The following is a 111,395-nucleotide window of genomic DNA, read 5'->3' on the forward strand; positions in this document are numbered from 1 at the left end:
GCTTCTTTAGAATATCGAAACCATGCATCCATAAGTGCATAAATTTTTAATTAATTTAGTTGTCTACTTGACATGGGGCAGTTCACCCAAGCCGTCCATATTATTAATCCTCTGACCTTTTGTTTTTAATTGTGAATTGATTAAGCTCTATACAGTTTTCCTCCAAGTTTTGCAAATTTCTCTTCTAGATCTTCATATCCTCTGTCAATATGGTAGATATTACTTATTTCTGTAATTCCATCAGATATTAATCCAGCCAGTACTAAAGCAGCTCCTGCTCTTAAATCCGAAGCCTTAACTGGAGCTGACATCAAGCTGTCTACACCTTGAATAATTGCGGATCTACCATCTATCTTAATATCGGCTCCCATTCTTTTCAATTCATCTACATGCATAAATCTATTTTCAAAGACTGTTTCAATAGCAACACTTGTCCCTTTACTAACACACATGAGTGCCATAAATTGAGGTTGCATATCTGTAGGGAATCCTGGATAAGGCAATGTTTTGATATCTATTGCTTTTGGCTCATCTATACCTATTACCCTAATATTATCTTCCTCTTCTATTACTTTACATCCAGTTTCCCTTAACTTTGCAATCATTGGTTTTACGTGACTCGGTATAACCTTTTCAATTGTGATATCGCCTTTAGTTATCGCTGCTGCAACCATGAAAGTCCCAACTTCTATCCTATCCGGTATAACCGAATGAGTGGCCCCACCTAGTTTCTTGACTCCTCTTATCCTGATGGTACTGGTACCTGCACCTTTAATACGTCCTCCTAATTTGTTCAAAAAATTAGATAAATCCACAATTTCAGGTTCCATAGCGGCATTATCAATTATGGTTTCACCTTCTGCCATTACCGCAGCCATCATTACATTTTCAGTTGCTCCTACACTGGGAAAGTCCAAATAAATTCTCTCCCCAATTAATTCATCTGCATGAGCACCAATATTACCATGATCTACATCTATCCTTGCTCCTAAAGCTCTAAAACCTTTTAAATGCAAATCTATAGGTCGAGTCCCAATGGCACAACCCCCAGGTAAAGACGTCTTTGCTCTACCTAATCGAGTTAATAATGGACCTGCTACTAAAAAAGATGCTCTCATTCTACTCATCAATTCATAAGGTGTTTCGTGTTTATTTATATTAGCAGAATTTATCTTTATAATTCCTTTATCCAATAATTCCACTTTTGCTCCTAAATATGATAATACTTCACACATTACTTCTACATCTTTTAATTTTGGTACATTCTCTAGTATGATATCTTCTGTCCCTAACAAAGAAGCCGCTAGAATTGGCAATGCGGAATTCTTTGCTCCACTTATTCTTATGTTTCCTCTTAATGGAGGGCTCTTTTCAACCATAAACCTATCCATTTCATCTCCTCCTGTTATTAGTATCCAATAGTTATAATAGGTGTCCCAATTAAAATATAGGTTTTATTTTCATGTTCATCAAATCTCATCGCAATATTCAGATTCATCTTATTTTCCCCCGTATATATGTACTCATCTATATAAGGGGTAAATATGGAAAAGCTTAAAGTGTCATCATCTTTATATTGCTCTATAATCTTTCCATTTACAGTTTTAGTTGCAGCTAATATTTTATCTTCATTTTTACCCATATTCATATTATCATTAATGGTACCAACAATGCAAGAAGTAACATTCATAGATTTATCATATTCATCAAAAATTTTCTCTACTTTCAACATTATATCATTGTTTTCAACAAATGGATTATTGCTTATCAAGTTGATAAAAAGAGATGTCTCTCCAGAATTATCCTTTTCATAAGAATAGGATGATAATGTAAAAGTTACCAAATTATTTTTCTTATCAACCCCCTGTACCATTATTTGGTTAAACCCGTCTTCTTCAATTTTTTCTTCCCAATAATAGTCTCCTGTTAATTCTTTACCTTGTACTATTTTACGGTCAATTAAAATCCCCTTTATTCCTAGTTCATTTCTAATTCTATCTTTAAAATCTAACATTTCGTCTTTTTCAACAAACCTGTCAAGTATAACTCCACCTAAACTTATGTCGCCTTCCTTAAAAGTAGCATCAGTTTTTTCGAGAATTTCCATCATAAGTTCTATTTCTGAATTCTTTCTCCTATTTACTCCAAGTGTTGGAAATAGTAAAACTATAATAATACCTAATATTATAAATTTTTTATAAAGTTTCATACCCTAACCTCCAAACATTTATTAAGGAAAAGGGTATTGCAGATAAAAACGTAAAGGGGGACAAAACATTTCTATCATAAAAAATACCCTTTCCTATGGTAAAAGTATTACCAAGAAAGGGTACTTTTTATACCTTATTGGTTAATTTTTTCATTGTTAAATTCTTTTAAGTTTGCTATATCCAACCTATTTAAAGCTCTTCGTAGTGCAAGTTCTGCTCTAGCCACATCTAATCCTTCTTTTTTTTCTCTCAAACGATTCTCTGCTCTTTCCTTAGCACTCTCAGCTCTTTCAATGTCAATTTCTTCAGGCCATTCAACAGAATCTGTAATGACAGTAGCCTTTTCTTTAGTGACAGAAATATATCCATCAGTTACTGCTGCTACCTTTTCTTCTCCATCGTTTATTATCCTTATCTTTCCTATATCAAGAGGCGTTATTAGAGGAGCTCTATTTTTTAAAATAGCTAAATCTCCTTCTACTCCTCTTACGATGACCATATCTACTTCATCAGAAAAAAAAGCTTTGTCAGGAGTAACTATTTCAAGTTTAAAAGCCATAATTAACCCTCCATCTTTTTAGCTTTTTCTAAAACGTCATCGATTGTACCTGCCATGAAGAAAGCTTGCTCAGGAATATCATCATGTTTTCCTTCTAATATCTCCTTAAAACCTCTTACAGTCTCTTTTATTGGTACATAGACACCTTGCATTCCTGTAAACTGCTCTGCAACAGTAAATGGCTGAGATAAAAATCTTTGTATCTTTCTTGCACGTGAAACTGTCACTTTGTCTTCTTCAGAAAGCTCATCCATCCCAAGAATTGCAATTATATCTTGTAACTCCTTATATTTTTGCAATACCTCTTGAACTTCTCTAGCTACATTATAGTGCTCTTGACCTACAACATCTGGAGCTAGGATTCTTGATGTGGAATCCAATGGATCCACTGCAGGATATATTCCCATTTCTGCAATCTCACGTGACAATACAGTAGTAGCATCTAAATGAGCAAATGTAGTTGCTGGTGCTGGGTCAGTCAAGTCGTCAGCAGGTACATATACAGCTTGCACCGATGTGATAGAACCTTTCTTAGTAGAAGTGATTCTCTCCTGAAGCTCACCCATCTCTGTAGCTAATGTTGGCTGATAGCCTACAGCAGATGGCATCCTTCCTAATAGGGCAGATACTTCCGAACCAGCTTGTGTAAACCTAAATATATTGTCGATAAACAATAGCACATCTTGCCCTTCTTGATCTCTAAAATATTCAGCCATTGTAAGACCAGTAAGTCCTACTCTCATCCTTGCTCCTGGCGGTTCATTCATCTGACCAAATACCATTGCAGTTTTATCTATTACTCCTGACTCAATCATTTCATAGTACAGGTCATTACCTTCCCTAGTTCTCTCTCCTACTCCTGAGAATACTGAAATACCACCATGCTCAGTTGCTATATTATTGATTAACTCCTGTATAAGAACAGTTTTCCCTACACCAGCTCCACCAAATAATCCTATCTTACCACCTCTTGAATATGGAGCTATAAGATCAACAACCTTGATCCCAGTTTCAAACATCTCTTGAGAAGTTGCTTGATCTTCAAAGCTAGGAGCTGGTTTGTGAATAGGAGCCTTATCAGCTTTAACTTGTTCTTTACCGTCTATATTTTCACCCAATACATTGAATAATCTACCCAATGTTTCTCTTCCAACAGGTACAGCTATAGATTCTCCGGTATCTATAGCTTCCATACCTCTTACCAAACCATCAGTTGTACTCATAGCTACACATCTAACAGTATCATCTCCAATATGCTGAGCTACTTCTACAACTAATTTGTTTTCTCCATTCTTTATCTCAATTGCATTTAATAGTTCTGGTAAATTTTCTTCACTAAATCTAATGTCAACTACAGGTCCGATTACCTGAACTATCTTACCTATATTGTTTTCCATATCTCCACTCCTTTCTCTATTACTTAAGAGCTTCAGCACCTGTAACAATTTCTGAAATTTCTGTAGTAATGGCTGCTTGACGGGCTCTATTAAAGCTTAATTCAAGTTCATCTGTCATTTCCTCTGCATTGTCTGTCGCATTTTCCATAGCAGTTCTTCTTGCCCCTTGTTGACTACAAGAAGATTCTATTAAAGCTCCATATATTACAGATTGAATATACTTTGGAATCAAATAATCCAGTACTTCATCTGCATCAGGTTCAAACTCTACAATAGCACTTTTCTTCTTTTCACTCTTTTCTTCTGCTAAAGAATCACTAGGAAGTAATTTTAGCATTTTAGCTTCTTGAGAAATAGTGGATATAAACTCAGTATAGACTATTTTAACCTCATCTATTTCTTCCTTTTCATACATTTCCATAACTATATTTCCTATATTTCTTGCATTAGAAAAAGAAGGGTTTTCTGTCATACCTACAAATTCAGCTTTAACATCGTATCCCCTACTTTTAAAGTAGTCTCTTCCCTTAGAGCCAACTGCTATTAACGAAACCTTATCCTTTTTATTTCTGATTTCATTTTCTACCATTCGATTAACATTAGCATTAAATCCACCAGCTAATCCTCTATCAGCAGTTATTACTATATATAAACTTCTTTCAACATCCCTCATATTTAGGTAAGGATGATTTATATTTCCTAGTTCTCCAAGTATTTCCTTTATATTTTCATAAACTGTATTGTAATAGGGTCTTGATTTTTCTAATTTTATTCTAGCTCTTCTGAGTCTTGCAGAAGATACAAGTTCCATTGCCTTAGTAATCTGTTTAATATTGTTTATACCTCTTATCCGTCTTTTGATATCTCTTGTTGATTCTGCCAATTAATTCACCCCCATATTTTAGGGAATACTAAAAGCTTTTCTTAAATTCAGTAACAGCTTCATCTATTTTCTTTTCAGTTTCCTCAGTTAAATCTTTAGTTTCCTTTATTGAATCAATTATTTCAGGGAAATTGTTATCCACATAATTCAAAAAGTCATTTTCAAATTCACTTACTTTCTCCACAGGTATATCAGTTAGATGTTTATTTATTACAGTATATAGAACTATAACTTGATGTTCTACCCTTACAGGACTGTATTGAGGTTGCTTAAGTATCTCTATTATTCGCTCACCTTGTTCTAACTGTTCTTTCGTATCCTTATCAAGTTCTGAACCAAATTGAGCAAAAGCTGCTAAGTCTCTATATTGAGCAAGCTCTAGCTTTAGGCTTCCAGCTACCTTTTTCATAGCCTTTATTTGAGCTGCTCCTCCTACCCTGGATACTGAAAGTCCTGTATTTATAGCAGGTCTAATTCCTGCAAAGAATAAATCTGTCTCTAAGAATATCTGACCATCTGTAATTGATATAACGTTTGTAGGAATATATGCAGAAATATCTCCGGCTAAGGTTTCTATAATTGGCAATGCAGTTATAGAACCTCCACCATAGTCCTTATTCAACTTTGCAGATCTTTCTAGTAGTCTTGAATGTAGATAAAATACATCTCCTGGATAAGCCTCACGTCCAGGTGGTCTTCTAAGCAATAATGACATTGCTCTATATGCTGTAGCGTGTTTAGATAAATCGTCATAAACGATAAGTACATCTTTACCATTAGACATAAATTCCTCTCCAATGCTAACTCCAGCATAAGGAGCAATATACTGTAATGGTGCCAATTCACTTGCAGTTGCAGAAACAACCACAGTATAATCCATAGCTCCATGTCTTTCGAATGTATCAACTATTTGAGCTACTGTAGATCTTTTTTGTCCAATTGCTACATATATACATATAACATCTTGGTCTTTCTGATTAATAATTGTGTCCACTGCTATTGCAGTCTTTCCAGTCTGTCTATCTCCAATGATAAGTTCCCTTTGTCCTCTACCTATTGGGAACATAGAGTCTATTGACTTTATTCCAGTTTGAAGCGGTTCATTTACAGATTCCCTAGTAATAACACCTGGTGCAACTTTCTCTATAGGCCTAAATTTAGTTGCATTTATAGGTCCCTTTCCATCTACAGGTTGACCTAGGGAGTTAACAACTCTACCTATCATTGCATCTCCAACTGGAACTTCTATTATTCTGTTAGTCTTTTTAACTGTATCTCCTTCTTTAATATCCTTATCAGATCCTAAAAGTACACATCCTACGTTGTCCTCTTCCAAGTTAAGAGCCATACCATAAACTCCACCTGGAAATTCAATTAATTCATTAGCCATACATCCTTCTAATCCGTGGATCCTAGCTATACCATCTCCAACCGTAAGTACTGTACCTACGTCAACCATATCCAATTTCTTCTTATATTTTTTAATCTGTTCTTTTATAACAGAACTAATTTCTTCTGGTCTTAACTCCATTTTTTCACCCCAGCTTTCCTATAATGTTGCGCCTTTCATAGCTTTTTCAATTTCTTCTAATTGTCCCTTAATAGTTCCGTCTACTATTTTATTCTCAATTTTTAATAGTACACCGCCTATTACATCTTCATCTACAATATTTTTCAATTTCACTGTTTTATTTAATTTGTTCTCCAATGCTTTAGCTAATTTTTTCTTACCTTCGTCATCCATTTCCACTGATGTAATGGCAGTAACCTCTACTATATTTTCATGCTCATTGAATAACTTTTCAAATTCCTTATTTATCTCTATAATTGTTCCTTCTCTTCTTTTGTCTATTAGAATATATAAGAAATTTAGAACTTCTACGGATACTAAATCTTTAAATACTGAATTCAGTAAATCCTTCTTCTCTCTCTTTAAAACCTTTGGATGAGAAAGTATTTTTCGAAGGCTTACCTCTTTCATTAAAACATCTGTTACTTTCAACATATCCTCCCTAAATCGTTGCAACTTATTTAATTCTATACCAGCTTCAAATAAAGCAAAAGCATATCTTCTACCTATTAAATTTGCCATTTTTGACTCCCTACCTCATCAACAAATTTGTTTATCAATTTCTGTTGTTTAGTTGAATCCATTTCCTCTTGAATTATTTTAGAAGCAATTAAAATAGCCATCTCTCCAGATTGAGTCTTTATATCCAACAGAGCCTTTTCCTTTTCAGCTTCTATTTCCTTTTTAGCTTTTTCTATTATGCTATTTGCTTCTTCTTTTGCCTCAGTTACAATACTCTCTTTTACTTCTTCGCCTCTTTTTCTTCCACTTTCAATTATCTCTTGTGTTTCTTGCCTTGCTTCAGCGATTCTAGCTTCATACTCATCTTTCAGTTTCATTGCTTCTTGTCTTATCTCTTTAGCTTCATCTATCTCATTCTTTATATTTTCTTTTCTATCATTGAGAATCTTAGAAACTGGTTTATATAATAATTTTCTTAATCCTAAAAACAATATAAATGTTGCTATTAGGGTCAGAATTACTGATGAGAGTTCTGGTAATACCCTTACATTCATAACAAAGCCTCCTTTTTAAAGGGGTATTTAGGAGGGTTCCTCTAAGATAATGGAACCCTTTCTTTTTATAATCCTAGGTTCAAATATGCTGTTAATAGTGGTCTAACAAATAGTAGAATTATAGCAATTACCAGCCCATAAATACCGGTAGTCTCTGCAACTGCCTGACCTAATAGCATCGTTCTAGTAATGTCACCTTGAGCTTCGGGCTGTCTTCCTACTGCTGCAGCACCTTGTCCAGCTGCATTCCCTTGTCCTATACCAGGCCCTATACCTGCTATCATAGCTAATCCTGCACCAATAGCTGAGCATCCTAATATAAAAGCTTCACTTGTTATTCCTTGTAACATTATTAATTCCTCCTTTTAATTTTTATACTCATTTAGAATATTGTATTATTAGCACAATCAATCATCGAAATTACCACCAATAAAAATCATTGTTAACATTGAGAAGATAAACGTTTGTAATACTCCAGAAAACAAGTCAAAATATGCATGGAGTGGTGGTGTAATGATTGGAGCAATAAATCCCAATGCATTGTATATAAGCGACATAATGATTACACCACTTAGTATATTTCCAAATAAACGGAAAGATAATGATATAGGATTTGCTAATTCCCCTAACACATTAAGTGGTAATAAAAATGGTAAAGGCTCTAAAAATCCTTTTAAATATCCTCCAATGCCATTGTTCTTAACTCCATAGAATTGGGTTAAAGTAAATGTAACTAATGCTAATGTAAGAGTTACACTATAATCAGACGTTGGTGGTGTAAATCCTAATAATCCAAATAGATTTGCTACCAGCAAAAAGGCCATAAGAGCAAATATAAAAGGTCCAAACCATGCTTGTTTTTCTCCCATAGTCTGTTTAACTAAATTTTCAACTGTTTCTACAGCCATTTCAATCACATTTAAAAATCCAGAAGGTTTTTCATTTGGATCTGCTTCTTTAACCTTCCTATTTGCAATTGCTGCTAATATTAATAATAAAATCACTACAATATAAACATTTACGATAGACTCAGGTATATAAATTTGTCTTCCAAATAAATTTAAGGTTATCTCAAACAAATATACTCCCTCCTTTCTTACTTATTATATAAATAGTATAACAAATTTCTTAAATGTGATTACTCATTATCATTTTTTTCTATTCTTTCTTTTGAAGAAGCTATCATAAATGGTATATGTAATGATTACTATCTTTATCATAAATAATCCAATTGCTGTTGTGACAAAACTTAAATAATTTGCTATGGCTGCAACAATAAGAACTATTCCATAGATAAGGTATCTAACAAAGTAATGAAATATCGTGTATCTGTAAGCTCTATCAGGGCTCATCTTTATCGAGTTGTTAATTGTATTTTCCAATAACTTAAATCCCAATATGCTTATAGTTGTCCCAAAAACAAATCCTAAAATTAATGGTTTATAATTTTTAAATCCCAAAAAGATTATACCAATAATTATTAAACTATATACAATTGTTTTTTTTATAATCACGTATGATAAATTTTTATCACTTTTCATTAGTTCACTTCCGTTTATTATCTTTTTTATTTGCTAATTTGAGTAAATTTAAAAACCCTGCTCCTGCACCTAAAATTATAAATATCAATCTAAATGCCATCTGGGTTCCAACAAATTTGTCTATAACGCCACCTAAATAAACTCCTAATAATATTGGAGCTATTATTGATAACCCAATTTGAGTTATTAAAGCCAAATTTTGAAAAACTTTTTTATCATTTTTTTTATTCAAGCTAAACACTCCAACATTTTTTCTTAAGTAAAATTTATTAATTATTAATATTCATACAATAATAATATACTTTAAATTTAAAAATATTGCAAATTAAAATTGTTAAATTTTTAATTTAATACCCAATTAAAATATTATATGCAACTAATAAAAGCCCTTGTTTAAGGACTTTTATTAGTTTTTATATTTATATTAATAATTAAATTTTCATTTCCTTTAAATCATCTGTAACTATTAGTTTAGCTTCTGTAGCTTCTTGTACTTGATCAATTGTAAATTTAGGATTAATTTCCTTTAAAAGTATTCCTTCTTCTATAATTTCCATTACTCCCATTTCAGTAATAATCATATCTACTTGATTAGCAGCAGTTAAAGGAAGATTACATTTGTCAAGTATTTTATGGTTTCCTTTGGCAGTATGCTCCATAGCTACGATCACTCTTTTTGCTCCTACTACTAAGTCCATAGCACCGCCCATTCCTGGTGCCATCTTGCCTGGAATCATCCAATTTGCTAAATTCCCTTCTTTATCTACTTGTAAGGCTCCAAGAACAGTTACATCAACATGGCCTCCTCTAATTATTCCAAAGGAAGTGGCAGAATCAAAAAATGCTCCTTCTGGTAAAATAGTTACAGGCTGACCTCCTGCATTTACTACATCCTTGTCCTCTTCTCCTTCTTTAGGAGCTGGCCCTAACCCTATAAATCCGTTCTCTGATTGAAAGGATATATTCATGCCTTCTGGTATGTAGTTAACCACCATTGTAGGCAATCCAATACCTAAATTAACTATATCTCCATCTTTTAATTCCTTAGCAACTCTTTTAGCTATAAACTGCTTTCTTTCCTTCTTATCCACTATCTATCACCTCCACCAACTATATAATCTACAAATAATCCTGGCGTAATAACTTCATTTGGATCTATTTCTCCTGATTCTACTATATTTTCAGCTTCAACTATTACTGTATCTGCCGCAGTTGCCATAATGGTATTGAAGTTTCTTGTAGCTCCTCGATAAACTATATTACCTTTTCTGTCCACCTTATAACCAAGCAATAATGCTACATCCGCTCTTAGCGGCAATTCAAGAAGATATTCTTCACCATCTATTTCAATCCTCTTTTTCCCTTCTTGTACTACTGTTCCTACTCCTGTTGGTGTTAGAAATCCCCCTAATCCTGCACCTCCAGCTCTTATTTGTTCTGCTAAAGTCCCTTGAGGTACTAGTACTACTTCCATTTCACCTGAATTCATCTGATTTCCCGTTTCCTTATTAGTACCTATATGGGAAGCTATTAGTTTTTTAATCTGTCTGTTTACAACTAGTTTACCTACACCAGAATCAACAAACCCTGAATCATTACAAATCAACGTCAAATCCTTAACGCCTTTTTCCACTAATGCATCTACTAGTTTACAGGGAGTACCACAGCTTAAAAATCCTCCAACCATGATAGTCATACCGTCTTTTATCTGTTCAACAGCTTCATCCATCGAAATAATCCTTGCCATAAAAAACACCTCCACCCATTTTCCAAAACCAAAATATGTATGTTGTAATTTTGTCAAACTTGTTATAAATCTTCATTATCTTTAGTTATTCTAAAAGAAATACTCCAATTTTCAAATATGGAATAAATCTCTATCTAATTTCCTTGTTCCCTAAACAAAAGAAATGACTATCTCTTAACTACAACAGCTATACCTTGACCCCCGCCAACGCATAAAGTTGCAAGTCCTTTCTTAGAATTTCTTTTTGCCATTTCATATAATAGAGTAACCAAAATTCTTGCTCCCGAAGCTCCAATCGGATGTCCTAATGCTATAGCTCCTCCATTAACATTTGTCTTTTCAACATCCAAACCTAATTCCTTAATCACAGCTAAGGATTGCGCCGCAAAAGCTTCATTCGCTTCTATTAAATCTAAATCTTGTATCGATGTGTTAGCCTTTTGTAATGCTTTTTTAGTTGCTGGTATTGGGCCTGTTCCCATTACCTTCGGGTCTACACCTGCAGAAGCATAGGATACAATAGTTGCTAAAGGCTTTATACCTAATTCTCTAGCCTTTTCTTTAGACATAATGATTAAAGCCGCTGCTCCATCATTAATACCTGATGCATTTCCTGCTGTTACAGTGCCATCTTTTTTAAAAGCTGGTTTTAATTTTTGCATTCCTTCAATAGTCGATCCAAATCTTGGATGCTCATCAGTATCCACTACTATTGGATCCTTTTTCCTCTGAGGAACTTCTACTGGAATAATTTCATCTTTAAATCTCCCACTCTTTATGGCTTGTTCTGCTCTTAATTGACTTGTTAATGCAAATTGGTCTTGTTCTTCTCTGGGTATATTCCACTGTTCTGCAACATTTTCAGCAGTAATACCCATATGATAATCATTGAATATATCCCATAGACCATCATGTACCATGTAGTCTTCTATAACCCCGTCACCCATTCTTTGCCCCCATCTTGCTCCTTTTAATATATATGGAGCTTGAGACATGTTTTCAGTTCCTCCTGCTAATATAATATCAGCTTCCCCAGCCATTATGGCTTGAGTTGCCAATGCTATAGTTTTAAGTCCAGATCCGCAAACTTTGTTTACTGTAAACGAAGGTACTTCTACTGGTATATTAGAATGTATTAAAACCTGCCTAGCTGTATTCTGTCCTAATCCAGCTTGTAATACATTTCCAAATATAACTTCCTCCACCATTTCTGGCTTGATGTTTGCTCTTTTCATAGCTTCTTTTGCTACAATGGTACCTAATTGTATAGCTGAAACATTTTTAAGACTTCCACCAAAAGTTCCAATTGGTGTTCTAACAGCTGATACAATGACAATCTCTCTCATAATAACAACCTCCAGAATTCAAATTTTAATACTAGCATTTTTTATCCAACAATACTTTAAAATGCTAGACTTCTAATTTTTAACTAAGTATCTTCATTCTTAAATATACCTATATTAATTAATAGCTTTATATAAATTTAATGCAAACTCTATGCCAACTGTTATTATAAATGTGAAAAGTCAAAATATTTTTATCCAATTTAAAGTTAATTTCAACTTGCTACTAAACTAGAATCAAGAATCCAGCACATATAATGACTCCTGAAATTAATAAATCTACCAAACAATATCCCATAATATCTCTTGCACCTAAACCAGCTATTCCTAATGCTGGAAGTGCCCAGAATGGTTGAATCATATTTGTCCAAGCATCTCCCCAAGCTATAGCCATACCTGTAACAGCAGAGTCAACACCTAATTGTAAACCTGCTGGCATCATAATAGGAGCCTGTACTGCCCATTGACCTCCACCTGAAGGTACAAAAAAGTTTACAAGGCCCGCACTTAGAAATGTAAACAATGGATATGTTGCTTGCGTAGATATTGAAACAAACATATGTGACATCTGTCCTGCAAGTGATACTCCTAATTCACTCTTTCCTGTCATCATACCCATAATACCTGCATAGAATGGAAATTGTAATATGATTCCCCCTGCACCTTTTACTGCTTCTTGCAACGCATTTAGATACCTTCTTGGTGTTCCATGAAGTATAATACCAACTATCAAGAATATTAAATTAACAATATTTAAGTTTAAGTCAAACCCATTTGTGCTAAAGTGATATATTATGTATGCAATTCCAAGTATACCAGTTATCATTGAAAGAACTGGACTATTTTCCATCTTTTCAGCTGATGTCATGACTACTTTTGTAACAATTACTTCTTGCTCTGGATCTTCAAGTAGTTTTGGATCTATTTCATAAACGTCTTCTTCCTTTGGATGCATTGCGCTATTTATTAATGATAGTGCTATTATTATAGCCGCCGAAATAATTAAATTAAATAATGAAAATATTGTCTGAGTTGTAGGTATTGCTTCTACTACAGCTCCTAGTGTAGCTTCTGATAAAGCTTCCCCAGGTGTTGCTAATATAAGAGGTATAGAACCAGATATTCCTGCATGCCATACAAGGAAACCTGAATAAGCTGCAGCAATTAAAAGTCTGTAGTCAACTTTCTTAATCTGTTTTGCTAGTTCTCTTGCATATAGTGCACCTATAACTAGTCCAAATCCCCAATTTATCCAACATGCAATAGCAGAAATCAAGGATACTGCAAATATTGCTTGTGTTGGAGTTTTAGGTATAGATGCTAATTCAGTAAGGCCTTTTCTCATTACTGGCGCACTTGCCATTGTATGACCTGTAACCAGTACTAGTGTCATCTGCATTGAAAATGCTAGCAAACTCCATACACCATTACCCCAATGAGCAACCATTTTAATGGGTCCTTGTCCAGTTGCAGTTATCCCTAAAATAAATACAAGAATAGTAAGAACAATCGCGAATAAAAATGGATCTGGAAGATATTTTTGAACAAGTTCCACACAACCATTTGTAAACTTTTTAAACATTTATACTCCTCCTTTAAAACTTCCACTAAAAATTTCAATTGGTGTTCTAACAGCTGATGCAATAACAATTTCTCTCATAATAACAACCTCCAGAATTCAAATTTTTACTAACATTCGCTTATCCACCAAAACTTATATAAATAAGTTCCTTAGTTAGGTCATTAGTTGATTGAAAAAACAGTTAGTATAATTTGGTAGATTTAATTATTATTAAAGCAAATCTTGTGCCAATTTTTCGTACTTTAATCAGCAATATCCTTTTAAACGATAGGTATTTCCCTAGCTTTCAATATGCAATGTATAATTAACTATACACTTTGAATAGTTTAAAAAAAGGAAGTGTGTAGTTGATCAACTACACACTTCCTTTTTTTATTTATTGGATATATGTATTTTTTAGGAATATAAACCTTTTAAATAGATAGAAAACAAATAATTGTAGACATCTGTATACAAATTCTAATCAATTGTATACATTTATCTACAATCATAAATCTAAATCATATTTATTTAGCTTTTTATATAGCGCAGTTCTATGAATTCCCAGCTTTTTTGCTGCTAAGGTTTTATTCCCTTTAGATTTAATTATGGCATTTATTATAGCTTGTCTTTCTGCATTAGCTACTGTATCTTTTAACGGACGTATTTTTTCAACATTTCTTTTAAAATAACCTCTGCTGTTTAAAAGCCTTTCTGGTAAATGCTCTGGTAATATTACATTTCCTGTTGAAATGGTTATGGCTCTTTCTAATATATTTCTAAGCTCTCTGATATTACCTGGCCATTTATAATTCATCAGTATCTCTATAGTTTTTTTGCTCAATTCCCTTCTTTCCATATCCAACTCCTCGCAGAGATTAACTAATAAGTGATTTGCCAACAATGGAATATCATCTATTCTCTCCTTCAGGGGAGGAATGTCTATATTAATTACATTTAATCTATAGTATAAGTCTTCCCTAAATGTACCTCTTTCAACTGCATCCTCTATATTTTTGTTAGTTGCAGCAATAATCCTTACATCTAAAGTAATCTTTTTGTTACCGCCTACACGCTCAAATCTTTTTTCTTCTAATACTCGTAATAGTTTTACTTGCATTTCTAAAGGCATATCACCAATTTCATCTAAAAATATTGTGCCTCCATTAGCTAATTCAAATTTGCCTGGTTTGCCTCCTCTTTTTGCTCCAGTGAAGGCCCCTGCTTCATATCCAAACAATTCTGATTCCAGTAATTCTCTGGGTATAGCAGCACAATTTATTGGAATAAAAGGACTAAATTTTCTATAACTGGCTTTATGAATAGCTTGTGCAAACAGTTCCTTCCCTGTGCCTGATCCTCCAAGAATCAAAACTGTGGAATTGGATTGAGCAGCTGTTCTTCCTAGCTTTTTTAAATATTCCATCTTCGGATTTTGAGTTATAATACTATCAAAAGTATATCTACTACCCTGTAATCTTTCAATTTCTCCCTTATATTCATTGATCTTGTTTTCTAACTCGATTAGTTCCTTTGCCATTATCCTTACTTCACTAGCATCCCTAAACAACACGGCTCCTACAGCACCAATTATCTTTCCACCACGTATAATAGGAACTCTATTAGCTACCATATCATAACCTTGAATTCTCTGAATATTTCTTATCTCTTTTTTTCCTGTTTTCACTACTATATGCAATCTGGTATTTTCTATTACATCCTCAACAGCCTTTCCAATTGCATCTTTTTCACTAATACCTAAAAGTTTTTCATAATTCCATTTTACAATCTTGCCTTTATTATCCACTAATGCAAATCCTTCATAGGCATATTCCAGAAGGTCTTCTATCATGTCCAAACTCATCTTTTCCTCTATTAATTGGCTTTGAGAATCTTTGATATCTGTTATATCTCTAATTATGAATATATGAGCCAGTGTTCTTTCTCGTGAACAATAAGGAATATACTTTAAGGATAGATGATTACCATTTAAATCTAACTCCTCTCCTCTCCTTATGCCATTTAGATAGAAATGTTTCTTTAATTTTTCATTTTTGATAAAATCTGGGAAATCAACAGTCTTGAGTTCCTGCTTATCTATATTCAACATATCTAGAATAGCTTTATTTCCATAGCAAATATTGTTTTCATCTACTACGAAAACACCTTCTGCTAAAGAATCTAACAAAAAGTTTAAACACTCTTGATTGTTCTTTAGAAGATTCACAAAATCACCTCTATTACCGAACAGTATCGTGTTTAAGTATAATATCCACAATTCTTTCAGAAGCTTTTCCATCTCCATAAGGATTAATTGCATTAGCAATTTTAGCATATTCTTTATGATCGGATATTAAAATATCCAAAGTATTATATATATTATTATAATCTGTACCTACTAGCTTAGCAGTACCTGCTTCAATTCCTTCTGGTCTCTCTGTCTCCTCTCTTACTACCAACACTGGTTTCCCTAAGCTTGGGGCTTCTTCTTGAAGTCCACCTGAATCAGTTACTACAAGATGAGATCTAGCCATTAAATTTGTAAAGGGTTCATAATCCAATGGTTCTATTATATGAACCCTATCATTTCCATTAAATTCCTTATATGCTATTTCTCTGACCTTTGGATTTAAATGAATAGGAAAAACTAATTCTACGTCATTGTACTTTAATACTATTTTATTAACTGCAGAAAATATATTTTCCATTGGTTTTCCTATGTTCTCTCTTCTATGTGCTGTTATTAGTATCACTTTTTTATTTTCATAATCCATGTCATCTAATTGAGGTATTTTAAAATTATATCCTTTCTTAACCGCATATTGAAGAGCATCTATTACAGTATTTCCTGTGATAAATATCTTATCTTCTGGATATCCTTCTTGCAACAGATTATTCTTATTCATCTTTGTAGGCGCAAAATGAAAATCTGCAAGAATTCCAGTCAATTTTCTGTTTGCTTCTTCTGGATAAGGTGAGTAAATATTTCCCGATCTTAATCCTGCCTCAACATGACCTATTTTAACCTTTTGATAAAATGCTGCTAATGCTCCAGAAAGTACAGTAGTAGTATCCCCTTGAACTAACAACACATCAGGCTTTACTTTCTTAATTACATCTTCTAGGCCTTGCAATGCTCTCATAGTAATTTCAGTTAAAGTCTGGCCTGGCTTGAATATATTTAAATCAACATCCGGATCTATATTAAAAAGATTAAGAACTTGATCTAGCATCTCTCTATGTTGAGCAGTTATACATACTGTATTGTCAATATCAGGAGTATTTTCCATCGTCTTTATTATAGGAGCCATCTTTATTCCTTCTGGTCTTGTCCCAAATACTGTCATAACTTTAATCTTCATCCTTATCCTCCTTCTTAGAACTTATAAGTCCCATCTTCATAGCTAGTAATATTATAATGATGCATATTATAACTGAAAACATTACAGCTTTTTTACTGTCAATTGATGATATTAAAATAGCACAGATTCCAAATGCTGCACTTATAGCATATAAAATCAATACCGTATTCCTCTGCGAAAATCCTCTCTGCAACAATCTGTGATGAAGATGTCCCTTGTCTGCTTCGGCGATGGATTTCCCATTTAATAATCTTCTAAATATAGCAAATGTAGTGTCAAATATAGGAACTCCTAGGATTATTATAGGAACAATTACTGCTATTGTTGCAACAGATTTCATAACTCCTTCTATAGAAAGAGCAGCTAAAATAAATCCTAAGAACAATGCTCCTGTATCACCCATGAATATCTTTGCAGGTTTGAAATTATAAGGTAAAAATCCTAAACAAGATCCTGCAACTATTGCTGACATTATCATTATTGGTAAATAATTAAACCTGTTAGCAACAAATAAAAAGGATAAACTGGAAATCATTGTTACTCCAGCAGCTAAACCATCTAATCCATCTATCAAATTCAATGTATTGGTAATTCCAACTACCCAAAATATTGTTAAAGGAATAGAAAAACCATCCAATACCAATACAGAACCTGGACCTCCAAAAGGATTGGTCACTGCATCTATTTTTACATCTCCATATATTAAAACAACAGCAGCTATAATTTGAAACGCTAGCTTTGCTTTTGGACTTAATCCCTTCATATCATCTATTATTCCCGATATCAATATTAATGTTCCACCTATAATTATGGATATAAGAGTTTTATCTACTGGCAAAAATGCCAAAGATGACACTATAACAGAGACATAAATAGCCAATCCACCCATCAGAGGCATTGGCCTCTTATGTACTCTTCTATTATCCTTAGGAATATCTACAGCTCCTAAACTAACTGCCACCTTTTTTGCTGCTGGTGTCATAAATAACGATATAAATACTGCTATAATAAATGGAATTACCACATTTTCCATAATATTTTCTCCCCTTAAGTTTAAGTTCTTCTAAAATTGTATATTATTATTATAAATAAGTCAATCAAGAATCAGTGGATGTGTGGGCATACAATTCAACACAACGTTTAGCAAGAACATCCATGGAGTCTATATATTTTATTGTCAAATCAATTTTATCAGCCAATGTAGATAATTCAGTACATCCTAGTATAGCAGGTATGTCTTTATCTTTTATATATTTATTGGTAAGTATTTCAAAATCTCTTGGGGTTACATCAAACTTTGAAGATTTTACTTCATATATCCAATCCATAATCGCATCTTTATCTTTATCATTGGGTTCTATAATATTTAAACCAAACTTTTGAAATATATTATCATAGACATTTGTTTCATATGTCCCCTTTGTAGCTAATAATAGATAGTCCTTATTTTCGGGACAAGTGTCTTTTAAATAGAGAGCAGTTTCTTCTATCATATTTAATACTTTAACTTTGATATACCTTGTAATATCATCATAAAAATAATGAGCGGTATTACATGGAATTGCTATATAATCTGCCCCCATATTTTCCAACCTTATAGCTGATCTTATCAATTCTATTCGTGGATCTTCGCCTTTGCCCAAGATATAATCTGTCCTATCTGGAATATTTGTATTATTATCAATTATAATATGCAAATGTTCCTGGTCTTTATCTGCATGAGTAATATTGATAATCTTTTGAAAAAAATCACAGGTTGCTAAAGGTCCCATACCCCCTATTATTCCTAAAAGCACATTACACGCCCCCTTTATTTATAATCTAAAAGCGAGCCAGTAAACTTTAGCTCGCCTATATCCATGCTGTTTATTTAGTACCAAACAATCTATCTCCTGCATCTCCAATGCCTGGGACTATATAAGCATGTTCATTCAATCCTTCATCTATATTTGCTAAGTATATGTCTACATCTGGATGTTTTTGTTGAATTACTTCGATTCCTTCTGGCGCACCTAATAAGCATACCAATTTTATAGAATTAGCACCTTCTTTTTTTAGGAAATTAATAGCAGCATCTGCAGATCCGCCAGTAGCCAACATCGGATCCAATACTATTAGTTCTCTTTCCTCAACGTCCTTAGGTAATTTACAATAATATTCTACAGGTTTTAATGTTTTCGGATCTCTATAGAGCCCAACATGTCCCACTTTTGCTGCAGGAAGAAGATCAAGCATTCCTTCTACCATTCCCAGGCCTGCTCTTAAAATAGGTACTAATCCCAACTTTTTCCCAGAAATAACCTGAGATTTAGTTTTAGCTAAAGGTGTTTCAATCTCAATTTCCTCTAATGGTAAATCTCTAGTTACTTCATAAGCCATTAGTGTGGAAACCTCTTTAACCAACTCTTTAAATTCCTTAGTCCCTGTGTTTTTATCTCTAATAAATGTGAGTTTGTGCTTAATTAATGGGTGATCTAATACAACAATTTTTCCCATCTGAAAAACTCCTTTCCTATTGTTTATAAAAACTTCTGTATAATTATATCATAAATTGGCCTCAATGCTAGATATTTTATTTACCCTTCTTTCATGTCTTCCTCCTTGAAACTTTGAATCAAGCCAAGTAGATACTATTTCAATTGCTAAATCTTTTCCTATAACCCTACCACCTAATGCAAGAATATTAGCATTATTATGTTCAACGCTCATTCTCGCAGAATAAATATTTTCACAGAGAGCACATCTAATGCCTTTTACCTTGTTACATGCAATTGATATTCCTATTCCAGTACCACATATAGCAATACCTCTATCTACTTCACCAGATACAACTGCTCTTGAAAGTTTTTCTCCATAATCTGGATAGTCAACAGAATCCAAAGAATTAGTGCCGAAGTCAACATAGTCTATACCTTCTTCATAAAGATATTCCTTTATATATTCCTTTAGTTCATATCCACCATGATCGCTACCTATTCCAATTTTCATAATGTTCCTCCTTGTTAATTGTCCTTTTCCAATTGTTTAATTACTTCTTTGAGTGCATCTTTAATCTCTTTTTTTACCTTATTATAAAGATGCATGTCTCCACCATATGGGTCTTCTATGTTTTCCTCTTTTGAATATGCATATTCCTTTAGAGTATATATCTTCCCTTTGATAAAATCATATTTAGAAAGCAGCTCAGCTTTATGAGACACACTCATGGATAAAATTAAATCTGCTTTCTCCAATAATTGTCTATTAATAATCTTTGCCCTATAGCTGTCTATATTTATCCCTTCTAATTTTAATGCTTCAATAGCTCCCTTAGAAACTTGCTGACCTTCTAAAGCAAATATTCCTGCTGATTTCACATTCACATTTAGTTCTTTTTCTTTTGCCATTTTTTCCATTAATGCTTCAGCCATTGGACTTCTACAAGTATTTCCAGTACAAACAAAAAGTATATTCATATAAATCGCTCCTCATACTTCTATAATATTTCCTCCTGAAGCCTTCTTTAACCTATTCATTATTGCAATACCTATATGTGATAATTCTACACCCTCAGAAAGAATTATATCCACATTTTTTTTATCAAATAATCTTATAGCATTAAATAAATTGTGTGCAATTGTTTCCTTATTTTTTCTACTGCCTACAGAAATTACAATTTCTTCATCATATCTATCTTTTGTTTCATCTGTAGCCATTATTCCCACTGATTTGCCTTGCTTTGTTAATTCATTTGACTTTTCCTTTATAGTATTTACTATATTGTCAACTTCCCCTGTGAACACAATCATATCAGCCTTTGGAGCATAATGTCTATATTTTTGCCCAGGAGACTTTGGAATTATATTTTCGTTATCCTTTATTATACTTAAATCAAATTCTACATTAGGAATTATGTATTGCAGATCTTCTAAAGTTATACCTCCAGGTCTTAATATCATGGGTATATTTCCTGTTAGGTCCAAAACAGTGGATTCTAAACCTACACCTGTAGCTCCGCCATCTATTATCATGTCAACTTTACCATATAAATCCTCTATTACATGTTGAACCGATGTAGGACTAGGCTTACCAGAAGTGTTAGCCGAAGGTGCAGCAATAGGTACACCGCTCATTTCAATAAGCTTCAATGCAATGGAATTATTAGGCATCCTTATGGCTACAGTATCAAGGCCAGCTGTTATAATATCTGGTATGGCATCACTTCTTTGAAATAACATGGTCAATGGTCCTGGCCAATATTTTTCCATTAATCTTTCTGCCTCTGTAGAAATTGATTTTACCAAAGACTTAACTTCTTTCATTGATGATACATGAAGTATCAACGGATTGTCTTGAGGTCTACCTTTTGCATGGAATATTTTTAACACCGCTTCTTCATCAAGACCATTGGCTCCAAGACCATATACGGTCTCTGTCGGGAATACTACTAATTTCCCTTCTTTGATATATTTAGCACCTTCCATTATAAGTTTTCTTTCTGAATTTATATTATTCACTTTTACTATTTTAGTTTCCATAATGTCCCTTCTTTTTTATTTTTTCAACTATATATTATACATTATTTTATCAATTATTAAAACAATACAAGAAATAAACTGAAATCGAATATATAAATTTAGTTCTTAATATTTTAATGTTGTAATATTAATAGAATGAAAGGGTGAGAATATGTATAATTTATTTTATATAACATTGTGTGGATTTTTAGTAGGTATGCTAGGCACAGGGTTAGGCGGGATTGCCTCTCTATTTGTTAAAAATACAAACCGAATAATGAGCTTTCTGTTGGGAATAACTGGCGGTTTCATGTTATTTATTGTAACTTTTCATCTTCTTCCAGAATCATTCTTTGTATCAGGGAGTATAATTACAACAATTATAGGGATAATATTGGGTATTTTATTGATTATATTTATTGAAAACCATATAGAACGTATGTCCAAAAACCCCTTTATAAAGAGCAGCTTGTTATTGGGTATCAGCATAGCAATACATAATTTCCCTGAAGGATTAGCTTTGGGATCTAGTTTTTTGACTATGTCTCACTTAGGACCAACCCTCTCTATAGCTATGCTATTGCATAATATTCCAGAAGGAATATCAATGGCTATTCCAATGAAGATTAGTAAACAATCCCCTTTTAAAATCATATTATGTACATTATTAATAGGTGCTCCTACAGGAATAGGTGCTCTTTTAGGTGGATATTTAGGAACATTTTCACCTCACATAATTGCTCTATGTTTATCCTTCGCAGGAGGCACTATGCTTTATATAATCTGTGATGAAATAATACCAAATGCTAAAACCCTTCACAAAGGAAGGGCTTCATCAATAGGAATAGTATCAGGATTTATTGCTGGAATAATATTATATTTCAAATAAGACATGAAATCGTATTTTATCCTACTTGTTTTAATTTTTCTGCTTGATCTGATGTTACAAGAGCATCTATCATCTCATCTAACTCTCCATCTAAGAATGAGTCTAATCTGTGGACCGTTTTATTTATCCTGTGGTCTGTTATTCTTCCTTGTGGGAAGTTATATGTTCTTATTCTTTCGGATCTATCTCCTGACCCAACTTGACTTCTTCTTTCCTGTGCTATTTCATCATGTTGTTCCCTCATCATTTTATCATACAGTCTACTCTTCAATATTTTCATGGCCTTATCTTTATTCTTATGTTGTGATTTCTCATCTTGACAGGAAACAACCATTCCAGTTGGAATATGAGTTAGTCTTACTGCAGAATCCGTTGTGTTAACACTTTGACCTCCATTTCCTGAAGATCGATATACGTCTACTCTTATATCACTTGCATTTATTTCTATATCTATATCTTCTGCTTCAGGTAGTACTGCTACTGTAGAAGTAGATGTATGGATTCTACCACTGGATTCTGTCTCAGGAACTCTCTGAACTCTATGAACACCAGACTCATATTTTAATTTGCTATAAGCACCATTACCTTTTATCATGAATATGGCTTCTTTAAATCCACCTACTCCCTGTTCACTGGTACTCATTATTTCAACTTTCCAGCCTTGTCTTTCTGCATATCTACTATACATTCTAAGTAGATCTCCAGCAAATAGTCCAGCTTCATCTCCACCAGCACCTGCTCTTATTTCAACAATAACATTTTTCTCATCATTTGGATCCTTTGGTATTAAAAGAATCTTTAGCTCTTCTTCTAAGCTTTTAATAGCTTTTTCATTTTCAGCAACCTCTTCCTTTAATAATTCCTTCATTTCATCATCCAAATTTTCCTTTAACATTTCCTTATCCTCTTCTAAAGTCTCTATGGTCTTATTATATTCTCTATACTTCATCACAATAGGTTCTATCTCTGCATGTTCCTTAACTAATCTCTGCCATTCACTTGTTTTGTTTATTATCTCGGGATCTATTATCTTCTTGCCTAATTCCTTATATCTATTTTCAATAAAGGATAATTTTTCTAACATATTTTACCTCCTTTCTAGCTTATACCTTATTACATTATAATCCATACTGTTACATGTATATTATACCATGAATCACTACAAAGAATCCAACCCTATCATTCTCTTCTTTCATCTCTTTTCCCATAATAAAGTATCGCAAATATACCTCCAATTAAAATCAAATAAATAGGACTTATGTCTGTAAATATTATTATTAGAGTAGTAACTACAGCCAATAATAATCTTATATTAGTAAGCTGCGATGTTTTTATAAGTTTATATACTGCTGACGCTATCAGTGCAACTACTGCCGGCCTTATTCCTAAAAACATCTGCTCTATAATAGGGTTATCCCTAAATTGAAAGAACACGGTAGCAACTAATAATATGATTAAAAAAGAAGGTAACGCAGTACCTAAACAGGAAACCAAAGCTCCTTTTAATCCCTTTAATCTATATCCTAAATATATACTGATATTTATGGCTATAGCTCCAGGAGATCCCTGAGCTATGGCAATAGCATCTATAAATTCATCTTCTTTAACCCATTTTTTCTTATCCACTAGTTCTTTTTGAATAATTGGTATCATAGCGTATCCGCCACCAATTGTAAAAGCCCCTACTTTGAAAAAAGTTTTGAACATATCAAAAAGCATCTACTTCACCTACCCTAATAGAGTATTACTCCAATTAATCCTGCAAGCACTATTGCAAGTATAGGATTAAACTTTTTAAAAGTTACAAGATAAAATATGAATATACTTATGATTACTGATTTAACATCTATATAAGCATCCACCGCAACAGATACAGCTGCTGAAGCTATCAATCCTAATACAATTGGTCTGATACCTTTAAAAAAATAATCAGTATAAGGGGAATCCTTAAATTTATTTACAAAATGAAAAATAATGCTTATCACTACAAAGGAAGGCAGTATGACTGCAAATGTAGCCACCATAGATCCTAAAAGCCCTGACACCCTATATCCTAAGAAAGTTGCCATATTTATTGAAACAGGACCTGGAGTCATTTCTGCTATGGCTAAAACATCTATAAATTTTGCATTTGTTAGCCAATTATGAATATCAATCACCGTTTCTTTCATTAAGGGAAGCATAGCGTATCCTCCGCCAAAACTAAAAGCTCCTATTTTAAAAAAAGCCATAAATAATTTAATTAAAATAGTCATCCGCTTCAACTCCTTCGTTCCTTAACACCAAGAACTACCCTATCCAATCCCTGTAGATCTTTCAATATTTTAATATCTTTAAATCCTTCATCCGTCATCATGCTTTTTATTTGTTGACCTTGGTCATAACCTATTTCAAAGATCAATAATCCTTTTTCTATTAAATACCTTTTGCTATCAGGAATTATTCTTCTATAAAAGTCAAGTCCATCTTTTCCTCCATCCAATGCTTTCATAGGTTCATAATCCTTTACTTCCCTTTGTAAAGTTTCTATGTCATTTTTAGGTATATATGGTGGATTAGATGCTATTATATGAAACCTGTTTTCTTCATTTATTCCCTCAAATAAATTGCTTTCCATCAATATTACATTATCTAGATTATACCTATTCTTGTTTATATTGGCAACCTTCAAAGAAACATCACTAATATCAGTACCGTAAACATTGACATTTCTTTTATAATAGGCAATACTCAATCCAATGGCTCCACTACCTATGCCTATGTCTAAAATGTTTATAGGTTGGTTATTATGATTTTCCTCTATATATGATAAAACATATTCCACCAATATCTCAGTATCTGATCGTGGAATCAAAACCCCTTCTTCTACATAAAAATCCAGTCCCATAAATTCCTTCTTATTTATTATATATTGAATAGGATATCCTTTTGATCTTTTCTCCATCAATTCTAAAAATTTATCCACAATGACCTGGGATACTTCTTCTTTTCCGTGAGTATATATATGTGTGTTATCCACATTTAATAATTCACCTAATAAAAGGGTAGCTTCCAATACGGGATTACCATATTGTCTACCCTTTATCATATTCGCACCTTTTTTAAGCAACTGGTTTATTTCCACACATCTTCCTCCTTGTTTCCAGTTAATACAGCTTTCAAGGCCTGTATAGCAACTTCTATTTGGCTTCCGTCAGGTTCCTTTACTGTTGCTATCTTCTGCAAAAACAGGCCAGGATATGATATATAATATGCCAATTTGGAATTGCTCTTCCCAATAAATTTATTTATCTCATAGGAAATTCCAGCTATTACTGGAAGCATTAATAGCCTTACTAAAAATCTCTGTAAAGGATTTGGCCATCCAAAGAAGGAAAGAACCAAAATGCTTACAATCATTACCATAAATAAAAAACTAGTTCCACATCTAGGATGAAGAATAGGATATTTCTTTACATTTTCAACAGTCAATTCGTCGCCATTTTCATAACAATGAATGGTCTTATGTTCTGCACCATGATACTCAAATACTCTACCAACCTCATCCATTTTAGATACTGATACTACATATATTAGGAATAAGATTATGCGTATTAGCCCTTCTAACAAATTCATCAAAAATGAAGATTCTATTGCATTTTTAAAAAAATTAGTTACGAAGGTTGGTAATAATATAAAAAGGCCAACACTTAATAGCAAAGATACTAATAAGGTAATTACAATCTCCGCATCTTCTGCTTTATCCTTAAATATTTTTTCTAAAATAGTCTCAGCTTTCTTATTGTCTTCATCTTCTTCTATGTCAAAAAATTCAGCAGAATACATTAAAGCCCTCAATCCAAAGGACAATGATTCCACTAATCCTACTACACCTCTAATTAATGGCAACTTGAAAAATTTATACCTCATACCTAGTGTATTTAATTTCTCTTTTTTTAATATTATTTCATCATCTGGTTTTCTTACTGCTATGGCCACATCTTTTGGGCCTCGCATCAATATACCTTCAATTAGGGCTTGACCGCCAATAGTTGTTATATGTTTAGGAGTTCTATTCAAATCTTTTATCTTCAATTAATCAACCCCTCTCTATCAATTCATAATTATTCAAGTCATTCTATCGGATATTTTTGGTGACCACAGTTTACCTCTAACTTAAAATACATCGTCAATCCTCTTAAATAAAAATTAAAGGTTAGTTGCCTAGAGCATCTAACCTACATTAATACAGATTAATCCATGCCATATTTTTTCTTGAATTTTTCAACACGTCCACCACGTTCAGCAGTTTTTTGACGTCCTGTATAGAATGGATGACATTCTGAACAAACTTCTACTCTTAATTCTTTTTTTGTTGAGCCTGTTTTAAATGTATTTCCACACGCACATTTTACTGTTGTTTCGTAATATTCTGGATGAATGCCCTTCTTCATTATTTTCACCTCGCAATACAATTTTGACCAGTTTATTATAGCATAAAACTTTAATTAATTCAACTAATACCAAATTTTATTTCTCATCTTTACTATGAACTCTTCATTTGTTTTAGCCTGCATTAAATTATCTATTAATGTTTCTGTCACTTCTTGTGCTGGAGAATTTCCTAATGCTTTTCTAATTCCCCATATTGTTTCCAGTTCTCCTTGACTCAACAATAGATCTTCTCTTCTAGTTCCTGACTTATTGATATCCAATGCAGGGAATATTCTTTTTTCTGAAAGTCTTCTATCTAAATGTATCTCCATATTTCCTGTACCTTTAAATTCCTCAAATATAACATCGTCCATTCTGCTACCTGTATCAACTAACGCAGTAGCTAAAACAGTTAAACTACCACCTTCTTCTAGGTTCCTAGCTGCACCAAAAAATCTCTTTGGTTTATGAAGTGCACCAGGGTCTAATCCACCTGACAATGTCCTTCCTGTTGCTGGAATCGTTAAGTTATATGCTCTAGCAAGTCGAGTAATACTATCCAATAATATAACCACATCTTTGCCATGTTCAACTAATCTTTTAGCTCTTTCAAGCACTATTTCTGCAACTTTAGTATGATGGTTTGGAAGCTCATCAAAAGTTGAATATACCACATCACCATTAACCGACCTTTGCATATCAGTAACTTCTTCTGGTCTTTCATCTATTAAAAGAACAATAATCTCTATATCGGGATGATTCTCAGATATGGCATTAGCCACAGCTTTAAGAAGAGTTGTTTTACCAGCTTTTGGCGGAGATACAATCATTCCTCGCTGTCCCTTTCCAATAGGAGCAATTAAATCGATAATTCTAGTAGAAAGGTTATTTGATGTAGTTTCTAGAGATATTCTTTTTCTTGGATATATAGGTGTTAAACTATCAAAATTTGGTCTGATTAAGGATGTTTCTGGATCAAGCCCATTAACATTTCTTACATATAGAAGTGCCTTATACTTCTCACCAGATTTGGCAGGTCGTGTAATTCCATAAACCTTATCCCCAGTTCTGAGTTTAAATCTTCTAATTTGAGAAGGGGATACATATACGTCATTATTTCCAGATAAGTAATTATCAGATCTCAAAAATCCATACCCATCTTGATGGATTTCTAATATCCCTTCAGCTCCGTTGATATTATCCATCTGTTCTAATTCTTCTGTAACTTTCTCAGGTAACTTATCTATGTCTATATCTTTAATATCTATTTCTTCCCCTTTTTTCTCTCTCTTATTGTTAACATCTTTGCCATTACCTTTATCCTTCGGATTATCTTCTTTGACAGTTTGTAAAATCAAACCAATGAGTTCATTTTTTCTGTATTTGGTTATGCTTTTAATATCTAATGTTTTAGCAATAACTCGTAGGTCATCTAATTTCTTGTTTTGTAAAATATCTAAATCCAATACTTCACCCCCAAATTTTTTTAACATTCATCTACCCCCAAATTTTAAGATTCCCTCTGGTGGTTAACTGTATACCTTATCAAACTGCTTTTTTCTTCTACTAAGCTTCATCGTTTCGGGATTAATCAAAGAAATGTACAAAAGGATGAGCATTCCTAACTAATAATAACACTATAATTTTTTTAAGTCAATATGCTATTTTGCATATTTTGGTTTTTTATCCATTCTGTGTATAGCTTCTACAAATCTTATAGTTCCAGTCTCTGCTCTCATAACCACAGAATATGTCTTAGCCCTATTATTCCCATAGTATACAACACCTTTTAATAATTCGCCATTAGTAACGCCCGTAGCGGCAAATACTATTTCCTTTCCTTTTGCTAAGTCCTCCATAGTTAAAAGTTTATTTACATCACAAAGTCCCATTTCTTTGCATCTTTCTTTTTCCTCATCATTCATAGGGTGAAGTCTTCCTTGAAACTCTCCGCCCATACATTTTAATGCTGCTGCAGCAATAACACCCTCTGGAGCTCCTCCTGTACCTAATAATATATCAACTCCTGAATGATCAAAACAAGTTGCAATTGCTGCTGCCACATCTCCATCTTTAAACAGCTTAATTCTCGCTCCTATGTTTCTTACCTTCTGAATTAATTCCTCATGTCTAGGTCTATCAAGCGTGGTAACTGTTATATCTGATATATTCTTATTTAAAGCTTTAGAGAGGTTTTTTAAAGTTTTATCTATTGGCATATCTAGATTAACCTTGCCTTTAGCTTTAGGTCCTACTGCAATTTTATCCATGTACATATCTGGTGCATGCAGCAAACATCCTCTTGGTGCTACAGCAACTACAGAAATAGCATTAGCATCACCATTAGCTACAGCATTGGTTCCGTCTAATGGATCTACAGCTATATCCAATTTTATGGAACCTGGAGTAGCTTTACCAATTTGTTCACCAATATATAACATAGGTGCTTCATCCATTTCACCTTCACCTATAACTACTACTCCATCTATGGCTAAGGTATCAAACATTTTTCTCATACCATTCACAGCTGCTTGATCTGCTAAATTCTTATCTCCTCTACCAAGATACCGAGCACTATTTAATGTTGCTGCTTCTGTCACCCTAATCAAATTTAAAGCTAGATTTCTATCCATTTAAAAAATCCTCCTCATTTTCCTTTTATTGTATATTACGTACTGATTGCTTAGTTTATGTCGATTAGTATATCATATTTATCTGTGCTTTTTCAATAATTCTTTCAATATATCATTTTTATTCAATCTATGGTGAGCTTCTATGAATCTTATTGTGCCTGTTTTGGATCTCATCACAACCGAATTAGTCTTAGCTAAATTATCTCCGTAATATACTATACCTTTTAATAGATCTCCATCAGAAATTCCTGAAGCAGCAAAGAAAATGTCGTTTCCCTTAGCCAAATCATCTATAGTAAGAATTTGATCTAATTTTTCATCAGTCCATCCTAATTCCCTACACCTTTTTATTTCCTTATCACTTGAGGGCATAAGCCTTCCTTGAAAATCGCCACCCATGCACTTCAATGCAGATGCTGCAATAACACCTTCGGGAGCTTTTCCTGTATTTAACATTATATCTACACCCGTATCCTCAAATGCAGTAGCTATGGCTGCTGCTACATCACCTTCAGCAAATAGTTTGATCCTTGCACCTACTCTTCTTACTTCGTCTATTATTGGCTGATGCCTTTCTCTATTCTGAATTATAACTGTTAAATCAGAAATATCCTTATTTAATGCTTTAGCTACATTCAATAGATTTGTCTCAACAGAAGCGTCTATATCAATCTTTCTTTTGGCTTTAGGTCCTACAGCAATTTTTTTCATATAAGTATCTGGTGCATTCAATAGACATCCTTTTGGAGCCATTGCTATAACAGCCATAGCATTAGGTAGTCCTTTTGCTACCAAAGTAGTTCCATCCAAAGGATCTACAGCTATATCAGCCTCTATATTCATGCCTTTTCCTATTTCTTCACCAATGTATAGCATAGGTGCTTCATCTATTTCACCTTCGCCTATTACTACTTTTCCTTTGGTATTTACAAGACTAAAAGCAGCTCTCATTCCATCTACGGCAGCCTGGTCTGCTCCTATCTTATCTCCTCTTCCCATATATCTACCTGAAGCTATAGCAGCTATTTCTGTAACTCTCACTAAAGATAAAGCTAAATCTCTGTCCATAATAATCTCTCCTTTATTTTTTCTATAACTATTATAAACTAAATACAAAAAATGTAAAGTTGCATCCGCCATTATGATACTTTTCGCAAGCTTCTATTTCTAGTTCCTTACTAAATTTCATTCTTCCCATAAGAATACCTCCAAAGTAGATTTAGCAATTTTAATTAAATTACTTCGTCTACTTTGGAGGTATCATATCAATAAAACCACCTAATTATTGTTCAATCCTTCCCAGTCCTTTAAAAATCGTTTAATTCCAATATCAGTTAAAGGATGTTTTAACATCTGTGTAAATACCTTATATGGTATAGTCGCAACATGTGCTCCTGCTTTTGCTGCTTCAATAACATGAACTGGATGTCTTATGCTTGCTGCTATTATTTCTGTATCTATACCATGCATATCAAATATTTGTACTATATCATTTACTATGTTTATGCCTTTATTTCCAATATCATCTAACCTTCCAATAAAAGGACTAACATAGGTAGCTCCTGCCCTAGCTGCTAGCAATGCTTGATTAGATGAAAAAACTAATGTAACATTGGTCTTTATTCCTTCACTAGTCAAAACCTTTACAGCCTTTAATCCATCTTTTGTCATTGGTATCTTTATTACAATATTTGGATGTATCTTTGCTAAATCTCTAGCTTCCTCTATCATCCCATCCTTTTCTAAGGATATAACCTCTGCACTAATAGGTCTATCTATTATATCGGATATTTCTTTAACTACCTGTTTAAAATCTCTTTCTTCTTTGGCTATTAATGAAGGGTTAGTAGTTACACCATCTACAACTCCCCACTCATTAACTTCTCTTATTTCATCTATATTTGCAGTATCAACAAATAGCCTCATTATATACAACTCCTTTGCTATTTTAAGTGTCTTATGCTCTTCCTGCTGAACCAAATAGATTCATCTTCTCTTTAATAACCTCTTTCATAGCTTCCTTAGCTGGCCCTAGTAGCTTTCTTGGATCTATGTTATCTGGGTTTTTCTTGTTAAAGTCTTTTATAGCTTGAGTAAATGCTATTCTCAAATCAGTATCTATGTTAATCTTATTGATTCCTGCAGCTACAGCTCTTTCTATAGAATCAGCAGGTACTCCGCTTGACCCATGTAATACTAGAGGCATATTCAATAGTCCTTTAATAGTCCTTATTCTATCGAAATCAATTTTTGGCTCCCCTTTATATACTCCATGAGCAGTTCCTACGGCTATAGCTAAAGAATCTACATCTGTTTCTTCAACGAATAGTTTAGCTTCCTCTGGGTCTGTAAAGGTAGCATCTCTTTCATCTACAGTTATATTATCTTCGGTTCCCCCAATTTTACCTAATTCAGCCTCTACGGATACCCCTACTGCATGTGCAACTTCAATTATCTTTTTAGTTATGTTAATATTTTCTTTTAATTCATGTTTACTACCATCTATCATCACCGAAGTAAATCCATGCCTTATACACAACATCACTTGGTCAAAGTCTGTTCCATGATCTAAATGTAGTACAACAGGTACCTTTGCCTTATTTGCTGCTAACTTGCCTAGTTCAGCAATATATTCAATTCCAGCATATTTTAATCCACCTTGACTAGCTTGAAGTATAACTGGTGAATTAGTTTCCTCTGCTGCCTCTATTATAGCTTGAACAATTTCCATATTATTCACATTAAAAGCACCTACAGCGTAGTTATTCTTATGAGCATCTTGCAATAATTCCTTACCAGTAACTAACATACCATTGCCTCCTCTTTTCAATATTCTTATCCTATTCTATAATCAAATCAACACATAAAATATCATACTCTCTTAGTATTATCTTATCCTTTTAAATAAAATATTTAAGTCTTTTTCCATTATGCAAACATAAGGTTTATATAACAATCTAAATACTAGGGCTTGGTTCCTGTCTTATGTTTTTTAAGCTGTTTCCCTTTAATCCTAATATTTCTCTTGCTTCATCTGGAGTGGATATTTCCCTCCCTAATTCTTTGGCTATTCTAACCACCTTTTCTACCAATTTACCATTGGATTCTGCTAATACTCCTTTTGATAAGTATAAATTATCTTCAAACCCAACTCTGACATGTCCACCCATGGCGATTCCCATAGTTACCATTGGTATTTGATGTCTACCTATTCCTGCTACTGTCCATGTAGACCCACTTGGTATACTGTCTACCATAAAAGTTAAATCTCTTGCAGTAGCTGCCATTTGTACTCCTAGCACAAAATCAAAATGCATAGGTTCTAATAAAATCCCTTGTTTAGCATATTTGATTGCATAGTCTATCATTCCCTTATCAAAGACTTCTATTTCAGGCTTTACACCTTTTTCCATCATTATCTTACCAAAATTTTTTATGGTATTCTCCGTATTAACAAATATTTCATCTTCACCAAAATTTAAAGTTCCACAGTCTAAAGTTGCCATTTCAGGTAATAATTCCACTGGTTGAAGTCTTTCTTTGTCCGTCATCCCTACAGCTCCACCAGTTGATGGTTGAATGATCACATCAGGACATCTCTTTTTTATTTCATCTATACATTCTCTAAATCTTTCCTTGTTTTGTGTAGGAGTACCATCATCATATCTCACGTGTAAATGTATAATACTTGCTCCTGCTTTATAAGCAGATTCAGCTTCTCTACCTATTTCCTCTATTGTATAAGGTACATTTGGATTTTGCTCTTTTGTAACTTCCGCTCCACAGATAGCAGCTGTTATAATTAACTTATCCACTATAATACCCCCTTTAAAGTATTAGAACTACATGTGAAAATTATTTTCTTTTCTTATCTTTTGGAACCACACATGTTCCTGTAGCTTTACATACTATTACGGGCTCATCTAACACATCACATGCTGAATCGTTGACGTCTCGTCTTGGTGTTATAACCTTCCTTGCTTCAAATTTCATATTTCTAGAGGTATTACCTACTTTTATTATCTCCCCTACTGCTTCTATGTAGTCTCCAGCATGAACTGGGGCTAAAAATTCTACATCATCATAAGCTACAAATAATCCTTCATCTCCATCATTTCTTATAAGTAATTCTGTAGCTACATCTCCGAACAATTGTAATACCTTAGCTCCATCGACTAAATCTCCACCATAATGAGCATCTCCAGTGCTCATTCTAACTCTAATCATAGCTTCTCCCATAATGCAACCTCCATAACTAATATATTTTAATCCTGTTCAAATCATTTTTATTATAACATAAGTATTTAGCTTATACCATATCAATTAATATTCTCCTTCAATACTTAGTTCTTTTAATTCTTCACTGTCCCTCGTCCTATTTTCAAATAATAAAATATATTTTTACTACATTGTAACTACATAATATGAAAAATATGTTAATATATTATCAATACTATTTGGAGGTGGTTAAAACTTGAGCAATCTCATAACATTAAATAATATAAGAAAAATCTATAAAATGGGTAATGAAAAGATCGTTGCACTAAACGATGTTAGCCTCTCCATTGATAGAAAAGAATTTATATGTTTACTTGGAACTTCTGGTTCTGGAAAGAGTACTCTTCTCAATATGATGGCAGGGCTAGAAAAACCTACTAGAGGCGAAATAATCATTGAAAATCATCATATAGAAAAGATGAATGAAAAACAATTAGCCCAATTTCGTCAATTACATATAGGATTCGTATTTCAATCATACAACCTGATCTCTACTCTATCGGCCTTAGAGAATGTAAGCTTAGGCCTTACCTTTAGGGGTATACCTAGAAAAAAAAGAGAAAATATTGCAAAAAAAATGTTAGAATCTGTAGGGTTAGGTAATAGGCTTAATCATAAACCTAGCGAAATGAGTGGTGGTCAACAACAAAGAGTAAGCATAGCAAGAGCTTTTGTAGAAAATCCAGAAATAATATTTGCAGATGAGCCCACTGGAAACTTGGACTCTAAAACCACTGTCGAAGTAATGAACTTAATAACGGGTATGGCAAAGAAAAATGAGCAAACGTTAATAATAGTAACCCATGATCCAGAAATTTCTCCCTATAGTGATAGGATTGTTCACTTAAGGGACGGCAATATTGAAAAAATATCTAAAAATAAACATAAGGGGGAAGGGAATAGATGAAAAGATATACTATAATTACTTTGGTATTTTTATTAGTTTTAATACAAATTCCTATTATAGGACTAACGGATGATGAGGATTCAACAGAAGATATAATGCCAAAATTCAGTATAAAAAATCGCGATATACCAATGGGAGATGCAGACAAAACTATGACTTTATCCTTTAATCTTGAAAACTCAGGATATCAGGCAAAAAATGTAGTTATTACTCCTGAGTTCATAGCTGAGAACAATCCATTTACAGTAAGTAACCTTACTAATTCCGAAACCATAGAAAAAATTGGCGGAAATAATACAGTTAATGTAAAGTTTAAGTTATCCATAGCACCAGATGCAGTTGCAGGTACATATCCTATTAGAATCAATGTTAATTATGAAAATATATATGGAGATCAAGGACATTTTGAGGAAACTGTATATGTAAGGTTACTGGCAAAAGTACCCCACCAAAACTAATAATTAATCGAATATCAACTAATCCTAAAGAAATAGGACCTGGTGGTGAAGTTAAAGTCAATATAGTATTTAAGAATAAAGGAAGCATCAAAGCGAAAGATTTAACAACTACTTTAGAAGGTTTAAATACTGATGGAGGATTTTATGTACAATCCGGTTCCAATGTAAAATATATAACTAAAGTTCAAGGCGATACTGTAGGATCAGTAACCTTTGATTTAAAAGCTGCAAATAATATTACAATAGGTAGTCATGAACTTGCTCTCAAATTCAACTATAAGGACAGTCAAGGGAATATCATAGAAGATGTTCAAAATATATATTTAGACGTCACTGGTAAAAGCAGCAATGCCTCTAATTTAATAATCGACAAATTAACTTATCCAACTTCTGGAGTCAATCCAGGTGATGACTTTACTTTTGAATTTGACCTTGTGAATTCTGGTGAATTAGATGCTAATAATATTTTAGTAAAAACAGAAAGCACAAATCCATCAATGGTACCTAAATCTGCAAGTATTATAAAGTTAAATTCTATAGCGGCTGGTGAAACTAAAAGCTTACAATTTGTATTTACTCCAACTGATGAAGCAGAAACGATGAATTATCCTATAAACATCACCGTTGAATATCAAGATGAATTAAATCAGAATAGCGAAAATAAATATGCACTTACCCAATATATAGGTGCTTATGTAGATAATGAAGAAAATAATGCTAACGGGAAGCCAAAACTAATAATAGACAAATATAATTTTGAACCAAACATTGTAAAGGCCGGAGAAAATTTTGACATGAATCTGTCCTTCTATAACACCAACAGTCAACAGTCTACTAAGAATATAAAAATATTCTTAACAGCAAATGAAACCACAGATCCTGAAAGCAATACCAGTGGTAGCAACGTATTTACTCCTGTAAATAGTAGTAATACTTTCTATATAGATAATATTCCTCCAAAAGGCAGAGTAGAAAAAAATATTACTATGTTTACAGTACCAGATGCAGAAGCAAAAACTTACACTGTAACAGCCAATTTTGAATATGAAAACAATGAAGGAGAAGAATTTACAGCAACAGAGTTAATAGGCGTTCCAGTAGTACAACAATCTGAATTAGAATTAGGAAAAATAAGTCTACCTCCAGAAGCGTATATAGGGCAACCTGCTCCTGTATTTATTGAATTCTATAACACAGGAAAAGTAGCTTTATATAATATGATGGTAAAGCTGGAAGGAGATTTCCAAACCGAAAATGGTAGTTTTTATGTGGGAAATTTTGATATTGGTAAATCTGAATACTTTGAAGGAATGATAATCCCTAATGAAACTGGAGAATTAACTGGATCACTAGTATTTACCTATGAAGATTCTTCCGGTGAAACTATAGAAAAAAAAGATGATTTCACTTTGAATGTAATGGAACAACCACCAATGGAACAGCTGCCTGGAGATATGCCCCCTATGGAAGAGCAAGATTCCAGCATTATTAAACGCCCAGTATTCTGGATAGTGGTCATTTTAGTATTAGCTATAGGAGGATTTGTATTCTATAAAAAGAGGAAAAAGAAAGGTATGGCTTTAGATGAGTAGTATAGATTTAATCCGAATGGGACTTAAAAATCTATGGCGTAGAAAACTTAGAACATTTTTAACAGTACTAGGCGTTATAATAGGTACTAGTTCCATTGTAGTGATGCTCTCTTTAGGTTTTGGAATGCAAGAATCATTTCAAAACCTATTATCCAGAATGGGAGATCTAACTACAATAAATGTACATAAACCGTATATTGGTGGATATGGGGGGATGTCAACTTCTACTTCACCTTCAATGAACAACGATGCCAAATTAGACGATACAGCCATAACAGATTTTCAAAATATACCTCATGTAGTAACTGCAACTCCTATAGTAGAAACCTGGGGAGTCATTAAAACCGGAAGATATGTATCAAATACCTCTATCAGAGGAATTGATCCTATTTCTATGAAATACTTCGAGTACAATATATCAGAAGGTCGTCTCTTGAAACCTGGAGATGATTTAGTTGTAATCTTTGGAGGATCTATAAAAAATAGTTTCTATAATCCACAATCTTCAGGAAGAGGTATATATGAGAAACCAGATATTGATCTTATGAATGATAGAATGATATTTACTTTCAATACCGATGTGGGACGTGAAACTTTCCCTGGTGAAAACATAGAAACTCCTGACTATGAGGATTATAAAATTAAAGCAGTAGGTGTGCTTGAAGAAGGAAATCCAGAAACTGACTATACTGTATATGCTCCTATTGACACAGTACAAAGGATGATTGATGAAAAAGAAAGAGCAGAAAACAGTAATAATAGAAATCAAAATAGACGAAATGAATATTAAAGGGTAATGGTCAAAGTAGATGATGTAAACAATGTTCAAGATATTCAACAAGTTATAAAAAATAAAGGATTCGATGCTTATAGTTTATCAGATATCTTAGAGGAAATGAAAAAAATGTCCAGTATAATTCAGGCTATATTAGGTGGAATAGGTGCCATATCATTACTTGTAGCAGCCATAGGTATAACAAACACCATGGTAATGTCCATATATGAGAGAACCAAGGAAATAGGAATAATGAAGGTTATAGGTGCTTCATTGAAAGATATAAAAAAACTATTCCTATTCGAGTCAGCCATTATAGGTTTACTAGGTGGTCTTATAGGCATAATATTTAGTCATCTATTATCTTTCATATTAAATAAATTTGGTGGAAATTTTCTTATGGGTATCGGATTCATGGGTATTGAAACTGAATCAGGGACTAACATAAGTATTATACCTATATGGTTAATATTTGCATCCTTAAGCTTTTCAGTCTTGATGGGTATAATATCAGGATACTATCCAGCAAGAAGGGCAATGAAATTATCAGCTATTGAAGCTATAAGAACAGAATAAAAAGACCCATGGGTCTTTTTATTCTGGAATCAGTTTTCTTAGCCTACCTCCCACTATTGCTTTTTCAATCTTTAAGTCATCGTCAAATATAATCAAGTCAGCATCTTTTCCTACTTCAATGCTTCCTTTTTTATCATCAACTCTGATAGCTTTGGCAGAATTTAGAGATGCCATTCTTACCGCATCCTTTAGGTCTACATTTACTAGATGGACCATGTTGTAAACAGCTCTATTTAAAGTAAGAGTCGAACCTGCAAGCGTTCCATCTCTAAGTCTAGCTGCATTATTCTTCACATATACTTCCTGTCCTCCTAAGGAATACTTGCCATCTTTAAGTCCTGTAGCCATCATTGAATCTGATATCAATATAATATTATCTTTACCCTTTGCCTTTACTGCTAGATTCATAGCTGCTGGATGCACATGTATGCCATCTGCTATCATCTCACAGAGTACCCTTTCATCTGTTAATACCGCTCCTAATACTCCTGGTTCCCTATGAGAAAATGCTCTCATCCCATTATAAAGATGTGTCGACTGCGTTACTCCTAAGTCTATAGCTTTTTTAATCTGTTCAAAGGTTCCATTTGTATGCCCTGCTGATATTGTTATGTTTTTTTCTCTTAAATACTCAATTACTTCTTCGGCTCCTTCAAGTTCAGGAGCTAAAGCCACTACCTTAATATTGTTATTTGAAAGACTTACATACTCTTTAATCTCTACTAAATCAGGACTTTTTATAAATTCAGGTGGCTGAGCTCCCTTCTTCTCCATTGAAAAATATGGCCCTTCCAGATATATGCCTAATACTTGGGATCTTATATTAGCATTGTTATCTCTATCCTCTATATAATTCCTAACATTTTCTATAGCTTTCCTTATTTTAATAGGATGTTCAGTCATTACTGTTGCCAAAAATGATGTTACACCATTTTTAATATGAAAATTGGCTATAGTATTTAAAGCTTCTTTTGTTCCTTCCATTGCATCATGACCAAAGTTTCCATGATTGTGAATATCCATAAATCCTGGAGATAGATATTTACCTTCCGCATCTATTACTTCATCATAACTCTTTTCATTAAATGCTTCTTTATCAAATATATTTAATATCTTACCATTTTCAATTTTTAGATTACTGCTCATTATTATTTCATAAGGAGTAATGATATTAGCATTCTTAATTAATGTCTTCATTTAATACACCTCTCTCATCCTATTCATCAATCTCTCCATATATAATATAACAGTGAATGTAATATAGCAATGAAATGTATTATTTATATCTATATCTAACACTTTTTAACACATCAAACTTCCTGCTCATGTCGATAATATTCTATACTCTAAACAATCTATGTGCATACTCAGCTTGTAACCTTTCATTAAATTCTAGTCCTCCATCAACATTTTGGCTCATGTAAACTGGTGGAGTATATCCTCTTTCAATCATGATTTCAATTGCATGTAAGACTGTTGCCTGTAATAACACAGCTGCTGTAATGGATGAAGTTCCACAGACTTTAGTTTCCATTCCTTCGACATGTATTGCCGCATCACCTTCAACTCCTCTATTATCCAATATTACATCTGCAAGCTCATATAATTTCTTTCCTGAGCTATGTCTTGATTTTAATTTTTTGGAAGCTTCTAATGAAGTGACAACAATTATTTTATTTCCTTTTTCTTTAACATATTGTGCTATTTCGATAGGTAGTGGATTTCTACCAGAATTTGATATTAGAACAAAGCAGTCGTTCTCTCTAACATCCACTTCCTTTACAAAATATGATCCAACTCCTTCAATCATTTCATATTTCCCTTGAGCTGGTTCTTTAATTGCCTTCGTTGGTATCAAACCACCAGCCCTATGTGATATCTCAAGTGCACCTGCAAATGAATGACCGCTGCCAAAGGATTGAACTATTCCTCCATTCATTATTGAATCCGCAATTATTTCTCCTGCCCTTTTGATGTTCTCATACTGAGTGTCTTTAACATCATTGATCATATCTTCAATTGTATCAAAAAACCTTTTATAGCTCATAACTATCCCCTTTCATTATTTATTGACTAATCTATAACCTTCTTTAAATAATTGATAAAATCTACTTTCGGGTCTCCTGGCACCATTCTAGCAGTTAATTTTATTCCCCTTTCATGCAATTCTTTAAATGCCTGTATTTGGTCCTTAGTAACTTTAATATTAGTCTTTATCTGAATGGCTCCTTCCTTATGAGCTAAATTCCCTATATTTATAGTGTCAAGCTTTACTCCTAAGTTTATTAAATCTATAGCATCCTGTGGATCCTCCAATATTAAAAAGACACGCTGTTTATCATATTTTCCAGCTTTAATATTAGTAGCTGCTTTTTTCTTAGTAATAATGGAAGTTCTAATTCCTGGTGGTACTGCTAGTCTTAAAGTACTCTTTTGTAAATCATTCGTTGCAACCTTATCATTTGCTACCATTATTCTATGAATATTCAACGAATTAACCCAATATGCAACTACTTGTCCATGTATAAGCCTGTCATCAATTCTTGTGTGTACAATACCCATATTCACACCTCCATCATTATATTTTTACAAGACGGGATATTGCTAAGCAGTATCCCGTCCAATTCTATCATCATTCAATTTCCCTAAGTTCCTAATACTCCTAATCCACCTAGTATAATTGAAGCCATTAATAATATCCATATAGCTTTTGTCGAAGTCATCTTCTCCTTTCCCAATAGCCAGTATACAAAAGCTACCAATATTACTGGAATTAATGCTGGCATTATTTGATCGAGTACTTGTTGTACCTCTAAAGTTACTTCTCCCGATTGAAATACAAATGGAACTTTCGGTGTCACAACTGTTGGTATTAAAGCACCAATTACTGTTAATCCTAATATACTGGCAGCTTCTGTAAGACTTTGTATTCTATCCGACATTGTAGCAATTAACTTTGTCCCCTGTACATAACCTATTTCAGTAAATTTCCACCTAAGCCAAAATCTAACGAAAGCCCAAATCAACCAAATCCAAACACCTACAGAACTACCATTTAAAGCCATATTCGCACCAATCGAAAGAATTACAGTTGGAATTATAACTCCAAATATTGTATCTCCTACCCCTGCAAAAGGACCCATTAGACCAGTTTTAATAGCTGTTGATGCTTCTTCTCCGTCCGTTCCTTCTCTTTCTTCAATAGCAGCATTTGCTCCTAATATGAAATGCGCCATATCAGGTTCAGTGTTAAAGAATTGAAGATGTCTTTTTACTGCTTTTTTCAATTCTTCTTCCTTTTTATATAACTTTCTTAAAACTGGCATTATCGAATAACAATAGCAAAGTCCTTGCATTCTTTCATAATTCCATCCTACCTGCCCTGCTAAAAACCATCTGAAAAATATACGTTTTAATTCCTTTTTAGTTATTTTATTTTCACTATTAGGTTGGTTATTTACAACTTTGTCACTCATCTTCATCAACACCTCCTTTACCTGCTATCGAAAGTTGCTCCCTACTTCTTTGATAAACCAATAGTCCTAAAGCTAAACCAACTATAGCTACTCCAATCATTGATACTTGCAGAAAAGCAGCTAGAGCAAAGCCAATCAATAGATATGGTAAATACCTCTTCGCTGGTAAGTATCTCAATAGGATAGCAATCCCTAGTGCAGGTAGTACCTTTCCTGCTACCGATAAACCATTAAGCAGCCACTGTGGAGTTATATTTACTAATGCATCTACTATTTCAGGTCCAAATATTAAAGCTATAGCCACTGGTATAGCACGAGATAATCCCCAAGGTATAATACCAAGTAAATTCATTCTTTCTACTCCGTCAAAGTTTCCATCTTCAGCATATTTATCAGCTCTATGTTGAAAGAATGTGTTTGTAAATCTAGCCAAGATGTCCAATTGTACTAAGAACAAACCAATTGGTACCGCAATCCCTATAGCAAATTCAACCCCTAGTCCTGACATGATGCCAAAAGCCGTTCCTATTACTGCACCAGACATATAATCTGGTATCGAGGCACCACCATAAGTACCTACTCCTAAAACCATTAATTGCAAAGTTGCACCTACCGCTAATCCAAGTGTTACATCTCCTAATATAAGTCCTGTAAAAAAGCCAGCCTGTATAGGTCTGTTCAACCCAATGTTGGTTTCTAGTGAATCGTATATCGCAACAAAAGCATAAATAGATAGTATGATTATTTGCCAAGCAGTTATTTCCATAAGCTCCCCTCCCTTTGAATATTTATTAAAAAATAACTAAACTATCCTCCTTTACTTTAATTAAATAATTATATTTATTCTTCACTCATCATCATCGTGGATCTTTCTTTCATTCAATACGTAATTTATATTTTTTATACCATCCTTACCTATATTGATAAGATTATCTGTAGCATCGTCTAAGGACATAAAATTTCTACTTCCTAAAGCTTCAAGTAAGATGGGAAGGTTTAAGCCTGAAATCAGTTGTATCTTTTCATATCTGTTGAGTAACTTAATTATAGAAACATTGCTAGGTGTTCCACCATACAAATCTACAAGTACTAACAATCCATCATCTATATAGATTTCATCAGTTAACCTTATCAATCTTTCTCCAAAATTTTCGATACTCTCTCCTGGCTGTATTCCAGCAAATCTTACTCCTTCTACATCTCCTATAATCATTTCAGCCGTATCATAAAATCCTTTTGCTACACTTCCATGTGAAATAATCAATATATTAAACATATTCTTAATGCCTCCCGTCCATTTATCATAATATCTTCATCAGTTCCACAACCTTCTCAACTATAAAGTCTCCAGTATGTTTATCAAATGGCGAAGACCAAGCTTCGTAATCTCCTTGTTTATAGGATTCAGGTGTATAAACATACCCTACCATTCCATTTGTATATCCAGCAATTATAGTATAAGAAAAACTTGACTTTTCCTTTATTAAGATTCCATAATCACTAAATAATTCTACAGGTATACCTGTAATTAATATATCTCCCAATTTCATCAATTGAATAGGTATAATTAAATCCAGTCTATGCAAAACATCTATCAATTTCAACGTAATCATAGCTCCTTGATGCTTCGTTATAGCTTCTCTCAATTCCTCTTGAGTCACACCTTCATCTTTGGCTCTGTTCAACCTTCTAGCCATTGTCTCTAAATGCTTTAAAGCTTCTTCCCTACTAGGTAGTTCCTTTCTGGGGAAATCAAAATATGCCTTAACACTATTAATTGTAATATCATCTATATATTCCCTATTATCATAGGATTCTAGAACACTTTCATATAGTGCATTTCCCAATCTCTTCACTTCATCAAAGTTCTGACTTTTTCTAGTAAATCTTGTGCTTTGATTACCACAGGCTCCATTTATAAACATACAGGTACATTCTTTCCCAAAATGTTCTTCTATTAGCTTCTGAACTATACCTGGATAATCTGCTGATATATATAGATTATCAGCCCCTAATACAGTGGCATGACAAGCATAGTTTACTATTGCAGATAATAGACAATCGTTTTCCTTTATGAGAAATATTCCATTAACCATATCATCAATTGGCCAATCTTTATTAATTCTATTGGAAGCTATCTTGTCACATTTGGATCTTCCAAAAGCCAGTTTTACTGGTTTCAATTCTTTTGTTGAATTTAAAGCATTTTTTATTATCGCATTGATTATATATTCTTTTGCTTTTTTATTAGCTTCACAGGTAGAAAATCTTTGATCAAATTCCCAGTCAAAAATATCTGGTGCTGCATGAGTGTGAGTAGCACAAACAAATATATCTTCTTCCAAAATATTTATTTCTTTATTAATGCCAAGAACAACTTTTTTAACAATATCTTCATTTACCCCAAGTAAATCATTGGATATAATTATTATGGTTTTTTCTCCATTGGAAACTGTAAGTGCTTTCGTATATATATCATCATGAGTTCCCTTATTTGGTTCATCTCTCTGACCATAACCTGCCATATATACACCTTTTGGTATGGATAATATAGCGGATGATATATTTGCCTTAATATATGAATACATGTGAATTACCTCCAATAATTCTATGATGTTCCCTTACCAGTTTCTTATTTTTCACATAACAACATCTCTTTAGATTCAACTAGCATACTGTGTAATATAAATATGCCAACAAAATCCGAAGTAGAACCCATAGGTTGCCTTAATCTCTTTAAATCTACAATAACATCTCATAATATTCCATAGTTATCAATTATTACACCTGCAACTTTATATAATTTTTACCCGTGAATTTTTTAATATCACAAATTTTGAAAATCCATTTATTCTCAAATTAATTCCAATTATTGTCTTATCATATCCATCAACTCTCATATTTTACAGCAAAATAAGGAAATTTACCTGCTCCTATTTATTTTTTATTCATTTTTTAGTATAATAAGAATTGTACAATGTTATTTTTCATAATATTCTCAATTTTGTAATATATAAATAAGGAGGAGGTATATTATTTGAAAAAGACTAAATTAACAACCAAAATATTAATAGCTTTAATTCTAGGTATTATAGTAGGATTTATGCTAGATGGTCATCCAAACATTGCTACTACTTTTATTCGACCATTTGGTACACTGTTCTTAAACCTAATCAAGATGATAATAGTTCCTTTGGTATTTTCTTCCCTTATAGTAGGAACTTCAAGTGTTGGAGATGTTAAAAGCTTAGGAAGAATAGGTGGAAAGACTATTGCTTATTATCTATTCACAACTGCATTTGCAGTTACTATAGGGCTAATATTGGGAGCTTTAATTGTTCCTGGAGCAGGTCTTGATATTCCAGTAAATGTGGATCAAGCTGTACAGGAAAGTCCCACATTGATTGAAACCCTATTAGATATTGTTCCTAGCAATCCACTAAAAGGTCTAGTAGATGGAAATATGCTTCAAATAATTGTATTTGCAATATTCCTAGGTATAGGTGCTACATCAATCCCAGAAAATTTAGGAAAGCCATTTATCAATTTCTTCAATAGTTTAGCTGAAGTAATGTATAAAGTAACTGCATTTGTTATGAAATTTGCACCTATTGGTGTATTTGGATTGATAGCTCCAGTTGTAGCTGAAAACGGACCTTCCGTATTGCTACCACTTATCAAAGTTATTATAGCAGTATATCTGGGTTGTATATTACATGCTATTCTGGTTTACAGTTCACTACTCAAAGTATTAGCAAATTTCAGTCCATTAAAGTTCTTTAAAGGCGTAGCAAGTCCAGCAGTTACAGCCTTCAGTACAAGTAGTAGTTCTGGTACACTACCTGTTACTATGAAAACTGCTAAAGAAAATTTAGGTGTGTCCGATAAAATAGCTAGCTTTGTTCTTCCTCTAGGTGCAACTATAAATATGGATGGTACTGCTCTATATCAAGGAGTATGTGCATTATTCATCGCTCAAGTATATGGTATAGAATTAACATTGGCACAAATGGCTACAATAATTCTTACTGCTACTTTAGGCTCCATAGGAACAGCAGGCGTTCCTGGAGCAGGTATGATAATGTTAACTATAGTGCTACAATCAGTAGGATTGCCATTAGATGGTATAGCTTTAATAGCTGGTATAGATAGAATATTGGATATGATGAGAACATCTATAAATGTAGTAGGTGATCTATCTGCAGCAGTAGTAGTTGCAAAAACTGAAAATGAACTTGTTGAAGTTAGTGAAAAAACATCTGCATAAAATAATAAATAAGATAAGGTGCAGTTTAAACTGCACCTTATCTTATTTATTAATATTCACTATTTCATCACTTTCCAATTCTAATCTTACATAATCATCTAGTCTCAAATCATATATGCTCATTTTCTCATCTTCTAAAGTTATCATTACATCTTCCGATATATAATAGCTTTTCTTGTCTCCTTGATCATTTATTATTGTAAGCATTGATTCATCTGAAATGAGAATAGACTCAATATATCCTCTATCCTCTCCTAGAACGGATTTAGCATCTATTGTGCTCACGTTTCCATCAGTTAAGGATATTAACACTTCATCTCCAATTCTTAAATCTTTCACAGTGACTTCATTTGCGTTTCGATCTATTATTGTATCTTTATCTATTGCATATCTATATGTACTGCCATTTTTTCTCTCTACTAAAAGTATACACTCTTCTTCGAATATTTTCTCCTTTATTATCCCCTCAACTCTACCATCTTTGCTTTCCGCCTCTATGGATAATGCAAAATCTTCAAGTGCTTCAACTGTTACCATATCTCCTTCATGTAAACTATAAAGGTATGATTCATTTCCATCTATAACTACTTCTGGTTCTCTGGATAAATTGAAAGTCTTGATATCTCCAACCTTGGTTTTTACCATCATACGAGTTTCGCTCAAGGACATATTATCTATAGTTCCATATGTGATATTACTATCACTGTCAACACCTATAGCTTCTATTACATTATTTTCTAATACTGAAGCCTTAACATGCATTCCTTCTTCAAGCATATCAAAAGATGCAATTTCTCCATTAATGGTTATTTCAACATCTTCTTCTAAAGTATAGGAATCAATCTTTTGTCCATCATCAATAAATATATAATCTCGTAACATTAAAACTATAATCCCTGATAAGTCGCTGTAGTTTTGATTTTCAGGCTCAGTAGGTTCTTCAATAATCTCTGGAACAATAAACGGGATTCCATTCATATGATTGTATGCTATGGAAAGCATCTTTGCTAATACAGCTCTTGTGACATGTTGATTTGGATTAAAGTTCCCATTCCCATCACCCTTTTTGCCTAACACTCCTTTGTCTATTAAAAAATTTATATAAGGTCTTGCCGTTTCAGGAATTTTTTCTATGTCATTGTAAAAATTGTAAGAAAATATGTATGTATTTTTCTTCTGTTCTTCCATTCCCATTGCCTTTGCTAAATATATTGCTAGTTCCGTTTTTATAACTTTTCTTACATCACCATCAATCATCAAATTGTTTTCAATAAATTGTTCATTAAGTAAATTAGCGGATAAAGCTATGGCAACAGCATCCTTCTCTTCTTCCGATAAATCATACTCTTCTAAAAAAGTATCATAATTATCTCTCATCTTCACTACTTCATCTTCATGTATATTCAAAAGCCTGGTTATATAAGTTAAAGTCTCTACAATATTTACAGTTTCATTAGGTCTGAAAGTTGCATCCTCATATCCGTCCATAATCCCTAGGTCTACAACCTTCTCAATATAGTCATATGCCCAATGGTTACTATCTATATCTGTAAACATGCTTTCGCCATAAGCTGTAATGCCGGTAAAAACAAAAGAAAATACCAGTATTAATGAAATAACATTTCTTTTCATTATACTATCCCCCTCTTATCAATTAATAGGTTAATATCATGAATGTCATCCTGAGACCAAATTATACGTTTGCTTTACTCAGGATGACATGTCCTTAAACTAATTATATTATATATCTCTATTTATATTCTACACAAATATATAAATTCCTGTATTAATTAGACCTATTTTCTTTACAAGCTGTAATAAAATCTCTGAATAGAGGATGAGCCTTAGTAGGCCTTGATTTAAATTCCGGATGAAACTGTGATGCTACAAACCATGGATGCCCTTTTAATTCAAGTATTTCAACTAATCTTTTATCAGGAGACATTCCACTTATGAGCATTCCATTTTCTTCAAATTGTTCTTTATATCTATTATTAAATTCATATCTATGCCTATGTCTTTCATAAACCAATTCATTCTTATATATATCTATAGCCTTGGAACCCTCTTTTAGTCTGCATGGATATACTCCTAATCTCATAGTTCCCCCTAGATTTGCAATATCCCTTTGTTCAGACATCAAATTTATTATAGGGTGAGGAGTATTTTGATTGAATTCGGAACTATGAGCATCCTTTAGACCTAATACATTTCTAGCAAATTCAACTGCAGCCATCTGCATACCTAAACATATTCCTAAGAATGGAATCTTATTCTCTCTAGCATATTTTATAGCTGTTATCTTACCATCAATTCCTCTATCTCCAAAACCTCCAGGTACTAATATTCCATCTACATCATTTAAAAATTCGTCAGCATTCCCTTCGTTTAATTTTTCAGCATGAATCCACTTTATTTCAACATTTACATCATTGAATATACCACCATGATTTAAAGATTCAGCAACAGATAGATAAGCATCTTTTAATTCTACATACTTACCAACTAATGCAACTGTAACTTTATCCTTTATATTTTTAACTTTCTTAACTATATTCTCCCATTCCGTCAAATCCAATTTATTACATTTTATATTGAGTTTATCTATTACTAATTGAGCTAATCCTTCCTTCTCCAACATGAGTGGAAGTTCATAAATTGTTTCTACGTTTACATTTTCAATTACCTCAGATGGAGCTAAATCACAGAATAAAGCAATTTTATCCTTGATATCTCGAGATAATGGTACATCAGTCCTACATATAAGTATATCTGGTTGTATACCAATACCTCTCAACTCTTTAACAGAATGCTGAGTAGGTTTAGTCTTTAATTCACCTGCAGTAGCTAGATATGGAATCAATGTTACATGAATATACATTACATTTTCTTTTCCTACATCATATTTTATCTGTCTAATAGCTTCTAAGAATGGTAAGGATTCAATATCTCCTACAGTTCCACCAATTTCAGTAATAACCACATCCACGTCTCTATCCTTAGTTACTCTTTTTACTCTTTCCTTTATTTCATTGGTAATATGAGGAATAACTTGAACTGTTCTTCCATCATAATCTCCTTTTCTCTCCTTATTTAAAACAGACCAATAGATCTTACCTGAAGTAACACTGCTATATTTATTTAAATTGACATCAATAAACCTTTCATAATGGCCTAAGTCCAAGTCTGTCTCCGCCCCATCATCAGTTACAAACACTTCTCCATGTTGATATGGACTCATAGTACCTGGGTCAACATTTATATATGGGTCAAATTTTTGAACTGAAACTTTGAGACCTCTACTTTTTAATAATCGCCCTAAACTAGCAGCAGTAATTCCCTTTCCTAAAGAGGACACAACCCCTCCTGTAACAAATATATATTTAGTACTCACGCTGGACCACTCCTCGTAAATTCATTATAACTATATTATTGTATAAAATATTATAGTTCATGTCAACGAAACTTAATGCTATCCAAAATCCAAACTCTATATTTGTAATTATAATGTAATATTTGATACGACTTATATGATGTATAATAGAATTAGAATATTTACGAAAGGAGAGATTTATATGAAAAGGATATTATCACTATTATTAGCACTAGTCATAGTACTTAGCTCTGTTCCTATTATTGGAGCTCCTTCTGAAAAGGAAGAATATAATCAAGCTGGAGAAATACTCAAAAATTTAGGTGTTTTGAAGGGTTCAAAAAGCGGAGATTTGATGCTAGACCAGTATCTGAAAAGACAGGAAATGGTTGTATTAATAAGCCGCCTTTATAATAAAGAAGGTACAGCTGAAAATTTTAAAGTTAAAAATACATTTACTGACGTAGATAAAGATTCATATTATGCTCCATTCATATATTGGGCAGTAGATGAAGGACTTATAAAAGGAACAGCTCCTGGAAATTTTGGATATACTATAGAAGGAAATAAAGAGTATTATACTAAAGTACAACAGCTACAGAATGTACTTTTAAGAGCTTTAAAATACGGAAGTGAAATAGAATCCTATGATGATGTACCAGAATTAGCAGAAAGTTTAGGTTTAATGGAGGGCCTATCTGTAGACCCAGATGAACATATCACTAGAGGATTAATGGCTGCTATGACTCTTAATGCTTTAAATCTTAACGTTAAGGGCTCAAGCGACACATTAGCAAAACAATTAAGTTTAAACATTCCTGTTGCCATAAGCGTAGAAGCAACTTCCTCCACATATAAGGATACCCTTATATTCGAGGGTGTTGCTAAAGGCACGGATGAATTAAAACTTAATTTAGAACCAGTTTCCGATGATATATCTTCTGGAGAACAATTCCATGATATAGAATTAAAAGATGATGGTAGATTTGAAATTGAAATCAAAAACCTTGAAGGTGGAAAATATAAATACAGCTTTTTAAAAGGAAATTTAACTCTCAAAACAGGAAACGTTACTATCCAAGACCTCCCCTTCGAATTAAACGATGTATCTGCAGATAATCTAAAGGAAATTTCTCTAAATTTTACACAATCTGTTGACGAAGATAGCAGTCAATTCCCTAGCAATTATTATACAAATGCAGGAACAGTTAAATCAGTGCGTTTAGAAAATAATAATAAAACTATAATACTTACACTTAATGAAACAATGAAAAGTCAAAATACATATAAAATATCTATAAATAGAATAAAATCTGAAACAGACGAGGAAATAACTATAAGAGATAGAGAATTCAGTCCTTTTGACAATGAAATACCAGAAGTAATTGATGTTGAGCAATTAGGAAATAAAGGATTAAAGATTATAATGTCAGAACCAATCAAAACTGCTAGAATATCAAATTTTAAGATAGATGGTGAAGAGGTTCTAGGACAAGTTGATAAAATCGATAATGTAATTATGTTAAAATATTATTCTTCAAACTATGCCCCTAAAGAGGGAAAACATACTTTGAGTATATCAGAATTGACAGATTTTGCAGATTATAAAGCGTTAGATGATGAGATTACATTTGAAATAGTAAAGGACAACCAATCACCTAAGTTAGAAGATGCAAGGGCAACTACAGAACAAGTTATACTTGAACTTGATGAGGATATAGATTCAGATTCAATAAATAGAAACGATTTTTATTGGAGATCTGGTCATACTAAAAGATATCCATCAGATATAGAAGTAATAAATAATAAAGTCATATTAAATTTCTCAGGAAAAGAACTTCCTACCTATGAAATAACTATCTATATAGATAATTTAGAGGACTATTCTGGCAATGAACTTGAAGATGAAGAAGTAGAGGTAGAACCAGTATTGGATACAACTGCTCCAGAAGTAATAGGATTAAATGTCTCAAAAGATGGAAAAACAATAACCATTTACTATAGCAAAAATGTAAATGCAAAAAATAGATCCTACTATGATTTAAGGGATGAAGACAATGAAAAAATATATATAAGAAATGTAGATGGTTCTGGAAGAGAATATAAGATTTACTTAAGTAATCCACTACCAGCTGGAACCAACACCATTACAATTGACGATGTGGTTGATACTACAACATTGGAAAATACAATAAAAACATATACACAGGATATATATATGGAAGATGTTGAAATACCAAAAATAGTAAGCTATTCAGGCCATGGCAATGAAATAATACTTCGATTTAGTAAAGAGATGGACGCATCCACTATATCGGAGCACAGCAACTATTTGATTAAGTTTGATAACGACTATATGTACCTTCCATCAGAAACAGAATTTAACGAATTATATAATGAAAAAACCTATATAATTACTCTACCAGATGAAATTAACGGTGAAGAAGTCAATATAGGAGAAAACGATAATGTTGAAGAACTCGATGTCCGAGGTCTTACAGGGATTAATGGAATATTGATTGAACCTGAGATATTGAAATTTGACGACACAACTGAAGGTGAAGCAGTAGTCAAATCTGCAGAACTAACAGAATCCGATACCATAATAGCTACATTTGACCAACCAATATTAGATGCATCAGAAGATGACTTTAAAGTAACAGATAGAACTGTTAGAAATGTAAAAACTGATGGTACTGAAGAAGTTGAAATCAGATTGGATAACGATGATGAAACAACAATAGATGGAAAGTTAACTATAAAATCTAAAAATTCAATCGTAACATACCTGGAATCGTCTGCTAAAGCTGATTCTATTGATGTAATAGATAAAGTAAGACCAAGAATAGATTCTAAATCAGGAAACCTTAGCAGCAGTGGTAGAACAATATACTTACCTTTTACTGAAGAATTAGATGATGATTCTGCTTCCTTATTTGAAAGAGATTTAATAGTAGAAGCAATTGGTGAAGAAATACTAGATATTTCGGATTACTCCACTACATTAGATACAAGTGATACTGAAATTAGGATTACAATAAGTAAATCAGTAGATGCTGATGAATACTCCATAAGATTAGTAGATGATCCAAAATATATAATGGATACAGGCGGAAACGTAGTTGAATATGATGATTATGAATATTTCACTAGATAATTAGTAAAACTCCCCATATAAATATAGAAGATCTCCTTATAGACCCAAAAATATGGGAAAAATAGAGGCCGAATGGCCTCTATTTTTTATAACCATAAAGTTAAATGATATTGATATGAAATAGCTCTTAACTTTTCAAAATTGAATTAGTTAAAATTTATAATAATTATTTATCTGTAACATATGTTACATAATTTATCAATAATTTTATATATAATTTAAACAAATATATAAAATTGGGGGTTTACAATGATTGAAAAAATATTTAATTATAGCTTAATAGATGAAAAAGCAGTTGAAAGGATTATAATGGATGAAAACATCAATTATATTCACATGGTATTTAATAAGAATGAAGGTCTACCAGAACATTTTTCAAATTCAAATGTATATATGACCGTTTTAAGAGGTACTCTATCATTGCAACTAGGAGAACAAGAAATTCATGAATATGAAAAAGGTCATATATTGCAAATACCTTATAATATAAAGATGAATGTGAAAAATTTACATGACGAAGTACTAGAACTAATAGTAGTAAAAGCACCTGCTCCTTCACATTTTAATTTTAAATAAATTTTATTAAGGATTATGCTAGATTTGGCATAATCCTTTTTTAAAGTAATCCTTTAAAGCCTCTCTTGACCTTCCCTTTATACCTATTACTTTATTTGCAGTAATCATAGAATTCAATATTGCCTCCTCTTCACATTCTGCTACTGCTCTAAATACATTATCAATCCTTTCTTCACTTAGAATACGCATATTAAGTATATCTAAATTTTGTCCATGTTTAAGCACATTTCCTGTAGAGAATCCAACTATTATTTCTCCGCTTCCATGCCCCATATATGATCCTACTTTTGATAGCCCAACTACTGCTCTTTTGCATATTCTTCTTAACTGTCTACTGCTGAGGGGTATATCTGTGGCAATAATTGATATTATAGATCCTTTATCTATATTCTCATCTACATTTATTTGACTGGACAATTTCTTTCCTATATTTTTGCCTTCAATAGTTAAGTCCTTTAACAATCCATGATTTGATAACACCAATACCCCTATTGTATAAGGTACTCCATCTAATGTTACTATTCTCGATGCAGAGCCTATGCCCCCTTTAAGCTGGTGACAGCTCATGCCTTTCCCTGCTCCAATATCTCCTTCTTCAAAATCTACAGTTGCATTTTCAATTGCTTTATATACATGTTCCTTCCCCACTACCCTTTTTTGTATATCATTTAAATAGCTATCATTACATTCACATATTAATGGGTTAAAGGTAGACAAATATATATTTTCCTCAGTACATTTCTCTACCGCATATTCTGTTATCGCATCATATACCAACCCTACATTTAATGTATTGGTTAAGGTAATTATGGATTCCAATGTTCCAATCTCATCAATCTGCATAAGTCCTGTAGACTTGCCATATCCATTTAATATATGACTAGCTGCAATGAGCTTGTTTGTATAGATATTTCCTTCCACAGGAAGTATTACAGTGACTCCAGTTTTGTTTTCATATGTATCTATAGTACAATGTCCTACTGTGACTCCTTTTACATCAGTTATCTTATTCAACTGCCCTTTTGGTAGTTCACCAATATTTATTCCATAGTCCTCTATTCTCTTTTGGTTTGACATATAGTTCACCCCAACCACATTTTAATGTATGGATTCTATTGAGTCTTCATTAAATTTAAACAAATTCAATCCTATTTCTTCATCATGTCTTCTACCCACATTCCCGTCTATAACATCAATTATCATTTCACATGTAGCACTTATGACTGCTGAATTCAAATGACCACCATATGCCTTATTGTTTTTATCACATACTGTAATATGTAGATGTAGGTAGACTTCTTCATCCATACTTGTTATATTTCCTGAAAGATTTGTAATTTCCATATCGCCAGTTAAGTCTTTTGAATGGTATTCCTTAGATTCTGTATTAAATAGGCCAATTGTCACCTTATTGGTTGCACCAATACCAGTTACTCTTCCTAGCTTAATTTCATTTTCCTTGCAAAGATTTGTTAAAGAGTTAATTACTTCTTCCCCTCTTTCAAGCCTTACCACATATTTATCTACAAACTTTTTATATTTCAAAACTATCCCTCCATTATGATTTAGTCTTTACTCTTTTATATAATTTATTATATCAAATTTCTATATTGTAGTTAATCCTACAATATAGTGGCAGGATAAATATTATCTTTAAAAAATGGCAACTGATATCGTATTCCATTTTAATCTATTATATGAGTAATAGGATGTAATGAATTTTGCACATTACCTATCAAGATCTTTAAATTACCAAAATCACTTTTTTGTGCCATTTGATTAGCTAATTGTAATGCATCCATTTCTCTGGTCTTATTTACTTTATTTAATAATATATATACTTTTTGATCCTTTTGAACATCTTTTAATAGTCCACTCTTATGAAAATATACTCTTATGATATTTTCTTTACTTAATATAGTTTCCTGATTTTCTGGCTCTCCATTTAGGAGAGCCAAAATTCTTTCTGGTCTATGAACATATTGATCTATAATAGGTTTATACATCGCATCTGTTCCCATTATTGCGACAATTATATCATTATGTTTAGGCAGTACTGGTTCATATTCTGCTGGCGCTTTAAAGGATTTGCCTTTAGCTCCATCTGCTTCTACTATAATTATATCGACAATATTTTCATTTTTAACTCTTTCTATCCATTGAATAGGTATACCCTTTAATTTTTGTTGTTCTTCTAGAATTGAAGTGGTAAGACATATTACATTACATTCCTGAAAATATTCTTTTAGTTTTTTTACAGCTATGTTATATTTAGATTCTGTAATTAATTTTTGAGCCAAATTTCCTTGGTCAATAGAAATATGCGTTGTAGTTGTTACTAATACCTTTTTTCCTTGTTTATTGAATTCATCAGCCAATGAAAACATAGTTGTGCTTTTCCCACCTGCTCCAATTAAAGAGATAGTACATGGAAAATCCTTTATATTTAAAGATTGACAAATTTTCATATTAATCCATCGCTTCCCTTTCCTTTTTTTCTTCAGCTATGGTTTTCTCTGATACTATGATGTTTAAGAAAAACACAACAATAGTGGAAATAATAACTGGAGAACTTCCAAAGATATCGATGAACCAACCTGGAAACATTGCTATGGATTCAGGTACCATATCAATTCCCATTCCTAATGCTACAGCTAATCCTACGATTGAAGTATTTCTAGCAGATAACTCATCCTGAATAATCAATTTTATTCCTGACATAGTGATCAATGCAAATACTGAAATGGTAGCTCCTCCTAATACACACTGTGGAATTGTAGTCATCAAGGCACCAAACTTAGGGATAAATCCACAAAGTAGTATAACTATTGCAGAAATAGATAATACAAATCTACTGACAACCTTATTCATAGCAACGATTCCAACATTTTGGCTATAAGTGGCAGTTGGAAGAGCACCAAAGAAAGATCCAATAATACTGGCAACTCCATTTCCAATAATTCCACCAGATAATTCTTCATCAGTAGGTTCTCTATCCAAACCTCCTGAGGTAGTTGCAGATAAATCTCCTACAGCTTGAATAGAATTAACAATATACATTATAGCCATGGTAATAATAGCTGTTATATTAAATTCCATACCAAAATGCAAAGGTTTTGGAAGTGAAAATATTCCTGCTTCCCCAACGGCTGAAAAATCTACTATTCCTGAAAATATAGAAATTATATATCCTGCTATGATACCAACTAGTACAGATGCAAGTTTAAGATATCCTTTTGTAAAGTTATTGCAAATAAGTACTACCACAAGTGTAATAAGTGCAATTCCCCAATTCTGGAGACTACCATATGTTGGAGCTCCATTTCCACCTGCCATATAATTGATAGCTATTGGATAAAGAGATAATCCTATAGTAAGTACAACTGTACCAGAAACTATAGGTGGGAAAAATTTTCTAAGACGTTTTATAAAAACACCCATTACAATAGCTACTAAACCTCCCACTAATTCAGCACCTAATACACCAGCAATCCCAAAATCTGCTGCAATTGCAAGAATAGTAGGTACATAAGCAAAGCTAACCCCCATTATAACTGGTAATCTTGAACCTATTCTAATACCTGATTTTCCAATAGGATAAAGCTGAACTAATGTAGCAATTGCCGCGATAAACATACAGGTTTGTACAAGTATTGTACTATCTTCCGCTCCTAATCCTACAGCTCCTGAAAGTATAATAGCCGGTGTAATATTTCCTACTATCATAGCTAAAACATGCTGTAAACTTAATGGAACTGCTTTTTCTAACGATGGTTTCCCATCTATATTAAACAAAGAGTTATTTACATTACTACTTTTCACATTACCTCCTCCTTCTGGAGATTAGATTTTTACCAATTTTAACACAACCATCCAATATATTAATCCTTCCACTTTTAAGTGAGGGATGAATTTACAAACTTTTTATGATATAATTTAATAATGTTAATTTATTTATGTTCGGATATAGGAATGCAAGGAGAATTTATTTTGTAATAACCAAGTTTAGATCTCCTTGCACAAAATATCCAACATATTGATGGAACTATTTATATCAAAATTTATGATATACACTTTTAAAATTAAACTTACCATATCTTTATTTGAATACTCTTTATCTATTAATATGAATATTCTTGTGAGGCTTGATTTGTAAGCATAATAGCATTTGTATTGCATCTAGTAACACAGAGTCCACAGCCAAAACACTTAGTTTCATCTATTACAGCTTTATCGTCAACCATGCTTATAGCCTGATATACACAACTTTTAACGCATCGTTTGCATCCTACACATTTATTTTTTTCTATTTTAGGAACATTAGTTATATAATTTGCACTTTCCCTTTTCTTCATCTTTTCAATTGTAATACCTTTAATCTCATCTATTGAATCATATCCATGTTCATCCAACCAATTGTTTAGTTCTTTGTTTATTCTATTAAAAGCTTGAGGTCCCTCTACAATTGCCTGTGTACAAACTTGAACAGCTGAAGCTCCTGCCATAAACATCTCTACTACATCTTTACCACTGGTTACTCCTCCAACTCCAATAATTGGTATATTTACTACTTTAGCTAGTTCATAAATATGTCTTAATGCTATTGGTCTTATAGCTGCGCCAGACATCCAGCCATATCCTTCTTTACTTCCCATAGCTGGTAGCCCGGACTCAATATCAATTTTTAAACAAGGACCTACTGAATTTATAGCTACTAGACCATCTATACCTATTTCTTCTAATGTCTTACCAAGTTCCTCAATGTCAGGGATACCAGGACTAAGCTTTGCAAATATAGGCTTATTTGTACAAACACGAACAGCTTTTAGCGTATTGATAACTGGAGTAAGGTCTCTTCCAATATAATGAGTTGATATTTCAAATGCATCTGCAAACTTTTCCACTTTAGGAATAAGCTCTGTAAGTTCTTTAGTAGTATATCCTAATCCTATTATTAAAGGTGCTCCGCATTTTTTCGCTTCTTTATATTCCTTTTCGATCCAATGTTTCGGAGATAATTCAGACCATAATTCAGTATTTAAAAAACTATGCTTATACTCTGCCATACATGGTTTTGGTATTTCTGCTGCAACTGTTGATATAGTCTTGCTAACAGCTCCACCTGCACCGCCTTCTACACATTTTTTTATCATGCTTGCATTTCTAGATGGTGGCCCTGCTGCTACCATAACAGGGTTTTTAAATTCAATATTAGTTAACTCTATTTTTAAATCTGCCATTTTGCTCCCTCCTTTATTAAATCAATAGGTTTTACTAAGCCTGTGCAATAACTTCAATTTCCACAATTGCATCTTTAGGAAGTTTAGCTACTTGTACACAAGATCTAGCTGGTGCTTTCTTAGAAAAATAACTTTCATATACTTCATTCATCGCTACAAAATCTTCTAAGTCCTTTATGAATACTACTGTCTTTATTACTTTTTCCATACTAGAGCCAACTTCCTCTAATATAGCTTGTACATTGTCTAAAGACGCTTTTGTTGCCTTTTTTATGTCATTAGTTACTAATTGACCACTTTTCATATCAATTGGAAGTTGTCCAGATGTGTAGATTAAGTTTCCTACTTTTATTCCCTGTGAATATGGCCCAATTGCCGGTGGCGCTTTATCTGTACTTATAATTTCTTTTGTCATATTATCTCTCCTCACTATTCTTTCTTTTTGCTATATGGTGTATCTTTCAAAGGTAATTCATCTCTAAATTGTCCATCATACTTTAAATATGCTCCTTGTATTGCCGGTGCTGTAGGAATTGCAGATAGTTCACCAATTCCCTTGGCTCCATATGCCACAATATCTTTGTTTTTTTCTACAATTATGGTTTCTATCTCAGGAATATTATTAGCTCTTAAGAGACCAAGCTTTTTGAATTGAGCAACAGGCACAGAATATTCCATTGGGTAATCTTCAGTTAAAGCATAACCCATTCCCATTACTGCACCTCCTTCTAATTGTCCCTCTAAGTTTTTAGGATTTATAGCTTTTCCTATATCATTTGCAGAAATAATCTTTTGCACCTTGCCTTCTTCATTTAATATAGCTATCTGAGCAGCATAACTATAGGATACGTGACTTACTGGATTAGGCTTGTCGGAACCCATAGGATCGGTAATAGGACTATATTCTGCATAAAATTCTTCTCCCTCTAATTCCTCGAGACTTCTATTTACCAAGGCTTCCTTGAGTTCTAAAGCTGCTATTCTAATTGCCTCTCCGGTAAAGTGCGTTTGTCTAGATGCAGTAGAAGTTCCAGAATCTGGCGCTATAGCTGTATCAGGTGCATCTATGACAACATTTTTAGGGGAAATGCCTACCGTTTCACATAAAATCTGAATAGCAATTGTCCCAAGTCCTTGTCCCATACATACTGCGGCAGTGCGAATATGGATTATTCCATCTATGATAACTAGCCTACATCTTCCAGCATCAGGTACGCCTACTCCCAATCCTGTGTTTTTCAAAGCACAAGCAATTCCAGCATAAGGATATTTTTCGTATTCATCTTTAACTTCTAAAAGCACTTCCTTCATAGCAGTACCTTCATCTGCAATTTGTCCATTTGGTAGTTCTTGACCTGGTTCTATAGCATTTCTATATCGAATTTCCCAAGGGGATATACCTACCATTTCAGCTAAAAGATTTAAATTACACTCACTGGCGAATATGGTCTGTGTTACTCCAAACCCTCTAAAAGCACCTGCTGGTGGATTATTTGTGTAAATTGCCTTTCCATCTATATCTATATTTTGATAATTATAAGGTCCTGCTGCATGAGTACATGCTCTTTGAAGCACAGGCCCTCCTAAGGATGCATAAGCTCCTGTGTCCGCTATAACTGTTGCTTTCATAGCTGTAAGCTTTCCATTTTCATCGCAGGCAGTTGTGAACTCCATCTCCATAGGATGTCGCTTTGGATGCACAACAATACTTTCTTGTCTTGTCAAAGTAACTTTTACTGGTTTATTGGTATACCATGAAAGTAAAGCTGCATGATGTTGTGTACTCATATCCTCTTTCCCTCCAAAGCCTCCCCCTACTAGTTTAACAACTGCTCTTACTTTATCCTTAGGTAGTCCTAATAGTTCAGAACATTCCCTTTGTACGTCATAGGCACCTTGTGTACCTGTATAGATAGTTATTTCATCGCCTTCTCTAACTGCCAAAGCGCTTTCTGGTTCTAAAAATGCATGTTCTGTAAATGGAGTAAAGTATTTTCTTGTCACCTTATATTTTGACTGTGCAATTACTTCATCAGCGTTTCCCCTTTTTAATACTTCATGAGCCAATATATTTCCATTTTCGTGGATTTTAGGTGCTCTTACGGATAAAGCCATCTTTGGAGAAGATATAGGTTCTAGTTCTTCATATTCAACTTTAATTAAATCTACAGCTTCTTTTAATCCCTTTTTACTCTTTGCAGCTACTAATGCTACTGCGTCTCCAAGATATCTTGTCTCTTCTCCTACCTTAATCAAAGCTGGCCAATCTTTTACTAAATGCCCAATATATCTTTCCCCTGGTATGTCATCGGCAGTCAAAACAGCTTCTACTTCTGGATGTTTTAAAGCCTCTGATATATCAATATCCTTTACAACAGCTCTAGGATATTTAGTGCGAAGAGCTGTCCCATATATCATGCCATCCATCTTCATATCGTCTACATATTCCCCTGTGCCTAAAACCTTTTCATAGGCATCTATACGATCCATTCTTTCTCCAATAGAACCTTTTGATAAACTCTCGGTAGGAGTTATCTCGCCTCTAAAAGCTTTTGCTGCTAATTCTACAGCCTTTTCTATCTTTACATATCCAGTACATCTACATAGATTTCCATTTATAGCTCTTTTAATATCCTTAGCAGTTGGAGTTGAATTACTATCCAACAAGGCCTTTGCACTAATCACCATCCCTGGAATACAGTATCCACATTGAACAGCGCCGGCCTTTGCAAAAGCCCAAGTGTAAATCTTTTCTTCCTTTTTGCTAAGACCTTCCACAGTGATAATTTCCTTACCATCAACTTTTGCTGTAGTAAGAAGACAAGCTCTTGTCTTTCTACCATCTACTAAAATGGTACATGCACCACATACACCTTCCCCATTGCATCCATTTTTTACGGATGTAAGGTCAATGTCATCTCTTAAATACTCCAACAGCCTTTTATTTTCCTCTACATCTACCTTGTTTCCATTAACTTTAAATGTATACAACATTATTCCCCCTTTAGGGATTTCCTTTTCACAAACCTTCCTTGTGGTTGTTCTAAAATCCCTCCATCTTGAGACAACACTTTATTGCCTCTTAAAAACACGTATACAGGTTGTGCCTTTACCTGCATTCCTTCATAAGGAGTATAATCCACATTTTGTATTTGAGTCTTCTGTTCAATTATAGAAGTTTGATTGAAATCCCATACTACAATATCTGCATCACTGCCAACTGCTATAGTCCCTTTCTGTGGATATACACCAAATAACTTAGCAGCATTTGTTGATGTCAATTCGACCAACTTATTTAGACTTATTTTGCCAAGTTGAACACCATACGTATATAGTAAAGATATTCTATGTTCTACCCCTGGAATACCATTGGGTATTTGACTAAAATCATTGATTCCTACATCCTTATGTCCCCTAAAATTAAATGAACAATGATCCGTACTAATGGTATCAATAAAATGATTATTTATGCCGTTCCATAAAGCTTCTATATCCTCTTGTTTTCTCAAGGGTGGTGACATAACATACTTTGCAGATTCAAATCCTTCAAGATCATATAGAGAATCCTCCAGAAGTAAATAATGTGGACATGTTTCTACATGTACCTCTACGCCTCTTTTCTTTGCCTCAATAACGTTTTCCAATGCTTCTTTAGAACTTAAGTGAACTATATATACAGGAGCATTTGCCAATTCTGCAAGATACAATAATCTAGTTACTGCTTCCTTTTCTACTAGAGCTGGTCTAACCAACGGATGATAGTACGGTGAAGTATATTTCTTTGATTTCGATTCCTGTATTAAAGCTTCTATCACATCTCCATTTTCACAGTGAAACGTAATTAATGCACCTAATTCCTTACTTCTTATCAACGCTTTGAAAATATCCTCATCATCCATTTGCATTATTCCTTTATAGGCCATATAAATTTTAAAAGAAGATACTCCCTTTTGAATCATGTCTTTCATTTGTACGGGAACCTTATCGTTCCAATCAGTAATTGCCATATGAAAACCAACATCACAATAACTTTTATTTTTAGCCTTCTGATTCCAATTATTAAGTCCTTGTTGCAAGGTTTCTCCTTTATTTTGGGTAGCATAATCCAGTATAGTTGTAGTTCCTCCAGCTATAGCAGCTTTAGTACCACTGGCAAAATCATCTGCCGTTCTAATCCCTGTTCCTGTTTCTAAGTCAAAATGTGTATGGGTATCAATTCCTCCAGGAAGAATATAATATCCATCAATAGATATCACTTCATCCCCAGTTTTTTTTAATTGGGATCCTATGGCTACTATTTTCTCTCCTTCTATTCGAATATCCGCTTTATATATATCCACTGCTGTTACAATGAGCCCATCTTTTAATACGATCCCCATAGTACATCTCCTTCCTTTTAAACATATTTATCCTAAACCCATTACCACCCTATCTCACTTATTGACGATTCTAGTACCAGTACTTCCCTTAATAGCTTCTCTAGCATTTTCTAATGAAGCAACAATTGCCTTTTTATTTGGAGCAAATGATACAAATTTCTTGCAAGCCTCTATCTTAGGTAGCATACTTCCAGGTGCAAATTGTCCTTCTTTAATATATTGATCTACTTCTTCTATTGTAACTTCTGAAAGTTCTTGTTGATCTGGTTTATTGAAGTTGATACAAACCTTATCTACCGCTGTTAAAATCACCAGTTGATCTGCATCTATAACCTCTGCTAGTTTTTCTGCAGCAAAATCCTTGTCAATGACAGCAGCAATTCCTTTCATTCGTTCTTCTTGTTTAATAACTGGAATACCGCCACCACCACAGGAAATAATAATGGAATTTCCTTCTATTAAGTCTCTAATTAAACTTTTTTCAACAATATCCACTGGTTTAGGAGAAGGTACTACTCTCCTATATCCTCTTCCTGCATCCTCCTTCATCATATAACCCTTCTCAGTTGTAAGGTTTTCAGCATCTTCCTTAGTATAAAAAGAGCCTATTGGTTTAGTTGGGTTTTTAAATGCAGGATCATTTTTATCTACCTCTATTTGAGTGATGATTGTCCCAACATTTCTTTTAATATTTCTTTTTCTCAATTCTTGCTGTATGGTGTTTTGAAGATGATAACCGATATATCCTTGGGAGAAAGAGCCACATACATCAATAGGATATAGTTGATTTGATTCATCACAGGCATGGGCATCATTTACAGTTTTAATTATTTGCCCTACTTGTGGCCCATTGCCATGTACAATAGCTAATGTATGGCCTTCTTCAATTATGTCTACTATTGACTTTGCTGTTTCTTTACAATTGTTAATTTGAGCTTCTACACTTGTATCTCTAGGGTCAGATTGAAGTGCATTCCCACCTAATGCTAAAACTATTTTCATATCTTACCTCCATCGTAACAATATAATAATAAGGAATCAGTATATAAAAGAAAGAGTTTAATCTTTCTTTTATATGTTATTTTTTACTATTATTTCATTTACTATTTCATTAGTCTAGAGTTATTTTTATCCATCAATATCCGTAACATCTTTATTGGATCTTTCACTTTTTGTAAAAGGATTATTGCTGCAATAATGTATGGTTTGAAGCTAGCTTCCTTGTATAAAGGTACTCTATATCTATTAAATACGGAGGCATCTACTTCTCCATTTTCACAACTAACTCCAGTAATATCTGCTGGTAAGCAATGTAGATAAAGTGCTTTCCCGTCTTTTGTCAACTTCATCTTTTCTTCTGTACATGCCCAATCCATATGGTTAGTATTTTGTTGTAATAATTCCTGTTCTAGCTCATCTATTTCAGCAAATTTACCTTCTCCATATAAATTTGTTCTCTTTTCCATAGCAGCATATGGAGCCCAGCTCTTAGGATATACAATATCTGCATCTTTAAATGCCTCATCCATAGAATTGGTTTTTACAAACTTGCCACCAGTTTCATCAGATTGTTTTTTCGCTATTTTTTCAACATCGTTCATTATTTCATATCCTTCTGGATGTGCTAATGTTACATTCATACCAAAACGAGTCATTAAACCAATAACCCCTTGTGGTACAGAAAGTGGTTTACCATAGGAAGGAGAATAAGCCCAGGTCATAGCTATTTTTTTACCTTTTAGGTTTTCTACTCCACCAAATTCGTGAATTATGTGAAGCATATCCGCCATAACTTGAGTAGGATGATCAATGTCACATTGAAGATTTACAAGGGTTGGCCTTTGTTCTAGAACCCCATCCTCATACCCTTCTTTCACATATTCGGAAACGTTTTTCTGGTAAGTATGACCTTTTCCTATATACATATCATCTCTAATTCCAATTACGTCAGCCATAAATGAAATCATATTTGCAGTTTCTTTTACTGTTTCACCATGGGCTTGCTGTGACTTCTTTTCATCTAAATCTTGTACTTCAAGCCCTAACATATTACACGCTGAAGCAAAGGAAAATCTAGTTCTTGTTGAATTATCTCTAAAAATTGATATGCCTAATCCAGAATCAAATATTTTAGAGCTAACATTATTTTCTCTTAAATGTCTTAAACAATCTGCTACAGTAAAGATTGATTGCAATTCGTCCATAGACTTATCCCAGGTAAGAAAGAAATCATTTTCATAAAGGTCCTTATAATTTAAATTTTGAAGTTTTTTTAGCATATTATTGTATTCCATAACATTCCTCCTGAAATTTATTTTTTTGTTTATTAATTTAAGTATTTATTAACATATGTGATTGGTACTAAAGCATATAATGCTGCACATTTAACCAATTCATCTTTCCATGTTCTTTCATTTGGTGCATGAGCCTGATCTTCATGCCCTGGTCCAAAACCAATACATGGAATATTATATCTGCCCATAATAGAAACTCCATTTGTTGAGAATGTCCATTTGTCTACCAATGGTTCTTCATTAAATAGGTTTTTATAGCTATCTACCAATGTCTTACAAGCAGCATGATCTTCTGGTAATACCCACGCTGGGAAGTAACATTCTGTTGGATATACTAAGCCAGTATAAGCAGGCCTTTCATAATTATACATTTCAACTTCTGCATTTGCTTCCTTTACAGATGGTAAGTTCCTAATTTCTTGAAGTGCTCCCTGCCAAGTTTCTCCATTAGTTAATCTTCTATCAATAGAGATACTACATCCATCTGCTACTGCACATCTAGATGGAGAAGAGAAAAATATTTCTGAAACTGCTAAAGAACCTTTTCCCAGAAACTCATCATAATGTAAATTCTCATGTAGTGCCTTTAGTTCATTAATGATAGGAGCCATTTTATATATTGCATTGTCTCCCCTTTCTGGAGCGGAACCATGGCAACTAACCCCATGGGTAGTAACTTTTATTTCCATTCTTCCTCTTTGACCTCTATAAATATTGCATGAAGTTGGTTCAGTAATAACAACAAATTCTGGCTTTATATTATCCTCATTGATGATATATTGCCAACACAATCCATCACAATCTTCTTCTTGTACTGTTCCAGTTATAATTAGGGTATAGTCATCTTCAAGACCTAAATCCTTTATTATTTTCCCAGCATAGACCATAGAAGCCATTCCACCTTCTTGGTCAGTAGCTCCTCTGCCTATGATTATTTCATCGTCTTCATACCCTTCATATGGATCATATTCCCAGTTTGCTCTTTCTCCAACACCAACTGTATCAATATGAGCATCCATAGCTATAATGTGTTTTCCATGTCCGATATATCCTAAGACATTTCCCATTGGATCTATTTCAACCTTATCAAATCCTACCTTTTCCATTTCGTCTTTGATTCTTAATATAACTTCCTTTTCCTGTGTGCTCTCACTTGGAAGTTTAATCATATCTCTTAAAAACTTTGATATCTCAGGCTCATATTTTTTCGCTGCTTTCATAATTGCTTTGAAATCAATATTTTTACTCATTTTTATCCTCCTTCATTTTTATTCTTTCTACTTTTTTACATTTCACTTGGATACAATCCATCCCATACAATCTTTCTATAATGTTCTGGATCAGTATCACCTTCAGTATTGATTACTAATATTTTAGATGTTTCATCAATCTCCAATTGTTCTTTTAAATCCTTTAATTTTTCATCCTTTAATAAGGAATATACAATACCAGCTGTTACACTTCCTGATTCTCCAGATACTACTTTATCATCTTCATTTAATGGATTTCCTAAGACCCTCATACCATTTGCTGATACATATTCTGGACAAGAAATGAACGCATCAGCATAATCACTTAGAATTTCCCATCCAATGGTATTTGGCTCTCCACAAGCAAGACCAGCCATAATAGTATCCATATCTCCTGTTACAAATGTTCTTTTTTTATTCTTTGCTGAACGATAGATACAATCAGCTTTATTAGGTTCTACTACTACTGTAATTGGTCTATCATCTCCATAATATGCTGTCAAGAACCCTTGAACTGCCCCCGCCAGGGAACCTACACCTGCTTGCACAAAAACATGTGTTGGCTTATCTAGTTTCATTACATGCATTTGTTCTACTGATTCCAACATCAATGTAGAATATCCCTGCATGATCCACTTAGGTACATCTTCGTATCCTTCCCATGCCGTATCCTGAATGACTTCCCAGCCATATTTTTGGGCATTTTTAGTAGCTAGGCGAACGGCATCATCATAATTCATATCAGTAATGCTAGCCTCTGCACCTTCGGCCTTAATCCTGTTTAATCTATGTTGCGAAGACCCCTTTGGCATATAAACTATTGATTTTTGTCCTAATTGATTGGCAGTCCACGCTACACCCTTCCCATGATTTCCATCCGTTGCTGTTACAAATGTAACTTCTCCTAATTTTTCTTTCACCTCTTTAGAAAGTAGCATTTCAAAATTAACATCTTCAATAGAAAGGTCTAATTTTTGTGCTAAAAGATTTCCAATAGCATAGGAACCTCCCAATACTTTAAATGCATTTAATCCGAATCTATAAGATTCATCTTTCACTAATATTTCTGAAACACCTAACTGATTTGAAAGATTTTTTAATCTCACTAACGGAGTTTGAGAATAGACATCAAAACTTTCATGAAAATATTTGGTTTTCTTTGTTTCCTCTAGATTAAAGTCTCGTACGGAAACTTTATTGTTTTTTTGTCTGGCTTCTTTATTCTGTATACATTTTATTGATTCTGACATTTTTCTCCCCCTCTTCTGTCTATAAAAAACTCATCTATATGATGTAGCAATAATCATACCAGCTTTTGTATATTATGATAAAATGTTATCTTATTCTGATCATCCATCTATGTATGTCCCTATAAAACCGGCTTCTGTAGACTTCAATTTATAAAGTAAAAAATTTATCTTATAAATGTTCTACTCCTACACGCTAAAAAAGTGATAATTTTTATTATCATATTAATAAAAATTATCATATTGATAATAGAATGAATAGATCAGCTTACTATCAATATCTTTAGTTCTATAAATATTAAAAACTATCATAGCAATTATCAATTTGATAAATGTGTAACATTAATTTGCTTCTTTATACAATAAGCTCAAAGAATAACCGTTGTTTATATAGTTAATCCTTGAGCTTATTGTTCGCTTAAAGCATATATATTTTAATTTCTTACATCATAGACCATATCTTAGCTGCTCTTTCAGAAGATCTTGCCATAATTGCATCTTCATCAACTGGTAATATCTCTTTATTCTTCATAGCAAATTTACCATTTATTATGGTGTCATTTACCATCTTGCCGGTCATTCCAAAAAGTATATGGCCAAAATAAGTATCCCCATTCAATGGAGTATATGGTTTATAGTCAACTGTGATAATGTCAGCATATGCACCTTTCTTAAGAACACCTAATTTTCTTTTAAAATAATTATTACAAATTGCTGGATTATTATCAAACTGTAAAGCCTTTGTTTCCATAAACCCTACAGTAGGATCACAAAGGTGGTGACTTTGAAGGATATTTGCTACCTTCATTGATTCAAACATATCATTTGTATAAGCATCTGTGCCAAGTCCTACCCTAATTCCCTGTCTAACCATCAATACAACAGGTGGACATCCAACAGCATTCCCCATATTCGACATAGGATTGTGTACTACATTGGTATCTGTTTTCTTCAAAATCTCAAGCTCTCGCTGATTACCATGTACACAATGAACTGCAATCGTCTTATTCCCTAATAATCCAAAGTCGAAAAATCTTTCCAATACTCTTCTCCCATATTTTTCTAATGAATCATATTGATCATCTATCCCTTCAGCTACATGTATGTGATAGCCTGCATCAATTCCCTCCATAGCTTCTTTGATTTTATATAAGGTTTCATTTGAAATAGTAAATGATGCATGTATACCAAATAAACCTTTAATCATATCCTCTTCTGTATCATTGTAAGCTTTAATAAAGTTTACATTTTCCGCTATTCCCTTTTTTCCTATGTCTTTTCCATCTCTATCTGATACTTCATAACATAGAGATGTTCTAATTCCAAGTTCCTTTGCTACCTCAACTATTGTAAAGAGACTATCTGTTGCAGCATTTGGACTGGAATGATGATCAAATACTGTGGTAACACCGTTTCTTATGGATTCAATATAAGTCGTGTATGCATTTAATTTACAATCCTCTAAAGTTAGTTTCCTATCCAAATTCCACCATTGGTTTTCAAGAATGTTTAAAAAGTTATCTGTAGGTTTGGATACAGACATGCCTCTTGCGTATGCACTATAAATGTGAGTATGAGTATTGATCATGCCCGGCATTATAATCTTATCATTAACATCTACTACTTCTTCCTCTGGATAATCTGCCTTTAAGTCTTCAAACCTTCCTACAGCTTCTATTATATTATCCTTAACTAATACCGCCCCATTTGCAATATATGAATTTTCTATATCATTGGTAATTACTTTTCCATTTCCTACAATCACAATATTCTCCCCCTTAATTTTTAATTAACGTATTTAGTTGATATATAAAGCAATTATTGTACCAACTTTCAATATCTTTTCAAAATAACTTTATTTATTTAGAACTTTCCTGTAAAATAGAGCTTCTATTTTTTATATATGCAAATAAAATAGATTTCTATATATTAAAATGCTAAAAAATCATGCCGATTTCTATTATCATACTGATAAAAATTATCATATTGATAAAGCCAATGAAGAATTCATTTATTTTACTGTTAAGAGTTTTATAGAATAAGAATCTCCATGGTTAATTGTCGAAATGATAACCCCTATGGAAATTTTCTATCCTTTATATATCGTAGGAATTGAGTTTTCTGTAAAGAGTAGCTATTCCAATTCCTAATTTATTGGCAGCAGCTCGTTTTCCCTTTGTATCCCATCCATAATAATCTAAGGTTTTTTGGATATATTCCTTTTCAATAACCTTAATGGGCCTTATATTATCCAATTTATACTCTTCTTTCATTTGATTATCTTTATAATGATAAATATTGTCTGGAATCAATTCACTAGTCAAAACCTCTTGATCTTCTGCCATATTTATCATATATTCTAATGTATTTTCCAATTCTCGTACATTGCCAGGCCAAGGATAATCTATCAATATTTCTTGTGCTTTTGCATCAATGGAAGTTATATGCTTGTCATATAGCATATTATAATTCCGTATTTTTTCTTTCATGATTACTTCTATATCTACCCTTCTTTCCCTTAAAGGTGGTATATGAATTGGAATAACATTTAATCTATAATACAGATCCTCCCTGAACTTGTTCTGCTTAATTAATTCTCTTAAATCTTTATTTGTAGCTGCTATTACTCTAACATCAAGATCTATGGATTTGTTGGAGCCTATTCTTACAATTTTATTCTCTTGTAACACTCTCAATATTTTCACCTGGAAATTCAAGGGCATGTCCCCTATCTCATCAAGAAAAATTATTCCTTCATTTGCCAACTCAAACTTACCTACTCTGCCATTAGGATTTGCACCACTAAAGGCTCCTTTAACATATCCAAAGAGTTCACTTTCCAATAATGTACCTGGAATAGCACCACAATTTATAGCTACAAAAGGCTTGTCCTTTCTGTCACCTTCCGAATGAATGGTTCTTGCTATAAGTTCTTTGCCAGTACCACTTTCTCCAGTAATAAGAACTGTAGATCTAGAAGTGGCTATCTTTTTAATTCTTTTCTTTAACATCATAATACTCTTTGAGCTTCCTAGTATTGCATCTGTCCTTATGAATTGATTTGCGTAGGTGAGTGTATATGCATCTGATTTTAATTTTTTAATTTGATTAAAAATCAAAATCTTACTATAATACGATCCATCTAATGGTAAAGATATTAAAGTTCCCAACAGATCATATTCCTTATCTCCTATTTGAACTGTATATTCTTCTTTTCCCATCATAAATTCATGTTTTGGTATTATTCTAATATTTTCATAGATATGTCTATCTTTAAGATTAAGCTGTTTTACTGCACTGTTATTTATATCATATATTCGATTATTATCATCAATCATAATAATCCCCTTATCTATATCATCTATAACTTTTTTTAAGGATGTGATAAGTACCTTATTTCTTTCATTCTCCATATACTCATAAACTTTTGTAGCAATAAAGTCTGCTATCTGATATAAAAACTGAAGATGAGAATCCATCTTTTCTAATAATACTTTCCTTTGTTTTGGATTAAAACAGACAAGTCCTATTACACCTATTATCTGGTTATTTAATTTGATAGGAGTACTTAATTCTAAATATTCACTACAATGTCCATAATTAACACATTTTTTACACAGAGGATGTTCTCCTGGGTTTTCAATGATCTGGTGAGTGCCATTTTCAATAACGTATTTGTATACATTTCCTTCAGCTAGTATATTTTCATTTATCTTTTCTCGAAACGTCCCTGTACCAGCTATTCTATTAAGCTTCGAATCTACTATTTCCACATCTACATTTAATACATTGGACAACACTCTTGCATATTTTATAACAGAACTCTGAATAGACTTTAAACTGTATCCTTTCATTTAGATCACCTTCTCCACTCTTTATTTTATATTTATTAATCTCTAATATTCTATAAAAATAGTTCCCGCTTTATAAAATGTACTTATAAATATAAAATATCACGAAAAATGCTATAATTTCAAATAAATTTTAAATATTCATTTACTTTTATTATTCTTGTATTAATGACATACTTGGATTAAAATATATTTAACCTTATTATTGGAGATGATGTTATGGCTTATAGTTATGTATGTAATGTCTGCGGCAAAAAGTATAATACCGATAGTTTAACATTTCAATGTTCATGTGGAGGTATGCTTGATTTAGATGATTTTGATATTTCTTTTAACAATATAACTAAAGATGAATTTAGCTTGTTTAGATACATAGATGCATTGCCTTTCGATAAAGACTCTAATATATGGAAGGATATTACTATGGGTGAAGGGCTAACCCCTATTGTTCCCTTCAATAATGACAATCCAAATCTGTTGGTGAAAATAGATTATATGATGCCTACTCTTTCATTTAAGGACAGGGGTGCAGTAGTATTGATATCTAAGGCCAAAGAACTAGGCATTAAAAAGATAGTCCAAGATAGTAGTGGAAATGCTGGCACATCCATAGCTGCATATGCAAGTAGGGCCGGAATAGAATGTAATATATATGTACCTAAAAACACTTCACCTAAAAAAATAGAACAGATTTCTTCCCACGGAGCTAAAGTTTATATAATTGAAGGTAGTAGAGAAGATGCTGCCAAAGCCTGTTTAGAAGCTGCTAAAAATGGTGATAGCTTTTATGCTAGTCATGTATACAACCCATTTTTCTATCAAGGAACAAAGACTTATGTCTATGAAATATATGAACAATTGAATGGTAATATGCCAGAGGCTTTGGTAATTCCAGTAGGAAATGGGACCCTGGTTTTAGGAGTTTATTACGGACTAAAGGATTTGTTGAATTCTGGACTCATATCAAAGATGCCGGAAATAATAGCTGTTCAATCGGAAAATTGTGCTCCTATATATGAGGCCTTTACTAGTGGTAAAAGCTATGTGAAAGAAGGTACAAATGAAGGTACATTAGCTGAAGGAATAGCTATTGCCTACCCTAAAAGAGGCAATCAAATACTTGATGCAATAAGAATCACTAATGGACAGGTAATCGTCGCTCCTGAATATTATATTATGAATATGACAAAGAAACTTGCAAGATTAGGGTTTTATGTAGAACCAACCACAGCAGCTACCTTTGCTGGATATTTAAATCATCTAGAAAAGAACCCTATAGAAGGAAAAGTTGTAATACCATTATGTGGTTCAGGATTAAAACATTAATACAATAGTATATAAAACATAAAACCCACTTTTTTGAGCACTACAAATCCTCCCTGTCTTGCATGAGGAGGATTTGTTTTTTAATTATTTCTCCTAATTATTATGCTTCAGCAACTACTTTTTGAGAATCTCTAAGTAGTGTAATTCCAGTATAAGTTATTACAACAATTACTAACCAAGTCAATACATTCATTGGTAAAGATGTTACTATAAATACTGCTATCAATACTCCTATAACACCGAATATAGAAATTGCTAAAGAAGCTTTTCTGTTATATGCTCCTTCCTTAACAAACTTTATTGATGCTGCTGGCATTAAGAATGCACAGGAACCCATCATAATAGGAAATGCTACATCAGGTGACATTCCTAACATATACACTAATGCCATACAAGGTGCATAAAGTCCAATACCTGCTGTCATCAATGCTCCTAATATAAAGTTACCTATTACTGCTATAAACAATTTTCCACCAGTCAATCCAACAGCAGTACCTGTTCCCAAACTATCAATCCAGCCTACTTGACCAGCTAACATTACAAATGCAGTTGCAATCAAGGCAATTCCCATAATAAACTGAATCTTTTTTTCTGGCATCCTTGATATAATTCCAGCTCCCAATACTGATCCTACTACAGCAGCTGCAATCATAGAAACCAATGTAACAAATTCTACTTCTATTGCAGTAATAAACGCAAAAGCTTCTAATACAACTGGAGCAGTACAAGATACATTTAATGTTCCTGGAAGTACCTTATCCTCAACTTGCTTAAATCCTCTTAATAGGGCAGTTGTCGGGGCAAAACTTCCAATACCTAAGGTATCAAGAAAATTCGTAAGTAACCCAGTAAATCCTGATTTTGCCCAACTAGTTTCTTCTTCCAATTCATCTTTATGGTTTACAAAGTCTTTCCCAAATGTAAATCCAAACACTGCAGTGAAAACACCCAATACACTTAATAAAATCGTAGTTAACACTAATGATACCTCCTTTTAATATTCCTTCGTGCTTCCTTTAATTCCTATAATCTATATTTAATGAGAACCATCACTCTAAATATCCAAATGTTTTTTATTATACGAATATAACATTTTCTATACTTTTTGACAACTTATCCTAAGGAAAAACCATATTTTACTGGGTCATCTTCATCGATTACAAAATGATTAAAACCAGTAATATAAGCAGAACCTGTGATTTCAGGAATTACTGCATCAAAATCTCCAACCTTAGTAGTACCAACAATTCTACCTCTAAACAATGTTCCTAAGATGCTTTCATATATAAATGGTTCTCCTTCTTCTAATTGACCTTTAGCATGAAGAGTTGCCATCTTTGCAGATGTACCCGTTCCACATGGAGAACGATCTACTTGTCCTTCTCCAAATATCACTACATTTTTCAATGTTGCATCTGGATGAGTTGGTTCATCATAAATTTCAACGAGGTCTACGGTTTTAATATGGTCTAAAGTAGGATGTTGGATTTCAATTTTTTTATTTACAATGTCACGAATTTCTAAACCAATCTCTTTTAGCTTGTTTGCATTGTTAGGCTCAATTTTTAGTCCTAATTGTTTTGCATGAACTATTGCAAAGAAACTACCTCCAAAGGAAATATCTAAAGTTATTTCACCAATTTCAGGAACTTCAATTTTTACATCTTGCTTATAAAGAAAAGCAGGTACATTTACTATGGTAAGTTCCTTAACTTTCTCGTTCTCTATAGTAGCTTTAGCCTTTATCAGACCTGCCGGTGCTTCTAATGTTAATTCTGTAACAGGTTCTACCATAGGTACCATACCAGTTTCTACTGCTACAGTGGATGCACCAATTGATCCATGGCCACACATATTTAGATATCCCCCACCATCCATAAAGATGATTCCTATATCAGCCTCATCATTAGTTGGTTGAGTAATAATAGAACCAAACATATCATTATGTCCTCTTGGCTCATGCATAATGGCTGTTCTAACATAATCCAAATTTTTTTCCAAGTACTCTTTTTTCTCTGGCATAGTTTTACCAGGGATATTTGGAATACCTCCTACTACAATACGAGTCGCTTCTCCCATTGTATGAGAATCAATTGCATGAATACTTTGAGAAAATTTCATTTATCTTCCTCCCCTTTGCATTTTTAGTTTTAATAATGCTACTGCCTTTTTGGCATCGACCTGATTTACATTATTTTCGCCTACAACCTCTGTTTCAATTCCATCTTCAGATTTATTAAAATCTACAATTGTATCCATGTACTTATTTGTTACTACGAATTGTGCTTGGGTTCCGACAAAAGTCATGCCTACTAACGGTATTTTCCTCTTTCCTATTTCTTCAATAGTATTGGCGAAGTCCACATGGCTATTGCCCCAACCATCACATGAAACAATTGCTCCATCAACGCGCATTGCTTCTAACCATGCTGCAGCTCTTTTTCCAACAAAATATTTATCACCGTTATCTTGGGGAGTCCCTACTAACATTACTCCTACCACATCCAAATCATCATCAGAAGTTGCCACATCCAATAGCGGATCTCTAAAGTGATGAAGAGTAGTTTCCTTAGTTGAAGGTCCTATGCCCATAGTCTCCCTCCTTTATACCATAGAGCGCAATGCTCCGTCTCTATACTCATTTGGACTTAATATAATGGGTACATTTCCTAAGTCTATAATAGATCTTCCGCCTTCAAACCCTGAAGGTTCCTTGCTGAATAATTGGTTGTCATACATAGCTCCTTGTCCTGCTATTTGTTTAACAATCGCAACTCTTTTTTTACCAGGTCGAATTTTATCATAATATTCATGTTTTTCAGTATATTCACGACCTGGTAACTTTTTCATAATATTTCTAATTTGTTGTATAAATAAATCACAGATTCTATGTCCTTCTGTAGCATATTTTCTGCTTGACATTAATCCCTCTTGAAATGTAACATCTACATGAATAATATAGTCATCTTTACAAGGAGTACCTGCCCTATCCAAGAAAAGTTGTTCGTTTAAAATACCTTCAGATGATCCAAACTCAGCCATTTGAACTCCCTTTACATCTGCTCCTGTCAGCATTACATATACACCTGTCAAGGTGTGTGTAATCCCTTCTCCTAGGTCTCCTAATACTTTTGTAGAAATAGGAATTACATCCATAATGCTATTTACATACATATCATGTTCATAAGGGTTAATGACTTTAAGTTCTATATTATCAATTAAATCCTTGTTTATTTTGTCACGAAAAAAATCCTCAGTTAGAATAAGTCTTTTCCCTTCAATTGAAAATTTTTCTCCCAGCTCTATCTTCTCCATATGATAAGACTTAATTACTAAACGTCTCATTTCAACTTCTTTCCTATTATCCAATTCTATCACCCTTTTATTAATGTGTATCATCTGCCCTAAGATTAGGACAGATGATAACATTCATTAAACTTTAGCTACATATTCATATGGTAATGGAACAATTTTACCTGGAGTTTCAATTTCTTCTAATTGTGCTAATGTATCTCTACAAATATTTCTTTGCATATCTGGGTTATTTGGTTCACCAGCATTTGCACCCATAGGAACTCTAGGAGCAACTGCTCTTGGAGTTCCATTTTGACGTACTACTGGAGGAAGTGCTGCAATAATTATAGTTGGTATTCCAGCTTCCTCAATCGCTCTCTGCACAATCACGGCAGAGCGGTGACAAGTACCTCAGCCAGCTGTCATTAAAACAGCATCTACCCCTTCATCTTTTAATATCTGTGCAATTGCAGGTCCAGTTTCTTCAGTAAATACCTTTTGGTTTCCACCGCCACCCATGAATCCAACATGAGTTTCAGCAACTTCACCTATAAATCCTTCTTCTTTTAATTCTCTTAAACGATCAATAGGAAACATACAATTTATGTCCTTATTTACATCACCATTGTCATATCCACCATGTGATACCATTAAATCACTTGTTTTTGCATCCTTTGGAATTAATCTATAGCTTGTATCTCCTGCTAGATTAAACCTCTTATCGGATTTTAAATGCACACCAGCTGCTGTTGCTAATGCAACCTTCATGTCCTTTAACTCTTTAGTTACTTGAGTAAAAACAGAAGGTGGTGTAATGGGAGCATAAATTTCAGATTGTAATCCCTTTACCAGACTCATATTTATACCTCCTTATTTTCTCTTTGTCGGTCTAAATTACTGCGATATTTTTCATTTACTTCTGGACTCAATACTTCAAGAAAACTCATATTTAAGCCTACTTCTTGTCCTACTTTTAATGGATAATCAGTAATCAACATCCTCCTAGGTACTTTAATATGTCCTAATCTTCCTTTAAAGTCTACCCCTACTGCTCCATCTTCTACCTCAGTAATTATACCTTCCATATAGATTATCTTATCGCCATATTTCATATCATTAGACCTTCCCTTATGAATACTTTTCTTTACGTTTTTCACTCATTGGAAGTGATTGTTCGTTTTGAACCCTTTCAACCTTTACACCATATTCCTTTTCAATTAAGTCTAGATTATTTTCTTTCACATTTGGATTCCAGTTTCTTTCTGCATCTTTCACTTCTTCGCCTTCCATTGCTGCTTTTAACATAGCCATAGCACGAATTGCATCTTCAGGGCATAAGACATTACAGGATAATACTTCATTTTCAATACCATCTTTAGACTTGTTAAGATCTATCATATACTTCATATGCTCATTTCCTACTACAAGTGCACCTTGAACTGCACAGAACGACATACCTACAACTGGGATATCTCTCATACCAATCTGTTCAATATGGCTAGCAAAGTCAATGTGATTGTTTCCAAATCCTTCAGTAGTTACAAAAGCACCATCTACACCAAGCGCTTCTACAATCATACCTAACCTTTCAGAAACATAGAATTTTTCAGAGTTAATTTGTGGACTACCAACAAATAATACACCACAAAGATCTACTTCTGGATCATTCATAGCTTCTAGAACTAATGGTTCTCTCCAATAATGTCTAGATGTCTCTTTAGAAGCTGGTCCTATACAAGTCAATGCATGAATACCACCATCTAATACTTCCAATGGACTCAACATTATTGGTACATTACCCAAGTCAACATTTGGCTTTCCACCTAGAACACCAACTGGTTCTACAGGTAATATTAAGTTGTCGTGCATAGCACCCTGTCCCATAATTTCCTTAACAATTACAACTTTTTTCTTTCCTGGTCTCTTATATTGTTCAATTAATTCTTCATCTACTACTAAGCTTTCATCTTCTACATTTTTTAGAGCATCTCTAATTTCTTGTGTAATAAAATCAGTAGCCGTATGAGCAGCTAATGGACCTCTTCTTTCCATGTTAGTATGTTCTTGGATAACAACTTCAGTCTTGATGAAGATATCTCCTTTATCAGGTGAACCTGGTCTGTTCCACATAATATTTTGTTCTAAAATACCTTCTGAGGATCCAAATTCGCCAATTTGTACTCCACCTTCATCAGTACCTGTAACCATCATAACTACTCCATCTAATACTCTAGTTACACCAGTACCTAACTTGTCTTCTCCTTCTTTTGTTGCTATTGGCTGTACATCCATAATAGTTTCACTATACTTGTTATATTCATCTTTAGTAATAATATCAATCTTTATGGATTTTACTAAGTCATTTACCTCTACAGCATCATCACAAACATTTTCTCTAATGTATAAAGTAGTCCCATCAATTTTTGTTTCTGGACCAAACTCTACCTTATCAATCTTGTAATGTTTCTTTATCAATTCTCTTACCTTTTTAGCTTCTTGTTTCTCTTCTGTTGTTTTATCAGCTTTTACTTCTATAGTATCTGTTACTGTTTGTGATGCTACGCCATTGGTCCCTACTCCTAGAGGGATTTCTAAATCGATATCTTCTCCTTTACCTATATGCAATTTGAAGATACCTGCATTTCCAGCTGTAGTTGCTGATTTCTTTGGAGTTTTTACTACTTCCTCCTCTTCTTCAATTTCTTCAACAGGAGTTTCTATTGCATTTGCACCTTCTACAATATCTGGAGTAATAGGTGTTAAAGAATCAATAGTAGCAGTTAACTTAGCATCCAAAACCTCTCCTATTTTTAAACAATTATCTGGAATTGTAAGCAATCCAGAATCTTCTAGATCCGGCAAAATAGCTGGATCTTCTAAATCACCGGCAGTAATTATTTTTCCTGCCTCTGTTCTACAACATACAACAGCATAATCCATTTTGTGTTGTTCTGCAGTTTCTGGAGTTATTGACATTTATATATACCTCCTTATCAATATTTATTTATCTTTAATCTTTCTTACTAGTCTTTGCCCTGCAGCTCTTAGTACATGATCTGTATGATGATATGTTGGTACTCCTAACCTAGGAGTAACTGTCATAACAGTATTAGTTCAGTCACCGCAGCTACCAGTAAGAATTACTTCTGCACCTTTTTTCTTTAGAGATAAAACTGTTGAAGCTTGACCTGGGCAAATGCCTGGTAATTCACAACGATATCTACCATTTACATCTACCATCCTTTTACATTTTTCTTCAGCAACAACATTTCCACCCATAGCCTCTACAATTTCCTTTAACCTATTCTCTTGAGCTCCACATTCACAGGCAAGTATCCCAAATTTTCTTTTATCCTGTGGGAAAGGCATTGCTATTAAAATGCCGCCAAGAGTTTTAGTTACAGGGGTATCTTCTTTTCCATGTTTCCCAGTAAATGGACCACCTAAGACAATCTCTCCATGTGGTTCTAAATATCCTCCAGCTTCTTCAATCAGTTCTTTTACTGGATAACCTATGGGCACATCCATAATTGTCTTACCTTCTTGAGCACCTTTTACCCTTCCACCTATAGTTACATCTTTGTCTATAACAGGCTTTCTATCCTCTACTGCCAATGCAATATTCTTTGTTGTCTCTAAATTTTGTATTACTGCGTTAGCTTCTCCAGGTAATTGTCCTGGCTTTAATTCTACTCCTAAAAGCTCTCTGACAATAACCCTCTCATCTCCAGCAGGATATAAATCAGGAAGATATTTTATTTCTATGTTGTCATCACCTATCGCAGCTTTTAATTTAGAAATAGCTTCTTTATGCTTTGGCTTGATTGCAACAATTCCATGTTCTGCCTCGGTAATATCCATAATGATCTTTAATCCACTTATTATCTTTTCTGTATTTTCTTCAAGGTAATGAATATTATGTCCTAATATAGGTTCACATTCTGTTGCATTAACAATAGCATAACCTCCAGGTATCTTTGTCTTTAATTTTACATGGGTAGGAAATCCTGCACCACCAGCTCCTACAATTCCTGCTTCTGCTATTGCATCCAATGCATCATCTGTCTCATCTATGGGTAAAAAATCTTTTGATTGATTTTTATCACCTAAGATAATGATTTCGCTTTCTGTAACAGACTGTACTTTCCCATTTACACTACTATGGATATTAGCTCCTAATCCATTTGGTTCTGCAATTTTTTGTCCTCTTTTTACTTCATCATCTACTTTTACTATGGGTACACACGGTCCGCCAACATGTTGTTTCAAAGGAAAACGGAATTTCATCAGATTACACCTCCTTCATACATTGATAAATTTTAAACTTATTTGCTGTTTGCAACTATATATAATGCAACCATTGTGCCAAGTCCATAATAATTGGTCAAAAAAATAACAGATCCTCTATTTTTCAATAGATAGATCTGTTATATTGTTTTGTTTAATAGATATATAAATCCTAAAATAATACTTTATTGTCAATAATTCGACACTATGTTTCAAGCTTTTAGTACTTAAAGCCTATTGTTATGTTATAAAATAGATAATATTACCTATGTCAATTTTCCGTCATACCGTTGACTTTTTTTCGATACATTTTCATTTATTATCAATAATAACTCTATTGGTTTCGTAATTCATTCTTATTTTGTGTTAACAAGCTTACTATTATCAATGCTAATATAGATAATGGTCCTGCAATAAGTATACTATTCCAACCCATTGGTGTCTGTAATACTACGTCCCAAATAAGGACTGAAGCTCCACCTACTATTATAGATGCAAGCCCTCCTTGCTTAGTAGCCTTATCCCAAAATAGACATCCTACTAATGCAGGGGTAATAGCAGCTCCATACATTGAATAAGCATACATCTGCATACTCAATATCGATGGGAATAAAGTACCTATAGCTAAAGCTATTATAGCTAAAACAATAATTGTAATTCTTGTGAAAACTAGTTTTTGCTTATCAGTTGCATCTTTTTTAATAAGCCTTTCCCATATATCATAAGTTATATTTGTAGACGCCGAAAGCAAATAAGAATCAGCTGTTGTAACGAAAAGTGCAGTAGCACATGCTAATAACAATCCTCCAACTATTGTTGGAAGCCCCATGGCAACTTGAAAGAACGCAGTATCCGCATCTTGTAAGTTTGGATATAAAACTATGGCAGGAGTAACGATAGCAATTACTAATATATCTAATAGGAGTGATAGTCCAAATAAACCAAGTCCCGATTTAGTCGCTTCTTCTGGATCCTTAGCAGCTCCAAATCTTTGGTATATATTTTGATCTCCTAATACTAAAAATATTGTTGGTAACATATATCCTAATAGTTGTACTCCATTCAAACCTCCTGTAATCGTACTTTTCTCTACAGGTATAGATGCAATCATTTCAGATAATCCACCTGCTTGGCTGATAGCCAAAGGTAACCCAATTAACATGGCAATAAAAATAATAAGAGTTCCTATTGCATCTGTGTATGCTACAGATACTAAGCCTCCAACGACAGTTAAGAATACTACAAACACAGCACTAATTAATGTTCCAGTAGTAACGTCCATACCAGTAACCATATTTAATATATATCCACCAGCTTGAAATTGGTATGAAGTTATTCCTACATATGCAAGAACTATACAAATAGTAACCAATGTTCTTGCTACTACCCCATATTTTTCCTCAATTAATTGAGGCACTGTATAGCCAGTTTTTTCTCTAACACGTTTAGCTAAAAATACTGCAATAAGAAGTAACCCTATAGGCTCTCCTATGAAATAAAATATTGATGCAATTGGTCCATTGGAATATACAAAATTTGCACTTCCAGTAATCATTCCACTTCCCATCCAAGTCGCTAATAGTGTTCCAACCAAAATTGGAAATGGTAATCTACGTCCAGCTGTAACAAAATCATCGCTACTCTTAACAAACTTTTTATTCAAATACCATCCATATATAGATACCCCAATTAAGTAACCTAATATAATTAAAAAATGTACAGTTTTCATATAATTCTCCTTTCTTAATGGATTTCTAGTTATAACTTTTTAACAAATATTAATATTACTAATAAATAAAAAGTTCCTCTCCTCCTTTCCATCCTTTGTAATAGATCTTTCCCACTATTCATTTTTAATTATAGTATAATAACTATACCAACTTTATAACGGATATAAGAGATTATAGTAAACTCTTGTATTTTTAACAGATAAGCGCATCATTGTTAAATATTATCGAATAAAATATTAGGTACTTTATGTGCGAATTTTTTATAATGATGCCTACTTTTTTTAATATCTATTGTTCTATTTTATATTTTTCTAACTTATAGTATAAAGTACTTCTAGGTATATTTAAAATTTCTGCAGCCTTCTTTTTGTTCCATCCGGTAGATTCCATAACTTTACAAATTATTTTGATTTCTGTATCTTCTAATACCTTTTCTAAATCATATTCTGTTTGTTTTCCACTTATGTGATTGACATTTCTTAAAATTTCTGCTGGTAATAATTTCTTTGATATTATACCATTATTTGATAATACCACTAGCCTCTCAATTGTATTTTTTAATTCTCTGATATTTCCAGGCCATTCATAATCAGTTAGAATTTGTAATACTTCTGGAGATATTTTAGTAATCTTCTTTTGGTACATTTCCGAATATTCACTTATGAATCTATCTATTAATAAAGAAATATCCTCCTTTCGGTCTCTCAAAGGTGGAATTTTAATAGATATCACATTTAAACGATAATAAAGGTCTTCTCTAAACAGTCCTTCTTCCATCATCTGTTCCAAATCCCTATTAGTAGCAGCAATAATACGAGCATTGACTTTTACAGACTCTTCTCCCCCAATTGGTTGAATTTCTCCATCTTGTAAGGCACGCAACAATTTAGCTTGCATATCAATCGGCATCTCTCCAATTTCGTCTAAAAACAGGGTGCCTCCATCAGCCAACTGAAATTTTCCCTTTTTCCCTTTTGTCAAAGCTCCTGTAAACGCTCCACTTGCATATCCAAATAATTCACTTTCCAACAAATTACTAGGAATAGCACTACAATTTACAGCAATAAAGCTTCCTTTACGTCCACTATCTAAATGTATCCCTCTAGCAAAAACCTCTTTACCTGTTCCGCTTTCGCCAGTAATTAATACATTTACATCTGTTTTTGATATTTGCTGAGCTAATCTAATAGTATCTGTAAATTCTTTATTTTTTCCAACTATTTTTTCTCCAAATTGATACTGGTCTTTAACTACTTTCTTATATTCTGTTTCTAGAAGTTTTACTCTTGTATTAACTTTCTCCAACTCATTATATAATTCTGTAACCTCCGTAATATCCCTTTCCGATGATACTGCACCTATTAATTGATCTCCAAAAAAAATGGGTTTGGCTGAGATAGCAACATATGATCCTTCTCTTGGAGAATGGTTGATATTTTCAATAGGTTTTTTCTTTTCTATTACTTTACTTAATAAAGCATTAGGAAAGTAATCGTTTAATTTTTGTCCCAATATTTCCTTTGCACTAACTTGATAAATATTCTCTGCACTCTTATTCCATAGCTTTACAATTTTATTACTATCTATAACACAAACACCTTCATGTAATTGGTCTATAACTTTTTGTAAATGATTGCAAAGTTCCTCTATTTGTGCATAATAATTATCACGTAAAGAAATACTGTCCACTACACCTATTATCTTTTCTCCATCTAATACAGGCAAACGTCCTATATTATTTTTTACCATGAAATCTCTTGCCTCTTTTGCCGTCTGTTCTGAAGTAGAAGCATGAACTGGTGATGTCATATATTGACTAACTGGCTTATTCACATCACTCCCATCTCGGAAAATTTGGCCAATATCTCTAAAGGTAATAATTCCCAATATCTTTTCTTTTTCATCTTCTAATGCAATGAAGGCCTCTTGTCTATTATTTACGATCATTTTCTTACAAACATGAATTAACGCATCTGTAGGACTTACTTTTAAAAAGTCAGTAGACATGATATCCTTAACATTCAACTTTATAGTTTGATTGAATATCATAAAAATCCTCCTCAATTCTACATTTATTGTATTATATCAGTTTGGATAAATAAGACATGTGAAAACAACTAAGAAGTAAAATCTTCCTTAATTTAGTTTAATGAGATTAAGTATAAATTATAGCAAAAAAGAAAATTTTAATTGTTAAAAAACAAATACTAATTGATTGGATATACATTCAGCATTATACAATATTAGCAATGTTTTGTGAACCTCGGTTTAATACATTTATTGTTATATAGTTGATTAGATAGGCTGTATCTAAATCATATAAGGAGTTTGTTAGAGCAAATTACATGTCCCCTTGTCCATAGGTTTTGAATTTGTCCATCATTAGAGTTATCTCCTCTTCTGATAATATGACTGGTTGTCCTATACATTTGGTTCTATAGTATAATTCTGCACAGTATTCTACTTCTTCTGTTATATTAAAGGCTTCTCGTAGATCTTTTCCACCTGTTAATATACCATGATTTGCTAATAACACTGCCTTTCTGTCAATCATTGCTTCAAAGGCATTTTCTGCTAGTTCATTTGTTCCGAAAGTAGCATACTTAGCACATTTTACATCTAATCCAGCTGAAGCTATCATATAGTGAACTGGAGGTAATGTCCAATTTAAGCATGCTATAGTAGTTGAATATATAGTATGAGTATGAATCATTGCATATATATCATCTCTTCTTTCATAAAATATCCTATGCATTTCAAATTCACTAGATGGCTTCCTATCTCCATGAACCCTCTTTCCTTTTATGTCCAGTATTACTATATCTTTAGGCTTGGTCTGAAAATAATCTATGCCTGATGGGCTTATGGCTATTAACTGCTTCTGTCTATTATATATGCTCAAATTCCCACCAGTTCCCTTCGTAAGACCTGAATTAATCAATTTTCTCCCATATTCTACAATAAGTTCCCTTTCCTTTTCCATTAACATATAGATTATCCTTTCCATACTAAAGTTTTATAATTGTGTACTTCTGTATTACCAATATGGCTTTTTTCTATTTATTATTTAATGTTTATCCTTTCTTCCTTAAATTTCAATATATTTTTGTTAAATGGAGGTCTTACTATCCCTTTTTCTATTATTATTCCTGTAATATTCTCATGAGGAGTCACATCAAAAGCAGGATTATATATTTCAACTCCTTTAGGAGCTATTCTTATCCCTTCAATATGAGTAACCTCTTTATCCTCCCTTTCCTCTATTTTTATTTCATCACCTGATTCTATATCAAAGTCTATAGTAGAAGTAGGAGCTACTATATAGAAGGGTACATCATATTCCTTTGCCACTACGGATAACATAAAAGTACCGATTTTATTGGCAGTATCACCATTTATAGCAATTCTATCTGCACCTACTAGTATTACATCAATCTTTCTATCTCTAATCAATGTAGCAGCTACATTATCTGCAATTAGCCTAGTTGGAATACCTTCCTCAGCTAATTCCCAAGCAGTAAGCCTACCACCTTGTAATCTAGGCCTTGTCTCATCAGCATATACTAATATATCTTTGCCATCATAGAAGGCTTGTCTTATTACACCTAAAGCTGTACCAAATCCTGCTGTAGCAAGAGCCCCTGCATTACAATGAGTTAGTATAGTAGCTTTATCTGGAATAATTGTATTGCCATTCCTGCCTATACGTTTGTTGGTCTCTATATCTTCATTATATATTTTGTCTGCTTCAATTTTTATCTTATTATAAATAGATTCCTTTGGCAAACCCTTGTTTCCATCTATAACTGATCTCATACGGTTTGTTGCCCACATTAGATTTACAGCAGTAGGTCTCGATTTGTCTAAAACGTCTAAAGCTATGTCTAATCTTTTAAGAAATTCATCCTTATTATTGTTTAAGAATTGCTTTGCAGCTAAAACCACACCATAGGCTGCAGCCGTTCCTATAGCTGGAGCTCCTCGTACAACCATATCTTTAATTGCAAAATCTACTTCTTCATAGGTTTTACATTGAAATATCTCATAGGATACAGGCAACTTCCTCTGATCTATTAAGAATAAAATGTCATCTTTAAATTCCATTGTTTTTATTTCAGTCATAGCACTATTCCCCTTTTCATGTACATAAATATGGATATAAATTAATAAAAATAGCCTTTATGCTCATATACTTCACCAATAAGTCTTATATGTTTATATATTCGACATAAAGTTTGTTTTCCCTTTATTTTTTTAAAAATCTATAAATAATGTAAAAGTTTGTGTTTGAGAAGGTGTCAAAGACACAAATAATACTCCTATTAATACATAAACAATAAATCCTATATAATTGAAAAACTTACTAATATCTCTTTTCATAATATTCATACTAACTAGCTGACAAACTACTGCTCCTGCAATAAATAAACCAATATGAAAAATTACATTAGTATTACTTGCAATAACTTGATAAGTATAATGGCCAATAACAATAAGTAAATTCATGGATATAATTCCACTAGCTTTTGCTGTAAAATAGTTTGATGTTTTATTCTTCAATATCCAATAATCAATTAACATAAAAAAAGTTAATGCAAAATATCCAAGCTTTAAGTGCTCCCATACACTTTCATTTACAGCACTAAAGAATCCTACAATAATAGATTTGTCTGACCATTCATACGTAAAATGCAATAAAGATCCTACTATAATGATCCAAAATATACCTATTATATGCCATTTATTGATAATTGATTTTCTTTTAAACATAATTTCACCTCTAATGAAATTATATTCCTATTGATGGATAATAAATTATATTATAATAAAAATTTTAGTTATTTTTTGTTTTTATTTATATTAATCAAATTGGAATGTTTATATTCAATGTAGATATTTCTGAAATGTGGATTTTTTGTGAAGTGTGGATATTTTGGTTAGGATATTTGGTTTTATGTGTGGAAAATCTAATTATGAAAGTGAGGTGATAAAATGACAGTTAAAAGTGATCTTGAAAAAGCTATAGCTTCATCTGAAGCTGCAAAAGGAAGTTATTCTATGATGGCCCAATCAACTGAAGACGAACAAGTAAAACAAACCTTTGAGCAGATGAGCTCAGATATTGATAGACATCTACAATATTTAAATGGTAGATTGAATTTTTTAAATGAAAATAATGAACTTAATCAACAATAATAGTATAAATTAAAAACATTCAATTAAAGATTATAATAAATGGAATAGCCTTTAAAATGCATTTGATTAAAAAATTCAGATTTATTAAGAATTATGAAAGCAGCTAAAATTGATGAGGCTATCAATTTTAGCTGCTTTGTGGATTGTTATGACACTATAGATAAATTATTTATTTTAATATAATTTATATCCCTATATTTTTAAAACCACGACCTTTTACTTCCACTACGTTATTTACAGTAAAGAAAGCATTTGGATCTGTTTTTTCTACTATGTTTTTTAACTTCGCTGTCTCTCTTGATGTAACTATACAATATATAACTTTTTTATTTTCATTTGTATAGCCACCTAATCCTTCCAAAAAAGTAACACCCCTGTGCAATCTTTTAATAATCGCATCAGCTACCTTCTCAGGAGTTTGTGATACTATAACTATATTCTTTTTCACATTTAATCCTGTCTGTACTTTGTCCACTACAGTATACCCTATATACATGGATATTAGCGTATACATTGCAGATTTATACCCAAATAGTAATGATGAAAGGGAAACTATTATAGTATTTGCCATCATTAAGCCTGTCCCAATATTCACATTATATTTTTTCTTAAGAATTGCAGCTATTATGTCAAAACCTCCTTGAGAAGCTCTTTGTCTAAACATCAGCCCCATTCCTATTCCATTAAATATTCCTCCAAAACTTGAACCCAATAATATATCGTCTACTATAAAATAACTCCCTAATTCTCTTGTAAGTGTTAAAAAAAGTGACAAAACAAGCATAGATATAAAACCATATATAGCAAATTCCCTATCTATCATTTTAGAACCTATAACAAATATAGGAATATTAATAAGAAATACGGATATACCTGTAGGTATTTCCGTTAGATATTGAATTAAAATTCCTAATCCTCCAACACCACCACTTAATAGCTTGTTAGGTATGAAAAATACGTTGAATGCTATAGAACACAGTAAATTTCCTATTACTATAAATATTAGTTTTGTTACAATTTCCTTTGAATTAATTTTTCCTGCTAATTTACCAGACATCTTTAACTCCTTCTTTTCTTTTTTTATACTGCATCCACATGATAGCATTTTTGATTTAATTTTCATATGTCTTTTTAATAAATTTTATTGAAAATAATATAAAATGTTAAACAAACACTAAATTTAAAACAACTGCAGAAACAATCAATACTATAAACAAACTAAGTGCATAAAACCTATATTCCTTATACAATCCGCTAGTAAGTACTCCCATATGTTCCAATGTAAACGCTTGACAAAGATGTAATGGCGAAAAAAATAGCCTAAGAATGCAGCTCCAAATACAAAATATGTATAAACGTATAGCAATCCTCCAATAATATTAAGCTGAGAAATCATAGGAAATATAATTGCCAATGCAGCAGTCTGATTTCAAGTTATGTATCCAAAGAAAAATGATGATATGAAAAACATTGCTATATGTCGAAATACAAGATTTATTGCAGCACGTCGCGGAGGCGATAACTCCATCTCTTCTCCTAAATTGTATATAAATGGAGCAGATAATAATGCCCCTCCAGAAATTATTAAAACTCCAATCATAGCAGGAATTATCATTAAAATTTTTTCTTATCTCTTATTAAAAGTATTAATATATTAACTATTTCATTGAGTATATTGTAGTGTTTCATCCACCCACCAAGAATACTTACCATCATAACTGTCAGCACTGTAGTCAGAGATGGCGAATTAGTTATAATACTTGCAATCGCTTGCCCTAAATCTTCCATTCGTAAACCAGACAATATGCCTAAAATTCCTGTCGAAATCAAAAGGATATAACTAAGTTTAACTTTTTTACTAGTTAAAATTGGTATTATTATAAATGCAACAAGCACAGATATTAATTGACTCAATTTTATCGTTCCTTTTATAATTATTTCCTTCTTTTAACATTATATCATAAATAAGTGGACAAGGTACTTGTCCACTTGTCCACTTATTTATTTAAAAATCCTATTGCAATTACTCCTGGTCCTGTGTGAGTTCCAATTACAGGTCCAACTTCTGATATTATTATATTCTTGGGTGTATATTTTTCTTCAATTAGCTCTCTTAAAGTCTTTATTGTTTTCTCATTTTGAGCATGATACAAGAATACAGTTTTATTAGTCAAATCAAATTCATTTTCTTTTATCCAATTATCAAACCACTTTACGATTTTGTTGTTGCCCCTGACCTTATCAACAACTGAAACTTTACTATCTTTCACTGTAATAATAGGCTTAATATTCAAAATTGAACCTGCTATTGCCTGCCCTTTAGAAAGTCTACCTCCCTTTTCAAGATATTTCAAAGTATCAACTGCAACCACAAGTTCTACCTTATCCTTTAAACTTTCTATTGTTTTAACAATTTCATCTATACTTTTGTTTTGATCTACTAACTCTGTTGCTTCCAATATTAAAGAAAATGTTCCAAGACATACACTTCTTGAATCTATAAGATTAATTCTCTCATCATCGATCATATTCTTTGCTATTTGTGCAGATTCATATGTTCCACTAAGGTCTGAACCTAAAAATATTCCTAAAACTTCATCTCCACCTTCTAATATTTTATTAAACACTTCAACAAACTTTCCTGGTGTAACTTGTGATGTAGTAGGAAGTTTATCTGATACAATTAATTTGTCAAAAAATTCATTAGTACTTAATTCAACCTTATCTAAATATGATCTATCTTCAAAATTTACTGTTAGTGGCACCATTATAAGATTATATTTTTCTATAATTTCTTTTGTAACATCTGATGTACTATCAATAACTATTCTTATACCCATAATTTCTCCTTCCATTTTAATTGGATTATCAAAATATTCGACTGTTGAAATATTAGATTAAAAATCATACTTTTTCCTAAAGAATATATCTATTTTTGCCAATACTCCAATTAGCATCTTCTCCTCATCTTTATTCAATGATTTCAATGCATTAGTTACTAAATCCTTATGAAAATCTAAATGAGCATTATATGCTGAAATGCCTTTATCTGTTAGCTTAATCATAACAACACGTCTATCGTAACTTGAGCGATGTCTTTCAACGTACCCCTTTTTAATTAAATTATTAATTGCTGTAGTTAACGTTCCGGAAGTAATGCCCAATTCTTTAGCTGTCTCTGACATAGTGGGTTCTTTATCTATCCCTATATTTTCTATAATATGCATTTCTTTTATGGATAAGTCGGAAAATTCACCTCTCCTGAGACATCTTTCTTCTATATCAAGAACATTAGCAAAAAGCCTTACAAGTATTTCATTAATAGATTTATGATTATCCATAGTTACACCTCAAATATTTTGATAATCAAATTATATTTGTTAAATGTAACTCTGTCAAGCGGTATATAACAAACTAAGCACTTTTAACTAGTATTGTTCTATAATCAACTAATCTTATCTACTCACTAAAATATCAAGTGTAATATTGGTGCTGCTATAAGTATGGATAATACAACTCTTTCTATCCATATTATAATATAATCCTTCATTGTAAGTGGTATCTCTGTGGCCATCATACAAGGTATTGAAGCTGAAAAGAATAAAATTTCCGATACACTCACTATTGCTATAAGAAACTTTGTAATCATAGAAGCATCCGTAACCAATAATGCTGGCAAAAACATTTCAGCTATACTCAATGCATTTGCTTTAGCTGCTAGTAATGGCTCGGGAATCTGCGTTATTAGAGTAAATGGATAAAATATATAACCTACTATATCAAATATAGGTGTATATTCAGTTAAAACTACTCCTATAACTCCAATAGACATAAGTAATGGACCAATTGATAAAGCTAACCTTATTCCTGATTTGAAAGTTCCTAATACACTTTCTACAACTGTAGGTGCATTATCAAATGCTTCCATTCCTTCTTTATATGCCATCTTAAATCTATTACCGGAGTCTAATTTTTCTGCGTTACCTTCTTGTCCCTTATAGTAAGTTGTTGGTTTCTTGCTTAAAGGATATATCCTTGCTGTTATAGCTGTTACTATAAATGTAATAACCAAAGTCAACCAAAAGTACAATAACCAATAATCCATAATATCTAATGTATCGGCTACAATAACCATAAATGTAGCTGATACAGTTGAAAAACCAGTAGCTATAATAGAAGCTTCTTTTCCTGTATATTTACCTTCTTGATATACCTTATCCGTAATAAGTAAGGCCAATGAATAACTACCTACAAAAGATGCTACAGCATCTATTGCAGATCTTCCTGGTGTCCTCCAAATTGGTTTCATAACAGGTTGCATTAGAACCCCTATGAATTCCATTAAACCATAATTAACTAAAAATGCAAGAAATATTGAACCTATTGGGACTATTGTAGTTACTGATATAACTATATTATTATAAATAAATGGAATTACATTTTCTTTCATCAAAAATGCTGGTCCTACATTAAAAATTGCCATGAATATAAATACAATACCTAGTAGTTTAATAATTGAAAAAATAGATGTTGTTCTATCTCTATTCCAAGTTTTATTAATAAATGGCAATACTCCTCCTATAGCCACTATTAAACCGGAATATACAGACCCAAAATAAGGAATAGTTTTGATATAGTTAACAATATGATCTAAGGGAATAGAACTATCCCCGTTTATTTTGATAGGTATGAAAAACATAAAAATTCCTATTGCTGCAAATAAAATAAATTTAAAAATTCTAATCCCATCATTTTTTGTTCCTGGGCGTTTTTTCATATTAATTCCCCCTTTTCTTATGTCTTATGAAATACTAATTAGATTTTCTTGCATTACAACGAGACTATTATAATGAATTTACCATCTGCTTTGCATATATAAATTATATCATAAAGTGGATAAAATCTTCCTAATACTTTGAAAATTAATCTTCAGATCCAATTTTCATAAAAGGAGTTACTCCTTTTATTCTCCAGTTTTATGTCACTAACTGATTTCACTACCAACTTCTTTAATATCTTCATCATATTTAATGGCTGCTTCTATTGCAGCTGTTATTCCTTTAATAATAAGATCTAAAGGCATGCTTGGTCTGTCTTTTTTATCAATTACTTGTTCTGGTAGAAATGGAATGTGTATAAATCCACCTTTCATGTTTGGGTATTTTTTATCTATGTTATAAAGCAATCCATACATAATATGATTACATACATAAGTACCAGCTGTATTTGACACTTCTCCAGGTATATTCTTATCATTCATCTCTTTTACCATTGCTTTAATAGGTAATTTTGCAAAGTAAGCAGCATCCCCATCTTCAAATATTGGTTCATCTATAGGTTGGTTCCCTTCATTATCTGGTATTCTTGCATCACTTATATTTATTGCTACTCTCTCTATACTTATTCTATTTCTTCCACCTGCTTGACCAACGCATATGGTTATGTCTGGATTCTCTTTCTCTAAAGCTTTCTCTAATCTTTCTATAGACTTCCCAAATACAGTTGGTATTTCAAGTTTTATTATATCTGCACCCGCTATTTTATCATCTAATTTTTTCACAGCTTCAATAGCTGGATTTATTTTCTCATTTCCAAAAGGATCAAAACCCGTAATTAATACTTTCATATTTAAGTACCTCCTAATTTTCTTAACTATATTATAAAATATATTAAAAACAGAACTTCCCTACAAATTATGGTAAAATCCTATAACGCAAAGATTAATATCCATATTATATGAATTATAAACATTACTAATGCAATTGGGAATTGTGACTTCATTACCTTATTTTTATCTTTCATTTCTAAAATAGCTGCCGGTACAATATTAAAATTTGCTGCCATAGGTGTAAGTAATGTTCCACAGTACCCAGCTGTCATAGCCAATGCTCCTACTATTGCTGGATTTGCACCTTGTGCTAATACAAAGGGTGCCCCTACTCCTACTGTAATAACAGAAAAAGCTGCAAATGCATTTCCCATTATCATAGTAAATATCATCATACCTGCATAATATGCTATCACACCTAACACTATATTTTCAGCAGGAATAATTCGAGAAATTCCAGAAGCTATCACTTCTCCTACTCCTGCAGCATTAAATAGTGCTCCAAGAGCTGCTAAAATCTGTGGTAATAAACTTGGAGAACCTATTTGTTGTAGCATATTGCCACCACTTTGAAGAGCTTCAGATGTCTGAGATTTAGTTAATATTAATCCAATTACAAGCCCTACTACAGCTCCTATTCCTAATCCTACAAGTCCATCTAAATCTGTAAACTGTGCTATTCCAAAAGCAAAAATAGCTATCATAAGCGCAGGAATGAATATCGCATTTCCTATTTCATTTGACTTTTTCTTTCTATACTCTTCATCTGTTGCATCTCTTGTAGATCCTGCTCTAACTCGTTTTGTAGCTGTTAAAACTGCCATCACGATTAAAATAATTCCTGTAATATTTGCTGGAATATATGGCCCAAATATAAATATTATACCTAATAGTCCCCAAAACAATGTACTTCCTATTCTGGTAGGATGTTCTTCATCTTTAAATGAATAAAATGATGTTATTAAAGATACCATACCACATAATATAAATAAGATCTCAAGCAAAATATCATTCATAAATAATTTCTCCTTTCTTCCAATTATTTTGATTGATACTTTCTATCTGTTTTTCTATCAAACATTAAAACCTGAATTATTACAACTATTGTTGCTATTATAGCTATAGGTAATGCTGCTTTAGAAATATCTAAAGGAGTTACATTATATCCTAACTCATTTAACGTACTAACTATTAAGAGAACACCGCCTGAAGCAATGAATACATTTTGTCCATAGAAGTTACCGTAATTTTCAACTGCTGCTGCCAATCCTTTTATATTTTCTTCATCTTCTTCATCTATATTTTTATATTTAGCTTCTGCAGCACCTACTGCCATTGGGTTTACAATTGGTCTAATAAACTGTACATGTCCTCCAAGACGCAGTGACAACATTGCTGCTATAGTCCTTGTAATCATATATATTGATAATATTTTTCCTGAAGTTGCAACCTTTATTTCTGCAATAAGAGTTGAAGCTCTTTCCTTTAAACCATTATTTTCTAATATGCCTATAATGGGCAATGTCACCAAAAATACTGACATATATCTATTTGTTACAAATGATTCTCCTAAAATTGCAAGTATTTCGTTAAAAGATAATCCTCCTACAAATCCTGTTGTAATTCCTGCAACAACCACTACTGCAATTGTATCCCATTTTAGAACAAATCCAACAATTACAATCACAATTCCAATAAGTCTAATCATTATTTCCCCTCCTTAACTAAATATAACAATTAACTAAAATTTATGATTGACAACTAAAATTTATGATTAATAATTAAAATTTACAATTGACCAAGAGGTTCCCTATTTCTAAGTAAAACCATAGGTGAGGTGTAGTTTACACATACATTTCTATCTACAAAAAATCCAGTTCTAATTATACAAAGATATGAACTATCAACAAAATATCTTGAATTCTTTGAATAAGACAAACGCAAATAGATTAAGATATACAGTGTTTTTAATTTATTCCAATTAAATTGCGTACCATTCTAATGTATATTATTATAATTAGGAAAAATTTATGGGTTAACTTAATCAGAATTAACGACATACCCATTAAACAGGTCTTACATAATTATAATAAGAAATTTCAATTTTCAGAAAATGAAACTTTATGATATAATTAAAAAAATAAATTAGAAGCGTACATACTTTATACAGGAGGTGTTGTGGTTTCATCTAAACCAATTATAAGACTAGGTAGATGGAAAAGAGAAAATTGAGGGAGGATATAATGGATTCTGATACGATTCATGCAAAAATAATAGACTTCGATAATGCAGACGACTTGAATATTTGTATGGCTACCGAAACTGATATCGACGGAATAATAAAGGTTGCTTCTTCTGTGGGCAATAGTAAGAAAAACCATAAGCAAGGATTCTTGATGGACAATTACCTTAGGGATAAAGAAAAATATGTAAGTAAATTTAAAAACGATATAGATAATTCAAAGTTATTCTATGTTATCAAAAAAAGGGATCATGTACTAGGTTTTTTATTAGCATATACTAAAGATCAATGGCTTAAAAGTGAGCCTAAGTGGATCTTTGATACAAACTGGAAAGATGACTTTAATAAAAAAGCGCTTAAAAAATTTGTTATATTAGAAAAAATTGCAGTTAGATCTGGCTTAACAGGTAGAGGTTTAGGAAGCGAACTATTTAAAAAATTTAAAGAAAAATCTTTAAATCTAGGCATAAAAAATATGTTTTCAGAGACAATACTTTCTCCAAAACCAAACTTTGCATCAATGGAATTTGCTATGAAGCAACGATATAAATTAGCTGGAATTAGATATGAAAATTTTGAAGATAAACTTTTTACTACTATAGTCTACCATAAAAAACTATCAAAATAACATGTAAATTAATTTTTAGTTCACTATATATACAAAAGAGAGAGATCGCTCTCTCTTTTTATTTTATTTTATTTTCTTTTATTGTTATAAGTTTTATCAATAAGCAAAGTAAAGAAATGCAAAATGTATAATATTATTTATCTAAAAATTTACCTTGTTCAGATTTTGCAATTTCATCAAAATGTTCTATCAGCATATCCAAATGATCAGTTACCTGTTTACCTCTCATAGATTTACCATGGCTTGGGATAGCAATATATGGATTTAACTGTCTTAAATTAATTATGGATTCTTTAGCAGCTTTCCAATCTACAGTTAAATATGCTGGAGGTCCTGATATTTCTTGTTTTTGAGTTATCACAGATATCAATGATTCTTGTTTTGTAGTAGAAAATACATCCCCAGCTATAATTACTCTGTCTATTTCCCTAAATAATGAAATATGTCCTTCAGTATGACCTGGAGTATGAATCCATTTCCAACCTGACATACCTGGTACACTTCCATCAGGAGGAAGAATTTCAACTCTGTCCTCTATATCTATACTAGTATGAGGAAAAGACTTGCTCATCCTGGATACTCCTCCGCCATCCACAGAAGGATCTGCTAATGGATAGTCCTTCTTACCAATTACATAAGGTAATTCTAATTCATGAATATATACTGGAACATCCCATTGCTCAGAAAGTTTAACCACTGACCCTACATGGTCAAAATGTCCATGAGTGAGAATAATACATTGTGGTTTATTGCCTTTCCCAAACCTTTTATCTATAGATTCCAATATGAAATCAGCAGAATTTTCTAGTCCAGTATCTACTAGTACAAAATCTTTATTATCAGACATAGGATCTCCAATTAAACATGCATTAACTATAGTAAATTCTAAAACTAAAATATCTGAAACGGCTTCCTTACTAGTAGCAGTTATTTTGGACATCTTTTCTAATAGTTTATTTCCCAAAATTAAAACCTCCATTTTACAAATGTTTATTTAACTAGTATTTGTAAGATGAAGGCAATTATACTGTTAAGGTCATATAAAAACAAATCTTAAAAAGTAAAGAGCCCTTGATAAACAAGGACTCCTCGTATTGAATATTTTATATTATTCCAATTCCTGAAAGCAATACTAATGCTATAATTATTGGAATGACAAATTTACATAAAAACATCCATACATTAAATATTGCAAATTTGACACTTTCATTATTTGTAACTTCAGTTTTAACTTTATCTTTACCCCAGAACCATCCTACATATAATGTGATGAACAATCCACCTATTGGTAATAAAAGACTATTAGCAAACCAATCTAAGAAATCAAATATATTCTTTCCAATAATTTGGAAACCAGACCATATTCCCATTGATAATGAAGCGGCAATACACATTAAGAATAGTATTATACTAGTGATCATAACAGCTCTCTTTCTTTCCCACTTTCTATTGTCTATTAAATAGGAAACAACAACCTCTAATAAGGATAGAGAAGAAGTTAGAGCTGCTAATGTAAGCAATACAAAGAATAGTATTCCAAATATTCTTCCAACTACTGGACCCATTGTTGCAAATATAGCCGGTACTGTAACAAACACTAATCCGGGTCCCTGGCCTAAATCAAATCCTAAAGCTACAGTAGCAGGTATTATCATCATTCCAGCTAGTAATGCAACTGAAGTATCCATTGCAGGGACTATAATTGCACTTTGAACAAGGTTTTCCTTTTTACTTAAATAGCTAGAATAGGTAATCATACAACCCATACCTAAACTCAATGAGAAAAATGCTTGCCCTAGGGCTGCCAGCATAACCTCACCTGTCATCTTTGAGAAATCAGGCACAAATAGATATCTTAATCCTTCCATTGCTCCAGGTAAAGTCACTGAACGAATTACTAATATAACTAATAATGCGAAAAGGGTAGGCATCATTATCTTAGACGCTTTTTCTATTCCAGCACTAATTCCTTTAGCCACTATCACAATGTTCATTATTAAGTAAATTGCAGTCCAAAAAATCGGAGACATAATTCCACCAGATAATGCACCAAATATTTCTCCCATAACCGCTGGTTCTGTTGAAAACTCTCCTAATACAATTTTAAAAATATAAGCTACTGACCATCCACCTACAACGGGATAATATCCCATAATTATAAATGCAGCTAATACCCCCATTACTCCCACAAAAGTAAATCTTTTGTCCAATTTTTTGAAAGCATCTACTGAGGATAACTGAGTATGTCTACCTATTACAAACTCAGCTAACATCAATCCAAATCCAATTACAATTACACAAATTAAATAAAATAGTACAAATGCGCCTCCACCATTTAATCCTGCTAAATAAGGAAATCTCCATATGTTTCCTAGCCCAACTGCAGATCCAGCTGCAGCAAAAATAAAACCTATCCTTGATACAAATTGATCTCTTGATTTTTCCGTAGTTGGTTGTTTTTCCATGAATAAACCCCCTTATAAAATTAGTTAATATCGACAACTTATAATCCTAATATTCGTCTATTCACCCCCTCTACTACAATTTTATTATGATTCAAGTCATAATATTCTGAATGTTTTTAATAGTATAAGCCCTATAAATGCTCACTTATAAAATATCATAAATTCGCCCTATTTGTCAATATATTTGTAACATTCAGAATATTGTTTAATAATTAACATTCTTTTTTGTTCTTTCTAAATTAGAAAACCAGTTCTTAGTGAACTGGTTTTCTAATTTAGAACTCTTTTCATCTGTAAATCGTTTATCAACCATCCCAATGATAGTCTCTTTAGTTTTCCTTCTGTTGGATTACCTGTCTTCTTGTCCCAACCTGCTATTTCATAATATGTCTCTTTAGCTTTTTCATATTTTTCTCTATCCAAGGCTACCCCTTTAGATGGCCCATCTTGAAATGGTTCAAATACTCTTTGAGGTAACGTATCATCTTCCTTAGTAAAACCCTCTCTAGCATTAAAATACCTCATCATATTTATCTTTCTTTCACCTATCTCCATTAATTCATATACTGAGGTATCCCATCCTATACCATATTTAGCAAATTTGACTAAGTCCTTTGGATTGTATAGTTCTGTAGACGCTCCCCATACGAATTGGCATAGGGATAATATATCAACTGTTGATTCAAAACATTGAGTATTAAATGCGAATCTTGTTTTTTCATCATCCATTTCAAAATTATCATCATATCCCTTTCGAATTCCTAATAATGCTAAGTTGTTTCTAGCCTCACTTTCCGGTGGCAAAGTAAGCACTGGATCATGTGTTGAAGATTGATGATCTGCCCCAAAGGTATTTACTGAATAAATAAGTCCTAATGATGGTTTATACTGTGGCATATGAGCTGGAAATTCTTGCTTTTTAGAAGTCATACTATATTTTTCTGCACCATTGCCTAACCTTTGAGCTACTCTATAGCTTCCCTCCGCTAATAAATCTCCTATTCCTTCTCTTTTTGCAATCAACTCTATCATGGTTAAAGCTGATTCATCATTTCCAAAGTTAAGTTCTATTCCACCAGTACTCTCTTTAGTCAATACACCTTCCTCATAACATTCCATAGCAAATGCTATAGTCCCTCCACAGGATATGGTGTCTAACCCATACATATTGCATAGCTGATTAGCTATGGAAACTGTTTCTAAACTTGTGATTCCACAATACGAACCTAAGGATGCAGCAGTTTCATATTCTGGCCCTCCATATATTGGATCAACCTTTCCTTCTATCTCCACTACCCTTTTACATCTTATTGGACAAGCATAACAAGTGTCTCTTTTCTTCAATATAGTTTCTGTCATAGTAGTACCAGTTATATTTTCTGCTCCTTCAGGGAAATACCCGGACTTCCAATTCCTCGTTGCTAAAAATCCATTTTTATGATGGCTGATTAATCCTCCGTCTGTTCCATGTTCTCCAAGTGATCGCAATCCTTTACTGTTATTAAATCTTTGTATTCCTTCCTTAACTAATTTGTTAAAGTTATCAGGATCTGCAGGTTTAAGTCCTAATCTTTTCTTTATAGCTATGGCTTTTAAATTTTTAGAACCCATTACAGCTCCAGTACCATTTCGCCCATTTGCTCTATTATTCATATTTATTATGTTAGCATATTTCACTAAATTCTCTCCTGCAGGACCTATTTGTGCTATATCTACGTTATCTTCATCTAGATCCTCTCTTATTAATTTTTCAGCTTCTCCTGTTACTTTTCCCCATATATTTAAAGCATCTCTTAACTCTATTTTTCCTTCGTCTATGTATAGATATACTGGATGATCTGCCTTTCCTTTAAATACTATAGAATTCCAACCATTTGCTTTTAAATAAGCTGCAAAAAATCCACCAGCCTGACTATCTCCTATTCCTCCGGTTAAAGGACTTTTAGTATTTACAGTAATTCTGTTTGCGCCTGCAATAGGTAATCCTGTCAATGGAGATACTGAAAATACTAATATATTTTCCGGAGATAAAGGTTCCACTTTTGGTTTTAACTCTTTTAACAATATATAAGTACCTAATGCAGAACCCCCTGGATATAGTCTATGAGTATCTCCATCCAATACCTTTTTCTGAATAGTACCATTAGTTAAATTAACTTCTAATATGTTGGCACTTGGAAAATTCATATTACCAGCTCCTTCTATAGCATATATTTTAACTATATTTTAAGTGTTTTGCAAATTATTCTTATAACGTCAAAAAAAGAATGTTCCGTCGTTTAAACTGCACATACTAATTTTACCCATATAATGATATACAAAACAGCAATAAAATTTTACAGTATATTCTAAGTGTAAATTGTTTCTTTATATAATAATATAAAAATGAATTTTATTCATCATTTATAAAATCAAAACAAATCATTTTAATATTCAAACGAAACTGGATTATTTTTTTGTATACTTTCTACATTTAACCAAGTCAATATTTATTATATCCTTATAGAAATACTATGATAACGCTTTCAGTATCATCTGCATTGTTTTTATATCAAAGCATAGTATTAATTCTTTTTTAGGAGGATATATATGGAATATCACGAAAAATCTAATGCGCAAGCTAGTAATAATTCTGGAATTATCTACAAGATCGATGATCGTCCACCACTCTTAACCTCAATAGTATTAGGAATTCAGCATATTTTGGCTGCTTTTGGCGGAATTGTCGCAGTGCCTTTAGTAGTTGGTGGAGCTTTAGACCTTCCAACTTCTGATGTTGCATTTCTAGTGAGTGCTGCTATATTTGTTGCTGGAATAGCAACCTTTATACAAGCAAAGGGAATTGGTCCTATTGGGGCTAAAGTCCCTTGTGTTATGGGCACAGACTTTACATTCGTTGCTCCTTCCATAGCAGTAGGATCTACTATGGGTCTTCCCGGCCTCTTTGGAGGAACCATATTGGGTTCTTTTATAGAAATGGTTATAAGTAGATTCATTAAACCCCTTATGAGATTTTTTCCACCAGTTGTCACAGGGACTGTAGTTACATTAATAGGATTAACTTTATTACCAGTATCCATCGATTGGGCTGCAGGTGGAACTGGAGCGTCTGACTATGGTAGACTACAGAATATAGTTGTTGCAGTCATAGTATTGATCATAATAATTCTACTAAATCGATATGCTAAAGGAATGTTCAGTACTGCTTCAGTTTTAATAGGTATCGTTATAGGCTACATAATTGCATATCCGCTGGGAATGATTGATTTTACGGAAGTTGCAAATGCTAATTGGATTGAACTACCTACTATCTTTAAATATGGTGTAACATTTAACCTAAAAGCAGTAATTCCCTTTATAGCTGCTTATTTGGTTACCTCTATCGAAACAGTAGGATGTCTTATAGCTATAGGTGAAGCTTCCGATAGAAGAATAGACAGCAAAGGGATAGGTGCTGGTCTATTGGCAGATGGTGTAGGAAGCTTTATAGCTGGATTTTTTGGAGCTGGTGCTAATACATCATTCAGTCAAAATGTTGGACTTATCCCTATGACTAAAGTGGCAAGCAGATTTGTCGTTATAATTGCAGGTATAATTCTGATGATATTAGGTATATTCCCTAAGTTAGGAGCATTAGTTGCTATTATGCCAGAGCCAGTTTTAGGTGGTGCAGGTATAGTGATGTTCGGAATGGTTGCTGCATCAGGAATAAAAACACTTAGCCGTGTAAAGATGACAAATAGAAATCTATTAATAATTGCAGTATCAATAGGATTAGGTTTAGGTGTCACAGTAAGACCTGAAATCATATCAAACCTACCAGAAAGTTTAAAGATGTTGTTCTCATCAGGTATTAGTACTGGTACCATAGCCGCTCTAATATTAAATCTAGTATTAAAGGAAGAGAAAGGCTCTACAATAGAAAATATAAGTATAAAAAACAAAATGAATATGATTGAAAATTAAAATTGTGGATATCTGCTAATTATTTCTTTTCTTTAAGACAATTATCAACAATATTATAACTACATGTGCAAACATTATAATTCACAAATTTTAACTTTATACCAATAAGAAAAAGTATATTATTCACTCTTTTAGGAAATAATAAATGTAAAATGGTGAAAGGAGATTCTATGGCTCAAAAATATGTCGTTATAACTGACGAAAAGCTTTCCGAACCTATGTCTAAAGAAGATGCTATAAAAACAGTTAAAAGCTATGATAATAAGGCAATAAATGCATACATGGTTTCGGAAGAAGAGGCAAAAAGAATAAAAACTCCTGAAAACTTTAACAAGCCTAAATGGGGATAATTATTAAACACTCGGATAAAGCTTTATCCGAGTGTTTAATATAATAACTAGACACTTATATTCTCAACATCTTTAGGTTTGATAAAATAACCTATAATTCCTCCAATAATAGCCGGTAATACCCAAGCAAATCCAGATGATGCTAAAGGCAACATTTCTACAAACCTCAATAGATAAACTTTTATTCCTAATATTTTTAAAGATTCAATTGCACTTACTATCAAGGTAGAATAAATAGCATATTTGTAGACATTATCATTTTTAATATAATCTCCTAAAAATACTGTTAATAATATCAATACAATTACTATAGGATACATAAATAACAATATAGGTTCTGCAAATGATATAATTGATTCAACACCACTGTTAGACATAAAAGTACTAAATAAAATTGTTATTATTACTACCACCTCATATTTAAGTTTTCCTTTGCTTATCTGATTAAAATATTGCCCTACAGTAGCAGTAAGCCCTACAGATGTTGTTAAACAAGCTAATGCTACAGCTAGTCCCAATCCTAATTCTCCAAAAGCTTTTAATAAGTTATTGGCTATGTTCATTATTAAATCTGTTCTCGTTATGGTTTTAGGAAATATTTCTCCACCTGTAGCACCTAAATAGCCTAATCCACCATAAACGAATGCAAGACCTGATATGGCAATTATTCCCGCCCTTTTAGTCATAGAAATTTGTTCTTTTTCATCCTGATAACCTTGTTGGATTAATGTAGAAGATATAATACCTCCAAATAATATAGCTGCTAAAGCATCCATGGTTTGATATCCTTGCTCAAATCCGTCAGAAAATGGTTTGGCTAAATTTTCATCAATTGGTGTTCCCATAGGATTAATTATTCCTCTTAAGATCAACAATGCTAAAATCATAAGTAAAGCTGGAGTTAATACTTTTCCTATCTTGTCTATTACATTAGTCGGTTTTATTGCAAAGAGCAAAGTAATTCCAAAATAAATAATTACAGATATTATAGGATTAGCATTAGGAAAAATTGGTAAAACCCCCATCTCAAAAGCAGTAGCCCCTGTTCTAGGTATAGCTAACAGTGGTCCAATAACAAGAACTATCGTAATGCCTAAAAACTTTGAAAAAATTGGTGATATTTTGTTACCCAATCTATCCACATTACCACCTGCTTTAGCAGAAGCCATTATCCCTAAAAATGGCAATCCAATCCCTGTTAAAAAAAATCCTACCATGGACCAATTCCATTGATCTCCTGCTATTAGCCCTAAAAATGGTGGGAATATTAAATTCCCTGCACCAAAAAACATTGAAAACAATGCAGCTCCAAGTATTAATGCATCTCTCCTTTTTTTCACTGTCAAAACCCTCCTTAAATGTAGTCAGCAAAATATCGTTAATATTTTACCATTGTTTAGACAATTTAGCAAACATCAAAAATTAATAATTATTAAACATTTCACACTCTATAATTGCAAAAAACAAGACATGCTCCTTATATGACCCCCTTTCATAAATAGATATTATTTTCTATCTATTTATTATAAGTGAAGCATGTCTAAATCATGTCTTACTTCTTCAATAATTTTAAATTTTCAACTTTAAAAACAATACATAATATGAAATATATTAATGCACCTGTACCTATAGACAACAGCAATATTAATAACTCAATTATTTTATTAGTTGCAAATTTAGCTGACAATCCATAGAACATGAAGTAAACAACCACTCCCATTATTAAAGATGCAGCTAAAGTTTTAATAAATGTTTTTATATAAGCTGTAAGTCCAATAGGCCCTATCTTCTTCCTCAAATTTAAAAATAAAAATGCAGAAGTAAGTGTAACTGATATACTTGTTGCCAAGGCTAATCCCGAATGATCCATAAATCTTACAAATATTAAGTTTAGTATAATATTCAACCCTACTGCTAAAGCACCATTCATCATGGGTGTTTTTGTGTCTTGAAATGAATAAAACACCTTATTTAACATAAGTCTCAATGATATTCCTACTAATCCCAAAGAATAAAAGAATAAAGCACTTGATGTCATATTGGTCGCAATAGAAGTAAACTCTCCCCTTTCAAAAAACAACCTCACTATTGGTTCTGCCAATATCAATATTCCTATTGTTGCAGGTACCGTTATTATCAATATAATATTTATTCCCTGCCCCATTATTCTTCTAATCTGTTTGTTATCCTGTTGAGAAAAAGCCTTTGATAACATTGGAAATATTACTGTAGTAACAGCCATTATGAATACCGATACTATAACATCATTTATTCTGGCAGCATAATTGAGTGCAGATATGCTACCATCCACTAAACTAGATGCCAATGTCTTATCTATTATCGTATTTATCTTCTGAACTGCAGAACCTAATATAACTGGTACGATTAATTTGAAGGTTTTGCTTATATATATATCCTTAAGATTTACATCCAGCCTATACCTAAATCCTTGATGCCTTATAGCTGGAATTTGAATTAAAAATTGAGTAGACGTTGCAAATACACTAGCAAGCATTAGATCAGATATATTAATCTTATCTGCCATAAACAATAAAAAGAATATAAATACAAAATTATATGGAATTCCCATTATGGCTGGTGGCCCAAATATCTGGCTACTATGTAGATATCCAGAAAAGATATAAGTAAAGCCTAAAAATATTATAATTGGTAAACCTATTCTATTTAATTTAACCGCTAAATCAAATTGCTCTCCTTCAAAACCTTTAGCGAGTATTTTTATTATCACTGGAGATAATAAAAATCCTAATAATGCCAATATTATAGCAGTAAAAAATACTACATTGAAAATATTATTCAAAAATTTTAGCTTCCCTTTTCTGCCTTTCCTTTCTTCAATTTCTGTGAAAATAGGAATCAAAGTTGTGTTTAAAGATGTTCCTATAGTTGTCATTATAATAGTAGTAGCCGTCATAGCAACAAAATAAGTATCAGTTTCATATCCCGAACCATATTGAGAAGCGATAAGCACCTCTCTTATGAATCCTAAAAATTTACTTATCAAAGTAAATATTGCTATTGTTGCTGCAGACTGAGCTACCTTACGGGCTTTTGTCATACATTTTCTCCTTTTCTTAACGTTTTCAATTTATACCTTGGTACTTTACCTATAAATAGCCATCTAATATTAGTACTTCCCACTGCTAATACAAATGCAAAGCTTATCAAAATTCCCATCCCGCATATGAAAACCAACGAAGAAAGTCTACTATGTCCTATATGGTTAGGTAAATAATTCATTAAAATTCGCTTCAGTTCCTCTAAAATTAATGGGTGCACAAAGTATATTCCAAAGGAATAGGTTCCAAAATTTTTCAATAAATTGAACTTATTCACTATTTTTCTTGTTAACCATATTAAAATTGGCATAGTAAATATAGCATATATCATGGTATGAGGTCTTATAGAACCAAATCTACCATAATAATCCCTTCCACCATTAATCCATACATTATAGTAAACTTGTCCAACATAAAGAAAAGTTACAATCGCATATGCTATAGACAATTTCTTTATATGTTTTTCAACAAAATTTACTACCTCTTCATAGTGCATACCTAATAATCCACCCGTCATAAAGTAAAAGAACCATCCAAATACAGTTTTCCAATAATATAGATTAAATATTTTTATAACCCCTGTGGCATTTGGATTTTTAAAATAATATCCATATATAAGTATAGCTCCCTGAACTATCAAACAAAAACTAAATATCCTAAAGGGATGTTTCTTCATATATCTTGTCAGATACCTTATCAATAACGGTAAAATCACATAAAACTGAAATATTAAAAATATAAAATACAGATGAGAAAATGATTCTCCTAATAAGAGTTCCCTTCCAAATACTAATAATTTTCCAAGAGTTAAAGGTGCTTTATATAAATATGATCTATATAAAAAATAGATTGCTGACCATATTATATAAGGTAGTAAAATAAACTTAATCTTCTTCTTGTAAAACTTCTTAGTATCAAATTCATCCATTGATCTATAATTATAAAACAGCACTAATCCTGAAACCATCATGAATATAGGACTTCCAAATCTAAAAAATTGATTTGTAAGTATTCCCAAATACATTGCTTTTGAACCAAATTCAGAATTAACCGCAAATCCTGCAGAAGCGTGAATCAGTAATATTCCCATAGCTGCTATAGCTCTTATATAGTATAATTCTTTTATTTCCTTACGTCTAGCCATATCAATTTCCTTTCTATTTTTTTATGTTTATATATTATACCATACTATTTTAATTTAAAAAAATTACCCCATACAAAATTGTATGGGGGATTTCCTAAGTACTGTTTATCAATCTCCATGGTGATTGTTTTATACGTTATTACTTGTGGAAGAATGCTCTCTTCATCTGGAGGGGTAATATCTAAATATATCTTATACTCTCCATTATCTTTTGTTATCTTTTCTACTTCTACCGAATAACCTGGAGTTGGAAACATTTTAGTTGCAGTTACTAACCCCTTGTCTTCCTGTATCCTTGTATTGATGCCTTCTTTTCCAAAATAAGACTGAATAATTCCTGATAGAGTAAAGGGAATCTCCTCAGGCTCTCTTGACTCTCCTGGTTCATCTATATGTTCATCATTAGCTATATTATCTAATAAATTATTTATCCTTTGTAATACAATAATAGCTTCAGCTTGGGTTATTTTAGCATAAGGATTAAATTTAGCATTAGATTGTCCATCAATTATACCTATACTGTATAAATTAGATAAGGCTTGTCTTTGACTCTCCGTTATACCATCTATATCTATAAATGGCATATCCTTAGTATCAAATTCCACTACCTCCAATTCTGCTAATTTTTCTCCTATAATTCTAACCATTTCAATCCTATCTAGAGCCGTCTTCCATCCTACCTCAACAGGTGTATATCCTTTCTCCTTTAATAATGATGAAAAGGATAATAAAAATTCATCTTCATTTATTGGTTCCTCTGGGCTGAGACGTTTAAAGTTTTCCTTCGCCAAATATGGGAAATAATATAATAGAAAATCTCTATTTATCTGCCCTCCAGACCAATGATTGCCAATCTTTTCATTCATATCTGCAAATACAGCTGATGTAATGGATATTGAAAAAATAAGTATTAACAGAAATACGACTGCCCTTTTCATACCATATCCCCCTTTTATATAGTACATATAATATGTTTATACATATTTATTTTGTTTGTATAAATCAAGATGCCCTAAAGCTAGAATAAAATTATAGAATGATTAGCGAAGGACAATTCTTTCAGCTCTACAAAATCAATTGGTTATTGCAGATTACATCAGATACGATAAATTTAGCATTCCTTATCTATATTATTATTATAACTTTAAAACATTATTAATTAGTTACAGTTAAGTTACAATTTTCAATATAAGTGAAATTTACATTAAAATAGAGGCTGATTTATTAGCCTCTATTTTTTATAAATTAACATATTATTCGGTTATTATAGGAGGTCCATCATACCATTTCGGAGTTTTATAATACTTAGACATTTCAGGTCTATATTTAGCCATTTGTTCTGCTAAGAATCCTAATGGTGGAACAACGGGTTTGCCTTCTGGTATAAAGAACTTACTACTGTCAGGATCATATTTATATTCGCCTGATCTGTCAAATAAATAAGGTAAATATGACTCAAATTGAGCATTACCATTTTCATCTAATATCAATTTTTCACCATCATTTTTATAATTGTAGAAGTATTCTTCTTGCATCTCTTTAAATTCATCTTTAATCCCCGCAAGCTTATCTTCATCAGTCATCAATTCTATAGCACTTGCTGCCATTACCTTAGCTCCTGCAATCAATCCCTTATGTGCAATAGTTGTACCAGTAGTAGCACTAGTAGACCAATGATGTCCTATAGCACCTGGAACACTAGATGGGAAATTAAGAGTTGAAAGGGGAACTACTAGAGAAACTTCTCCTATATCAGATGAACCTCCACCAACAAATACTGGGGATGGTCCTCTTGGTTTATCCTCAAGTCTGGAATTATCATAAAGGCTCACTTCAGATGCACCTATAGATTTTTGTAATTCTTTTGCAAATTTTTGCTCGTCTCCAGTCCATTCAGGCATACCTACTTTTAGAATATTGTTCTGAAGTATGTTTGCTACACCTTCATTTCTGTAGCATTGATGGATTGCTGTATATGGAGTAATCTCCATTTTAGTATCAGTGGCAAGAGCTGCAGCCTTTGCACAATTTAATACCTTTTCAAAGTCAGATTTTATTAACTCATCTGAATTCCTTACATAATACCAAGTTGTAGCTCTATCAGGAACTACGTTTGGGGCCTCACCACCTTCTAAAATTACATAATGCATTCTAGATGTATAGTGAAGATGCTCCCTTAAAAATTCAGTATTCATATTCATTATTTCAACTGCATCAAGCGCAGATTTTCCAAGCCATGGAGAGCCAGCAGAATGGGCAGTTTGACCATAGAACGTAACAGAAAATGACCACTCTGTATTACTGCTTACACCGTAGGACGCACCAAAGCTACCTCCTCCATGATTGTCAATTACAACATCAACATCATCAAACAAACCCGAATAGACCATGAATGGACGACTAATAACTGTTTCTTCAGCAGGACTTGCAAACATCTTAATTGTTCCAGTAAATCCACCTTCATCCATAGCATTTTTAACTGCTACAACTGTACCAGCCGCGGCCGTACACATGGTGTTATGAGTACATCCATGGCCTGGTGCAGAAGCACCATTTACCTCAGTAACTGGGCTATGTTCAGTACTTCCTGCTTCTTGGGAAAGTGCTGGTAATGCATCTAATTCTCCTAATACACCAATAGTTGGTCCATCTCCATTAGAGTAAGTAGCTACAAAAGCAGTAGGCATTTTTGCTACTCCTTTCTCAACTTCAAAACCTTCTTTTTCTAGATAATTGATTAAAAGATTTGAAGTATTATATTCTTCTAAGCCTAATTCTGCATATGACCAAATTGCATCGCAAATCTCGGCTAACTTTTTCTGTGTAGTAGAGTTATCTAGGAAGTCGATAGCAATCTGTTGATTTTTATCAAATACATTTTTTGAAACATTAGCAGCGACTACACTTAATGGTGAAATCATGGTGTAAGTTAACAATGCTAATAAAAAAATAGTTATATACATTTGAAGCTTTTTCTTTTTTAACATTTCCATTACCCCCTGTTTTTTGCTAATTAATTGAGGAAATTACATAATTAAGTTTTTAAAACTAAATAAAAAAGTATATAAAATAGTAGCTCATTGAAAATGAATTTTTAAAATTGACATTTAGTTTGATAAACAACAGAATCCTCCTATATTGATTCACTTATACTTGGCCTATTAAGCAAGACTCACTTGTGTTTCCAACTATTAAGGCTATACAATTTAATAGTGCTTGTACTTCGACCTTTATACCTTTAGATCCTACATTATCTAGGCTTATATAGCTTTTTAGTCTGCTATTATATCTTTTAATTGAGGTTCTTTTATCATATTCTCTTTTCCAAGAATTAGAGCATTTTAAAAAAATACTCATAATACACTGGGTTCACTTTATAGTCTACTTTAAAAATATATATTAGTAGTTAAAAGTTGAATGTCAGTTCATACCATGGATACAGTTGTATTTACCGACTGCATATGAACATCTGACTTTAAGTAGTTTCCATCTCTAATCCAGTAAACTAGCTTATATACTTTTGAGCAAACAGAATCAAAGTCTTCATTTAATCCTTTCTGAGCAGAAAGGCTTCCTCTTGAATTGTAAGCTATTGTCGGAATACTATTTATTTACTTACTATATTTTTATAGATATAATCAAGATCATAGCCAGAATTCATAGCATAGTAAAAAAATTTAAAAGTTACCTTGTAGTTACTAAAAAACAACCGCTTTATCCGAGTTAGAGCCATTGTACCCTCGTATATTATTGCCATTAGTATCTCTCTTCATTCCTCAGTTGGGATTAGTACCATCATAAATAATATTTAGTTTTTTAGCCTTAATAACTAGATCATAAAATAGTTGTTCAAGTTTTTCTGAGTTCGAGACAACTTTCCTAGAAATCTAGGAAAGGTAGGTTCAAAAGTGCTTTACCAAGAATATCAAAACCACAATAATATCTTAGAAATGGATTTTTTTAAGTTTAAGAACCAAATGCTTTCTACTTTGAATCTTTTCTATCTGCATGATTATTAAAAAGTAAATTAAAACCTCAGGTTCATAGCCCCTTAGACTTCTGGAATTGCTTGATTTTCTAAAGGCATTAGCAAGCTTAGAAATATTACTTTGAGATAGAACCAATTCTAGTCTAATTTGTTGCTAAAATTTAATAATTTCCCCAAAAGAAAAACTAGTAAAATCAATGATTTGAAAATATGAAATTTACTCAATTAAAAGATTATAAAAATATTTTTTATCCCCTCATGATAATATTTATTATATTCTGATCATTCCGTTATATGACAGTATATTCTTTTAATTATAGTTATAAACATTTAAAGACATAATATATAGGCCTATGAACAATTGTTACTAAAGGGCTATTCAAACATCAATAACAAAAAAATCTTCTATCAAAACATTCTTCAGTAAGTAAATTACAGCTTTGCTGGGCACGCTCCTATAAATTATAAAATAAGGGGCTGTTTCATAACTTATTTATAAGTTATGAAACGCCTCTTTTTCTATATTCTAGTTGTCAACTATATTTCATAAATTTCTATAAAATGAAATATAGTTTTATCAATCTGATTTTAGGTATGCCAAATAAAACCTAGAGATTTTCTAAGTTTATTTTACTTATTGTGTTTTTTATAATTAAATTGCCTCTTTATACTTAACAAATCCCAATTTATTTGATTTCATTTTATTACTTAATTTCCTTATATTTATTGCTAAACTTAATAATTTCATTTCTGCAATAATCTTATTCTTACTTCT

General features: G+C 32.6%; 104 protein-coding genes. 14 read left to right on the plus strand and 90 right to left on the minus strand.

Going from position 1 to position 111,395, the window contains the following annotated elements; all coding sequences use genetic code 11:
- Positions 1–140 precede the first annotated feature (140 nt).
- The 24 genes from murA to K8M07_RS06675 all read right to left on the minus strand — a co-directional run bounded on the left by murA (position 141) and on the right by K8M07_RS06675 (position 21,706).
- Entirely contained in the window at positions 141–1,391 is a 1,251-nt protein-coding gene (gene murA / locus K8M07_RS06560; protein ID WP_223377106.1) for a UDP-N-acetylglucosamine 1-carboxyvinyltransferase, read from the minus strand.
- Positions 1,392–1,408: 17 nt separating this feature from the next.
- Positions 1,409–2,209, minus strand: coding sequence for a YwmB family TATA-box binding protein (locus K8M07_RS06565; protein ID WP_223377107.1), 801 nt, complete (start codon positions 2,207–2,209; stop codon positions 1,409–1,411).
- A 134-nt stretch (positions 2,210–2,343) separates the two neighbouring features.
- Positions 2,344–2,769, minus strand: coding sequence for a F0F1 ATP synthase subunit epsilon (locus K8M07_RS06570; RefSeq protein ID WP_223377108.1), 426 nt, complete (start codon positions 2,767–2,769; stop codon positions 2,344–2,346).
- A 2-nt stretch (positions 2,770–2,771) separates the two neighbouring features.
- The gene (gene atpD, locus K8M07_RS06575) at positions 2,772–4,166 is read right to left on the minus strand and encodes a F0F1 ATP synthase subunit beta (protein WP_223377109.1); all 1,395 of its coding nucleotides are present in this window, start codon (positions 4,164–4,166) and stop codon (positions 2,772–2,774) included.
- A gap of 19 nt (positions 4,167–4,185) precedes the next feature.
- Positions 4,186–5,049 carry an ATP synthase F1 subunit gamma gene (atpG, locus tag K8M07_RS06580; protein ID WP_223377110.1) on the minus strand — a complete coding sequence of 288 codons (864 nt, stop codon included), beginning with the start codon at positions 5,047–5,049 and terminating at the stop codon, positions 4,186–4,188.
- A 28-nt stretch (positions 5,050–5,077) separates the two neighbouring features.
- Entirely contained in the window at positions 5,078–6,580 is a 1,503-nt protein-coding gene (gene atpA, locus K8M07_RS06585; RefSeq protein WP_223377111.1) for a F0F1 ATP synthase subunit alpha, read from the minus strand.
- A gap of 18 nt (positions 6,581–6,598) precedes the next feature.
- Positions 6,599–7,141, minus strand: a complete 543-nt coding sequence (locus tag K8M07_RS06590; RefSeq protein WP_223377112.1) for a F0F1 ATP synthase subunit delta — start codon at positions 7,139–7,141, stop codon at positions 6,599–6,601.
- The gene (atpF, locus tag K8M07_RS06595) at positions 7,129–7,635 is read right to left on the minus strand and encodes a F0F1 ATP synthase subunit B (protein WP_223377113.1); all 507 of its coding nucleotides are present in this window, start codon (positions 7,633–7,635) and stop codon (positions 7,129–7,131) included. The genes K8M07_RS06590 and atpF overlap by 13 nt, the downstream gene beginning before the upstream one ends.
- 65 nt (positions 7,636–7,700) lie before the next feature.
- Positions 7,701–7,985, minus strand: a complete 285-nt coding sequence (gene atpE, locus K8M07_RS06600) for an ATP synthase F0 subunit C (protein ID WP_223377114.1) — start codon at positions 7,983–7,985, stop codon at positions 7,701–7,703.
- Positions 7,986–8,042: 57 nt separating this feature from the next.
- The gene (atpB, locus tag K8M07_RS06605) at positions 8,043–8,714 is read right to left on the minus strand and encodes a F0F1 ATP synthase subunit A (protein ID WP_223377115.1); all 672 of its coding nucleotides are present in this window, start codon (positions 8,712–8,714) and stop codon (positions 8,043–8,045) included.
- A 69-nt stretch (positions 8,715–8,783) separates the two neighbouring features.
- Positions 8,784–9,176: an ATP synthase subunit I gene (locus K8M07_RS06610; protein WP_223377116.1), complete on the minus strand. Its 393-nt coding sequence runs from the start codon at positions 9,174–9,176 to the stop codon at positions 8,784–8,786.
- Positions 9,177–9,180: 4 nt separating this feature from the next.
- The gene (locus K8M07_RS06615; protein ID WP_223377117.1) at positions 9,181–9,408 is read right to left on the minus strand and encodes an AtpZ/AtpI family protein; all 228 of its coding nucleotides are present in this window, start codon (positions 9,406–9,408) and stop codon (positions 9,181–9,183) included.
- A gap of 199 nt (positions 9,409–9,607) precedes the next feature.
- The gene (locus K8M07_RS06620; RefSeq protein WP_223377118.1) at positions 9,608–10,267 is read right to left on the minus strand and encodes a 3-oxoacid CoA-transferase subunit B; all 660 of its coding nucleotides are present in this window, start codon (positions 10,265–10,267) and stop codon (positions 9,608–9,610) included.
- Complete coding sequence (gene atoD / locus K8M07_RS06625) at positions 10,267–10,923, minus strand: acetate CoA-transferase subunit alpha (RefSeq protein ID WP_223377119.1); 657 nt, start codon at positions 10,921–10,923, stop codon at positions 10,267–10,269. Before atoD ends, K8M07_RS06620 begins: the two co-directional genes overlap by 1 nt.
- Before the next feature lie 167 nt (positions 10,924–11,090).
- Positions 11,091–12,269 (minus strand): acetyl-CoA C-acetyltransferase, encoded by a 1,179-nt coding sequence (locus K8M07_RS06630; RefSeq protein WP_223377120.1) that lies wholly within the window; start codon positions 12,267–12,269, stop codon positions 11,091–11,093.
- Between the two features lie 223 nt (positions 12,270–12,492).
- Entirely contained in the window at positions 12,493–13,848 is a 1,356-nt protein-coding gene (locus tag K8M07_RS06635) for a short-chain fatty acid transporter (protein WP_223377121.1), read from the minus strand.
- Positions 13,849–14,335: 487 nt separating this feature from the next.
- The gene (locus K8M07_RS06640; RefSeq protein WP_223377122.1) at positions 14,336–16,054 is read right to left on the minus strand and encodes a sigma 54-interacting transcriptional regulator; all 1,719 of its coding nucleotides are present in this window, start codon (positions 16,052–16,054) and stop codon (positions 14,336–14,338) included.
- Positions 16,055–16,067: 13 nt separating this feature from the next.
- Positions 16,068–17,183, minus strand: a complete 1,116-nt coding sequence (gene wecB, locus K8M07_RS06645) for a non-hydrolyzing UDP-N-acetylglucosamine 2-epimerase (protein ID WP_317845480.1) — start codon at positions 17,181–17,183, stop codon at positions 16,068–16,070.
- Positions 17,179–18,222 carry a glycosyltransferase family 4 protein gene (locus tag K8M07_RS06650; RefSeq protein WP_223377124.1) on the minus strand — a complete coding sequence of 348 codons (1,044 nt, stop codon included), beginning with the start codon at positions 18,220–18,222 and terminating at the stop codon, positions 17,179–17,181. Before K8M07_RS06650 ends, wecB begins: the two co-directional genes overlap by 5 nt.
- A 64-nt stretch (positions 18,223–18,286) precedes the next feature.
- Positions 18,287–18,985 carry an aspartate/glutamate racemase family protein gene (locus K8M07_RS06655; RefSeq protein ID WP_223377125.1) on the minus strand — a complete coding sequence of 233 codons (699 nt, stop codon included), beginning with the start codon at positions 18,983–18,985 and terminating at the stop codon, positions 18,287–18,289.
- Positions 18,986–19,055: 70 nt separating this feature from the next.
- Positions 19,056–19,685: a uracil phosphoribosyltransferase gene (upp, locus tag K8M07_RS06660; RefSeq protein ID WP_223377126.1), complete on the minus strand. Its 630-nt coding sequence runs from the start codon at positions 19,683–19,685 to the stop codon at positions 19,056–19,058.
- A gap of 48 nt (positions 19,686–19,733) precedes the next feature.
- Positions 19,734–20,177 (minus strand): ribose 5-phosphate isomerase B, encoded by a 444-nt coding sequence (rpiB, locus tag K8M07_RS06665; protein WP_263282480.1) that lies wholly within the window; start codon positions 20,175–20,177, stop codon positions 19,734–19,736.
- A 14-nt stretch (positions 20,178–20,191) separates the two neighbouring features.
- The gene (locus tag K8M07_RS06670) at positions 20,192–20,644 is read right to left on the minus strand and encodes a low molecular weight protein arginine phosphatase (protein ID WP_223377127.1); all 453 of its coding nucleotides are present in this window, start codon (positions 20,642–20,644) and stop codon (positions 20,192–20,194) included.
- Between the two features lie 12 nt (positions 20,645–20,656).
- Positions 20,657–21,706: an L-threonylcarbamoyladenylate synthase gene (locus K8M07_RS06675; protein ID WP_223377128.1), complete on the minus strand. Its 1,050-nt coding sequence runs from the start codon at positions 21,704–21,706 to the stop codon at positions 20,657–20,659.
- A 151-nt stretch (positions 21,707–21,857) separates the two neighbouring features.
- Between K8M07_RS06675 and K8M07_RS06680 the strand changes: the two genes are divergently transcribed.
- Positions 21,858–22,574, plus strand: coding sequence for a ZIP family metal transporter (locus K8M07_RS06680; protein WP_223377129.1), 717 nt, complete (start codon positions 21,858–21,860; stop codon positions 22,572–22,574).
- Between the two features lie 16 nt (positions 22,575–22,590).
- On the opposite strand, the gene prfA is transcribed toward K8M07_RS06680, so the two are convergent.
- From prfA to K8M07_RS06745, 13 genes are all read right to left on the minus strand, one after another.
- Positions 22,591–23,658, minus strand: a complete 1,068-nt coding sequence (gene prfA / locus K8M07_RS06685; protein ID WP_223377130.1) for a peptide chain release factor 1 — start codon at positions 23,656–23,658, stop codon at positions 22,591–22,593.
- A gap of 95 nt (positions 23,659–23,753) precedes the next feature.
- On the minus strand, positions 23,754–24,293 hold the full coding sequence (locus K8M07_RS06690; protein ID WP_223377131.1) for a chromate transporter: 540 nt from the start codon (positions 24,291–24,293) through the stop codon (positions 23,754–23,756).
- 14 nt (positions 24,294–24,307) lie between these two features.
- A complete protein-coding gene (locus K8M07_RS06695; RefSeq protein ID WP_223377132.1) occupies positions 24,308–24,829 on the minus strand; it encodes a chromate transporter in 522 nt (173 codons plus the stop codon).
- A 5-nt stretch (positions 24,830–24,834) separates the two neighbouring features.
- Positions 24,835–25,698, minus strand: a complete 864-nt coding sequence (gene prmC / locus K8M07_RS06700; protein ID WP_223377133.1) for a peptide chain release factor N(5)-glutamine methyltransferase — start codon at positions 25,696–25,698, stop codon at positions 24,835–24,837.
- The gene (locus K8M07_RS06705; RefSeq protein ID WP_223377134.1) at positions 25,689–26,648 is read right to left on the minus strand and encodes a DUF1385 domain-containing protein; all 960 of its coding nucleotides are present in this window, start codon (positions 26,646–26,648) and stop codon (positions 25,689–25,691) included. The genes prmC and K8M07_RS06705 overlap by 10 nt, the downstream gene beginning before the upstream one ends.
- Positions 26,649–26,806: 158 nt before the next feature.
- The gene (gene rpmE / locus K8M07_RS06710) at positions 26,807–27,007 is read right to left on the minus strand and encodes a 50S ribosomal protein L31 (RefSeq protein ID WP_223377135.1); all 201 of its coding nucleotides are present in this window, start codon (positions 27,005–27,007) and stop codon (positions 26,807–26,809) included.
- Between the two features lie 63 nt (positions 27,008–27,070).
- The gene (gene rho / locus K8M07_RS06715) at positions 27,071–28,480 is read right to left on the minus strand and encodes a transcription termination factor Rho (protein WP_223377136.1); all 1,410 of its coding nucleotides are present in this window, start codon (positions 28,478–28,480) and stop codon (positions 27,071–27,073) included.
- 168 nt (positions 28,481–28,648) lie between these two features.
- Complete coding sequence (gene glpX / locus K8M07_RS06720) at positions 28,649–29,620, minus strand: class II fructose-bisphosphatase (RefSeq protein ID WP_223377137.1); 972 nt, start codon at positions 29,618–29,620, stop codon at positions 28,649–28,651.
- Between the two features lie 78 nt (positions 29,621–29,698).
- Positions 29,699–30,688: a class II fructose-bisphosphatase gene (gene glpX / locus K8M07_RS06725; RefSeq protein ID WP_223377138.1), complete on the minus strand. Its 990-nt coding sequence runs from the start codon at positions 30,686–30,688 to the stop codon at positions 29,699–29,701.
- A gap of 210 nt (positions 30,689–30,898) precedes the next feature.
- Positions 30,899–31,546, minus strand: coding sequence for a fructose-6-phosphate aldolase (gene fsa, locus K8M07_RS06730; protein WP_223377139.1), 648 nt, complete (start codon positions 31,544–31,546; stop codon positions 30,899–30,901).
- Positions 31,547–31,577: 31 nt separating this feature from the next.
- Positions 31,578–32,429 carry a class II fructose-1,6-bisphosphate aldolase gene (locus tag K8M07_RS06735; RefSeq protein ID WP_223377140.1) on the minus strand — a complete coding sequence of 284 codons (852 nt, stop codon included), beginning with the start codon at positions 32,427–32,429 and terminating at the stop codon, positions 31,578–31,580.
- Positions 32,430–32,577: 148 nt separating this feature from the next.
- A complete protein-coding gene (locus tag K8M07_RS06740; protein WP_223377141.1) occupies positions 32,578–33,435 on the minus strand; it encodes a 3-keto-5-aminohexanoate cleavage protein in 858 nt (285 codons plus the stop codon).
- A gap of 40 nt (positions 33,436–33,475) precedes the next feature.
- Positions 33,476–33,859, minus strand: coding sequence for a hotdog domain-containing protein (locus K8M07_RS06745; RefSeq protein ID WP_223377142.1), 384 nt, complete (start codon positions 33,857–33,859; stop codon positions 33,476–33,478).
- A gap of 235 nt (positions 33,860–34,094) precedes the next feature.
- Between K8M07_RS06745 and K8M07_RS06750 the strand changes: the two genes are divergently transcribed.
- The 5 genes from K8M07_RS06750 (at position 34,095) to K8M07_RS06770 (ending at position 38,206) form a co-directional block, all read left to right on the plus strand.
- The gene (locus K8M07_RS06750; protein WP_223377143.1) at positions 34,095–34,805 is read left to right on the plus strand and encodes an ABC transporter ATP-binding protein; all 711 of its coding nucleotides are present in this window, start codon (positions 34,095–34,097) and stop codon (positions 34,803–34,805) included.
- Positions 34,802–35,263 (plus strand): hypothetical protein, encoded by a 462-nt coding sequence (locus tag K8M07_RS06755; protein WP_223377144.1) that lies wholly within the window; start codon positions 34,802–34,804, stop codon positions 35,261–35,263. Before K8M07_RS06750 ends, K8M07_RS06755 begins: the two co-directional genes overlap by 4 nt.
- 434 nt (positions 35,264–35,697) lie before the next feature.
- Entirely contained in the window at positions 35,698–36,855 is a 1,158-nt protein-coding gene (locus K8M07_RS06760) for a COG1361 S-layer family protein (protein WP_223377145.1), read from the plus strand.
- The gene (locus K8M07_RS06765; protein WP_223377146.1) at positions 36,848–37,645 is read left to right on the plus strand and encodes an ABC transporter permease; all 798 of its coding nucleotides are present in this window, start codon (positions 36,848–36,850) and stop codon (positions 37,643–37,645) included. The genes K8M07_RS06760 and K8M07_RS06765 overlap by 8 nt, the downstream gene beginning before the upstream one ends.
- Positions 37,646–37,651: 6 nt before the next feature.
- A complete protein-coding gene (locus K8M07_RS06770; RefSeq protein ID WP_223377147.1) occupies positions 37,652–38,206 on the plus strand; it encodes an ABC transporter permease in 555 nt (184 codons plus the stop codon).
- 18 nt (positions 38,207–38,224) lie between these two features.
- Here K8M07_RS06770 and nagA read toward each other — a convergent pair whose 3' ends face one another.
- From nagA to K8M07_RS06805, 7 genes are all read right to left on the minus strand, one after another.
- Positions 38,225–39,403: an N-acetylglucosamine-6-phosphate deacetylase gene (nagA, locus tag K8M07_RS06775; RefSeq protein ID WP_223377148.1), complete on the minus strand. Its 1,179-nt coding sequence runs from the start codon at positions 39,401–39,403 to the stop codon at positions 38,225–38,227.
- Between the two features lie 142 nt (positions 39,404–39,545).
- Positions 39,546–40,253, minus strand: coding sequence for an SIS domain-containing protein (locus tag K8M07_RS06780; RefSeq protein ID WP_223377149.1), 708 nt, complete (start codon positions 40,251–40,253; stop codon positions 39,546–39,548).
- Between the two features lie 26 nt (positions 40,254–40,279).
- On the minus strand, positions 40,280–40,768 hold the full coding sequence (locus tag K8M07_RS06785) for a PTS system mannose/fructose/N-acetylgalactosamine-transporter subunit IIB (protein ID WP_223377150.1): 489 nt from the start codon (positions 40,766–40,768) through the stop codon (positions 40,280–40,282).
- Positions 40,769–40,851: 83 nt separating this feature from the next.
- Positions 40,852–41,688, minus strand: a complete 837-nt coding sequence (locus K8M07_RS06790) for a PTS system mannose/fructose/sorbose family transporter subunit IID (RefSeq protein ID WP_223377151.1) — start codon at positions 41,686–41,688, stop codon at positions 40,852–40,854.
- Entirely contained in the window at positions 41,675–42,448 is a 774-nt protein-coding gene (locus K8M07_RS06795; protein ID WP_223377152.1) for a PTS mannose/fructose/sorbose/N-acetylgalactosamine transporter subunit IIC, read from the minus strand. The genes K8M07_RS06790 and K8M07_RS06795 overlap by 14 nt, the downstream gene beginning before the upstream one ends.
- 81 nt (positions 42,449–42,529) lie before the next feature.
- A complete protein-coding gene (locus tag K8M07_RS06800) occupies positions 42,530–42,958 on the minus strand; it encodes a PTS sugar transporter subunit IIA (RefSeq protein WP_223377153.1) in 429 nt (142 codons plus the stop codon).
- A 25-nt stretch (positions 42,959–42,983) separates the two neighbouring features.
- Entirely contained in the window at positions 42,984–44,270 is a 1,287-nt protein-coding gene (locus tag K8M07_RS06805) for a neutral/alkaline non-lysosomal ceramidase N-terminal domain-containing protein (RefSeq protein ID WP_223377154.1), read from the minus strand.
- Positions 44,271–44,719: 449 nt separating this feature from the next.
- On the opposite strand from K8M07_RS06805, the gene K8M07_RS06810 reads away from it, so the two are divergent.
- The gene (locus K8M07_RS06810; protein ID WP_223377155.1) at positions 44,720–45,949 is read left to right on the plus strand and encodes a dicarboxylate/amino acid:cation symporter; all 1,230 of its coding nucleotides are present in this window, start codon (positions 44,720–44,722) and stop codon (positions 45,947–45,949) included.
- Positions 45,950–45,991: 42 nt separating this feature from the next.
- On the opposite strand, the gene K8M07_RS06815 is transcribed toward K8M07_RS06810, so the two are convergent.
- Together K8M07_RS06815 and K8M07_RS06820 are read right to left on the minus strand one after the other, a co-directional pair.
- Positions 45,992–47,581: an S-layer homology domain-containing protein gene (locus tag K8M07_RS06815; protein ID WP_223377156.1), complete on the minus strand. Its 1,590-nt coding sequence runs from the start codon at positions 47,579–47,581 to the stop codon at positions 45,992–45,994.
- A 154-nt stretch (positions 47,582–47,735) separates the two neighbouring features.
- Positions 47,736–49,343, minus strand: coding sequence for a CTP synthase (locus K8M07_RS06820; protein ID WP_223377157.1), 1,608 nt, complete (start codon positions 49,341–49,343; stop codon positions 47,736–47,738).
- Between the two features lie 181 nt (positions 49,344–49,524).
- Between K8M07_RS06820 and K8M07_RS06825 the strand changes: the two genes are divergently transcribed.
- Positions 49,525–52,479 (plus strand): S-layer homology domain-containing protein, encoded by a 2,955-nt coding sequence (locus tag K8M07_RS06825; protein ID WP_223377158.1) that lies wholly within the window; start codon positions 49,525–49,527, stop codon positions 52,477–52,479.
- 249 nt (positions 52,480–52,728) lie between these two features.
- Complete coding sequence (locus tag K8M07_RS06830; protein WP_223377159.1) at positions 52,729–53,055, plus strand: cupin domain-containing protein; 327 nt, start codon at positions 52,729–52,731, stop codon at positions 53,053–53,055.
- Positions 53,056–53,073: 18 nt separating this feature from the next.
- Here K8M07_RS06830 and K8M07_RS06835 read toward each other — a convergent pair whose 3' ends face one another.
- The 14 genes from K8M07_RS06835 to K8M07_RS06900 form a co-directional block, all read right to left on the minus strand.
- On the minus strand, positions 53,074–54,132 hold the full coding sequence (locus K8M07_RS06835; RefSeq protein ID WP_223377160.1) for a P1 family peptidase: 1,059 nt from the start codon (positions 54,130–54,132) through the stop codon (positions 53,074–53,076).
- A gap of 21 nt (positions 54,133–54,153) precedes the next feature.
- A complete protein-coding gene (locus tag K8M07_RS06840; protein WP_223377161.1) occupies positions 54,154–54,600 on the minus strand; it encodes a PPC domain-containing DNA-binding protein in 447 nt (148 codons plus the stop codon).
- 140 nt (positions 54,601–54,740) lie between these two features.
- Positions 54,741–55,523, minus strand: coding sequence for a selenium cofactor biosynthesis protein YqeC (gene yqeC / locus K8M07_RS06845; protein ID WP_223377162.1), 783 nt, complete (start codon positions 55,521–55,523; stop codon positions 54,741–54,743).
- Between the two features lies 1 nt (position 55,524).
- Positions 55,525–56,877, minus strand: a complete 1,353-nt coding sequence (locus tag K8M07_RS06850) for a uracil-xanthine permease family protein (RefSeq protein WP_223377163.1) — start codon at positions 56,875–56,877, stop codon at positions 55,525–55,527.
- A 299-nt stretch (positions 56,878–57,176) separates the two neighbouring features.
- The gene (locus K8M07_RS06855) at positions 57,177–58,295 is read right to left on the minus strand and encodes a 4Fe-4S binding protein (protein ID WP_223377164.1); all 1,119 of its coding nucleotides are present in this window, start codon (positions 58,293–58,295) and stop codon (positions 57,177–57,179) included.
- A gap of 34 nt (positions 58,296–58,329) precedes the next feature.
- Positions 58,330–58,710, minus strand: coding sequence for a RidA family protein (locus K8M07_RS06860; protein ID WP_223377165.1), 381 nt, complete (start codon positions 58,708–58,710; stop codon positions 58,330–58,332).
- A 14-nt stretch (positions 58,711–58,724) separates the two neighbouring features.
- The gene (xdh, locus tag K8M07_RS06865; RefSeq protein WP_411741960.1) at positions 58,725–61,286 is read right to left on the minus strand and encodes a selenium-dependent xanthine dehydrogenase; all 2,562 of its coding nucleotides are present in this window, start codon (positions 61,284–61,286) and stop codon (positions 58,725–58,727) included.
- A gap of 2 nt (positions 61,287–61,288) precedes the next feature.
- On the minus strand, positions 61,289–62,674 hold the full coding sequence (gene hydA, locus K8M07_RS06870; protein WP_223377167.1) for a dihydropyrimidinase: 1,386 nt from the start codon (positions 62,672–62,674) through the stop codon (positions 61,289–61,291).
- Between the two features lie 54 nt (positions 62,675–62,728).
- Positions 62,729–63,676: a carbamate kinase gene (arcC, locus tag K8M07_RS06875; RefSeq protein ID WP_223377168.1), complete on the minus strand. Its 948-nt coding sequence runs from the start codon at positions 63,674–63,676 to the stop codon at positions 62,729–62,731.
- A gap of 101 nt (positions 63,677–63,777) precedes the next feature.
- Positions 63,778–64,968, minus strand: coding sequence for a knotted carbamoyltransferase YgeW (gene ygeW, locus K8M07_RS06880; protein WP_223377169.1), 1,191 nt, complete (start codon positions 64,966–64,968; stop codon positions 63,778–63,780).
- Between the two features lie 32 nt (positions 64,969–65,000).
- Positions 65,001–66,218: a YgeY family selenium metabolism-linked hydrolase gene (locus K8M07_RS06885; RefSeq protein ID WP_223377170.1), complete on the minus strand. Its 1,218-nt coding sequence runs from the start codon at positions 66,216–66,218 to the stop codon at positions 65,001–65,003.
- A 35-nt stretch (positions 66,219–66,253) separates the two neighbouring features.
- Positions 66,254–67,468 (minus strand): diaminopropionate ammonia-lyase, encoded by a 1,215-nt coding sequence (gene dpaL, locus K8M07_RS06890; protein WP_223377171.1) that lies wholly within the window; start codon positions 67,466–67,468, stop codon positions 66,254–66,256.
- A 439-nt stretch (positions 67,469–67,907) separates the two neighbouring features.
- Complete coding sequence (gene ssnA, locus K8M07_RS06895) at positions 67,908–69,230, minus strand: putative aminohydrolase SsnA (RefSeq protein ID WP_223377172.1); 1,323 nt, start codon at positions 69,228–69,230, stop codon at positions 67,908–67,910.
- A 331-nt stretch (positions 69,231–69,561) separates the two neighbouring features.
- Positions 69,562–71,319 carry a sigma-54 interaction domain-containing protein gene (locus K8M07_RS06900; protein WP_223377173.1) on the minus strand — a complete coding sequence of 586 codons (1,758 nt, stop codon included), beginning with the start codon at positions 71,317–71,319 and terminating at the stop codon, positions 69,562–69,564.
- 216 nt (positions 71,320–71,535) lie between these two features.
- On the opposite strand from K8M07_RS06900, the gene K8M07_RS06905 reads away from it, so the two are divergent.
- The gene (locus K8M07_RS06905) at positions 71,536–72,642 is read left to right on the plus strand and encodes a threonine synthase (protein ID WP_223377174.1); all 1,107 of its coding nucleotides are present in this window, start codon (positions 71,536–71,538) and stop codon (positions 72,640–72,642) included.
- 100 nt (positions 72,643–72,742) lie between these two features.
- On the opposite strand, the gene K8M07_RS06910 is transcribed toward K8M07_RS06905, so the two are convergent.
- The 13 genes from K8M07_RS06910 to K8M07_RS06975 all read right to left on the minus strand — a co-directional run bounded on the left by K8M07_RS06910 (position 72,743) and on the right by K8M07_RS06975 (position 86,723).
- On the minus strand, positions 72,743–73,621 hold the full coding sequence (locus K8M07_RS06910) for a TSUP family transporter (RefSeq protein WP_223377175.1): 879 nt from the start codon (positions 73,619–73,621) through the stop codon (positions 72,743–72,745).
- Between the two features lie 134 nt (positions 73,622–73,755).
- Positions 73,756–74,763, minus strand: a complete 1,008-nt coding sequence (locus K8M07_RS06915) for a proline racemase (protein WP_223377176.1) — start codon at positions 74,761–74,763, stop codon at positions 73,756–73,758.
- On the minus strand, positions 74,764–75,234 hold the full coding sequence (locus K8M07_RS06920; RefSeq protein ID WP_223377177.1) for a glycine/sarcosine/betaine reductase component B subunit: 471 nt from the start codon (positions 75,232–75,234) through the stop codon (positions 74,764–74,766).
- Between the two features lie 12 nt (positions 75,235–75,246).
- A complete protein-coding gene (gene prdD, locus K8M07_RS06925) occupies positions 75,247–76,011 on the minus strand; it encodes a proline reductase cluster protein PrdD (RefSeq protein WP_223377178.1) in 765 nt (254 codons plus the stop codon).
- A 63-nt stretch (positions 76,012–76,074) separates the two neighbouring features.
- Positions 76,075–76,794 (minus strand): D-proline reductase (dithiol) protein PrdB, encoded by a 720-nt coding sequence (gene prdB, locus K8M07_RS12670; RefSeq protein WP_263282481.1) that lies wholly within the window; start codon positions 76,792–76,794, stop codon positions 76,075–76,077.
- Positions 76,795–76,796: 2 nt separating this feature from the next.
- Positions 76,797–77,048 carry a CBO2463/CBO2479 domain-containing protein gene (locus tag K8M07_RS06940; protein ID WP_223377181.1) on the minus strand — a complete coding sequence of 84 codons (252 nt, stop codon included), beginning with the start codon at positions 77,046–77,048 and terminating at the stop codon, positions 76,797–76,799.
- A gap of 16 nt (positions 77,049–77,064) precedes the next feature.
- Entirely contained in the window at positions 77,065–78,912 is a 1,848-nt protein-coding gene (gene prdA, locus K8M07_RS06945) for a D-proline reductase (dithiol) proprotein PrdA (protein ID WP_223377182.1), read from the minus strand.
- Positions 78,913–78,936: 24 nt separating this feature from the next.
- Positions 78,937–80,223, minus strand: a complete 1,287-nt coding sequence (gene prdC / locus K8M07_RS06950; RefSeq protein ID WP_263282482.1) for a proline reductase-associated electron transfer protein PrdC — start codon at positions 80,221–80,223, stop codon at positions 78,937–78,939.
- Between the two features lie 334 nt (positions 80,224–80,557).
- Positions 80,558–81,952, minus strand: a complete 1,395-nt coding sequence (locus K8M07_RS06955; RefSeq protein WP_223377184.1) for a sodium:solute symporter — start codon at positions 81,950–81,952, stop codon at positions 80,558–80,560.
- A 289-nt stretch (positions 81,953–82,241) separates the two neighbouring features.
- Positions 82,242–84,002, minus strand: coding sequence for a sigma-54-dependent Fis family transcriptional regulator (locus tag K8M07_RS06960; RefSeq protein WP_223377185.1), 1,761 nt, complete (start codon positions 84,000–84,002; stop codon positions 82,242–82,244).
- Positions 84,003–84,294: 292 nt separating this feature from the next.
- Complete coding sequence (locus tag K8M07_RS06965) at positions 84,295–84,942, minus strand: L-fuculose-phosphate aldolase (RefSeq protein WP_223377186.1); 648 nt, start codon at positions 84,940–84,942, stop codon at positions 84,295–84,297.
- 74 nt (positions 84,943–85,016) lie between these two features.
- The gene (mtnA, locus tag K8M07_RS06970; RefSeq protein ID WP_223377187.1) at positions 85,017–86,075 is read right to left on the minus strand and encodes an S-methyl-5-thioribose-1-phosphate isomerase; all 1,059 of its coding nucleotides are present in this window, start codon (positions 86,073–86,075) and stop codon (positions 85,017–85,019) included.
- 132 nt (positions 86,076–86,207) lie between these two features.
- Positions 86,208–86,723 (minus strand): DUF6512 family protein, encoded by a 516-nt coding sequence (locus K8M07_RS06975; RefSeq protein ID WP_223377188.1) that lies wholly within the window; start codon positions 86,721–86,723, stop codon positions 86,208–86,210.
- Between the two features lie 222 nt (positions 86,724–86,945).
- Here K8M07_RS06975 and K8M07_RS06980 point away from each other — a divergent pair, with 222 nt between their 5' ends.
- Positions 86,946–87,149 carry a DUF1657 domain-containing protein gene (locus K8M07_RS06980; RefSeq protein WP_223377189.1) on the plus strand — a complete coding sequence of 68 codons (204 nt, stop codon included), beginning with the start codon at positions 86,946–86,948 and terminating at the stop codon, positions 87,147–87,149.
- Between the two features lie 184 nt (positions 87,150–87,333).
- Here K8M07_RS06980 and K8M07_RS06985 read toward each other — a convergent pair whose 3' ends face one another.
- The 9 genes from K8M07_RS06985 to K8M07_RS07025 all read right to left on the minus strand — a co-directional run bounded on the left by K8M07_RS06985 (position 87,334) and on the right by K8M07_RS07025 (position 94,465).
- Complete coding sequence (locus K8M07_RS06985; protein ID WP_223377190.1) at positions 87,334–88,206, minus strand: YitT family protein; 873 nt, start codon at positions 88,204–88,206, stop codon at positions 87,334–87,336.
- 372 nt (positions 88,207–88,578) lie between these two features.
- Positions 88,579–88,764, minus strand: coding sequence for a DUF401 family protein (locus K8M07_RS06990; protein WP_223377191.1), 186 nt, complete (start codon positions 88,762–88,764; stop codon positions 88,579–88,581).
- Positions 88,764–89,063, minus strand: a complete 300-nt coding sequence (locus tag K8M07_RS06995) for a hypothetical protein (protein WP_223377192.1) — start codon at positions 89,061–89,063, stop codon at positions 88,764–88,766. The genes K8M07_RS06990 and K8M07_RS06995 overlap by 1 nt, the downstream gene beginning before the upstream one ends.
- Before the next feature lie 83 nt (positions 89,064–89,146).
- Positions 89,147–89,989 carry a DegV family protein gene (locus K8M07_RS07000; RefSeq protein ID WP_223377193.1) on the minus strand — a complete coding sequence of 281 codons (843 nt, stop codon included), beginning with the start codon at positions 89,987–89,989 and terminating at the stop codon, positions 89,147–89,149.
- Between the two features lie 57 nt (positions 89,990–90,046).
- Positions 90,047–90,490 carry a MarR family winged helix-turn-helix transcriptional regulator gene (locus tag K8M07_RS07005; protein ID WP_223377194.1) on the minus strand — a complete coding sequence of 148 codons (444 nt, stop codon included), beginning with the start codon at positions 90,488–90,490 and terminating at the stop codon, positions 90,047–90,049.
- 125 nt (positions 90,491–90,615) lie between these two features.
- Positions 90,616–91,926, minus strand: coding sequence for a YjiH family protein (locus K8M07_RS07010; RefSeq protein ID WP_223377195.1), 1,311 nt, complete (start codon positions 91,924–91,926; stop codon positions 90,616–90,618).
- 207 nt (positions 91,927–92,133) lie between these two features.
- Positions 92,134–92,775, minus strand: a complete 642-nt coding sequence (pcp, locus tag K8M07_RS07015) for a pyroglutamyl-peptidase I (RefSeq protein ID WP_223377196.1) — start codon at positions 92,773–92,775, stop codon at positions 92,134–92,136.
- Positions 92,776–92,855: 80 nt separating this feature from the next.
- Positions 92,856–93,773 (minus strand): DUF979 domain-containing protein, encoded by a 918-nt coding sequence (locus K8M07_RS07020; protein ID WP_223377197.1) that lies wholly within the window; start codon positions 93,771–93,773, stop codon positions 92,856–92,858.
- Between the two features lie 23 nt (positions 93,774–93,796).
- Complete coding sequence (locus K8M07_RS07025; protein ID WP_223377198.1) at positions 93,797–94,465, minus strand: DUF969 domain-containing protein; 669 nt, start codon at positions 94,463–94,465, stop codon at positions 93,797–93,799.
- Positions 94,466–95,000: 535 nt separating this feature from the next.
- Between K8M07_RS07025 and K8M07_RS07030 the strand changes: the two genes are divergently transcribed.
- Positions 95,001–95,627, plus strand: a complete 627-nt coding sequence (locus K8M07_RS07030) for a GNAT family N-acetyltransferase (RefSeq protein ID WP_223377199.1) — start codon at positions 95,001–95,003, stop codon at positions 95,625–95,627.
- Between the two features lie 133 nt (positions 95,628–95,760).
- On the opposite strand, the gene K8M07_RS07035 is transcribed toward K8M07_RS07030, so the two are convergent.
- From K8M07_RS07035 to K8M07_RS07045, 3 genes are all read right to left on the minus strand, one after another.
- Complete coding sequence (locus tag K8M07_RS07035; protein ID WP_223377200.1) at positions 95,761–96,591, minus strand: MBL fold metallo-hydrolase; 831 nt, start codon at positions 96,589–96,591, stop codon at positions 95,761–95,763.
- A gap of 139 nt (positions 96,592–96,730) precedes the next feature.
- Positions 96,731–98,092, minus strand: a complete 1,362-nt coding sequence (locus K8M07_RS07040; RefSeq protein ID WP_223377201.1) for a sodium-dependent transporter — start codon at positions 98,090–98,092, stop codon at positions 96,731–96,733.
- Between the two features lie 270 nt (positions 98,093–98,362).
- The gene (locus K8M07_RS07045; RefSeq protein ID WP_223377202.1) at positions 98,363–100,279 is read right to left on the minus strand and encodes an aldehyde ferredoxin oxidoreductase family protein; all 1,917 of its coding nucleotides are present in this window, start codon (positions 100,277–100,279) and stop codon (positions 98,363–98,365) included.
- A gap of 402 nt (positions 100,280–100,681) precedes the next feature.
- Between K8M07_RS07045 and K8M07_RS07050 the strand changes: the two genes are divergently transcribed.
- Positions 100,682–102,058, plus strand: coding sequence for a uracil-xanthine permease family protein (locus tag K8M07_RS07050; RefSeq protein WP_223377203.1), 1,377 nt, complete (start codon positions 100,682–100,684; stop codon positions 102,056–102,058).
- A gap of 170 nt (positions 102,059–102,228) precedes the next feature.
- A complete protein-coding gene (locus tag K8M07_RS07055; protein WP_223377204.1) occupies positions 102,229–102,408 on the plus strand; it encodes a hypothetical protein in 180 nt (59 codons plus the stop codon).
- A gap of 47 nt (positions 102,409–102,455) precedes the next feature.
- Here the strand turns inward: K8M07_RS07055 and brnQ are convergent, their stop codons facing one another.
- The 5 genes from brnQ to K8M07_RS07080 form a co-directional block, all read right to left on the minus strand.
- Positions 102,456–103,748: a branched-chain amino acid transport system II carrier protein gene (brnQ, locus tag K8M07_RS07060; protein ID WP_223377205.1), complete on the minus strand. Its 1,293-nt coding sequence runs from the start codon at positions 103,746–103,748 to the stop codon at positions 102,456–102,458.
- Between the two features lie 212 nt (positions 103,749–103,960).
- Positions 103,961–105,487: a murein biosynthesis integral membrane protein MurJ gene (gene murJ / locus K8M07_RS07065; protein ID WP_223377206.1), complete on the minus strand. Its 1,527-nt coding sequence runs from the start codon at positions 105,485–105,487 to the stop codon at positions 103,961–103,963.
- Positions 105,484–106,632 carry an acyltransferase gene (locus K8M07_RS07070; protein WP_223377207.1) on the minus strand — a complete coding sequence of 383 codons (1,149 nt, stop codon included), beginning with the start codon at positions 106,630–106,632 and terminating at the stop codon, positions 105,484–105,486. Before K8M07_RS07070 ends, murJ begins: the two co-directional genes overlap by 4 nt.
- 44 nt (positions 106,633–106,676) lie before the next feature.
- A complete protein-coding gene (locus K8M07_RS07075) occupies positions 106,677–107,570 on the minus strand; it encodes a protease complex subunit PrcB family protein (RefSeq protein ID WP_223377208.1) in 894 nt (297 codons plus the stop codon).
- A 315-nt stretch (positions 107,571–107,885) separates the two neighbouring features.
- The gene (locus tag K8M07_RS07080; RefSeq protein WP_223377209.1) at positions 107,886–109,619 is read right to left on the minus strand and encodes an amidohydrolase; all 1,734 of its coding nucleotides are present in this window, start codon (positions 109,617–109,619) and stop codon (positions 107,886–107,888) included.
- Between the last annotated feature and the right edge of the window lie 1,776 nt (positions 109,620–111,395).

Source organism: Schnuerera sp. xch1 (genome assembly GCF_019931165.1).
GTDB lineage: Bacteria > Bacillota > Clostridia > Tissierellales > Tepidimicrobiaceae > JAIOUP01.

Coding starts and splice junctions, on each gene's coding strand:
- K8M07_RS06815 (WP_223377156.1), bottom strand. CDS start 47,581: ATGAAAAGAAATGTTATTTCATTAATACTGGTATTTTCTTTTGTTTTT.
- K8M07_RS06855 (WP_223377164.1), bottom strand. CDS start 58,295: ATGGCAGATTTAAAAATAGAGTTAACTAATATTGAATTTAAAAACCCT.
- K8M07_RS06835 (WP_223377160.1), bottom strand. CDS start 54,132: ATGTCAAACCAAAAGAGAATAGAGGACTATGGAATAAATATTGGTGAA.
- hydA (WP_223377167.1), bottom strand. CDS start 62,674: ATGGGGATCGTATTAAAAGATGGGCTCATTGTAACAGCAGTGGATATA.
- K8M07_RS06915 (WP_223377176.1), bottom strand. CDS start 74,763: ATGAAATTTTCTCAAAGTATTCATGCAATTGATTCTCATACAATGGGA.
- K8M07_RS06690 (WP_223377131.1), bottom strand. CDS start 24,293: ATGCTTTTTGATATGTTCAAAACTTTTTTCAAAGTAGGGGCTTTTACA.
- K8M07_RS06765 (WP_223377146.1), top strand. CDS start 36,848: ATGAGTAGTATAGATTTAATCCGAATGGGACTTAAAAATCTATGGCGT.
- K8M07_RS06680 (WP_223377129.1), top strand. CDS start 21,858: ATGTATAATTTATTTTATATAACATTGTGTGGATTTTTAGTAGGTATG.
- K8M07_RS07040 (WP_223377201.1), bottom strand. CDS start 98,092: ATGGAAAAACAACCAACTACGGAAAAATCAAGAGATCAATTTGTATCA.
- atoD (WP_223377119.1), bottom strand. CDS start 10,923: ATGGCAAGGATTATTTCGATGGATGAAGCTGTTGAACAGATAAAAGAC.
- K8M07_RS06790 (WP_223377151.1), bottom strand. CDS start 41,688: ATGAAGATGAGTGACAAAGTTGTAAATAACCAACCTAATAGTGAAAAT.
- K8M07_RS06630 (WP_223377120.1), bottom strand. CDS start 12,269: ATGAGAGAGATTGTCATTGTATCAGCTGTTAGAACACCAATTGGAACT.
- murA (WP_223377106.1), bottom strand. CDS start 1,391: ATGGATAGGTTTATGGTTGAAAAGAGCCCTCCATTAAGAGGAAACATA.
- K8M07_RS06975 (WP_223377188.1), bottom strand. CDS start 86,723: ATGTTTAAAAGAAAATCAATTATCAATAAATGGCATATAATAGGTATA.
- K8M07_RS06885 (WP_223377170.1), bottom strand. CDS start 66,218: ATGAGTAAAAATATTGATTTCAAAGCAATTATGAAAGCAGCGAAAAAA.
- glpX (WP_223377137.1), bottom strand. CDS start 29,620: ATGGATAGAAATCTAGCTTTAAATTTGATTAGGGTGACAGAAGCAGCA.
- prdA (WP_223377182.1), bottom strand. CDS start 78,912: ATGTCAATAACTCCAGAAACTGCAGAACAACACAAAATGGATTATGCT.
- prfA (WP_223377130.1), bottom strand. CDS start 23,658: ATGTTAGAAAAATTATCCTTTATTGAAAATAGATATAAGGAATTAGGC.
- atpE (WP_223377114.1), bottom strand. CDS start 7,985: ATGTTACAAGGAATAACAAGTGAAGCTTTTATATTAGGATGCTCAGCT.
- K8M07_RS06770 (WP_223377147.1), top strand. CDS start 37,652: ATGGTCAAAGTAGATGATGTAAACAATGTTCAAGATATTCAACAAGTT.
- K8M07_RS06670 (WP_223377127.1), bottom strand. CDS start 20,644: ATGAATATACTTTTTGTTTGTACTGGAAATACTTGTAGAAGTCCAATG.
- yqeC (WP_223377162.1), bottom strand. CDS start 55,523: ATGAAAATTTGTCAATCTTTAAATATAAAGGATTTTCCATGTACTATC.
- K8M07_RS06990 (WP_223377191.1), bottom strand. CDS start 88,764: ATGATAATTCCTGCTATGATTGGAGTTTTAATAATTTCTGGAGGGGCA.
- K8M07_RS06960 (WP_223377185.1), bottom strand. CDS start 84,002: ATGATATTCAATCAAACTATAAAGTTGAATGTTAAGGATATCATGTCT.
- K8M07_RS06900 (WP_223377173.1), bottom strand. CDS start 71,319: ATGAAAGGATACAGTTTAAAGTCTATTCAGAGTTCTGTTATAAAATAT.
- fsa (WP_223377139.1), bottom strand. CDS start 31,546: ATGAGGCTATTTGTTGATACTGCAAATATAGATGAAATAAGAGAAGTT.
- pcp (WP_223377196.1), bottom strand. CDS start 92,775: ATGAAAGTATTAATTACGGGTTTTGATCCTTTTGGAAATGAGAAAATA.
- dpaL (WP_223377171.1), bottom strand. CDS start 67,468: ATGTCAGAATCAATAAAATGTATACAGAATAAAGAAGCCAGACAAAAA.
- K8M07_RS06805 (WP_223377154.1), bottom strand. CDS start 44,270: ATGTATTCATATATTAAGGCAAATATATCATCCGCTATATTATCCATA.
- K8M07_RS06635 (WP_223377121.1), bottom strand. CDS start 13,848: ATGTTTAAAAAGTTTACAAATGGTTGTGTGGAACTTGTTCAAAAATAT.
- K8M07_RS07020 (WP_223377197.1), bottom strand. CDS start 93,773: ATGAATGATATTTTGCTTGAGATCTTATTTATATTATGTGGTATGGTA.
- K8M07_RS06985 (WP_223377190.1), bottom strand. CDS start 88,206: ATGTCTGGTAAATTAGCAGGAAAAATTAATTCAAAGGAAATTGTAACA.
- murJ (WP_223377206.1), bottom strand. CDS start 105,487: ATGACAAAAGCCCGTAAGGTAGCTCAGTCTGCAGCAACAATAGCAATA.
- K8M07_RS06825 (WP_223377158.1), top strand. CDS start 49,525: ATGAAAAGGATATTATCACTATTATTAGCACTAGTCATAGTACTTAGC.
- K8M07_RS07045 (WP_223377202.1), bottom strand. CDS start 100,279: ATGAATTTTCCAAGTGCCAACATATTAGAAGTTAATTTAACTAATGGT.
- K8M07_RS07075 (WP_223377208.1), bottom strand. CDS start 107,570: ATGAAAAGGGCAGTCGTATTTCTGTTAATACTTATTTTTTCAATATCC.
- K8M07_RS06860 (WP_223377165.1), bottom strand. CDS start 58,710: ATGACAAAAGAAATTATAAGTACAGATAAAGCGCCACCGGCAATTGGG.
- K8M07_RS07005 (WP_223377194.1), bottom strand. CDS start 90,490: ATGGATAATCATAAATCTATTAATGAAATACTTGTAAGGCTTTTTGCT.
- K8M07_RS07025 (WP_223377198.1), bottom strand. CDS start 94,465: ATGATTAGACTTATTGGAATTGTGATTGTAATTGTTGGATTTGTTCTA.
- K8M07_RS06980 (WP_223377189.1), top strand. CDS start 86,946: ATGACAGTTAAAAGTGATCTTGAAAAAGCTATAGCTTCATCTGAAGCT.
- rho (WP_223377136.1), bottom strand. CDS start 28,480: ATGTTAAAAAAATTTGGGGGTGAAGTATTGGATTTAGATATTTTACAA.
- K8M07_RS06795 (WP_223377152.1), bottom strand. CDS start 42,448: ATGGAAATAACTGCTTGGCAAATAATCATACTATCTATTTATGCTTTT.
- rpmE (WP_223377135.1), bottom strand. CDS start 27,007: ATGAAGAAGGGCATTCATCCAGAATATTACGAAACAACAGTAAAATGT.
- K8M07_RS07055 (WP_223377204.1), top strand. CDS start 102,229: ATGGCTCAAAAATATGTCGTTATAACTGACGAAAAGCTTTCCGAACCT.
- mtnA (WP_223377187.1), bottom strand. CDS start 86,075: ATGACTGAAATAAAAACAATGGAATTTAAAGATGACATTTTATTCTTA.
- nagA (WP_223377148.1), bottom strand. CDS start 39,403: ATGAAGACATTAATTAAGAATGCTAATATCATTACTCCTTATGAAATA.
- K8M07_RS06955 (WP_223377184.1), bottom strand. CDS start 81,952: ATGAAAACTGTACATTTTTTAATTATATTAGGTTACTTAATTGGGGTA.
- K8M07_RS07070 (WP_223377207.1), bottom strand. CDS start 106,632: ATGGCTAGACGTAAGGAAATAAAAGAATTATACTATATAAGAGCTATA.
- atpD (WP_223377109.1), bottom strand. CDS start 4,166: ATGGAAAACAATATAGGTAAGATAGTTCAGGTAATCGGACCTGTAGTT.
- K8M07_RS06745 (WP_223377142.1), bottom strand. CDS start 33,859: ATGGGAGAAGCTATGATTAGAGTTAGAATGAGCACTGGAGATGCTCAT.
- arcC (WP_223377168.1), bottom strand. CDS start 63,676: ATGAAAATAGTTTTAGCATTAGGTGGGAATGCACTTCAATCTGACCCT.
- K8M07_RS06785 (WP_223377150.1), bottom strand. CDS start 40,768: ATGGGTATTGTACACACAAGAATTGATGACAGGCTTATACATGGACAA.
- K8M07_RS07050 (WP_223377203.1), top strand. CDS start 100,682: ATGGAATATCACGAAAAATCTAATGCGCAAGCTAGTAATAATTCTGGA.
- K8M07_RS06695 (WP_223377132.1), bottom strand. CDS start 24,829: ATGACTATTTTAATTAAATTATTTATGGCTTTTTTTAAAATAGGAGCT.
- K8M07_RS06735 (WP_223377140.1), bottom strand. CDS start 32,429: ATGTTAGTTACTGGTAAGGAATTATTGCAAGATGCTCATAAGAATAAC.
- ygeW (WP_223377169.1), bottom strand. CDS start 64,968: ATGGAATACAATAATATGCTAAAAAAACTTCAAAATTTAAATTATAAG.
- K8M07_RS06780 (WP_223377149.1), bottom strand. CDS start 40,253: ATGAGCTATAAAAGGTTTTTTGATACAATTGAAGATATGATCAATGAT.
- K8M07_RS06800 (WP_223377153.1), bottom strand. CDS start 42,958: ATGTTTAATATATTGATTATTTCACATGGAAGTGTAGCAAAAGGATTT.
- K8M07_RS06675 (WP_223377128.1), bottom strand. CDS start 21,706: ATGGAAACTAAAATAGTAAAAGTGAATAATATAAATTCAGAAAGAAAA.
- K8M07_RS06590 (WP_223377112.1), bottom strand. CDS start 7,141: ATGGCAAATTTAATAGGTAGAAGATATGCTTTTGCTTTATTTGAAGCT.
- K8M07_RS06920 (WP_223377177.1), bottom strand. CDS start 75,234: ATGGGCATAGGACCTTCAACTAAGGAAACTACTCTTCATCACTTTAGA.
- K8M07_RS06830 (WP_223377159.1), top strand. CDS start 52,729: ATGATTGAAAAAATATTTAATTATAGCTTAATAGATGAAAAAGCAGTT.
- K8M07_RS06755 (WP_223377144.1), top strand. CDS start 34,802: ATGAAAAGATATACTATAATTACTTTGGTATTTTTATTAGTTTTAATA.
- K8M07_RS06650 (WP_223377124.1), bottom strand. CDS start 18,222: ATGGAAAATGTGGTAATTCCATTTATTATAGCAGTATTTATATCGTTA.
- K8M07_RS06610 (WP_223377116.1), bottom strand. CDS start 9,176: ATGAAAAGTGATAAAAATTTATCATACGTGATTATAAAAAAAACAATT.
- rpiB (WP_263282480.1), bottom strand. CDS start 20,177: ATGAAAATTGGAATAGGTAGCGATCATGGTGGATATGAACTAAAGGAA.
- K8M07_RS06965 (WP_223377186.1), bottom strand. CDS start 84,942: ATGTTAATGGAAAAGGAAAGGGAACTTATTGTAGAATATGGGAGAAAA.
- K8M07_RS07000 (WP_223377193.1), bottom strand. CDS start 89,989: ATGGGTATAAGAATAGTTATTGATAGTACATCAGATGTTACAAAAGAA.
- atpA (WP_223377111.1), bottom strand. CDS start 6,580: ATGGAGTTAAGACCAGAAGAAATTAGTTCTGTTATAAAAGAACAGATT.
- K8M07_RS06565 (WP_223377107.1), bottom strand. CDS start 2,209: ATGAAACTTTATAAAAAATTTATAATATTAGGTATTATTATAGTTTTA.
- K8M07_RS07030 (WP_223377199.1), top strand. CDS start 95,001: ATGGATTCTGATACGATTCATGCAAAAATAATAGACTTCGATAATGCA.
- atpF (WP_223377113.1), bottom strand. CDS start 7,635: ATGAATGTAAGGGTATTACCAGAACTCTCATCAGTAATTCTGACCCTA.
- K8M07_RS07080 (WP_223377209.1), bottom strand. CDS start 109,619: ATGTTAAAAAAGAAAAAGCTTCAAATGTATATAACTATTTTTTTATTA.
- K8M07_RS06940 (WP_223377181.1), bottom strand. CDS start 77,048: ATGAAATATGGCGATAAGATAATCTATATGGAAGGTATAATTACTGAG.
- upp (WP_223377126.1), bottom strand. CDS start 19,685: ATGGGAAAAATTGTTGTATTAGATCACCCATTAATTAAGCACAAACTC.
- K8M07_RS06570 (WP_223377108.1), bottom strand. CDS start 2,769: ATGGCTTTTAAACTTGAAATAGTTACTCCTGACAAAGCTTTTTTTTCT.
- K8M07_RS07010 (WP_223377195.1), bottom strand. CDS start 91,926: ATGAAAAAACGCCCAGGAACAAAAAATGATGGGATTAGAATTTTTAAA.
- K8M07_RS06905 (WP_223377174.1), top strand. CDS start 71,536: ATGGCTTATAGTTATGTATGTAATGTCTGCGGCAAAAAGTATAATACC.
- glpX (WP_223377138.1), bottom strand. CDS start 30,688: ATGGACAGAGATTTAGCTTTATCTTTAGTGAGAGTTACAGAAATAGCT.